This is a genomic window from Christensenella tenuis (assembly GCF_014287795.1).
GTDB classification, from domain to species: Bacteria; Bacillota; Clostridia; order Christensenellales; family Christensenellaceae; genus Christensenella; species Christensenella tenuis.
The window spans coordinates 344,767-460,109 of sequence record NZ_JACOON010000002.1; the positions used below are offsets into that span (position 1 = coordinate 344,767).

The 115,343-nt window shown below is 47.1% G+C and carries 110 protein-coding genes, 1 pseudogene, 1 riboswitch and 1 other annotated feature (2 of these 113 only partly in view); of the genes and pseudogenes, 95 read left to right on the plus strand and 16 right to left on the minus strand.

Going from position 1 to position 115,343, the window contains the following annotated elements; genetic code table 11:
• On the minus strand, positions 1-1,640 hold the 5' portion of the coding sequence (locus H8S18_RS05370; protein WP_186857273.1) for a YhgE/Pip domain-containing protein. 775 nt of this gene lie to the left of the window's left edge; the window shows 1,640 of its 2,415 coding nt (coding positions 1-1,640); it begins with the start codon at positions 1,638-1,640; the stop codon falls past the left edge of the window.
• A gap of 239 nt (positions 1,641-1,879) precedes the next feature.
• A complete protein-coding gene (locus tag H8S18_RS05375) occupies positions 1,880-2,434 on the minus strand; it encodes a TetR/AcrR family transcriptional regulator (RefSeq protein WP_186857274.1) in 555 nt (184 codons plus the stop codon).
• A 112-nt stretch (positions 2,435-2,546) separates the two neighbouring features.
• Between H8S18_RS05375 and H8S18_RS05380 the strand changes: the two genes are divergently transcribed.
• The 17 genes from H8S18_RS05380 (at position 2,547) to H8S18_RS05460 (ending at position 16,470) form a co-directional block, all read left to right on the plus strand.
• On the plus strand, positions 2,547-3,377 hold the full coding sequence (locus tag H8S18_RS05380) for an MBL fold metallo-hydrolase (protein ID WP_186857275.1): 831 nt from the start codon (positions 2,547-2,549) through the stop codon (positions 3,375-3,377).
• Positions 3,378-3,409: 32 nt separating this feature from the next.
• The gene (gene rlmH / locus H8S18_RS05385) at positions 3,410-3,883 is read left to right on the plus strand and encodes a 23S rRNA (pseudouridine(1915)-N(3))-methyltransferase RlmH (RefSeq protein WP_186857404.1); all 474 of its coding nucleotides are present in this window, start codon (positions 3,410-3,412) and stop codon (positions 3,881-3,883) included.
• A 76-nt stretch (positions 3,884-3,959) separates the two neighbouring features.
• A complete protein-coding gene (locus H8S18_RS05390) occupies positions 3,960-4,538 on the plus strand; it encodes an FGGY family carbohydrate kinase (protein WP_186857276.1) in 579 nt (192 codons plus the stop codon).
• Positions 4,539-4,575: 37 nt separating this feature from the next.
• Positions 4,576-6,219: a glutamine--tRNA ligase/YqeY domain fusion protein gene (locus tag H8S18_RS05395; protein WP_186857277.1), complete on the plus strand. Its 1,644-nt coding sequence runs from the start codon at positions 4,576-4,578 to the stop codon at positions 6,217-6,219.
• Between the two features lie 154 nt (positions 6,220-6,373).
• Entirely contained in the window at positions 6,374-7,831 is a 1,458-nt protein-coding gene (gene gltX, locus H8S18_RS05400) for a glutamate--tRNA ligase (RefSeq protein WP_186857278.1), read from the plus strand.
• Positions 7,832-8,042: 211 nt separating this feature from the next.
• Positions 8,043-8,339, plus strand: coding sequence for a 30S ribosomal protein S6 (rpsF, locus tag H8S18_RS05405; RefSeq protein ID WP_186857279.1), 297 nt, complete (start codon positions 8,043-8,045; stop codon positions 8,337-8,339).
• A gap of 63 nt (positions 8,340-8,402) precedes the next feature.
• Complete coding sequence (locus H8S18_RS05410; protein WP_186857280.1) at positions 8,403-8,849, plus strand: single-stranded DNA-binding protein; 447 nt, start codon at positions 8,403-8,405, stop codon at positions 8,847-8,849.
• Positions 8,850-8,918: 69 nt separating this feature from the next.
• The gene (gene rpsR / locus H8S18_RS05415) at positions 8,919-9,167 is read left to right on the plus strand and encodes a 30S ribosomal protein S18 (RefSeq protein ID WP_066688202.1); all 249 of its coding nucleotides are present in this window, start codon (positions 8,919-8,921) and stop codon (positions 9,165-9,167) included.
• A gap of 245 nt (positions 9,168-9,412) precedes the next feature.
• Positions 9,413-10,267, plus strand: coding sequence for a DNA-3-methyladenine glycosylase family protein (locus H8S18_RS05420; RefSeq protein ID WP_186857281.1), 855 nt, complete (start codon positions 9,413-9,415; stop codon positions 10,265-10,267).
• A gap of 58 nt (positions 10,268-10,325) precedes the next feature.
• A complete protein-coding gene (locus H8S18_RS05425; protein WP_186857282.1) occupies positions 10,326-11,048 on the plus strand; it encodes a phosphatase in 723 nt (240 codons plus the stop codon).
• 16 nt (positions 11,049-11,064) lie between these two features.
• Positions 11,065-12,654 (plus strand): DNA polymerase III subunit gamma/tau, encoded by a 1,590-nt coding sequence (gene dnaX / locus H8S18_RS05430; protein ID WP_186857283.1) that lies wholly within the window; start codon positions 11,065-11,067, stop codon positions 12,652-12,654.
• 34 nt (positions 12,655-12,688) lie between these two features.
• Positions 12,689-13,024 (plus strand): YbaB/EbfC family nucleoid-associated protein, encoded by a 336-nt coding sequence (locus tag H8S18_RS05435; RefSeq protein WP_186857284.1) that lies wholly within the window; start codon positions 12,689-12,691, stop codon positions 13,022-13,024.
• Positions 13,025-13,615 (plus strand): recombination mediator RecR, encoded by a 591-nt coding sequence (gene recR / locus H8S18_RS05440; protein WP_186857285.1) that lies wholly within the window; start codon positions 13,025-13,027, stop codon positions 13,613-13,615. It abuts the gene before it with no gap.
• A gap of 88 nt (positions 13,616-13,703) precedes the next feature.
• Complete coding sequence (locus tag H8S18_RS05445; protein WP_186857286.1) at positions 13,704-14,267, plus strand: uracil-DNA glycosylase; 564 nt, start codon at positions 13,704-13,706, stop codon at positions 14,265-14,267.
• On the plus strand, positions 14,248-14,826 hold the full coding sequence (locus H8S18_RS05450) for a uracil-DNA glycosylase (protein WP_186857287.1): 579 nt from the start codon (positions 14,248-14,250) through the stop codon (positions 14,824-14,826). Before H8S18_RS05445 ends, H8S18_RS05450 begins: the two co-directional genes overlap by 20 nt.
• Positions 14,827-15,009: 183 nt before the next feature.
• Entirely contained in the window at positions 15,010-16,212 is a 1,203-nt protein-coding gene (locus H8S18_RS05455; protein ID WP_186857288.1) for a S41 family peptidase, read from the plus strand.
• Positions 16,213-16,218: 6 nt separating this feature from the next.
• Positions 16,219-16,470: a TM1266 family iron-only hydrogenase system putative regulator gene (locus H8S18_RS05460; RefSeq protein ID WP_330598685.1), complete on the plus strand. Its 252-nt coding sequence runs from the start codon at positions 16,219-16,221 to the stop codon at positions 16,468-16,470.
• Between the two features lie 146 nt (positions 16,471-16,616).
• Here H8S18_RS05460 and H8S18_RS05465 read toward each other — a convergent pair whose 3' ends face one another.
• Positions 16,617-17,672, minus strand: a complete 1,056-nt coding sequence (locus H8S18_RS05465; protein WP_186857289.1) for a cyclophilin-like fold protein — start codon at positions 17,670-17,672, stop codon at positions 16,617-16,619.
• On the minus strand, positions 17,672-18,271 hold the full coding sequence (locus H8S18_RS05470; protein WP_186857290.1) for a DapH/DapD/GlmU-related protein: 600 nt from the start codon (positions 18,269-18,271) through the stop codon (positions 17,672-17,674). Before H8S18_RS05470 ends, H8S18_RS05465 begins: the two co-directional genes overlap by 1 nt.
• A 126-nt stretch (positions 18,272-18,397) precedes the next feature.
• Between H8S18_RS05470 and H8S18_RS05475 the strand changes: the two genes are divergently transcribed.
• The 16 genes from H8S18_RS05475 (at position 18,398) to H8S18_RS05550 (ending at position 33,224) form a co-directional block, all read left to right on the plus strand.
• Positions 18,398-19,273 (plus strand): LysR family transcriptional regulator, encoded by an 876-nt coding sequence (locus tag H8S18_RS05475; protein WP_186857291.1) that lies wholly within the window; start codon positions 18,398-18,400, stop codon positions 19,271-19,273.
• Positions 19,274-19,335: 62 nt separating this feature from the next.
• Positions 19,336-19,962: an endonuclease III gene (gene nth, locus H8S18_RS05480; RefSeq protein ID WP_186857292.1), complete on the plus strand. Its 627-nt coding sequence runs from the start codon at positions 19,336-19,338 to the stop codon at positions 19,960-19,962.
• Positions 19,959-21,227: a GTPase ObgE gene (gene obgE, locus H8S18_RS05485; RefSeq protein ID WP_186857293.1), complete on the plus strand. Its 1,269-nt coding sequence runs from the start codon at positions 19,959-19,961 to the stop codon at positions 21,225-21,227. The genes nth and obgE overlap by 4 nt, the downstream gene beginning before the upstream one ends.
• Positions 21,228-21,280: 53 nt before the next feature.
• Positions 21,281-21,565 carry a YhbY family RNA-binding protein gene (locus H8S18_RS05490; RefSeq protein WP_186857294.1) on the plus strand — a complete coding sequence of 95 codons (285 nt, stop codon included), beginning with the start codon at positions 21,281-21,283 and terminating at the stop codon, positions 21,563-21,565.
• Positions 21,566-21,645: 80 nt separating this feature from the next.
• Positions 21,646-22,230: a nicotinate-nucleotide adenylyltransferase gene (nadD, locus tag H8S18_RS05495; protein ID WP_186857295.1), complete on the plus strand. Its 585-nt coding sequence runs from the start codon at positions 21,646-21,648 to the stop codon at positions 22,228-22,230.
• Positions 22,208-22,774, plus strand: a complete 567-nt coding sequence (yqeK, locus tag H8S18_RS05500; RefSeq protein WP_186857296.1) for a bis(5'-nucleosyl)-tetraphosphatase (symmetrical) YqeK — start codon at positions 22,208-22,210, stop codon at positions 22,772-22,774. Before nadD ends, yqeK begins: the two co-directional genes overlap by 23 nt.
• Positions 22,774-23,136 (plus strand): ribosome silencing factor, encoded by a 363-nt coding sequence (gene rsfS, locus H8S18_RS05505; protein ID WP_186857297.1) that lies wholly within the window; start codon positions 22,774-22,776, stop codon positions 23,134-23,136. Before yqeK ends, rsfS begins: the two co-directional genes overlap by 1 nt.
• A gap of 392 nt (positions 23,137-23,528) precedes the next feature.
• The gene (locus tag H8S18_RS05510) at positions 23,529-24,608 is read left to right on the plus strand and encodes an alcohol dehydrogenase catalytic domain-containing protein (protein WP_186857298.1); all 1,080 of its coding nucleotides are present in this window, start codon (positions 23,529-23,531) and stop codon (positions 24,606-24,608) included.
• A 31-nt stretch (positions 24,609-24,639) separates the two neighbouring features.
• Positions 24,640-25,647, plus strand: a complete 1,008-nt coding sequence (locus tag H8S18_RS05515; RefSeq protein WP_186857299.1) for a dihydroxyacetone kinase subunit DhaK — start codon at positions 24,640-24,642, stop codon at positions 25,645-25,647.
• Position 25,648: 1 nt separating this feature from the next.
• Positions 25,649-26,287 carry a dihydroxyacetone kinase subunit DhaL gene (gene dhaL, locus H8S18_RS05520; protein ID WP_186857300.1) on the plus strand — a complete coding sequence of 213 codons (639 nt, stop codon included), beginning with the start codon at positions 25,649-25,651 and terminating at the stop codon, positions 26,285-26,287.
• A gap of 16 nt (positions 26,288-26,303) precedes the next feature.
• On the plus strand, positions 26,304-26,765 hold the full coding sequence (locus H8S18_RS05525; RefSeq protein WP_186857301.1) for an RpiB/LacA/LacB family sugar-phosphate isomerase: 462 nt from the start codon (positions 26,304-26,306) through the stop codon (positions 26,763-26,765).
• Positions 26,766-26,947: 182 nt separating this feature from the next.
• A complete protein-coding gene (locus tag H8S18_RS05530; protein WP_186857302.1) occupies positions 26,948-28,069 on the plus strand; it encodes an ROK family transcriptional regulator in 1,122 nt (373 codons plus the stop codon).
• 372 nt (positions 28,070-28,441) lie between these two features.
• A complete protein-coding gene (locus H8S18_RS05535; protein WP_186857303.1) occupies positions 28,442-29,446 on the plus strand; it encodes a substrate-binding domain-containing protein in 1,005 nt (334 codons plus the stop codon).
• A gap of 89 nt (positions 29,447-29,535) precedes the next feature.
• Positions 29,536-30,519: an ABC transporter permease gene (locus H8S18_RS05540; protein WP_186857304.1), complete on the plus strand. Its 984-nt coding sequence runs from the start codon at positions 29,536-29,538 to the stop codon at positions 30,517-30,519.
• A 2-nt stretch (positions 30,520-30,521) separates the two neighbouring features.
• Positions 30,522-32,021: a sugar ABC transporter ATP-binding protein gene (locus H8S18_RS05545; protein ID WP_186857305.1), complete on the plus strand. Its 1,500-nt coding sequence runs from the start codon at positions 30,522-30,524 to the stop codon at positions 32,019-32,021.
• 48 nt (positions 32,022-32,069) lie between these two features.
• Entirely contained in the window at positions 32,070-33,224 is a 1,155-nt protein-coding gene (locus H8S18_RS05550) for a uroporphyrinogen decarboxylase family protein (protein ID WP_186857306.1), read from the plus strand.
• A gap of 144 nt (positions 33,225-33,368) precedes the next feature.
• On the opposite strand, the gene H8S18_RS05555 is transcribed toward H8S18_RS05550, so the two are convergent.
• Both H8S18_RS05555 and H8S18_RS05560 read right to left on the minus strand, forming a co-directional pair.
• Positions 33,369-34,892 (minus strand): acyl CoA:acetate/3-ketoacid CoA transferase, encoded by a 1,524-nt coding sequence (locus H8S18_RS05555; protein ID WP_186857307.1) that lies wholly within the window; start codon positions 34,890-34,892, stop codon positions 33,369-33,371.
• A gap of 117 nt (positions 34,893-35,009) precedes the next feature.
• Positions 35,010-35,159 (minus strand): hypothetical protein, encoded by a 150-nt coding sequence (locus tag H8S18_RS05560; protein ID WP_186857308.1) that lies wholly within the window; start codon positions 35,157-35,159, stop codon positions 35,010-35,012.
• A gap of 268 nt (positions 35,160-35,427) precedes the next feature.
• Here H8S18_RS05560 and H8S18_RS05565 point away from each other — a divergent pair, with 268 nt between their 5' ends.
• Positions 35,428-37,179: a D-alanyl-D-alanine carboxypeptidase family protein gene (locus tag H8S18_RS05565; RefSeq protein ID WP_186857309.1), complete on the plus strand. Its 1,752-nt coding sequence runs from the start codon at positions 35,428-35,430 to the stop codon at positions 37,177-37,179.
• A 32-nt stretch (positions 37,180-37,211) separates the two neighbouring features.
• Here H8S18_RS05565 and H8S18_RS05570 read toward each other — a convergent pair whose 3' ends face one another.
• The 3 genes from H8S18_RS05570 to H8S18_RS05580 form a co-directional block, all read right to left on the minus strand.
• Positions 37,212-38,684 carry a sugar ABC transporter ATP-binding protein gene (locus H8S18_RS05570; RefSeq protein ID WP_186857310.1) on the minus strand — a complete coding sequence of 491 codons (1,473 nt, stop codon included), beginning with the start codon at positions 38,682-38,684 and terminating at the stop codon, positions 37,212-37,214.
• 46 nt (positions 38,685-38,730) lie between these two features.
• Positions 38,731-39,534 (minus strand): DeoR/GlpR family DNA-binding transcription regulator, encoded by an 804-nt coding sequence (locus H8S18_RS05575; RefSeq protein ID WP_186857311.1) that lies wholly within the window; start codon positions 39,532-39,534, stop codon positions 38,731-38,733.
• A gap of 227 nt (positions 39,535-39,761) precedes the next feature.
• Entirely contained in the window at positions 39,762-40,163 is a 402-nt protein-coding gene (locus H8S18_RS05580) for a VOC family protein (RefSeq protein ID WP_186857312.1), read from the minus strand.
• Between the two features lie 365 nt (positions 40,164-40,528).
• On the opposite strand from H8S18_RS05580, the gene H8S18_RS05585 reads away from it, so the two are divergent.
• From H8S18_RS05585 to H8S18_RS05610, 6 genes are all read left to right on the plus strand, one after another.
• Positions 40,529-41,299 (plus strand): SDR family NAD(P)-dependent oxidoreductase, encoded by a 771-nt coding sequence (locus H8S18_RS05585; protein WP_186857313.1) that lies wholly within the window; start codon positions 40,529-40,531, stop codon positions 41,297-41,299.
• Between the two features lie 148 nt (positions 41,300-41,447).
• The gene (locus tag H8S18_RS05590) at positions 41,448-42,557 is read left to right on the plus strand and encodes a sugar ABC transporter substrate-binding protein (protein ID WP_186857314.1); all 1,110 of its coding nucleotides are present in this window, start codon (positions 41,448-41,450) and stop codon (positions 42,555-42,557) included.
• Between the two features lie 74 nt (positions 42,558-42,631).
• Positions 42,632-43,522 (plus strand): sugar phosphate isomerase/epimerase family protein, encoded by an 891-nt coding sequence (locus H8S18_RS05595; protein WP_186857315.1) that lies wholly within the window; start codon positions 42,632-42,634, stop codon positions 43,520-43,522.
• Positions 43,523-43,629: 107 nt separating this feature from the next.
• The gene (locus tag H8S18_RS05600; protein ID WP_186857316.1) at positions 43,630-44,592 is read left to right on the plus strand and encodes an ABC transporter permease; all 963 of its coding nucleotides are present in this window, start codon (positions 43,630-43,632) and stop codon (positions 44,590-44,592) included.
• 43 nt (positions 44,593-44,635) lie between these two features.
• Positions 44,636-46,129: a sugar ABC transporter ATP-binding protein gene (locus H8S18_RS05605; protein ID WP_186857317.1), complete on the plus strand. Its 1,494-nt coding sequence runs from the start codon at positions 44,636-44,638 to the stop codon at positions 46,127-46,129.
• Positions 46,129-47,097 (plus strand): ABC transporter permease, encoded by a 969-nt coding sequence (locus H8S18_RS05610; protein ID WP_186857318.1) that lies wholly within the window; start codon positions 46,129-46,131, stop codon positions 47,095-47,097. The genes H8S18_RS05605 and H8S18_RS05610 overlap by 1 nt, the downstream gene beginning before the upstream one ends.
• A 473-nt stretch (positions 47,098-47,570) precedes the next feature.
• Here the strand turns inward: H8S18_RS05610 and leuB are convergent, their stop codons facing one another.
• Positions 47,571-48,632, minus strand: coding sequence for a 3-isopropylmalate dehydrogenase (leuB, locus tag H8S18_RS05615; RefSeq protein ID WP_186857319.1), 1,062 nt, complete (start codon positions 48,630-48,632; stop codon positions 47,571-47,573).
• Between the two features lie 109 nt (positions 48,633-48,741).
• Here leuB and H8S18_RS05620 point away from each other — a divergent pair, with 109 nt between their 5' ends.
• From H8S18_RS05620 to H8S18_RS05660, 9 genes are all read left to right on the plus strand, one after another.
• Positions 48,742-49,551, plus strand: a complete 810-nt coding sequence (locus tag H8S18_RS05620; protein ID WP_186857320.1) for a sugar phosphate isomerase/epimerase family protein — start codon at positions 48,742-48,744, stop codon at positions 49,549-49,551.
• A gap of 102 nt (positions 49,552-49,653) precedes the next feature.
• Positions 49,654-49,762: riboswitch (TPP riboswitch) on the plus strand.
• A 64-nt stretch (positions 49,763-49,826) separates the two neighbouring features.
• On the plus strand, positions 49,827-50,474 hold the full coding sequence (gene thiE / locus H8S18_RS05625; RefSeq protein ID WP_186857321.1) for a thiamine phosphate synthase: 648 nt from the start codon (positions 49,827-49,829) through the stop codon (positions 50,472-50,474).
• Positions 50,471-51,265, plus strand: a complete 795-nt coding sequence (gene thiD, locus H8S18_RS05630; protein ID WP_186857322.1) for a bifunctional hydroxymethylpyrimidine kinase/phosphomethylpyrimidine kinase — start codon at positions 50,471-50,473, stop codon at positions 51,263-51,265. The genes thiE and thiD overlap by 4 nt, the downstream gene beginning before the upstream one ends.
• 95 nt (positions 51,266-51,360) lie before the next feature.
• On the plus strand, positions 51,361-52,668 hold the full coding sequence (gene thiC / locus H8S18_RS05635) for a phosphomethylpyrimidine synthase ThiC (RefSeq protein ID WP_186857323.1): 1,308 nt from the start codon (positions 51,361-51,363) through the stop codon (positions 52,666-52,668).
• A 13-nt stretch (positions 52,669-52,681) separates the two neighbouring features.
• Complete coding sequence (gene thiS / locus H8S18_RS05640; protein ID WP_186857324.1) at positions 52,682-52,876, plus strand: sulfur carrier protein ThiS; 195 nt, start codon at positions 52,682-52,684, stop codon at positions 52,874-52,876.
• Position 52,877: 1 nt separating this feature from the next.
• Positions 52,878-53,690: a sulfur carrier protein ThiS adenylyltransferase ThiF gene (thiF, locus tag H8S18_RS05645; RefSeq protein WP_186857325.1), complete on the plus strand. Its 813-nt coding sequence runs from the start codon at positions 52,878-52,880 to the stop codon at positions 53,688-53,690.
• A 34-nt stretch (positions 53,691-53,724) separates the two neighbouring features.
• Positions 53,725-54,498: a thiazole synthase gene (locus H8S18_RS05650; protein WP_186857326.1), complete on the plus strand. Its 774-nt coding sequence runs from the start codon at positions 53,725-53,727 to the stop codon at positions 54,496-54,498.
• A gap of 12 nt (positions 54,499-54,510) precedes the next feature.
• Positions 54,511-55,662 (plus strand): 2-iminoacetate synthase ThiH, encoded by a 1,152-nt coding sequence (thiH, locus tag H8S18_RS05655; RefSeq protein WP_186857327.1) that lies wholly within the window; start codon positions 54,511-54,513, stop codon positions 55,660-55,662.
• On the plus strand, positions 55,655-56,278 hold the full coding sequence (locus H8S18_RS05660) for a thiamine phosphate synthase (protein WP_186857328.1): 624 nt from the start codon (positions 55,655-55,657) through the stop codon (positions 56,276-56,278). The genes thiH and H8S18_RS05660 overlap by 8 nt, the downstream gene beginning before the upstream one ends.
• Positions 56,279-56,280: 2 nt before the next feature.
• Here H8S18_RS05660 and thiT read toward each other — a convergent pair whose 3' ends face one another.
• Complete coding sequence (gene thiT / locus H8S18_RS05665) at positions 56,281-56,973, minus strand: energy-coupled thiamine transporter ThiT (RefSeq protein ID WP_186857329.1); 693 nt, start codon at positions 56,971-56,973, stop codon at positions 56,281-56,283.
• Between the two features lie 279 nt (positions 56,974-57,252).
• On the opposite strand from thiT, the gene yfbR reads away from it, so the two are divergent.
• The 18 genes from yfbR (at position 57,253) to H8S18_RS05755 (ending at position 73,850) form a co-directional block, all read left to right on the plus strand.
• Positions 57,253-57,831, plus strand: a complete 579-nt coding sequence (yfbR, locus tag H8S18_RS05670) for a 5'-deoxynucleotidase (protein WP_186857330.1) — start codon at positions 57,253-57,255, stop codon at positions 57,829-57,831.
• 10 nt (positions 57,832-57,841) lie between these two features.
• The gene (locus tag H8S18_RS05675) at positions 57,842-60,013 is read left to right on the plus strand and encodes an extracellular solute-binding protein (protein ID WP_186857331.1); all 2,172 of its coding nucleotides are present in this window, start codon (positions 57,842-57,844) and stop codon (positions 60,011-60,013) included.
• Between the two features lie 249 nt (positions 60,014-60,262).
• Complete coding sequence (locus H8S18_RS05680) at positions 60,263-61,525, plus strand: uroporphyrinogen decarboxylase family protein (protein ID WP_186857332.1); 1,263 nt, start codon at positions 60,263-60,265, stop codon at positions 61,523-61,525.
• 106 nt (positions 61,526-61,631) lie between these two features.
• Positions 61,632-61,766: a sequence feature (ribosomal protein L10 leader region), on the plus strand.
• Between the two features lie 24 nt (positions 61,767-61,790).
• On the plus strand, positions 61,791-62,315 hold the full coding sequence (gene rplJ, locus H8S18_RS05685) for a 50S ribosomal protein L10 (protein WP_186857333.1): 525 nt from the start codon (positions 61,791-61,793) through the stop codon (positions 62,313-62,315).
• A 55-nt stretch (positions 62,316-62,370) separates the two neighbouring features.
• Entirely contained in the window at positions 62,371-62,745 is a 375-nt protein-coding gene (gene rplL, locus H8S18_RS05690) for a 50S ribosomal protein L7/L12 (RefSeq protein ID WP_186857334.1), read from the plus strand.
• A gap of 192 nt (positions 62,746-62,937) precedes the next feature.
• Positions 62,938-63,255, plus strand: a complete 318-nt coding sequence (locus H8S18_RS05695; protein ID WP_186857335.1) for a hypothetical protein — start codon at positions 62,938-62,940, stop codon at positions 63,253-63,255.
• A gap of 19 nt (positions 63,256-63,274) precedes the next feature.
• Positions 63,275-63,709: a hypothetical protein gene (locus H8S18_RS05700; RefSeq protein WP_186857336.1), complete on the plus strand. Its 435-nt coding sequence runs from the start codon at positions 63,275-63,277 to the stop codon at positions 63,707-63,709.
• Positions 63,706-63,972: a hypothetical protein gene (locus tag H8S18_RS05705; protein WP_186857337.1), complete on the plus strand. Its 267-nt coding sequence runs from the start codon at positions 63,706-63,708 to the stop codon at positions 63,970-63,972. The genes H8S18_RS05700 and H8S18_RS05705 overlap by 4 nt, the downstream gene beginning before the upstream one ends.
• A gap of 237 nt (positions 63,973-64,209) precedes the next feature.
• Entirely contained in the window at positions 64,210-64,863 is a 654-nt protein-coding gene (locus H8S18_RS05710; RefSeq protein ID WP_186857338.1) for a response regulator transcription factor, read from the plus strand.
• 25 nt (positions 64,864-64,888) lie between these two features.
• On the plus strand, positions 64,889-66,274 hold the full coding sequence (locus tag H8S18_RS05715) for a sensor histidine kinase (RefSeq protein ID WP_186857339.1): 1,386 nt from the start codon (positions 64,889-64,891) through the stop codon (positions 66,272-66,274).
• Positions 66,271-67,131, plus strand: coding sequence for a hypothetical protein (locus tag H8S18_RS05720; protein ID WP_186857340.1), 861 nt, complete (start codon positions 66,271-66,273; stop codon positions 67,129-67,131). The genes H8S18_RS05715 and H8S18_RS05720 overlap by 4 nt, the downstream gene beginning before the upstream one ends.
• Positions 67,132-67,252: 121 nt before the next feature.
• Positions 67,253-68,068, plus strand: a complete 816-nt coding sequence (locus tag H8S18_RS05725) for an N-acetylmuramoyl-L-alanine amidase (RefSeq protein ID WP_186857341.1) — start codon at positions 67,253-67,255, stop codon at positions 68,066-68,068.
• Between the two features lie 519 nt (positions 68,069-68,587).
• Entirely contained in the window at positions 68,588-69,121 is a 534-nt protein-coding gene (locus H8S18_RS05730; RefSeq protein WP_186857342.1) for a cupin domain-containing protein, read from the plus strand.
• A gap of 322 nt (positions 69,122-69,443) precedes the next feature.
• Positions 69,444-70,532, plus strand: coding sequence for an ABC transporter ATP-binding protein (locus tag H8S18_RS05735; protein ID WP_186857343.1), 1,089 nt, complete (start codon positions 69,444-69,446; stop codon positions 70,530-70,532).
• The gene (locus tag H8S18_RS05740; RefSeq protein WP_243165068.1) at positions 70,529-71,386 is read left to right on the plus strand and encodes an ABC transporter permease; all 858 of its coding nucleotides are present in this window, start codon (positions 70,529-70,531) and stop codon (positions 71,384-71,386) included. Before H8S18_RS05735 ends, H8S18_RS05740 begins: the two co-directional genes overlap by 4 nt.
• A 44-nt stretch (positions 71,387-71,430) precedes the next feature.
• Positions 71,431-72,180 (plus strand): ABC transporter permease, encoded by a 750-nt coding sequence (locus H8S18_RS05745; protein WP_186857407.1) that lies wholly within the window; start codon positions 71,431-71,433, stop codon positions 72,178-72,180.
• Between the two features lie 15 nt (positions 72,181-72,195).
• A complete protein-coding gene (locus H8S18_RS05750; RefSeq protein ID WP_186857344.1) occupies positions 72,196-73,251 on the plus strand; it encodes an ABC transporter substrate-binding protein in 1,056 nt (351 codons plus the stop codon).
• Positions 73,252-73,502: 251 nt separating this feature from the next.
• Complete coding sequence (locus tag H8S18_RS05755; RefSeq protein WP_186857345.1) at positions 73,503-73,850, plus strand: hypothetical protein; 348 nt, start codon at positions 73,503-73,505, stop codon at positions 73,848-73,850.
• Positions 73,851-74,151: 301 nt separating this feature from the next.
• On the opposite strand, the gene H8S18_RS05760 is transcribed toward H8S18_RS05755, so the two are convergent.
• Positions 74,152-74,772 carry a cytidylate kinase-like family protein gene (locus H8S18_RS05760; RefSeq protein ID WP_186857346.1) on the minus strand — a complete coding sequence of 207 codons (621 nt, stop codon included), beginning with the start codon at positions 74,770-74,772 and terminating at the stop codon, positions 74,152-74,154.
• 145 nt (positions 74,773-74,917) lie between these two features.
• Between H8S18_RS05760 and H8S18_RS05765 the strand changes: the two genes are divergently transcribed.
• The 3 genes from H8S18_RS05765 to galE all read left to right on the plus strand — a co-directional run bounded on the left by H8S18_RS05765 (position 74,918) and on the right by galE (position 79,175).
• Positions 74,918-76,327, plus strand: a complete 1,410-nt coding sequence (locus H8S18_RS05765) for an MATE family efflux transporter (protein ID WP_186857347.1) — start codon at positions 74,918-74,920, stop codon at positions 76,325-76,327.
• A 644-nt stretch (positions 76,328-76,971) separates the two neighbouring features.
• The gene (locus H8S18_RS05770; protein ID WP_186857348.1) at positions 76,972-78,087 is read left to right on the plus strand and encodes an aminopeptidase; all 1,116 of its coding nucleotides are present in this window, start codon (positions 76,972-76,974) and stop codon (positions 78,085-78,087) included.
• A 71-nt stretch (positions 78,088-78,158) separates the two neighbouring features.
• On the plus strand, positions 78,159-79,175 hold the full coding sequence (gene galE / locus H8S18_RS05775; protein ID WP_186857349.1) for a UDP-glucose 4-epimerase GalE: 1,017 nt from the start codon (positions 78,159-78,161) through the stop codon (positions 79,173-79,175).
• 608 nt (positions 79,176-79,783) lie between these two features.
• Here the strand turns inward: galE and fba are convergent.
• Positions 79,784-80,713 (minus strand): class II fructose-1,6-bisphosphate aldolase, encoded by a 930-nt coding sequence (fba, locus tag H8S18_RS05780; protein ID WP_079545610.1) that lies wholly within the window; start codon positions 80,711-80,713, stop codon positions 79,784-79,786.
• Positions 80,714-80,909: 196 nt separating this feature from the next.
• Here fba and H8S18_RS05785 point away from each other — a divergent pair, with 196 nt between their 5' ends.
• The 5 genes from H8S18_RS05785 (at position 80,910) to H8S18_RS05805 (ending at position 84,968) form a co-directional block, all read left to right on the plus strand.
• Positions 80,910-81,278, plus strand: a complete 369-nt coding sequence (locus H8S18_RS05785) for an EamA family transporter (RefSeq protein WP_186857350.1) — start codon at positions 80,910-80,912, stop codon at positions 81,276-81,278.
• Positions 81,262-81,603 carry an EamA family transporter gene (locus H8S18_RS05790; RefSeq protein WP_186857351.1) on the plus strand — a complete coding sequence of 114 codons (342 nt, stop codon included), beginning with the start codon at positions 81,262-81,264 and terminating at the stop codon, positions 81,601-81,603. The genes H8S18_RS05785 and H8S18_RS05790 overlap by 17 nt, the downstream gene beginning before the upstream one ends.
• Before the next feature lie 106 nt (positions 81,604-81,709).
• Positions 81,710-82,714: a type I glyceraldehyde-3-phosphate dehydrogenase gene (gap, locus tag H8S18_RS05795; RefSeq protein WP_186857352.1), complete on the plus strand. Its 1,005-nt coding sequence runs from the start codon at positions 81,710-81,712 to the stop codon at positions 82,712-82,714.
• A 204-nt stretch (positions 82,715-82,918) separates the two neighbouring features.
• Positions 82,919-83,821: a tyrosine-type recombinase/integrase gene (locus H8S18_RS05800; protein ID WP_186857353.1), complete on the plus strand. Its 903-nt coding sequence runs from the start codon at positions 82,919-82,921 to the stop codon at positions 83,819-83,821.
• Positions 83,822-83,939: 118 nt separating this feature from the next.
• Positions 83,940-84,968, plus strand: coding sequence for a hypothetical protein (locus tag H8S18_RS05805; protein ID WP_186857354.1), 1,029 nt, complete (start codon positions 83,940-83,942; stop codon positions 84,966-84,968).
• A 314-nt stretch (positions 84,969-85,282) separates the two neighbouring features.
• Here H8S18_RS05805 and H8S18_RS14930 read toward each other — a convergent pair whose 3' ends face one another.
• Entirely contained in the window at positions 85,283-85,477 is a 195-nt protein-coding gene (locus H8S18_RS14930; RefSeq protein WP_186857355.1) for a ribbon-helix-helix protein, CopG family, read from the minus strand.
• A gap of 117 nt (positions 85,478-85,594) precedes the next feature.
• On the opposite strand from H8S18_RS14930, the gene H8S18_RS05815 reads away from it, so the two are divergent.
• From H8S18_RS05815 to H8S18_RS05840, 6 genes and pseudogenes are all read left to right on the plus strand, one after another.
• Positions 85,595-87,400 (plus strand): C40 family peptidase, encoded by a 1,806-nt coding sequence (locus H8S18_RS05815; protein ID WP_186857356.1) that lies wholly within the window; start codon positions 85,595-85,597, stop codon positions 87,398-87,400.
• Between the two features lie 368 nt (positions 87,401-87,768).
• Positions 87,769-88,368, plus strand: a complete 600-nt coding sequence (locus H8S18_RS05820; protein WP_186857357.1) for a recombinase family protein — start codon at positions 87,769-87,771, stop codon at positions 88,366-88,368.
• A gap of 114 nt (positions 88,369-88,482) precedes the next feature.
• Positions 88,483-89,214, plus strand: coding sequence for a DUF5986 family protein (locus H8S18_RS05825; protein ID WP_186857358.1), 732 nt, complete (start codon positions 88,483-88,485; stop codon positions 89,212-89,214).
• Between the two features lie 18 nt (positions 89,215-89,232).
• Complete coding sequence (locus H8S18_RS05830; RefSeq protein WP_186857359.1) at positions 89,233-90,357, plus strand: XRE family transcriptional regulator; 1,125 nt, start codon at positions 89,233-89,235, stop codon at positions 90,355-90,357.
• A gap of 55 nt (positions 90,358-90,412) precedes the next feature.
• The gene (locus H8S18_RS05835; RefSeq protein WP_186857360.1) at positions 90,413-91,543 is read left to right on the plus strand and encodes a DUF4062 domain-containing protein; all 1,131 of its coding nucleotides are present in this window, start codon (positions 90,413-90,415) and stop codon (positions 91,541-91,543) included.
• A gap of 241 nt (positions 91,544-91,784) precedes the next feature.
• Positions 91,785-92,351: pseudogene (locus tag H8S18_RS05840) on the plus strand (type I glyceraldehyde-3-phosphate dehydrogenase); the annotation flags it as partial.
• A 349-nt stretch (positions 92,352-92,700) separates the two neighbouring features.
• Here the strand turns inward: H8S18_RS05840 and H8S18_RS05845 are convergent.
• Both H8S18_RS05845 and H8S18_RS05850 read right to left on the minus strand, forming a co-directional pair.
• Positions 92,701-94,368, minus strand: a complete 1,668-nt coding sequence (locus tag H8S18_RS05845) for a glycosyltransferase family 39 protein (RefSeq protein ID WP_186857361.1) — start codon at positions 94,366-94,368, stop codon at positions 92,701-92,703.
• Between the two features lie 228 nt (positions 94,369-94,596).
• Positions 94,597-97,335 (minus strand): DUF4214 domain-containing protein, encoded by a 2,739-nt coding sequence (locus tag H8S18_RS05850; protein ID WP_207721655.1) that lies wholly within the window; start codon positions 97,333-97,335, stop codon positions 94,597-94,599.
• Between the two features lie 229 nt (positions 97,336-97,564).
• Here H8S18_RS05850 and rfbF point away from each other — a divergent pair, with 229 nt between their 5' ends.
• The 14 genes from rfbF to H8S18_RS05920 all read left to right on the plus strand — a co-directional run.
• The gene (gene rfbF / locus H8S18_RS05855) at positions 97,565-98,344 is read left to right on the plus strand and encodes a glucose-1-phosphate cytidylyltransferase (RefSeq protein WP_186857363.1); all 780 of its coding nucleotides are present in this window, start codon (positions 97,565-97,567) and stop codon (positions 98,342-98,344) included.
• Positions 98,344-99,411 carry a CDP-glucose 4,6-dehydratase gene (rfbG, locus tag H8S18_RS05860; RefSeq protein ID WP_186857364.1) on the plus strand — a complete coding sequence of 356 codons (1,068 nt, stop codon included), beginning with the start codon at positions 98,344-98,346 and terminating at the stop codon, positions 99,409-99,411. Before rfbF ends, rfbG begins: the two co-directional genes overlap by 1 nt.
• A gap of 374 nt (positions 99,412-99,785) precedes the next feature.
• Positions 99,786-101,543: a hypothetical protein gene (locus H8S18_RS05865; protein ID WP_186857365.1), complete on the plus strand. Its 1,758-nt coding sequence runs from the start codon at positions 99,786-99,788 to the stop codon at positions 101,541-101,543.
• Between the two features lie 47 nt (positions 101,544-101,590).
• On the plus strand, positions 101,591-102,934 hold the full coding sequence (rfbH, locus tag H8S18_RS05870) for a lipopolysaccharide biosynthesis protein RfbH (RefSeq protein WP_186857366.1): 1,344 nt from the start codon (positions 101,591-101,593) through the stop codon (positions 102,932-102,934).
• Positions 102,935-102,951: 17 nt separating this feature from the next.
• A complete protein-coding gene (locus H8S18_RS05875; protein ID WP_330598702.1) occupies positions 102,952-104,766 on the plus strand; it encodes a thiamine pyrophosphate-binding protein in 1,815 nt (604 codons plus the stop codon).
• Positions 104,763-105,566: an aldolase/citrate lyase family protein gene (locus tag H8S18_RS05880; RefSeq protein ID WP_186857367.1), complete on the plus strand. Its 804-nt coding sequence runs from the start codon at positions 104,763-104,765 to the stop codon at positions 105,564-105,566. Before H8S18_RS05875 ends, H8S18_RS05880 begins: the two co-directional genes overlap by 4 nt.
• An 8-nt stretch (positions 105,567-105,574) precedes the next feature.
• Complete coding sequence (locus H8S18_RS05885) at positions 105,575-106,363, plus strand: HAD-IIA family hydrolase (protein ID WP_279288440.1); 789 nt, start codon at positions 105,575-105,577, stop codon at positions 106,361-106,363.
• Positions 106,364-107,302: an NAD-dependent epimerase/dehydratase family protein gene (locus H8S18_RS05890; protein WP_186857369.1), complete on the plus strand. Its 939-nt coding sequence runs from the start codon at positions 106,364-106,366 to the stop codon at positions 107,300-107,302.
• A gap of 88 nt (positions 107,303-107,390) precedes the next feature.
• Positions 107,391-108,527, plus strand: a complete 1,137-nt coding sequence (locus tag H8S18_RS05895) for a class I SAM-dependent methyltransferase (protein ID WP_186857370.1) — start codon at positions 107,391-107,393, stop codon at positions 108,525-108,527.
• A 23-nt stretch (positions 108,528-108,550) separates the two neighbouring features.
• Positions 108,551-109,510: a glycosyltransferase family 2 protein gene (locus H8S18_RS05900; protein WP_186857371.1), complete on the plus strand. Its 960-nt coding sequence runs from the start codon at positions 108,551-108,553 to the stop codon at positions 109,508-109,510.
• A gap of 29 nt (positions 109,511-109,539) precedes the next feature.
• Positions 109,540-110,727, plus strand: a complete 1,188-nt coding sequence (locus H8S18_RS05905) for a lipopolysaccharide biosynthesis protein (RefSeq protein WP_186857372.1) — start codon at positions 109,540-109,542, stop codon at positions 110,725-110,727.
• Positions 110,724-111,806, plus strand: a complete 1,083-nt coding sequence (locus H8S18_RS05910; RefSeq protein WP_186857373.1) for a polysaccharide pyruvyl transferase family protein — start codon at positions 110,724-110,726, stop codon at positions 111,804-111,806. The genes H8S18_RS05905 and H8S18_RS05910 overlap by 4 nt, the downstream gene beginning before the upstream one ends.
• Positions 111,806-113,065, plus strand: a complete 1,260-nt coding sequence (locus tag H8S18_RS05915; protein WP_186857374.1) for a Coenzyme F420 hydrogenase/dehydrogenase, beta subunit C-terminal domain — start codon at positions 111,806-111,808, stop codon at positions 113,063-113,065. The genes H8S18_RS05910 and H8S18_RS05915 overlap by 1 nt, the downstream gene beginning before the upstream one ends.
• A gap of 176 nt (positions 113,066-113,241) precedes the next feature.
• Positions 113,242-115,343, plus strand: the 5' portion of a protein-coding gene (locus H8S18_RS05920; protein ID WP_330598705.1) for a YfhO family protein. Its footprint extends 496 nt past the window's final position; only the first 2,102 of its 2,598 coding nucleotides appear in the window; the start codon lies at positions 113,242-113,244; its stop codon lies beyond the right edge, outside the window.

A 115,343-nucleotide genomic window follows, 5' to 3' on the forward strand; every position in this document is an offset into this window, starting at 1 on the left:
CCGTCCATCATCTGCATTCCATCTGCAAGCACTGCAGATCCGCTATAGAGCTGTCCAATGCCCGCAGCCGCTTTGCCAACACCCGCTTCCAACGCCTTACTGCCATCTTTTAGCTGTGAAACGCCGTCCATGAGGGCGGGCGTTTTCCCGGAAAGCTGCTGTGCCCCGGTTTTAAGGGCAGAAGCGCCGTTTGATAGTTCGCCGATGCCATCCGTCAGAGCAGGAATACTGCCGGAAAATTCATTGATTCCCGCGTTGAGGGCGCTGGAACCGTCTTCCAGCTTGGAGACCGCATCGGCCGCTGCGTCCGTACCTGCCGTAAGCTGCGATACACCCGCCGCAAAGGCAGGGGAGCCGTCCGGCATCGTAGGATTAGCCGGATCGAGCGTATAAGACAGGCCGTCGAGTCCTGCGGTTATGTCCGCAAGACCGCCTTTTGCGGATTCAAGCCCACCGTTCAGTGTGCCGAGGCTTGTGTGGTAAGAAGACTGCAGTTGGTCAAGCGCCGCGGAGATATCGTCTGCGGACGCACCGCCCGCAGCCAGGGACTTGATCCCATCGATTGCAGCATCGAAATCCGCGGCAGAAGAGGTCGCCGCAATCAGCGTATCGAGGCCGTCTGAAACTTGTCCGGTTCCTGCGGATAGTTTATCCACCGTGGATTTCAGGGTTGCTGTTCCGCTTTGTACAGCTTCCGCTCCGCTGGCCAGCGTGGGCATTTGACGGTTCAGGGCCTCAAGGCCGTCTGCTAATTCCTGCGAACCGGCCGACAGCCGGTCTGCTCCGCTTGCCAGTTCGCCGCTTTTTTGTGCAAGGGTATCGATCCCTCCGGAAACCTGTTCAGCGCCGTCCGCGAGCCGGGCTGCACCGTCCGCAAGGGCAGGCATCTGACTTTGAAGGCTTACAAGGCCGTCTGCAAGCTGTGTACTTCCGCTTTTTAAGGCAGGGACATTTCCTTCTAAAAAGCCAAGACCGTTTTTCAAAGCGGCGGAACCATTTGTAAGCTGTGTGACGCCTGCCGAAAGGTCCGGCAGTTTGCCACTCAGCGCAAGAATCCCGCCGTAAAGCCGCGAAGCGCCGTCTGATGCCTGGGAAAGCCCGTCCTTTGCCTCATAAAGCCCGTCGAACGCGCCCTGTGCATATTCCTTTGTCACCGTAGCGGAAACTTTTTCCTTCAGCTGCGTCTCCACATTGCCGCTGATTTGCGAGGCAAGGAAATTTTTCGCCTGGTTCGAGGTATAAATGATTTCCGCCGTGGTGGGCGTGCCGGTCTTCGCATTAACGATTTTTTGTGAAAAATCCGCGGGAATCGTAAACAGGGAATAATATTTGGTGTTTTCAAGCCCGTCCGCAAGATCCCCCTGCGAAATGAACGACCATCCTACCTCATTATTATTCCGCAGCTCGTCCACTACCTGCCCCCCGTAATTGACATCCCTGCCATCCATCTTTGCTCCTTCATCCAGGTTCAATACCGCAACGGGAAGGTCTTTGAGCCGTCCATACGGATTCCAGAACGCAGCAAGGTAACATAAGCTGTACAGCATCGGCACGATCAGGATTGCCACAACGGATACACGGATGAACCGGTTCCTGAAAATTCCCGATATATCGTTTCCGGCAATTTTTGCAAATTTCAATGCAAGCACACTCCTCTTTATAATTTTTAAACTGACTAGTCAGTACAATAATATTGCGGTATGTACTATTTGTCAACATATTTTTAAAGATAAAACATTGAAAACATTAAAAGTGAAAGAAGAGTGCTTTTAAGAGGAATCTGTAAATAAAAAATGCGCATGACCGCGCATTTTCTGTAAACACCGGAAGCCATCCGGGCCAATCGGCTTTATAAACGGCTTATTTTAAGAGACTCGCCCTACAAAATACCGTGCAGGTAATTTTGGATCAGCAAACCGGAAATATCTTTTTTTTGCGTCCCGGTCATTGCGCTGTAAACGGCGGCGGAAACCATTGTCCCGAGGAACCCGAATACCGCGGCGGACGTTTCCTTCTCAGTGTGTTTTTCAACGCCCAGCTCGCCGATACATTCGCGGATTAATTGTGCGTATTCATTTAGCTTGCCGCGCAACAGGCGCTGGCGTTCCTCTTGGCCGAACAGCTGGCTTAAGATTACTTTAACAAAATTCTCGTTTTTACGGACGACGCGCAGCTGCGATTTGCACAATTCAGTAATTTTGTCCATGGGTGCAAGCGGCTTACCGATTACCTTTTTGGCGTCGTCGATCATATGTCCAAGCCCCGTCTGCATGACAAATAAAAACAGGTCTTCCTTGCTTTTAAAATGATAATACAGCGTGCCCTTGGCAACGTTTGCACGTTCGGCAATCTCATCCATAGCCGCCCCCGTATAGCCTGATTGTGAAAATACGTCCACCGACGCTTTGTAAATCGCTTCTTTTGTTTTATTCATGGAATCCCCCCAAATAGACTTGACCAGTCAGTACAATTTCTTTATACCCCATTTGCCTGCAAATGGCAAGAAAAAAAGAATAGGATTGAAAAAAAAGAAAAAGAGGTATACAATGATTTGTATTGGAATAGATAGAAAGGCACAATATATGGAGCTGAAGATCGCCCCGCTGTTCAGCGGATCGAAAGGGAACTGCATCTACGTCGGTACGGATAAATCCAAGGTCCTTGTGGACGCGGGATACTCCTGTACGAAGATTGTAGCGGAACTCCAGAAGGTCGATATCCACATGGGGGATATTGATGGGATTCTTATTACGCATGAACACAGCGACCATATTGCGGGAGTGGGCGTCATTTCCCGTAAATTCGATATTCCAGTCTATGCGAACGAACAAACGTGGTGCGAGATAGAAAAGCGTCTTGGGGACGTACAGTCAAAAAATATCCGCGTAATTGATGAACAGGATTTTTACGTGGGAGAGTTGTGCGTACAGCCATACGAAATATCGCACGATGCGGTACGTCCTTTCGGCTATAGCCTTACGGCGGGCGGAAAAAAAGTCAGCGTCATGACAGACCTTGGGCGTGTCACGGAGAAGATGCTTGCGCGAGTCGCGGGCTCCTCCATCGTGTTGCTGGAATCCAACCACGATGTCGAAATGCTCAAATGCGGCCCATACCCCTATTATCTCAAACGCCGCATCCTTTCTACGCACGGGCATCTGTCGAATGACGATGCAGCCCAGACTGCGATGCGTTTGGCGGCGGCGGGCGTGCGCGGCATCCTGCTTGGCCATCTTTCCGAAAAAAATAATTTTTACGAGCTTGCTTATGAAACGGTGTGCAGCTTCCTGCGGCAAAATGGGGTTGTAATCGGCAAACATGTCGCGGTTGCTATGGCAAAGCGTGAAGGTGTTACCGGTATTTACGCCGCTGTATAAAAAAGGCGCTGCCCGGAAATGGGGAAAATTCGATTAAAATCAAAATTGTATGCGTGGGAAAATTAAAGGAAGATTTTTACGAAAAGGCGCAGGCGGAGTATACTAAAATGCTCGGCCGTTTTTGCACGCTGCATATTGAAGAACTTCCGGACGAACCGCTTACAAACGTAAAAGGGGAAAAAGCTGAACAGGCGGTTAAAGCGGCGGAAGGAGAACGAATCCTTAGGAAATGCGAAGGTTACGTGATCGCCTGCGACGTACGCGGGAAGGAAATGTCCTCCGAATCCTTCGCGGAAAAGGTCGGCAGTTTAATGTCCGGGGGAAACAGCACGCTTACATTTGTCATCGGCGGCTCTCTTGGGCTTTCCGCAGATGTTTTGGGCCGGGCGGACCTGCGGCTCTCCCTTTCCCGGATGACCCTTCCACACAGGCTTTTTCGCATCGTTCTCCTGGAACAGGTTTTCCGTGCATTTAAAATTCTCCGCGGGGAGACTTATCATAAATAAATTATTTTTTGGTGCATGACCTCGGGACGGCGGGGGGATAAGGCAGCCTTGCTTTCGGAAGATGAAACGCTCGTCCATGCGGTCACGGCGGAATACAAAACATGGCTTTGTGGAGCAGAACCCGGATGACTGGTGGCGTGTGGTATGCGCTGCATCCGCAGAGCTATTGAAGCTTATAGATCCAAAAGACGTTGCGGCAGTGTCCTTCAGCGGGCAAATGACGGGCTGCCTGTGTGCGGACAGGCACGGAAAGCCGCTGTGCCCGTCAATTATTTGGGCGGGTACGCATTCTGTCTGCGAGGCCGATCTGCCGGGCAATAAATATAGGAAAGCCGCATTCTACCGCGTTTCCGTGCGCTGTACCATCGTGTATCATACAGTTGTAAAACTGATGTGGATGAAGAAAAATGAGCTGGAAGTTTATCGCAATACCCATAAAACGCTGTGCGCTAAAGACTATATTGTCTTAAAGCTCACCGGGCAGTTCGTCACCGGTTATTCAGACGCGCCGGGTCGCTCGTATATAATATTTGTGAGCGCAGGCAGGCGGAAGGTATCATGCAGGCAGCGTTACGTCCCCCGCATCCGTTTAGGAGGAATATTTATCCGGCAGGGCAGCGCGCAATATTGCGCGCTGCCCTGTTTCTTGTTATAATAAAAGTTCGTAAGAGAATTGGAAAAGGGGTTCATTTATGGCGGAAAACGAGTCGAAAAATTTTATTGAAGAAATTATCGAAGAGGATCTTGCAGACGGAAAAGTGAAAAGCGTTGTGACGCGGTTCCCGCCCGAGCCGAATGGCTACCTGCACCTGGGGCACGCAAAATCCATTTGCCTGAATTTTGGGTTGGCAGAAAAGTTCGGCGGAAAGTGCAACCTGCGTTTTGACGATACCAATCCCGTCAAGGAAGATGTGGAATATATCAACGCCATCAAACGGGATATTGAATGGCTGGGCTTTAAATGGGCGGATGAAGTCTATGGATCAGATTATTTCGATTTCATGTACGAATGCGCAGAGCGCTTGATTGAAAAAGGGCTCGCCTATGTAGACGACCTCACGCCGGAGGAAATGCGCGCATACCGTGGAACCCTTACGGAGCCGGGGAAGGAAAGCCCATACCGGGGGAGAACGCCCGAAGAAAATATGGATCTGTTCCGCCGCATGAAAGCGGGGGAATTTGAAGACGGCACAAAGGTCCTGCGCGCGAAGATCGACATGAGTTCCCCAAACCTTAATATGCGCGACCCGGCCATTTACCGCATTGTAAAAGCGCCGCATCACCGTACGGGTGAAAAATGGGTCATCTATCCGATGTATGATTTTGCCCATCCGCTCGAAGACGCTTACGAGGGTGTGACGCATTCGGTATGCACGATGGAGTTTGAAGACCATAGGCCGCTGTACGACTGGTTTGTCGAAAATTGCGAATGCAAAAATGTTCCGCACCAGTACGAGTTTGCGCGTCTCAATTTGACGCATACGGTCATGAGCAAACGCTACCTGAAAAAACTGGTGGACGACGGCGTAGTTTCCGGGTGGGACGATCCGCGCATGCCCACGCTTTCCGGCGTGCGGCGCAGGGGATATACGCCCGCTGCAATCCGCGACTTTTGCGACCGGATCGGTGTCGCCAAAGCCGTGTCCGAGGTAGATGTGCGCCTGCTTGAGCATTGTGTGCGCGAAGATCTCAACGCCCACGCGCCCCGCGTCATGGGAGTGCTTCGGCCGCTTAAGCTTACAATAGAAAACTATCCCGACGGAAAAACGGAATTGCTGACGGCGGAAGACCTGCCGGGCAGCGGGAAGATGCATGAAGTCCCGTTCTCCAAACACTTGTATATTGAGCAGGATGATTTTCTTGAGGTAAAGCCCAACAATAAATATTTCCGCCTGTATGTGGGCGGTGAGGTACGCCTCAAGAACGCCTATATCATCAAATGCGAGCGCGTGGTGAAGGGCGCTGACGGCAGCGTCGAGGAAGTAATTTGCACTTACGATGAAACAACTAAGTCCGGCGGCGAAAACAGCGGACGGAAAGTAAAGGGAACGCTGCATTGGGTGGAGCGTGATACCGCGGTAAACGCACAGGTGCGCCTGTACGATTATCTGTTTACGGAACAAGAAGACGGCGTCTGCGCCGCCAATCCAAATTCGCTGACCGTACTGGAAAACGCGGTGATCGAACCGCATATCAGGACGGCGCCGGGCGGCGGCCGGTTCCAGTTTATGCGACAGGGCTATTTCTGCATCGATACGGAAGATACATCGGATGGAAAACTGGTATTCAACCAGATCGTGAGCCTGAAAGACAGCTTTGCCAAAACAATGAAGTAAAAGCAGCAGCGTGAAGTGCGCGGCAGCCATACCTGAACTGCGCATGTTTTATACGCCTGCCGTGCTGTACATAAATGGGTGCCGGGGCAAATGTCCGCCCTGCATTGTGCGGATACCCCTGCAGACGGAAAACAAACTCGAAAGGAACGGTATTATGGAGATAAGAACAAGATTTGCGCCCAGCCCGACGGGCTACCTGCACATCGGCGGCCTGCGGACAGCGCTGTATGCATATCTGTTTGCTAAAAAGAACGGAGGGAAATTCATCCTGCGCATCGAGGATACAGACAGGGAACGCCTTGTAGACGAAGCGAGCGAGATCATCTACCGCACGTTGAAAGATACGGGGCTTATTTATGATGAAGGCCCGGATGTGGGCGGGGAGTATGGTCCTTATATCCAGTCCGAGCGCAAGGATATTTACCGGAACTATGCGGAAGAGCTTGTGCGGCGCGGCGCGGCTTATTATTGCTTCTGTACCAAAGAACGCCTTTCGGGCCTGCGTGCGGAGTGCGAGGCAAAAGGAGAGCAGTTCAAATACGATAAGCATTGCCTTTCTCTCACGCCGGAGGAGATCAAGGCGAAGCTCGACGCGGGTGAGCCGTATGTCATCCGCCAGAATATCCCCACGGAAGGGGAAACGACGTACAGCGATATGGTCTACGGTACCGTCACAGTGCCGAACAGCGATATGGAAGATAACATCCTCCTGAAGTCGGACGGCTATCCAACCTACAATCTTGCAAATGTGGTGGATGACCACCTGATGAAGATCACGCATGTCATCCGCGGGATCGAATATCTTTCGTCTACACCGAAATATAATCTGCTCTACGAAGCGATGGAGTGGGACGTACCGGAATATATCCACCTGCCCCCGGTCATGCGGGACAAACACGCGAAGCTCTCCAAGCGTCACGGCGACGCTTCCTACGAAGACTTTGTAGAGAAGGGCTTCCTTTCGGGCGCGATCCTCAACTACATCGCGCTTCTCGGCTGGAGCCCTTCGGATAACCAGGAAATATTCACACTTCCCGGGCTTGTGGAGGCGTTCGACGTATCTGGCATCAGTAAGAGCCCGGCAATCTTTGATGTGGAAAAATTGAAATGGATGAATGCGGAATATATCCGCGCCCTTTCGGAAGAACAGTTCATTGAAATGGCAATGCCGTATTTTGAGCAGGCGATCGATCCGGACAAATTCGACCTGCCGCTCATCACGCGGCTCATCCAGCCGCGCCTTGAAGTGATGACGGAAATACCGGATAAGCTCCGCTTCCTTTCCGCGCTGCCTGATTACGATATCGGCCTTTACAACCATAAAAAAATGAAAGTCACGCCGGAAAGCGCGCTTGTATACCTCGAAGCGGCGTATCCTGTGCTGCGTGATCTACCGGATTTCACGGAAACTATGATCCACGACTCCATGATGGAACTTGTGGAAAAATTGGGCGTGAAAAACGGACAGCTTTTGTATCCGTTGCGCGTCGCAGTGTCGGGCACGCCCGTCACCCCGGGCGGAGCGATTGAAATTGCTTATCTGCTCGGCAAACACGAGACGCTCACGCGTATCGAAGCGGGCATCGCCAAACTGAAGGCCGGGCTGGACTAACCGGACAACCGGACGAATATGGAAGAGCCGCTGTGCGCGGCTCTTTTAAGTTCAATATTTTATTTCGTGGATGGAAAAATATTGCAGGCACAAGATACCGCAGAAGTTCACTTGACTTTTCCCTATCCATTAAGATATAATATCTTGATGTAACGTCCTTGCTCTGCGGGCAAAAAGCAGGGCCATTAGTCCAGAAGGAGGTGAATTACGGATGATAAAGTACGAATCCATGTACATTTTGAAACCGGATATGGAAGAGGAGAAAAAAGACGCGCTCGTAAAACGTTTTTCCGATATCGTCGAGAAAAGCGGCGGTAAAGTGGAAAAAATCGACGAGTGGGGCAAAAAGCGTCTTGCATATCCAATCCAGTATATCAACGACGGTTACTATGTACTTATGACGTTTGAAGCGGATCCGACACTCCCGGCAGAGCTTGAAAGAAATTACAAGATCGCCGATGATGTGTTGCGCTATATCGTGATCAATCTTGAAGATCAAAAGGCGTAAATCCAAGCTGCACGGGCGGGTTATATCCTGCCCTGAAACGATCAAACAAAGGATGGTTCCAAAATGAATAAAGCGATTCTGGTTGGCAATTTAACAAGGGATCCGGAACAGCGCACAACGCCTTCGGGCGTTTCCGTCACGAGCTTTACGGTTGCGGTTACGCGCCGCTATAAATCGCAGGACGGAACGCAGCAGGCAGATTTCATCAACTGCGTTGCGTGGCGTTCGACGGCGGAATTCATTGCAAAATATTTTACAAAGGGCTCGAGAATCGGCGTAGTAGGCACGATACAGACGCGCACTTACGATGATCAGAACGGCGTTCGCCGTTATGTAACGGAAGTGGTCGTGGATGAAGCGGAATTTGTGACGAGCAAAGCCCAAAATCCGGGCGCGGCGCGTGGCGACGCACCCGTACAGCAGGCACAGCCGCAACAAAATGCAGACGACCTGTTTGCTGAAGAATTATCGGATTTCCAGCCGCTCGACGATGCGGAGCTGCCTTTCTGATTGTGGGGTCATCCGCATGCCACGCAATATGCTTGGCAAAGACTATTTTGAGTAAAGGAGATGTCTCAAATGAGCGAAGAAAGAGCGAGAAGACCGATGCGCGCAAGACGCCCGAGAAGAAAAGTATGTGCTTTTTGTGCGGACAAATCGGAATTTATCGATTATAAAGACGTTGTAAAATTAAGAAAATACCTGACAGAGCGCGGCAAAATCATGCCGAGGCGTGCTTCCGGCACATGCGCGAAGCACCAGCGCGAGCTTGCCGTTGCCATCAAACGGGCAAGGGTTATGGCGCTGCTGCCCTACGTTTCAGACTAATTTGCCTGCAAAGCGGTATTTTGTCAAGAAAAAGTTAAGAGGACATATCCATTTGGGTATGTTCTTTTTTTTACCTCCTTTCCATCCGGCGGGTGATGCATCCGCTGTTTGCGCGGAACGGCCTTTGTTGTCCTGTACGGGGTGAAGGAGCCTGTTTTGCCTGCCGCACCCCGCGCAGCGTATTTTATACGTCGCAGCAAATCAATTTGCTGTAATCGCCGTCCGTTTATGGTATACTATAAACCATGGATGTAACGTACGAAAATGGTGCTGCACTGGTGCAGACAGGGTGTTTCGAGCCGCGGCATATCTTTGAAAACGGGCAGTCGTTCCGCTTTTTTCCCTGCGGGGAAAACGCCTATGAAGGCGTCGCGTACGGGCGGTATCTGCGCGTAGAGAAAACCAGGACGGGGGCACGGCTTTATCCCTCCGCCCCGCAGGATTTTGAAACGGTATGGAAACACTATTTTGATCTGGAGCGTGACTATGCGGCGCTGTTTGCCGGCTGTGAAGATGAAGCCCTAAAGCAGGGACTCCTATATGGATGCGGCCTGCGGGTTCTAAACCAGCAGCCTTTCGAAACGTTGATTTCATTCATCGTGTCGGCGAATAATAACATAAAACGGATTCGCGGTATTCTTGGGCAAATCTGCGAATTGTGCGGCGAGCCGTTTTCGTTTGAAGGAAAAACATGGTACCGGTTCCCGGAACCTGCATCGCTGTCCAAACTTTCCGAAACGGATCTTGCCGGATGTGGCAGCGGGTATCGTGCGCCCTATATCAAGGGGGCCGCGCATATGGTGGCGGAGGGTTTCCCGCTTGATGCTTTGCGCCATATGGAGTATGCGGCGGCAAAAAAGAAATTGCAGGAACTGCCCGGCGTGGGGCCGAAAGTGGCAGACTGCGTTCTTCTTTTCTCTCTCGGTTTTTACGATGCGTTTCCGACCGACGTGTGGGTAAAGCGTGTCATGAACGAGCATTACGGCTTTTCGGGAAACGACAAACAGATTTATGAATTTGCGCGGGAACGTTTTGGGCCGTACGCGGGCATCGCGCAGCAATATCTGTTTTTCCGGCAGCGGGAAAACGGCAAAAAATGAGGTTGTTTGATACCGTCCCCGGACGGATGATATATTTTAAAAAATTTGGAGGTAACTGATGAAGCTTCTCGTGGATACCCATACGCATACGGTGGCAAGCGGCCACGCGTACTCGACTTTGCGTGAAAATGCGCTTTTTGCTGCCAGCAAAGGCTTGGAAGCCTTTTGCTGTACGGACCACGGCCCCGGAATCGAAGGCGGTGCGCCGGATTTTATTATCAGCGTGCTCAAAGGCGTGCCGGACATTCTGGAAGGGGTACGGATGATTCGCGGCTGTGAACTTAACATTATAGATAACGACGGGCATATCGACCTGCCGGAAAAGTATGTGAGGCAAACGGAATTCCTGATTGCTTCCATGCATGATATTGCGATCCCGCAAAATACGGTGGAAAAAAATACCGCCGCCCTTGTAGGAGCGCTTAAAAACAACTATATCGATGTAGTAGGACATCCGGGCAACCCGCACTATCCCGTCAACATCGAAGAAGTCGTGGATGCGGCGAAGAAATATAATAAACTGATTGAAATCAACAGCCATTCATTCAGCCACCGGAAGGGCAGCGACAAAACCTGCCCGCAGTTTATCCGCCTGTGCAAACAAAAGGATGTGCGCATTACCGTATCTTCCGACGCGCATGCTTGCTATAATGTTGGGAATTTTGAGGATGCGGTCCGCGCGCTTGAGGCGGAACGGTTTCCGGAGGAATTGATTGTCAGCCGCAGCCTCGTTGCGTTTGAGGAATACCTGCGGGAACGCGAACAAAGAGTGAAACAGTAAGGAGAACTTTTAAATTATGGCATATAAGACCTTATACCGGGTATTTCGTCCCAAAACCTTTGACGAAGTTTATGGGCAGCAGCATATTACGGATATTTTAAAAAAGCAGGTGATGACCGGCCAGCTTTCGCATGCCTATCTTTTCTACGGCCCGCGGGGAACGGGGAAAACGAGTACGGCCAAAATTCTTGCGAATGCAATGAACTGCCTCGCCCCGCAGGACGGAAACCCATGCGGCAAATGCGAGGTCTGCACAGGAGTCGCAAACGATGCGTTTGTAGATATCGTAGAGATTGACGCGGCATCCAACAACAGTGTAGACAACGTGCGCGATATCCGCGAAAAGGTCTCGCTCCTGCCTGCGCTTGGAAAATATAAAGTCTATATTATTGACGAAGTGCATATGCTTTCGCCCGGCGCGTTCAATGCGCTTTTGAAAACGCTCGAGGAGCCGCCCGCACATGCGGTGTTTATCCTTGCGACTACAGAAATCCGTAAATTGCCCGCGACAATCCTCTCACGCTGCCAGCGCTATGATTTTAAGCGGATCACAGAGGAGGATATCATAGGGCGCCTGCGTGAGGTTGCGGAAAAAACAGGTATTGCGTATGAAGAAGAAGCGCTTACCATGATCGCGCAATCCGCCGAAGGTGCGATGCGGGATGCACTTTCCGTCATGGACCAGTGTATCGCAGGGCAGGATGCGCTTACCCTGGATCATGTGAATGAAGCTATGGGTATTGCGGATGCAGAGCGCACACGGGCCTTGTGCGAAGCCGTACTTGACGAGAATCCCTCCCAGGCGCTTCAGCTTCTTCATGGCATGCTGCGGGATGGAATCGAGCCCCACAATATCCTGCGGGATATCATCGTTGAGCTATCAGGACAGCTTGCGAAAGAAGCTGCCGATGCATATAAATGTGCCAATCTTTTGCGTGTACTGGAAGTGTTTATCTATAACCAAAACATTCTGCGGTATGCGGCGACTCCCGATGCGGTACTGATTGCCGCGGTTGCGCGCGCGGCAATCAACACGACGGATGCGGATACGGAAGATATGGAACTGCGTTTGAAAAAACTTGAGGCGCGGGTCGAAAAATTGGCGGCGAATCTTGCTTCCGGTCAACTTGCAGCGGCAGCTGCGGAGCAGCCTCCTGCCGCTTCCCCTAAGGAGGTGCCTGTACAGGCCGAAATTCCCGGCACACAGGAATTGAAAGGGAGCGCGATTGAAGAGCTGGAGCAACAGGAGGAAGACGGGAAGACGCAGCGCGCAAAGGAGCAGGAGCCGCTGCCCGAAGCGGGAGAAGCGCTGAAGCAGCTGCGGGCGAAAATCGAACATGAGCTTCCCGTGCTCGCGCCGGCTGCGGCCGCAATCCGGGAAATCAGCGCAAAGGGAAATTTGCTTAAATTCATTGCGGACGCGGCGGACAGCGTGCTTGTCGATATGCTGTGTAAGGAAGAATACCTTGCGCAAATGAATGAAATTACCGCGGAAATTTTTGGGCACACCATGGTACTCGAAACACAGTATGAACAAAAAGAGGAAAAAAGCATGGAACAACAGCTCTTTGACCTTTTTGGAAAAGACAAAGTTGTGATAAAATAAAGATCAAACGAAAATAATTTGGAGGATTTGAAAAATGGCAAAAGGTGGATTCCCAGGCGGGATGAATATGCAAAACATGATGCGCCAGGCGCAGCAGATGCAGGCAAAAATGCAGCAGATGCAGGCTGAACTTGAGGAACGCGAGGTCGAAGCGACAGCTGGCGGCGGCGTGGTGCGCGTAGTTGCAACAGGGAAAAAAATGATCAAAAGCATTGAAATCCAGGAAGCGGCGGTTGATCCGGACGATGTGGAAATGCTGCAGGACCTCGTGATCGCGGCCGTCAATGAAGCGCTTGCAAAGGCGGATGAAATGATGCAGGCTGAAATGGGAAAAATTACGGGCGGCATGAACCTCGGGGGGCTGTTTTAATTGAACCTGCAATCCTATCAGAAACTGGTCGCCCAGTTCTGTAAGCTTCCGGGGATCGGCGCCAAGACGGCGCAGCGGCTTGCATACCATGTGCTGAAGATGCCGGAAGCGGAGGTCAAGCAATTTGCGGCCACCATGTATGACGCGCGGCGCAAAGTGAAATATTGCAAAATATGCGGCAATTTATGCGAAGGCGAAGTATGTGAAGTATGCGGCGACGCACGGCGCGACCATTCCATCATCTGCGTCGTCAAAGACGCGCGAGACGTATTTGCGATCGAAAAAACACACGAATACCGCGGGCTTTACCATGTGCTCGGCGGGACGATCTCCCCGCTTGAAGGGATTGGCCCGGATGATATCGCAATTGACCAGCTCCTTGCACGCCTCACCGAAGAGGTAAAAGAGGTCATCCTTGCAACAAATCCGGATGTGCAGGGAGAGGCGACGGCCGCGTATATCAGCAGGCTGCTGGGAGGGTACGGCGTCAAAGTATCGCGTATTGCGCATGGAATTCCAATCGGCGCAGAACTGGAATATGCGGACGAGATTACACTGGCAAAGGCTCTCGAGGGCCGTACCTCTGTGTAAATCCAAAATGGCCGGGCCATAGCTGCCCGGCCGGAGGGGAAAACCATACACCTTCCTGCAGGAGGTGGGACAGCGGAGGAATTTCTCCATGTATAACAACATCAAGGCACTGTATGAAGCGGTTATGAATTGTAGGAAATGCAGACTTTCGCAGACGCGCCGGCATGTCGTGTTCGGCGAGGGGAATTTGCATGCGGACGTAATGTTCGTGGGCGAAGGCCCGGGTGCGCGGGAAGATGAACAGGGCAGGCCCTTTGTCGGCCCAGCCGGGCAGCTTCTTTGCCGTATGCTGGACGAAATCGGGCTTCGGCGCGGGGATGTATATATCGCCAATGTAGTCAAATGCCGTCCGCCGGGGAACCGCGATCCGCAGGATGACGAACGTGCGGCCTGCATCGGCTACCTGCGTAACCAGGTAGCGTTTATAAAGCCAAAAGTAATCGTATGCCTCGGGCGTATTGCGGCAGGGGTTATTCTGGGCCGCGACGTTCGGATGATGAAGGAACACGGCGTGTGTGTACGGGTGAAGAATTTTTACATCATGCCAACTTTCCATCCCGCCGCATTACTGCATAATCCGGATTACGCGGAACATGCGAAAAACGATTTTCAGGTATTGAAGGAAACTTTGCATGAACTCAACCTCTCTTGAACATTTATACGGCTGCATCCAAAAACAATATCCCGGACAGGAGCTCGTATTTGGGGATGGAAATCCCGATGCGGGACTGATGCTCGTGGGCGAAGCGCCGGGCCGGGATGAGGTCGTGCAGAAAAAACCGTTTGTCGGCCGGGCCGGAAAAAATCTGGATGGTTTTCTTGAAACGCTTGGGCTGTCCCGGGCGGATCTTTACGTTACGAACGTATGCAAATTTCGTCCGGCGAAGGTGAGCGCTAAAAATACGGTTTCCAACCGGCCGCCCACCAAAAAAGAAATCCTTGCCGCCAAGCCGTTTCTGTGGAGGGAAATCGAACTCGTCGCACCGCGCCTTCTTGTAACACTGGGGAATACGCCCCTCCACGCAGTGAAAGATTTCCAATCCAATATTGGCGAATATCACGGGAAACCCGGACAAATCGCCATTGGGGAAAAGAAATGCTGCCTGTTTGCGCTTTACCATCCGGCCAGTATACTGTATAATCCGGCCCTCAAAGAAATTTATGAACAGGATCTTTCAAATTTAGCTGTCTGGATGAATAAAAACTTCTGATTTTGCAGCCTGCATCATGGGAACTTGCATTTTTGAAATAAGGTGGTATAATTGGATTGTAATAAGTTTGTAACAATTGAAACGGCGGTAACGAAAGAGGCGCACGGGAAGTGCGTTGTTTCATTCTTACGATAAAAGCCGGCCCAAAGGGCAAATTGTGATCCGTATGGAGGGAAGAACCGTTTGGATAAAAAGAAACTGTTTATCGTGTGCGTAGTGATTGCGGTCACGGCAAGCTTTGTAACGGGCTTGTTTGTGTATTTCTATCAGACGTCAAGGATCAAGGGAAATGATATCCTGCTCGGAAAAGGCAGTTATCAGGACATCCAGAAATACATGGAGATCAGCGATCTTGAAAAGATTATCAGCGACACCTACTACCGGGATATTGACCAAAATGATCTTGTGACAGGAACGCTCAAGGGAATGGTAGAATCCCTGAACGATCCCTATTCCGTATACTATACCGAGGAAGAATACAAGGAATTCAACCAACAGTCCGATGCAGACCTTGTGGGCATCGGCGTTACGGCGGGTCCGTACCAGAAGACGGGGCACTTAAAAGTAGAACGCGTCTATGCCGGAAGCCCGGCCGAAACGGCGGGTATTGTTGAAAATGACGTAATTCTTACGATAGACGGAACGGATGTAGGCGGCCTGGATTACGAGAGTTCGCTCAATATGCTGCGCGGGCCGAGCGGCAGTTCCGTAAAGCTTACTGTGCAGACGGGTGCGGACGCGCCCCGGGAACTGGAAGTGGCGCGTGCGAATGTGGATGCGCAGCGCGTAACCTACACTATGCTTACAGACGACATCGCCCAGATTTCTATTTCCGAATTCAATGGGAACTGCGTGGAGGAATTTAAAAACGCCATCCAATTCTTAAAGGATGAAGATGCGAAAGGCGTATTGATCGATGTACGCGGCAATATGGACGGCAGTGTCCTGAATGCCGTGTCCATGTTGGATGAAATCTTGCCCGAAGGGCTTGCCGCCTATACGGTAGATAAGGAAAATAAACGTGACGAACTCACGGTGGACGCAAACTACTATGAGCTCCCGCTCGTTGTTTTGGTGGACGGAAACAGCGCCTCCGCCGCCGAGGTTTTTGCGGGCGCGGTGCAAGGCAGGGGGCGCGGCCAGGTGATCGGTACCCAGACATATGGCAAAGGCGTTGTTCAGTCTATTGTGGATATGCCATATTCGGGCGGCGGCGTGAAGCTTACGAGCGCGCTTTATTATACCCCGGACGAGAAGGCGGTAAATGACGGAATTACGCCGGATATTGTGGTTAGTAATCCGGAAGGCAGGCTAACCTTCGAAACGGATGCGCAGCTCCAGCAAGCGCTTACAACGCTTGGCGAACCAGGTGGACAGGAGGGGTAATCTATCGTGAACAGGATTGGAATCATAGCGATTATCATCGAAGGACATAAAGAAAGCGTGGCAAGGGTAAACGCCATCCTATCGGAGTATTCAGAACTTGTACACGCGCGCATGGGCGTACCCAACCATGAAAAAGACCTCAATGTCATCTCTTTGGTGGTGGAGGCAACGAACGAACAGGTTGGCGCCATGACGGGGCGGCTTGGGAATCTCCCTGGCGTCACCGTAAAGAGCATGATGACCAACAAGACCTACTAAGGGGCGGTTTCCGGCAGAACTTCTGAAAAACAAGGTGATGATAAAAAGCGGGATGGTGCTGATAGCCACCCCGCTTTTTTGTAAACCTGTTTCCTACGGTATCCGGAACGGGAGATACAGGGAAGTGCCGCGTGCCGCTTCCAGGGTTAGCCAACCCTTTCAATGGTCACAGACGCATTCTCCGGCAGTGCGGCAAGCAGGTCCATCCCCGATTCAATTTTTCCCATTAGGCAAAGGCCTTCCGCATACGGCTGGTCATTATAGAAAACAGCCATATTGCCCCATGGTCCGTAGCAGGCCACATCGCCAATTTGCGGATCATATCCCTCCGGCGCACCTTCATCACTCAGGCTTTCTGAAAAATAGGCGATTTTTTCCGCCCCTGCATAGTCGTTCATGGTCACGGTAGCCGGGAGCTGCATGAGCAGGCTCTGCACGGTAGGAGTATCGCTTAAAACGGCAATGGCCTCCCCGTTGTCAAAGGAGAAGCGAATACGGATTTCCTCCCCGGACGCTGCCACTGTGTTTCCGGCTCCTTCGAGGCTAAGTCCGGCCAGCCAACCGACCACCTCTGCGTGGGAATCTGCCGCTTGCTCACCGCGGACCGCAATGCCTTCCAGTAGTTTTGCACCCGGTTGCAGAGAGGCGATGATTTCCTGCGTGCCGGAAAAACCACTGCTGCCATGGGTGCAGAAAGGAATCACTGTCTTCCCGGACAGGTCGTATTCTTCGAGAAAGGTATAGACTGCCATTGGCATATCGGCCCACCAGATCGGATAGCCGATGAATACCGTGTCATAGGCCTCCATGTGCTGCACCTGTCCGGACAGTGCCGGACGGGCTCCAGTCGCCTGTTCCTGTTGTGCAATATCCAGCAGTTCATTGTAATCTTCAGGATAGGCGTCTTCCGTACAGATCTGGAACAGGTCGCCACCGAACGTTTCCTGGATCCATCCAGCAATCGTTTCGGTATTTCCCGTGCGGGAGAAATAAGCGACCAATATCCCAGACGGCGCGCTTGTTTCCACGGGCTGCATCTCCCACGCTCCATCGAGCACGGAAGTTTCCATTGTGACCGTCGGCACGGTTCCTTCACCGGCCGCCTGTAGGGGTTCCGTCTCCAACGGTCCGCATGAAATAAGCAGAATTGCGGTAAAAATTACCGCAATAAAAAACGAAAACATTTTCCCCGTACGGTTCATCAAATTTCCTCCTTTGTTGGTTTTACATCTTCCTGCTCCAGCATCCTGATGATTTTTGCGGGCACACCGCCCACAACGGCGCCTGCCGCAACATCTTTTGTGACGACAGCTCCTGCGGCAACGATTGCGCCGTCGCCGACGGCTACCCCGGGAAGGATGGTGGCATTGGAACCAATCCATACATTTTTTCCAATTGAGATTGGGGCAGGATGAAGGCTGCTGCGTTTTTCCGGCGCAAAACCGTGGTTCAGGGTTGCCAGTACCACGTTATGCCCGATTAAAGCTCCGTCGCCGATAGTAATGCCTCCTTGGTCCTGAAAACGGCAGCCGGAGTTGATGAATACATTTTTTCCCACCGTAATATTTTTGCCGCAATCGGTGGTGAAAGGCGGGAACATGGCGAACGATTCGTCCACTGGTTTTCCGGTCAGCTCTGAAAATAAGGCGCGAATTTCTTCCGGATCGTGATAGGAAGAATTTAATTGCGCCGTGATTCTCATCGCTTCAAAGCTCAGGCAGCGCATAATATGGTGCATCTCAGAATCCCCGTCAACGGTGCCGCCGCGTTTCATGTAATCTAAAAATTCCTGTGTTTCCATTATTTTTTCCTCCTGTCTTTATCATAAAAAAGAATATTTGAAATAGCAAATACCTATATTAAATATATATTTATGCTTGAAAAGCATTAATATGAAAGCTATACTGGTACGGAGGAGGAATACAAAATGGAACTTCGGGTGTTGCGCTATTTTCTTGCCGTAGTGCGGGAAGAAACAATATCGGGAGCGGCGGAAACGCTGCATGTCACACAGCCTACCCTCTCTCGGCAGCTTAAAGAATTAGAAGAGGAATTGGGAAAAAAGTTGTTTATCCGGGGAAAGCGTAAGATATCGCTGACGGAAGACGGTCTGCTGCTTCGCAGGCGCGCACAGGAGATCGTAGAACTGGCAGACCAGACGGAGGCGGATTTTCACTCCCCAAAGGAATTTATCAGCGGAGACGTCCATATCGGGGGTGGGGAAACGGATGGGATGCGCCTCATTGCCCGTGCTGCCAAACGGATGGAGAGGGAATATCCTGAGGTTCGGTATCACCTGTTCAGCGGAAATGCCGACGATGTGACCGACCGGCTGGATAAGGGCCTGCTCGATTTTGGGGTATTGATCGAACCAGTGGATAAGAAGAAATACGATTATATCAAATTGCCCGCTTTCGATACTTGGGGAGTCCTCATGCGCAGGGATAGCCCGTACGCCCCGCGGGAATCGCTCTCGCCGGAGGACTTGCTGGGGCTGCCTCTCATCTGTTCGCGGCAATCGCTTGTGCAAAACGAACTGTCAGGCTGGCTCGGGAAAGAGTTCGAGCAACTCAACATCGTCGCCACCTACAATCTGCTGTATAATGCTTCTTTGATGGTGGATGAAGGGCTGGGGTACGCACTCTGCCTTGACCGGATCATCAATACGGAGGGCAGCAGCCTGTGCTTTAAGCCGCTGGTCCCACGGTTTGAGGTAGGGCTCGTCATGGTTTGGAAAAAGTATCAGGTGTTCTCCAAAGCGGCAAAAAAATTTATGGAGACGCTGCAGGCAGAGGGACTTTGAGGTAAATGAAACGATCCGCGTTTTTCTTGGTAAAGAAGGAGAATTTGTGTTAAAATAATAATATGGATAAGAATCAGGAAATCATTGAACGGTTACGAAAAGAATATGGGGATACGGAGTCCGCGCTCCATTACGAAAACCCTTACGAACTGTTGGTCGCGACGATTCTGGCCGCGCAGTGTACGGATGTGCGCGTCAATATCGTCACGAAGGATCTTTTTAAACGGTATCCTTCGCCCAAAGAACTTGCAGGGGCCGACCTTGCCGAAGTGGAAGGTTATATCAAAACGTGCGGCCTGTATAAAAATAAGGCCAAGAACCTCATTGCGTGCGCGCAGCGCATCATGAGCGAATACGGCGGAATCGTCCCACATACGGAGGAAGAGCTCACCACGCTTGCGGGCGTGGGCCGCAAGACTGCCAACGTGGTGCTTGCGTTTGCGTTCGGGCTTCCGGCCTTCCCGGTGGATACGCATGTAAAGCGCGTCTCGAACCGTATTGGCTTTGCACACTCCGATGATCCGAATAAGGTTGAAGAAGCGGATAAAAAAATAATCAGGAAAGAGGATTGGTCACAGGCGCATCATTGGCTCATCTGGCATGGCCGCCGGGTATGCAAAGCGCAAAAGCCTCTATGCGGCAATTGCTGCATAGAAGACTTGTGCCCTTATCCGGATAAAAATTTATGATAGTTGATAAGGTAAGGATCATCATCAAGGCGGGTGACGGCGGTAATGGAGCGGTCTCGTTCCGCCGTGAGAAATATGTCAATGCGGGCGGGCCGGACGGAGGAGATGGCGGCAATGGCGGTAACGTTATTTTCGTGGCAGATCCCAGTATGCGTACGCTGATGGACTTTCGGTATCATAAAAAATTCAAAGCGGAAAACGGGGAAAACGGCCGCAAGAAAAATATGCGCGGAAAGACGGGGGAAGATGTGATCGTAAAGGTGCCTGCCGGCACGGTTGTGATCGATAAGGAATCCGGGCGCGTGGTTGCGGATATTCGTAATCCGGAAGGCGTCGTCGTACTTCGCGGCGGTAAGGGCGGCAAGGGGAATGCGCGGTTTTCTACGGCGGTGCGCCAAACGCCGCGTTTTTCCACACCGGGCAAAAAGGTGCGGCCGCGCGAAATTATTCTGGAGCTGAAGTCCATTGCCGATGTAGGCCTCGTCGGATTTCCGAATGTTGGAAAATCCACGTTGCTTTCCAGTATGACCTCCGCAAAACCAAAAATAGAAAATTATCATTTTACAACGCTCGCCCCGAACCTTGGCGTGGTAAAGTCGTATGATTATGATTTCATCTTGGCGGATATTCCCGGCCTCATCGAAGGCGCGTCCGAAGGGGCGGGCCTGGGGCATGATTTTCTCCGTCATATCGAACGTACGCGCATGGTCGCCCATGTGCTCGATATAGCGGGCAGTGAAGGCCGCGATCCCCTGGACGATTATGTGAAGATCCGTGAGGAGCTAAAAAATTATTCGCAGCAGCTTTTGGAGCGCCCTGAGATCATCGTGGCCAATAAGGCCGATCTCCCGGAGGCAGGAAAAAATCTTTCCCGCTTCCGCAGGAAATATCCGGATAAAGAAGTGTTTCTTACTTCAGCGGCGACCCATCAGGGAATCGACGACTTGCGTGCCGCCATGATGGAAGCGCTGAAAACGCTGCCCGAAGAACAGGCCATCCGGGAAGAAGGCGTGATCGAAGAATGGCAGATGGAGGATGAAGAGCTAACCTTTGAAGTAAGCCGCGGCGAGGATGGAGTACTGGAAGCGAACGGTTCGCTCATCGATGAAATTTTCGCCCGCATTAATCCCGATGAGGTGGATTCCATGCGGCATTTCCATAAGCTTCTCAAGGATATGGGCATCATCAAAGCGCTTGTTCAGGCCGGTGCGAAGGATGGGGATACGGTGCGGCTCGATGGCGAAGAGTTTGATTTTGTGGAATAGCGTGCGGCTTCCCGGGATAAAAGGAACAGATGAATTCATTTAGGTGTAATTTTATGATCACAAGCAAGCAACGTGCAAAACTGCGCGGTATGGCGCAGACGATGGAACCGATTTTGCATATCGGCAAGGATGGCATTACGGATAATCTTATGAAACAGGCGGACGATGCGCTCACAGCGCGCGAACTTTTAAAAGGAACGGTGCTTAAGAACAGCCGGTTTACGGCGCGTGAGGCGTGTGACGAGCTTGCCGGGGCGCTCGATGCGGAGGGTGTGTCCGTGCTGGGCCGCAAGTTTGTTTTGTATCGCGCATCCGAAAATAAAAAGATTGAGTTGTGAGATAAGCCATGAAATGTCCGGAGTGCATCACAGTTGAGCAAAATGTGCGCTTGTTTGCCCGCCCCAGGAGAGTTGGTATTTTGGGCGGTACTTTTAATCCGCCCCATAATGGCCATGTAGATATGGCCCATCGGGTCAAAGGGGAGTTTTCGCTCGATGAAGTGTGCCTCATGCCCTGCGGAAATCCGCCGCATAAAACGGAGGGCCTTGCGCCAAAAGAAATGCGCCTGCAGATGACGCGGATGTGCGCTTCAGGAACGGACGTAAACGTACTTGATTTTGAAGTAAAAAAAAAGGGCTATTCCTATACTGTAGAAACGCTTGAAGCGTTGCGGGAAAAGAATCCGGAGACGGATTATTATTTTATCGTCGGCGCGGATACGGTGTTCGAGTTGTGTACATGGCATGCGTTTGAACGATTGTTCAAATTAACGAAATTTATCTGTGTCCGCCGCCAAAACCATGATATTTTAAGGCTTTCAGCGGAAATTTCCCGCCTCCAGTGGAGCTATGGCGCACAAATTTTTTTATCGGAATATACGGGGCTTTTCGTCAGCTCTTCTTATATCAGGAAGCGGATAGGGGAAGGACGCGGCATAGAAGGTCTGGTCCCCAAAAATGTGGAGGAATATATCATTGCAAATGGACTATACCGGAAACCGTGACGGCATCGTAGAAAAACTTGCCGGGCAGGTGAAGGGAGAGAAATTCGAGCATTCCCTCGGGGTTGAGGAAACGGCGGTAAAGCTTGCGCGGCGCTATGGCGCGGATGTGGAAAAGGCGGGCCTCGCGGGCCTGCTGCATGATTACACCAAGCAAAAAGATAATGTGAAACTTGCGAAAAAATACCATATTCCTTATCTTACGGAAAAAACATTGCATGGGCATACGGCGGCGGCAGTGCTGAAAGATAAAGGCTATATAACGGATGAAGAGGTGCTTTCCGCTATCAAATGGCACACGACGGGCCGGGAGGGCATGACGTTGCTCGAAAAAATCATCTATCTCGCCGATTACATTGAACCCAACCGTGATTTTGACGGTGTCGGAAAACTGCGGGAGCTCGCCTTTGAGAACATCGATAAGGCAGTTCTCTATGGGCTGCAAATGTCGATTGGGCATATACTTGAGAATAAGAGCCTGATCGATACGGATAGTGTAGCAGCATATAACTATTACCGGAATTTGTTTCCGGGGGAGGATATTTAATGGAAATTTCAGAACGGGCAAAGCGGATCGCGGGGATACTGGACGGTAAAAAAGCGCAGGATATCGTTATTCTGAAAGTGGCGGATATGACCATCATTTCGGATTATTTCGTGGTGGCCAGCGCGCCCAATGTATCGCATGTGCAGACGCTTGCGGAAGAAGTGCAGTTTAAGCTGCGTGAGGAGGAGGGGGTCAGCCCGGTCCGCACGGAAGGCGAGCGCGAAGGCCGGTGGGTGGTTATCGACTACGGCGATGTACTGGTGCATATTTTCCATAAAGAAGAACGCGAATTTTACCAGCTTGAGCGTCTGTGGAAGGTGGAAGGGAACTTCTGCGATTATTCCGCCGAACACGAAGAATAAGAAAATACAGGCCTGTACACAAAAAGTAAGGTCTCATGCCGCAAAACGGCAATCAAAAACACCCGCGAACTCGCGGGTGTTTTTGATTGCTTTTACCTAAACACGTCCGCGTCCATTTCCTTAAGGTCGTCCGCGATAAGCGGGCGGTATTCCATTCATTTATGTATGCAAGGCAAAGGCAAGCAAAGGATTTGCGGGTAATAGCAGAGCTGCGGAAAAAATTTTAGCGAGTTAGGAAAACTTCAAGAAATTCGAGTTTCAATTAATTAAATGTATTTTAAAAAATATATTGACAAAAAAACGAGAGACGAATATAATTAAATAAAATTTAAAAAATATATTATAAAAATTTGTTTATAAACAATTAAATATAATAAACGAGAGGAGCAGCAATGGAAAAATTACCGAAAAACATGAAAGCGTTGGTTGCGTACGCACCGGGAGATTATCGTTTGGAGGAAGTGGAACGCCCGCACGCGGGCGAAGGAGAAATGATTCTGAAGGTGGAAGCATGCGGAATCTGCGCAGGGGATACGAAAGCGTACGGCGGCGCGCCAAGCTTTTGGGGCGGCGATGGAAACCCGCCATATATCAAGGCACCCATGATACCAGGACATGAATTCGTGGGAAAAGTAGTGGAAATCGGACCGAATGTAAAAGGAAACTGGAAGATCGGGGACCGGATCTGCCCGGAACAGATCGTACCGTGCGGAGAATGCATGTTCTGTAAAACAGGACGGCATTGGATGTGTGAAAAGCACGACCTGTTTGGATTCCAGAACAACACAAACGGCGGAATGGCAGAATATGTTCGGCTGACCCGGGAAGCGCTGCCATACCTGGTACCGGAAGAGATGGCAATTGAAAAGGCAATCCTGGTGGAACCGTACGGCTGCTCGTTCCACTGCGTGGAGCGCGCCGGAATTACAAACCGGGATACGGTTGTGCTGTCGGGCGCAGGCACGCTTGGCCTTGGTATGGTGGGGGCAATCCGGCAGTGCAACCCGAAAAAGTTCGTTGTGCTGGACATGAAGGACGAGCGGCTTGAAAAGGCCAAAGCATTTGGAGCGGATGTGGTCCTGAATCCGGGAAAAGAAGATGTGGTCGGGCAAATCAAAGAAATGACCGGCGGATACGGATGCGACGTATACATCGAGGCGACGGGGCATCCGGCAAGCGTGCAGCAGGGACTGGAAGCGATTAGGAAAATGGGAACGTTTGTGGAATTCAGCGTTTTCGGGGACCTTGTAACGGTAGACTGGAGCATCATCAGCGACCGCAAGGAACTGAACCTGCTGGGAGCGCATTTAAGCCCGTTCTGCTATGAGACGGTAATCGAATGGATCGGAAATGGAAAACTGCCGACGGACGGTGTAGTGACGCATAAGCTGCCCCTTGAAGAATGGGAAAAAGGTTTTGAGTTGGCAAAAACAGGAGCGGACGGTGCGCTGAAAGTCATTCTGGTACCATAAGAGGCTGGAAGAAAAACAGGAGGAAAGAAGAATGCAGAGAATGGTAAACGATCCGGATCGTGTGGTGGAAGAAATGCTGGAAGGCTTTGTGAAGACGCACGGAAACCTGGTGGAAAAAACGGAAAACGCGCGGGTGCTGAAGTATGTGAAAGCGCCGGAAAAAGGGCGCGTGGGCATCGTAACGGGAGGCGGCTCCGGCCATAAACCGGCGTTCATAGGATATCTGGGGAAAAATATGGTGGATGCGGTGGCGGTAGGAGAAATCTTTTCATCGCCGACAGCAAAAGCATTCTATGATGCGTTCCGCGCGGCGGACGGGGGCGCGGGCGTAGCGTGCCTGTACGGGAACTATGCGGGCGATAATATGAACGTAAAAATGGCGGTAAAGATGGCTGCCAAAGAAGGAATTGAAGTAAAAACAGTGGTGGCAAACGACGACGTGGCGTCCGCGGAGAAGAGCGAAAGCAAAAAACGGCGCGGGGTAGCGGGGGAAATCCTGATGTGGAAGGCCGGCGGCGCGAAGGCGGCGCAAGGCGGCAGTCTTGAAGAGGTAATCGCAGCCGCGCAAAAGGCGATCGACCATACGAAGAGCGTGGGAGTGGGGCTTAAGCCATGCACGATACCGGCGGTAGGGCATCCAAACTTCGAAATAGCAGACGGGACGATGGAAGTAGGCATCGGGCATCACGGAGAGCCGGGGATCGAAGTAGCGAAGCTTAAGACAGCGGACGAAATCGCGGCCAAGATGGTAGAAACGATAGTGCCGGACCAGCCGCTCACGGAGGGAGACGAGGTAGCGGTGCTTGTGTCGGGGCTGGGAGCGACGCCGGTGATGGAACTGTACATCGTGTTCAACCGTGTATATGACCTGCTGGAAGAAAAGGGAATCCATGTATACCGTTCGTACGTAGGGAATTATTTCACTTCGCTGGAAATGATGGGAGTGACGCTAAGCGTAATGAAGCTGGATGAAGAACTGAAAGAGCTCCTGGATGTGGAGACGGAAACGATGGGCTTGACGCAGTTCGGGAGGCAGTGAGATGGAAATGTTTACAAACAAGGAGGGAGCGGCGATTGTACCGGGGCTGGTCCGGGCGATCCAGGAGAACAAGGACTACCTGAGCGAGATTGACGGAGCGATCGGCGACGGAGACCACGGGATCAACATGAACAAGGGGTTCACGCTGTGCGGGGAGCGCCTGACGGGCGGGGAGGACCTCAGCGGGGCACTGGAAACGCTGGGCGAAATCCTGCTGTGTGAGATCGGGGGATCGATGGGGCCGATATACGGAACATTTTTTGGAGAGATGGGACAAGCGGTACGGAATTGGGAAGAGATCGGGGAAGCGGAATTTGGCCGGATGCTGGAAGCAGGTCTTGCGGGCATCCGGGAACTGGTGCCTACGGACGTAGGAGACAAGACGCTTCTGGATGCGCTGATTCCGGCAGTGAATGCATACCGGGAGGCGGAAGAGGCCGGGAAAGGCTTCGCAGAAGCGCTCGATGCCGCGGCGGAAGCGGCGGAAGCGGGCCGGGACGCAACGAAGGACATGGTGGCGAAGGTCGGACGGGCGAGCCGTCTCGGGGAACGTTCACGCGGGGTCTTGGACGCGGGGGCATCGTCGTGCGCGGTCATCGTGCGGAGCATGTGCGAAACGGCGAAAGGACTGCTTGGCTGAAGGAGAGCGAAAGAGGATGAAAAAAACAATCGTGATAGGCTGTGACAACGCGGCGGTAGGTTTGAAGAAAACGATTAAAGACTATGTACGGACCCTTGGATACGAGGTAGAGGATGTGGGCTGCTTCACGGAAGAAGATGATACATATTACCCGTATATTGCACAGAAGGCGTGCCGCCTGATTGAAGAAAGCGGATTTGGCAAAGAAGGGATCCTGATCTGCGGTACGGGGATCGGGATGGCGATGACGGCAAACAAATGTCCGGGAATTCGCGCGGCAGTGTGCCACGACAACTTCTCGGCGGAACGCGCAAAACTATCAAATAACGGGAATGTACTGTGTATGGGCGCGCGCGTCATTGGCCCGGAGCTGGCAAAGAAGGTGACGAAGGAATGGCTGTCGCTGACTTTTGCAGGGGGGAGCTCCGCACCCAAGGTGGATTCCATGATGCGTATTGAACATGAAAATTTTAAATGATCTTTTTGTGTTGCATTAGTGGAAAGCGGAGCATAGGACATATAGAATATAGATATATATGATAAAAAAGTGGATATATTTGGCGTATCCATCTACGTTGCATTATGTGAGGTGAAGTAATGTTGTAAATAAATAAACTTCTTGCTATAATGAAAATATTAATATGAATGCGAGAAATCAGGATGGATATTACAGTAGCCCAAATTAAACGGCAGAACCGCAATAATATCTTTGCTTTGCTTTGTGAGAAAAGCGATCTCTCAAAGCAGGATATTGTGCAGGAACTGAAATTGAGCCTACCTACGGTAACAGCTAATATTAATGCACTAAAAAATCGAGGCTTGGTAATAGAGACCGGATCGCAAGGGCAGGCTGTTGGGCGACGTGCCAGCACTTTTTCAATACAAAAAAATGCACGTGTGGCGATTGGAATCGATATTACGAAAAGACATATTACCATTGTCGGCATGAATATAGCAGGGGAGATCCTTGGGCGTAAGCGTGTACGCCGTTGTTTTGAGATGAGCAAAAGATATTACCGTTACGTGGGCCAAATGGTTGAAGAGCATGTGCAAAACCTGAATTTTCAAGAAGAGCAGATATTAGGAGTAGGCATCGGAATCCCCGGACTTACGACGCTGGACGGACGGCAAATTTTTTATGGGAAGACGTTGATGGATTTTTCAGGGTTACGGGTGTCATCTTTTGAAGAGTATATTCCATATCCGTGCATCTTTATCAAAGACGCAAATGCTGCTTGCTTGGCGGAAGCGTGGGCTAATCCGGCAATGAGCGATGTATTCTATATTTCTTTGAGCAATTATGTTGGCGGTTCTGTCCGATTATATGATGTGCCGTATTCGGGAGAAGGCCCGCGAAGTGGAGAAATTGGACATATCCGTATTATACCGAACGGGCTGGAATGTTATTGCGGACAAAAAGGATGCGTAGATCCATACTGCACGGCGCTGCAGCTTTCCGATCAGGCCGACGAGAACTTGGAGAGCTTTTTTGAAAATTTAAATGCCGGAGATCAACGCTGCAAAAAGAAATTTGATGAATATTTGTATTATCTGTCGCTTGCGGTGACCAATGCGCGCATGTTGTTTGACTGCAAGATCATTTTGGGGGGATATGTTGGACCCTATTTGGAGCCCTATTTGGGGGATCTGAAAAAACGCTTGGTGAAACTGACGCCATTTGAAGAAAATGCAGAATATATTCAAATATGCAGATGGAGACAAGACCCGATAGCGGCAGGTGCCGCAATTAGTTTTATTGACGATTTTATACGAAACGTTTAAAGGCTTGTTAAAAAGTGTCAAAAGAAACTCCTGAAAAGGGATCAACCTTTCAGGAGTTTTTTTTGATTGAAATTCGAGCGAACTCAATTTTCAAGTGAGTATTCACTTTTTCTTTGGAAAATATTTTTTAAAAATTGTTATGAAAAAGGGATAATTATAAAAAATAAAAATATTTTAAAAAATATATTGACACAATGCAGCGAAGAGATATAATAGTATATATTGAAATGTATTTTTAAAAATATATTTTGTAAAATACATTCCCAAATTATCCAAGAAATTATATATGTGGTTCCTGAATAAAATATATTAATAGTTTTAATATTTTGCATTAAAAAATGCAAAATAATAATACACGAGGAGGAAAATGGAATGAAAAAAATATCTCTCTTGTTGGTTGTGGTGTTGGTACTTGTCTTTTGTTTCGCGGCTACAGCATGCTCATCTACACCGCCAGGACAACAGCTCGATACGGACAACAGTGAGGAAGATACAAGCGGAGATCAGAAAACGGCGGTAGCCAGCGATCAAAAATATGCGCTGGTATTGCACACGCTGAATTCATCGTTTGCGGCTACGATCGGGGAAGGCGCTAAAAAAGCGGGCGAAGATCTTGGAGTCACGGTAGATGTAATGGGCCCGACGGGGAACAGCAGTCTGGATGAACAAGTCAGTATGATTGAATCTTGTATAGCGGCAGGATATGATGGCATAGCAACTGTTGTATGGGATGAAGACGGATTTACCGGCACCATAGAAAAAGCTCATGCTGCGGGCATACCTGTTATCGCGTGCAATCAAGATTCAGACACTTCGGGCGCGGATGCTTTTGTAGGTCAAGCTCTGGAAGAATCGGGATATGTTTTGGGTAAGTATATGTTCGGAGATGTTATGGGAGGATCTGGAAAGTATATCATTGGCTCTTTAGACCCGGCCCAAACGGCTCTAGTCCTGAGAATAGATGGTATTAAAAGGGCGCAGGAAGAATTTCCGGATGTCGAATTGGTCGATGTAATTGACTATACGGACGATTTAACACAATCTTATTCGATCATTGAAAATGCATATCTGGCAAATCCGGATGTCAAAGCATTCCTTGGTACAGACTTCAATGCCGAAGCAATCGGGACTTTTATTGAAACCAATAATTTGCAAGGAAAATTATTTGGAGGCGGCTATGACCTGACAGAAGGCATCATAAAGCACCTGAACGCTGGCACATTGGCTGTAACGATTAATCAGGAACCATTCTATCAGGGATACTATCCTATTATTCAGCTCCATATGATGAATACAACGCCTTATAAGGCAATGGATATGATCACAGAAGCAGCCTTGGTAACGCCTGAAAATGTAGGCGACTATCCTGTTCAGTAAAAAGCAGCTATTTAGCTAATTATAAATCGGCTGCCGGGAGGTTGGCGAAACGCCAGCCTGCCGGCAGCAAAATAAAAGGAGCATGTGATATGTCGAGCAGAGCAAAACAATTATCGAATCTGAAAATTTTTAAATTTCGTGAGTTTGGGATATTAATGGTATTGGTGGTTTTTGTGGTATTGCTGTCGGTTGCTACCGATACATTTCTGACGTCGACCAATATTATTAACGTAGTGCGGCAGACGGTTGAGATTGGCATTATGGCAATTGGAATGACCTTTGTAATCATATGCGCAGAGATCGACTTATCGATTGGATCGATCTACGGATGCGGCGCAATGATTGCGGCTTATATGATTAAAGGAGGAAGCGATCCGTCATTGGCGTTCCTTGTCGCAATTCTTTTTGGACTAGGCGTCGGCTTCTTGAATGGATTTTTGTCAACAAAAGCGCGTATGCCTGCATTTATCGTGACACTGGGAACCATGCAACTATTCAGAAGTTTTACATATGGAATATCGGGGGGATATGCAATCAGTTCCTTCCCGGAGGGTGCAACCGACAGTTGGGTATTCAGGATGGGCGACTACATCGGCCCCATTCCGGTGCAGGTCATCATCATGGTAATCTTGTTCATTATTGCGCATGTCGTACTCAAAAAGACGAGGTTTGGCTTTAACGTCATTGCTTCCGGCGGAAATCAACGGGCGGCCCAATTGGGTGGAATCAATACGAATCGTATCAAAACGGCAAGCTTTATGATCTGCGGGGCACTTAGCGCATTTGCGGGTATGATCAGTATTGCATTTCTGAAATCTGTTCCGACGGGTGCTGGCGAAGGCAGGGAAATGGATGTAATCGCTTCCGTTATTTTAGGCGGAGCCTCGATGGCGGGTGGACGCGGTACGATATTAGGCACCCTGATTGGTGCGCTGATTATGAGCGTAGTAAAAAACGGGATGATTTTGATCAGCATTCCGGCTTATTACCAGAAAGGATTTATCGGAGTGATTCTGATTCTCGCTGTTTTAATGGATACATTACTGAATAAGCGGGATAAGCGGGGGGAATAACAATGGCTGATTCTATTATTCGCTTTGAGAATATATCCAAGAATTTCGCGGCGACCGCTGCTTTGAGGGATGTGTCGTTTGAAATCGAGAGAGGGGAAGTTCATTGCCTGTGCGGAGAGAACGGTGCGGGCAAATCGACGCTGATTAATATATGTGGCGGCGTATTCTCCCCGACACATGGGAAAATATTTATTGACGGAAAAGAAACGGAGATAAACAGCATCACGAAATCTGAGGAAATGGGCTTCTTTATTGTGCATCAGGAAGTTCCGCTTTGTGCAAATATGAGCATCGCGCACAATATATTTCTGGGATATAAGTCGCCTGATATCAGAAAGAGTTTCTTTTTGGATGAGAAATTTATGCGGAATGAGACGCAGAAAATGCTGGACCTTTTCAAACTGCAGCTTAAGCCGGATCAACTAGTGGAAACTCTGAGCATTGCCGAACAGTCTATTATACAAATTGCAAAAGCAATCTATTTCAAGCCGCGCATCATGATAATGGATGAACCAACGGCAGCACTTACAAACGATCAGCGTAAGGTTGTGTTTGATATCATTCATCAACTTAAAACCAATGGTACCACTATAATTTACGTAAGTCACAGACTGGAAGAAATTATAGAAATTGGGGACTCGATTACAGTACTTCGGGATGGACAGTTCATCTGTACCAAACGTGTATGCGAAGTAACGCAGGATGATTTGGTGAAGCTAATGGTTGGACGCGAAATCGATATGTACTCTACACATGAAAGCCAGGCTCAGGACGAAGTATTGCTTGAAGTGAAAGAATTGACAAGAAAGGGTGAATTCGAAAATATCAGCTTTCAGCTCAAAAAAGGGGAGATTCTTGGAATAGCTGGCTTTATCGGAGCAGGAAGAACAGAGGTGCTGATGTCGCTGTTCGGAGCAACCAAACCATATCATGGGGAAATACGGATACATGGGGAGCTGATAAAAATAAAAAATGTTGAGACGGCAATTAAAAATAGAATCGCCCTGATTCCTGAAAGCCGGAGGGACGATGCGATTATTCCAAGCATGTCGATCAAAGACAATGCGCAGCTTGTTACAATCGCTCATATGATGAAGGGGCCTTTTATCGATAAGAAAAAAACGAATAAATGTATCGAGCAAACCCGAAAGAAGTTTTCGATCAAAGCGAATGATTGTAATTTGCCCATTATGACATTGAGCGGCGGGAATCAGCAAAAAGTGGTTGCCGCACGATGGATTGATAATGATCCGGAAATATTGCTGTGCGATGAACCGACCCGTGGAATTGATGTAGGGGCAAAGTCGGAAATATACGATATTATTCGGGAAGTGAGTAAAGATGGAGTGGGGACGATAGTGGTTTCCTCTGAACTTCCGGAATTAATCAGTCTGTGCGACAGGATTATTGTAATGCATGAGGGAAAATTAACCGGAGAATTGCACAGGAATGAATTCAGCGAAGAATTGATTATGGGCTATGCAACCAAAACAAATTGCTGAGATCTATGCAAGATAAACGATTACTGTGAGGATAAAGGAGAAAAAGAGATGACAAAAAAAGAGCGTATCATGAATGTATTTGAACATAAGGATGTGGACTACTTACCCAGCCAGATTACCTTTTCAGACAGGAAGCGTGATCAGTTATTTGCTGAAACGATGGGGTTTGCCAGCGAATATGAATTGTTCGAATATTTTGAAAATCATATTTATTGGACCTATTCAGGGGATGATACGGCTATATTCTACCGGAATGATATTGAGCTGATGAAGCAACTGGAGGAAGAAGGATATACCATCGTCGACGAAGAAGACGGTATCATTTTTGATAGATGGGGGGGCGGTCTGGTCGTAGAAGCGGACGGAATATGCTGGATACCGGGAATATTTGAGGGTGATGAAAAAGCGAACAAAATCCGCAGAAAATACCTCCCCGAAAAATTTATTCGCTTGATGGAAATGCCACTGAAAGAAGGAGTCGCGGCCTATGAAGCTCCCGACCCGCTGGAAGCAGGCAACTTAAAATGGCTCATTCGCGATAAAGATGGCGTAGAAGGAGATCTTTGTGTGATACCCGCTGGCTATGTAGGGACCTATGAGCGGGCCTACACGTTATTGGGGTGGGAACAGTATATGACGGAGATTGCTCTGAATCCGGAGTTGGTCAGCCAAATGATGGATAAAATAACGGATCATAAGATTGCCTTAGGTAAAAAGAAAGCAGAGCTTGGATATAAAATTATCCACCATGGAGATGACCTTGGAACTCAGCTTTCTGGATTTTTTTCGAAAGACATGTTCAGAGAAATCATCTTGCCGCAGTATAAAAAAATGTTCAAATCATTTAAAGAAAACGGGCAATACATATTTATGCATTCCTGTGGTTGCCTGATGGACTATTTGCCGGATCTGATTGATATTGGACTGGATGGACTGGAACCGATACAGCCCTGTAACGATCTAAAACGGCTGAAGGAAGAATTTGGGAAAGAGCTTGTCTTTATGGGCGGAATAGATTCCCAAAAGCTACCGTTCTTGACGCCTGGGGAAGTGAAAGAAATGGCGCTGGAGGTGATGACTATATTGGGCAAGGACGGCGGATATATTATCGCTCCCTCGCAAGAAATCATGTGGGATGTTCCCGATGAAAATGTGGTCGCATTGGTGGATACCATTAAGGAATACAGGGATAAAGTTATGTAGCGGGTATGAATACGCGCTTGGAAAAGTAAAAAAAGTTGCCGACATAGTAGCATAAGAAAGCAAAAGGGCCTGTATTCTGCAATGAAGAGAGTACAGGCCCTGCTGCTACGTAACAATTAGCCTGCATGTCGTCAGGCACTGTTTTTACAGAAACACGTCCGCGTCCATTTCCTTAAGGTCGTCCGCGATAAGCGGGCGGTATTCCATCTGTGCTAAAATATCGCGCTCAAGGTCCGCGCCGGGCGCGATCTCGCAAAGCATCAGGCCGCCGTCCGTCAGGCGGAACACGCAGCGCTCGGTGATGAACATGACCTCCTGTCCAAGCTCTTTTGCCCGCTTGGCGGAAAAGGTCAATTGTTCGATCCCGCGCTTGAATTTTTTGATGCTTCCTTCCCGTATAATACGAAGCTTCCCGCCGGACACCTCTACCTCCAGCCCTTTGGCGGTAAATGTGCCGATAAAATAAAGTTTGGGCGTAGCCTGCGTGATGCAGATGAACCCGCCGCAGCCCGCGATGCGGGGGCCGAATTTGCTGACGTTGATGTTGCCTTGCGGGTCCGCTTCCGCCAGCCCGAGAAACGCCTGGTCAAGCCCGCCGCCGTGGTAAAAATCAAATAGCTGGTGCTGGAAAATAATTGCTTCCGGATTCAGTGTAGCGCCGAATTCCACACCCGAAAGGGGGGAACCGCCGATTCCGCCCGCCTCCACAGTAAGAGTGAAATCGGAAATGCCTTTTTCTTCGGCCACCGCCGCGATTCCTTCCGGCATACCGATTCCGAGGTTCACCACACCGCCCTGCTTTAGTTCCTTCAATGCGCGCAGGGCAATAATGCGCCGGGGCCCGGCGGGAAGCGTGGGCATCGCCCCTTTAGGCGCGCGCTCTTGCCCGGAATATGCGGGGTTATAGTCTGCCGCGGCAGTCTGCGTGTGGAACTTCATGTCGCTCGTCCGCGCCACGTAATCCACAAGCACACCGGGTACGCGCACTGCATGCGGTGGAATATCGTCCACAAGTTCTTCTACTTGTACAATTACCTTGCCTCCAAGCGTATGGCACGCCTGCGCGACGGAAAGCGCATCCGCTACTGCCGCTTCCTTTTCCATGCTGATGTTGCCGTTCCTGTCGGCACGTGTGCCGCGTAGAAATGCAAAATCGATTCTGGAAAAAGGTTTATAACGGATATAGTCCTCACCGTCCAAGGTCACGATCTCATTCAGTTCCTCTGTTGAAATGTTGTTGAGCCGCCCGCCAAAAAAACGGGGATCGACAAATGTCCCAAGCCCAATCTGTGTTACAAGGCCGGGGCGCCGGGCGCCCACATCGCGCATCAACTGAGCGATTACGCCCTGCGGAAGGTTATACCCCTCGATATCTTCCGAAAAAATCATCTGCTGGAGCTTGGGCATCAGGTTCAGGTGCCCGGCGATTAGTTTCTTGACCAGCCCCTTGTGTGCGAGGCGGTTCAGCCCGCGCTGTCCGCCGTCGCCCACCGAAGTGACGCTCACAAGCGAAAGGTTTCTCGGCGCGCCTGTCTTAAGAAAGCGCTGTTCCAATGCGTAACACAATTCGTCTGCCACTGCCGCCATAACGAAGCCGTTCGCAGCAATCACCGCCCCGTCGGGAATCAGGGCCGCCGCTTCCCTTGATGTAATTTCTTTAAAACTCATACGCCACCATCCATTCCTCAAAAATAATAATTACCCGTCTATTATCCAATAACATGGCGGTATTTTCAAGTGGCGGAATCCAATTTGCACAGCCGGGGAGCACCATACGGATAATCCTTATTTCTGGCGGACTTCCGAAGGCCTGCGGTATTTTTTGCGGTCTTTGCGTTCCAGGAAGATCGCCGAAGCGCTCATCGCGGCAATTGCCGCCAAGACAATGGAAAGAACCGTTAAGACTTCTTTTGAAAAGATAATTTCCAGCATCATGTGTTTCCTCCTTTTTGTTTTCGGATCCGATATCCCCATTGTAAGCGCAGGCCTTTACATCTACGGTTACTGTCCCCGGGATTTTAATGTAACATTTGTAATATCTAACTGGGAAAGGGAAAAGCGCCTTGCCGGGAAGGCGCTTTCATCTTTATTTCTCCATATAAATATGAAAAAAGTATGACAAAAGGAGGCGCATAGCTATACAAAAAATATGTTCTGGGGTATAATATAGATCGTTATATAGAGACTCAGAGAGGTTAAGTGATTGAAAAAGAAATTTGCATGGATCGTAGCAGTGCTGATGATCCTTACATTTCCAGTAGCCGCGTTTGCAGAAACGGAGCCGCCGGAACCGTCGCAGGAGCCCACTGCACAAGAGCAGGCGGAAGGACAGCCGGAAGAAGCTCCCCAGGAAGAAGGGGCGCAACAGGAACAGTCTGCCGCTCCGGAAGCTTCCCCCACGCCCGAGCCAACTCCTACGCCAACGGCAACCCCGCCGGAAACTTCCGAAACAAAGGAAGGCGCTCCAGAGGTTGATTTGTCGCAGATAACATCCCTTTCGGCAATGCTTGTCGATGCGGATACGGGCGAGGTTCTGTTTGCCAAAAATGCGGATTGGACGATTTTTCCGGCCAGTACCACTAAGCTGATGACGGCGATTCTTGTCGCGGAAAATTGTAAACCGGAAGATATGATCACTTTCACGGTAGATATGAAGACGGAGGTCAATAAATCGGGTGGCAGCATGATGGGCCTCAAGAACCTTCCCGTAGATTCCCAGATTTCCGTGAAGGATCTTTTCTACGGTCTCATGCTCTGTTCGGGAAATGATGCGGCGATTGTTCTGGGGATGCACATTGCGGGTACGGAACAGGCCTTTGTAGATATGATGAACAGGAAGGCCCAGGAACTCGGCATGACGGGAACGCATTTTATCAACCCGCACGGGCTGTATATCCATAATGTCGGTTACGACCATTATTCCACCGCCGCAGATATGGCAAAGCTTGCGGTGGAAGCAAAAAAATATCCGATGATTACGGAAGCGGAGGTTACGCAGACTTACACTTATGAATCGCTCAGCGATTATTGCCAGGTCGAGAACCTCCCGCCCGATACGATAGAAAATTCTAATTATTTGATTCATACCCCGGTATCCAAACCGGAACTGGCAACCTATCTATATGATAAAGCGACGGGGATGAAAACGGGAACGCTGGAAAATATCCTGCCCCCCGGCGCAACAGAATATATCAAATCCTACGGCTGCCTTGTCGCGTCCGCTTCTGATGGAAGCCTAAACCTGATTGCCGTTATCTTTGGGGATTTGTCGGTGGGTGATAAAGAGACGGGCGTACCCAATGCGTATGCGCGTTGGGATATTGCAAAATACCTGTTCGACTATGGGTTCGCCAACTATGCCAAGGTAGACCTTGCGCAGTTCGCTGCTCCTGTAGCGCTTACCGAGCAGACCGAAAATTTTGCGGCAAACGATCCGGAGGAAGGCTCGCTCGAAGTGACGGCGGACCTCACCGGAGTCAAGTCCGATACGCAGCTATTGGATGCGGCTACCGTGCAGGGGCTTCAGGATGGAAGTATCAAGCTGGAAGAAAAAACCAATATCGATACGCCGCTTCAGGCGCCGATCACGCAGGGGCAGCAAATCGGGACAGTCACCTATTCGCTCAACGGGCAGGAACTATATACCGCGCCGCTCATTGCGGGGCGGGACGTCTATCCCAAGGGAGAAGAGGCCGCAACGAGCGAGGAATATGGTGTGCCTGTATTTACATTTGAAGTATGGTACCTGTGGGTCATCGTTCCTGCGGCAGCTGTCCTCACGTTGCTTATTATCCGGACGGTAAACAAATCGCGGCGCAGGGCGCGCTATGCAAGGCGTACGGCGGCTGGCGGGAATGTAAGGCCGGGCCAAACCCGCACTGGGGGAGCTGTACAGCGCCGGAATGTGGATACGCGCAGCAGCCGGTCCGCGGGAAGCCGGAAACACAAATTATAATCCAATCCATAAAAGCGGTTTTCTATACGGCCTTAAATGAAATATTCCAAAAGATTCAGGCAACTTGTATCTTTGGCGGGCAGCTCTGCGATCAGGTCGCCCTCTTTCAGAACCAGGATACGGTCACACATACCTGAAAGCTCGGAAAAATCAGAAGAGACCATAATGATGCCCGCACCATTGCGGACAAGTTCATTCATGATATTGTAAATCTCTACTTTTCCGGCAATATCAATGCCTTGTGTGGGTTCGTCAAACAAGTAAATGCTGCAATTGGAATGCAGGCATTGGGCCACTACGATTTTTTGCTTGTTCCCGCCGCTCATATAGCTGATTTTTCCTCCGGGAACGGCGCCGTTGATAACAAAACGCTTGATCATCAGGGAACCTGCGATATTTTCTTCGCGGGGGTCGATGATGGAATGCTTACTAATTTTTTTCAGATCATGTATTGTGATGTTTTTAATAGCATCAAAATCAGGAAATAATGACTGTTTATCACGGTTTTCCGGGATGTAGCCAATCAACGGATGAATTTCTCTGCGGAGGGCTTTCGGCGCATCGGATATGTAGATGATATCGCCATCCTCTATTTCATCAAGCCCGGCAATTGCTTTCAAAAGCTGTGTGCGTCCGCTTCCGGCGATCCCGGCGATCCCGATGATTTCACCGCGGCATAAATTGAAGCTGATATCATGGAGGAATCTGTTGCTGACATGAGAAAGCTCGAGGAGGGGTTCGCCCGGAGAAACCGGAAGTTTAGGATAATGCTCGCTCTTGGTCTCGCCTAACATAAGCTTCGTAAGTCTTCCTTTATCAATCTCTCTGGATGCGGCTTCCGCTGCTATACGTCCGTCCTTGAGGACAGTCACCCGGTCGGTGATTGACACCACTTCGCTGATCCGGTGCGTGATGTAAATGATGGCCATCCCATTTTGCCTGCATTCCTCCATCACTTGGTAAACAAGAGCGATCTCGCTGCTGATCATGGAGGCGGAAAGTTCATCCAGGATAAGCACCTGCGGCTTGGCGAGCAGGCATCGCGCGAATTGCAGCAAAAATTTTTGGGCCTGCGGCAAATTCTTTGCCTTTGCAGATGGATCGACAGTGATGTGGAAACGCGAAAGCAACTCATAGGCTGTCTGCCGCATCTTCTTCGGGTTCAGTATCACCTTGCTGTGTGTAATCGGGTGATTCACAAACAGGTTATCGGAAATGGAGAGGTTATCAAAAATTGTAAGCTCCTGCATAGAGATCACAACGCCGTGCCGCGACGCGTCAAACGGGGTATTGAAATTCACTTTTTTCCCATTTAAGCGGATGGTTCCTCCGCTGCGCTTTAAAACACCGGAAACCACTTTTCCCAGTACGGACTTTCCTGCGCCATTGCAACCGACAAGCGCATGGATCTCAGAAGGATAGATTTTTAGCGTTACGTTGTCAAGCGCTTTTTGGCCGGAAAAATCTACGGACAAATCTTTCACTTCAAGAACAGGTGCTTTCATCATGATCCCCTTATAAACGGTATAAATAAATACCATTGCAGTACTGTCAGCCGATCGACGACGGATTAATTTTATACGATGTAAAAATTTTAATGCCGTTATTGAAAAAGTATTCCTTATATTCCTCCGGCGTTTTTTCATTGGAAATTACAGCATCCGCCTCATTTAGAGATGCGATGCGCATAAAAGAGACCTCGTCGAACTTTGTATAATCCGCTATAAAAATAATCTCTTTGGAAACAGAACGGATTTTGCTATAAATATTTGCCTGATCAATGTCGGAAACAGTAAATCCACCATTCATATCAATACCGGAAACGCTGATAAATGCCTTACTAAGATAAATTCCATTTAGCGCCCGTTCAAAAATATCTCCGCTCAAGAACATTCCGGAGTGATTCAGGTTGCCGCCGGTGACGAGTAGATTACAAGATTTGTTTTTAGAGAATACAGCTGCTACATTCAGGTTATTAGTGATGATATTAAGGCCCTGCCTCGATAAAAGTTCCCGGGCGGTTGCTGTACAGGCTGCTCCTGAGCCAAGGAATATCCACTCGTTTTCCTGCACAAGATGTGCTGCAATCTGGGCGATATGCTCGTTTTCCCTGCCGTGAGGATCGTCTATATCCGGAACCATAGAGGGTGGGGCGGTATCCGTCTGATTTTGGGCAGCGTTTAAGATTGCGCCACCGTGGGAACGGACAATAAATCCCTCCTGCTCCAAATCCTCAAGATCGCTGCGAATCGTAACGGCCGAGACGTTAAGCAGTGTGCTCAGCGTTTGCACATCGATCTGGGTTTGATCCAGGATAATCTCTTTTATTTTTTGCTGGCGGGCGGCTTTAAACATGCTTTTTTACCCTGTTGCTTTCATCATTTTCCTATAATCTATTATGACCGGATTTATAGAAGTCGTCAATAGAGAATAAAATTTATGATAAAAAGATGAAATATAAAATACAAAAAAGGCAAATATAAAAAAGAAAGGGGAGCTCTTTTCGTAACAGAATAAAATAGGGGCACCGCGTAACCTGAAAAGCTTGCACGGTGCCCCAGAGTAGTGAGGAAACATTTTGATTACAAAACTTCGTTCAATTCCAAGTGTTCTCCGTCCGGTCCGCGGAACAGAATCCACTTTGAACCATTCGGAAAGACCGCGCCATTGAAAACAATGTCTTCAGACTCAAAACGAACGCCTTTTTCAAGGAGAGAATCCCGGACGGCTTCAATATTGCGCACCTGGAGCGCGATATGATCGACGATTCCATCCGGCCGTTTGGCAGGATGTGCAAACCGGACGGCTTCGATTATACAGCTCCCGTTTCCGAGGAAGGCGATTTGTGTTTTCCCATCCGCATCGTCGATTTCACATTCATACAATGTATTGAATTCCAGGACGTCATGGTAAAATTTTTTCGTCCGTTCGATATTCTCTACAAAAAGCCCAATGTGTGCAAGCCCACAGATTTTTCCGTTCATATTCAGTTCTCCTTTTGTTTATTATTTTTTTGTGTGAAGAATGTCCTGTATTTAGTTTAGAATAAAAAAGAAAAAAAGTCCAGTAGAAATTTTCTAAAATTTGCGTTTGTTTTCAAAAAAACGAAATAAAAAAGAAAATAACAAAATGAACAAAATGGCTTTATATCGCTAAAAAATGACGATAATTGGACTGTGCAACGATGGCGCAAAAGTGAAAAGAAAAAATTAATAAATAAAAATAAAAATAAATATTGACAAAAATACGATGATATATTACGATGAAAACAAGCAAACGGTCGACCGATTCTAACGAATAAGCATTTTGAAAGTATTCAACAGGCGAAATTGGAAAAGAAGGTAAAATTATGAAAATTGCTGTTATTACAGGTGCAAGCAGTGGAATTGGATGCGTAGCGGCGGAAAAGCTTCTGACGCTCGGCTATCGGGTCGTAGCTGTAGACCGCAATGAAGAACGTCTCGTGGCAGCGAAAAACGTTCTGGCGGAGCGCTACCCGGGAAGGATTGCGTCATGGCGGACGGATGTAGCGGATGAGAAAAGCGTAGCGGAACTGGCGGGATTTGTAAAAAGAGAATTTAGAACATGCCATGCGCTCATAAATTGTGCGGGTGTGTTTCGCGGAGGGTTATTGCATGAAAGCCAGCCTGAAGATTTTGATATTCAGATGGACGTGAATGTGAAGGGAATATATCACACTATGAAATATTTGATCCCGCTTATGATGGGCAATGAAACTGCCGCAGTCGTAAACCTCGCGTCCCTTTCCGGAATCAATGGGGATTATAATGCGCCGCTTTACTGTGCAAGCAAGTCCGCGGTGATCGGGCTTACCAAGGCGGCAGCGCTTGATTATGCCGGAGATGGGATCAGGATCAATGTTGTTTCCCCTTCTGCAACGGCAACTCCGATGTTTTTGAACGGTTCTTCGGAAGCGGTGATCGATGCATTTCAGGAGGCGATCCCGGATCACAGGATTGGTCTTCCTGCGCAGGTGGCCGACGCGATTGCTTTTCTTGTTTCGGATGAATCTATCCATATTACGGGTCACAACCTATCGGTAGACGGCGGCCTTGCAGCGTGGAATGGGCAGCCGAAACAGGATAAGGAAAAGCAGTAAGCAGCGCATTATCGGCGAATGATAATGATTCAAGGAGCAGCCTGCGGGGCCGGATAAACGTGCGCCGGCCCCGCGGTCTCCCTCATTACCAGACGCCCTTTGATATAATACCAAAGGCCAGGAGCCATAGATAAAAGGAGGAAATGTTGTGAAAAAGATTTTATGTTTGGTTGTAGCAGTATTGCTGGCAGTAGCTGTATTCGCGGGATGCTCGGGGAGCACGGAGCCGGCAGGGAGCGAAGATGCATCCGCACAAAGTTCTGCCTCTGCGGAAACGGTGGGAAGCGAAAGCAGCGGAGCGGCATCCGCGGCCGGGAACTATCCGCGCGGCAATGGAGACGATACGCTCAAGATCGGCTTTGCCTGCATGGATATGTCCAATACATTCCATGCAACAGTAGCAAAATACTTTGAGCAGGAATGCGCGAACCGCGGAATCGAATGCATGGTGCTGGACGATAAGTTCGATGGCACGACTGCGACAGAAAACTGCCAGCTCATTTGTGACTCGGACTGCGACGTTTATGTAAGTGTTATGGGTTTCATGGTCGGCGATACACTATCCGATATCTGTAAGGAAGCGGGCGTTCTCGCAATTGGAATGGATCAGCCCATTCCCGATTTTCCATTTTTTGGAGCAGACAACGTGACCGCTGGTTACTCTGCGGGGGAAGCCCTGGCAGAAGCGGCAATTGAGAAATGGGGAGAAAATCCGACAATCGACCTGTATATCGGACTTGAGAGTCTTGCAGGTGCTGAAATCAATGATGCGAGAATGCATGAAGGAATGCTTGAGGGGATCCGCTCGAAGGTAGAAGTGCCGGATGAAATCTATGTTCAGTGCGATGTAACGAACAACGATTCCCAGGTTGCAATGCGTTGGGTGGAGGATACCATTAATGCCCACCCGGAGGCGGAGCATATCCTGATCGGCGGATTTGTGGATGACTCCGGACAGGGAGCTGAAGCGGTCATTGAAAAGCTTGGCTATCAGGATAAAGCACTGATCGGAACGGTTGACGGCTCTACCCTGGCAATCAATAATTTCAAAAACCCGGATACGGCATGGGTATGCTCGGCAGCGCTGCTTCCGGAAATGTATGGGTACTATATGCTCGAGACGTTGGAACCCTACCTGAAAGGGGAAACGGATGAACTCCCGGATTCGTGGAATGTTCCGCCGGTTGTCATTACCAAGGACGATTACGAACAGGTACTGACAGACAGTATTATTTACGACGATTACCAGGTAGGCTGAGAAAAGAGTATGCGCGCGGCGGAAGAAAATCTACTCTTCTGCCGCGGAAGATGCTTTGCAAAGGAGGACAAAAAATGGCAACGTATGGCACAATTTATACTTATTGGGCAAAAAACTGGGATGGAAACGATCCGGTGGAACTCGTAAACCGGGTCGCGGATGCGGGGCTCACCGGAATGGAGATACACGCCTCGGAGTTTGTCGGCTGGCCGGAAGATAAACTGGCAGATTTTAAGAAACTTGCGAAAGATCGGAATGTGGAGATCAACTATACGATCTATCCGACGGAAGAACAGGGGCTGAGCTATTACAGCGAAGACCCGGCAGTTCGCACAAAGACTGTAGAGTATATGAAAGGACAGGTCGCGTGGGCGGTAAAAATGGGCGGGAAGGTCAGCAATACGACGATCCACTCCACATGGCCCGCAAAACCTGTTACGCCAATCACAGATAAAGAACCTTATTTTGAAAAAATCGCCGAGTGCATGAGGCCCATTTGTAAGACAGCAGAAGACGAAGGGTTGTTGCTGGCAACGGAGATCTCCAACCGTTTCGAGGGATTCATCGTCACGACGGTTGCGGAACTGCGGCATTTGATGGATCTTTCCGGGAATCCACAGGCGCTGGGTATTACCTTCGATACGTTCCATGCGAATATTGAGGAAGATGATATGGCCGCGGCCGTACGTCTTGCGGGTGATAAAATTTATCATGTACACTTGGGCGAAGCAAACCGGAGATTGCCGGGCCAGGGGAAGCAGATCAACTGGGATCTGTTTTTCAAGGAACTCAGAATGCTTGGTTACGATAAGATGCTGATGGTGGAGCCGTTTGTCGTGACTGGGGGCAGCGTTGCCTATAATACGTTCCTGTGGCGCGATCTTTCGGGAGGTGCGAACGAGGCCGAACTTACCAAACAGCTCCGGGAAAGTATGGAGTTTATCAAAAATAAATTTGAAGGATGACCATAGGCACTAAGCCCTGTATCGCTCCGCTGCTTAAGATGATGGGCGAAAAGGGGCGCCGCCCGGTTCCTCAAAAGCCGGGCGGTAAATACTGTTGGAGGAAGAGAATGGAAGACGTAAAAGCAAACCGTATTAAAGGAAAAAGATTTCACATGACGTCGGCGTGGTCGACCTTTTTTGTGTGGATTGTGATTTGCGCCATTATGGCGGTGTTGTCGCCCTATTTTCTGTCGGTCAAAAATTTTCTCAGCATTGCGCAATACTCAGCAATCACAGGAGCGCTTGCGGTAGGTATGACGATCGTTATCGTAGGCGGTGGGATTGATATCTCCGTAGGCTCGGTGGTTACGCTTGTCGGGATGGTACTAGCGGCGATCATGCCTGCATCCGGTTCGGTTCCGTTGATGATCATTGCTGCTCTTGCGATCGGAGTAGCGTGCGGACTCGCCAATGGCCTGCTGGTTACTAAGCTCAATATTGTCCCGTTTGTTGTTACGCTTGGCACGATGGAAATTTTTAAAGGTTTGGCGTTTCTGACTACCAGGGGAGTCAACACGCCGTTTAACAACCTAGATTTTGCCGCTATTGGCCGTGGATACAGTTTTGGCCAGATACCGAACTCATTTATTATCATGCTTTGTATGATCGTGGTTGGTGCTTTCCTTTTGAAAATGACTCCGTTTGGAAAGAAGATATTTGCCGTGGGCTCGAATGCGACAGCAAGCAAGCTTGCAGGAATCAATATAAAAAAGATCAAATTGTCGACTTATATCATCTGCGGAATATGTGCGGCGATCGCTGGTCTTATCAGCACTTCGCAAAACAGCGCGGGGCTTACGAATAGCGGGGACGGTGCGGAGTTGAATGCGATTGCAGGCGCGGTGCTCGGAGGAGCGAGCCTTGCAGGTGGTTCTGGTAGCATGGTAGGGACGCTCATTGGTGTGTTGCTGCTCAATACGATTACAAACGGATTAAACCTGTTGGGCGTATCATCCTATTGGCAGCTTGTTGCGCAGGGGGCGATCCTCGTGTTCGCGGTCATTGTAGACAGCTTCAAGCATAAGTCATAGGAGCCGAATGACAACAGATTCGCAGGATGAGGAGTAATGTATTATGAGTGAATTATTAAAACTAAAAGGAATCAGCAAGGAATTTCCGGGCGTAAAAGCCCTGCAGAATGTCGATCTGGAACTAAACCGGGGAGAAGTGCTTGCGTTACTGGGCGAAAATGGTGCGGGAAAATCTACATTGCTTAAAATTATTTCGGGCGTATATTTGCCGGATGCGGGCGAGATATATGTGGATGGCGAAAAGAAGAACTTCAAAATACCGGCAGATGCGGCAGCAGAAGGCATCGGGATCATTTATCAGGAACTCAGCTATTACGATGAACTGACAGTAGCGGAAAATATTTTTGTGGGGAAACTTCCGAAGGCAAACCGGATCAAAGTGGACTGGAAGGAAATGAACCGGCGGGCAAAAGAAATCCTTGCGCGGCTGAATGTCCAGATCGATCCGAGGGCGCTGGTCAAAACGCTTTCCACAGCTGAAAAACAGCTGGTTGAAATTGCTAAGGCGCTTGCTTCGGATACAAAGATATTGATTATGGACGAACCAACGTCCGCGCTCAATGATGCCGAGGTAAAAAGCCTGATTGAACAGACGAGGAAACTGGCCGGAGAAGGGATCGGGGTTATTTTCATCTCCCACAGGCTGGAGGAGTTGTTCGCGGTGGCGGACCGCATTCAGATCATGCGGGATGGAAAACGCATCGATTCGTTTTCCATGAAGGATGCTACGCCGGAAAAGCTGGTGCAGCTTATGGTGGGCCGCGAAATCAAAGATATGTATCCTAAGGGAGAGATCAAAAAGGGAGATGTGGTGCTGGAGGTAAAGCATTTGAAAAACAAAACCCTTAAAGATATTTCATTCAGTGTTCGGGCGGGTGAGATACTGGGAGTGTTTGGCCTGATGGGGGCGGGACGCACGGAAATGTGTAAAGCGATCTTTGGTGCGTCGAAATTGCAGGAAGGCGAGATACTGATGCATGGAAAACCTGTGAAGATCCATAGTGTGGAGGATGCGAAGAAAGCTAAGATCGCCTATCTTCCCAACGACAGAAAAAAGGAAGGCCTGATTTTGTCCCAGTCTGTAAAGGAAAATTTCGCCAGCGCCGTGATCGACCGGTATACAAAAGGCAAGGGATTCATAGTAGATAAAAAGAGGGTAGATCGGAATGCGGATAAATGGATAAAAAAGCTAAATGTCAGTACGCCGTCGGGCGATACCGTGGTCGAAACACTTTCCGGCGGCAACCAGCAAAAAGTTGTCGTTGGCAAATGGCTGGAAACTTCACCGGATGTCATCATCCTGAACGAACCAACGCGGGGGATTGATGTGGGGGCCAAGGTGGAAATTTATAAATTGATCGAGGAACTTTGCCAGGAAGGCATGGCAGTAGTGATGGTTTCCTCTGAGCAGGCGGAGGTGCTTTCGCTTACGGACCGCGCTATTGTCCTGTGCGAAGGACGGCTGACTGGGGAGCTTTGCTGCGACGATTATACGCAGGAAAGGTTGATGGAATATGCAATCGGAGGAGGAGCGTAATGAAGACGAAGCCTTTGATACTGAACAAGAAAAAATTTGAATTTACATCCACCCATCTGCTGCTGATCGTTTTTGCCATAGTATTTGTGGTATTCACGGTCATGATTCCTGATAAATTTTTTACCGGCAAAAATTTCATGACGATTGCTAAATATTCCTCTGTGTTCGGTCTTATCGGTATTGGCATGACTTTTATTATCATCGGTGGGGAAATCGATCTTTCGGTCGCTTATATCGTAGGGCTTTCCAGCATGGTTATGGGTACGATGCTGCAGACTATAGACAATGTGGTACTGGTTGCGGCGGCAGGAATATTGGTGGGGCTCGTGTGCGGGATCTTTAACGGATTTGTAATCACTAAGCTGCGGCTACCTGCTTTTGTCGTTACGATAGGGACTGGGCAAATGTTCAATGGATTTGCGCAGCTTATCAACAATCGCCCGCAGATACAGTTCAGCAACGACCTGTTCCGCGAGTTTAGCAAAATAAATGTATTCGGTGTGATTCCGCTCCCTTTCATCATCCTGCTCGCGGTGGCGGTGCTCACATGGTTTGTTTTGAAGTATACTGTATTCGGCAGATGCGTATATGCGGTAGGATCCAATAAACCGGCAAGCCGTCTTGCCGGGATCAACGCCGCGAAGACAAATGCATTTACTTTTGCGATCAGCGGTTTTTTATGTGGAATCGCAAGCTTCATGGTCACTTCGCAAAATGGATCGGGGATCGCTGCTGCAGCAAGCGGTGCAGAAATGGATGCGATATCGGCTGCCGTTCTCGGGGGTGCAAGCCTTGCGGGCGGTAAAGGAAGTATTATCGGAACGCTCGTCGGCGTATTCCTGCTGCGCATTATTTCCAACGGGATGAACTTGATGAATATTGAGACCTATTGGCAGATGGTGCTACAGGGATCGCTCCTGATTGCGGCGGTAATCATGGATTCGGTGAAAAACAATAAAGACGACTGAGAAAAATAAAAGAAAGAACTGGTGGATAGACTGCACCCCTAAAGTTAAGCGGTATAATATACTGAAACTAACTTTGGGGGTGTTTCTATGCCGAAAGGCATGCCCGCATTGCGGAGACGTGCTGTGTGTTCACCTGGATAGCTGCCTTTCCTGCGGCATAAAATGGAAATAGAAAAAGCCAGAAAAGCCCGGGAGGAAAAACGGGCGGTGTGTAGGCATAAACTTGTTTTGGGAATACAATAAATTTAAATATAATAACGCAATTATGGCTGGAGACCAAGCGATGGTTTCAAACGATATTGAGGCGCGATACCTGCGCATCCGTTTCGCTACTCAACGCTTTATGGGAGAAACTGGATAACGGCACAGTGATCCGTTCCTTTTTTATCTGCCTTCCAGCTTAAATCTTCTTTCTACATAAAAAGGGCAGCCCCGGGTTTTTCCTCGGGACTGCCCTTTTTTGGTTCAATTCCTTATTTCAGTTCCGCAAGGATCAGGTCCGACATTTCCCGTGTCGAAATGGATTTTCCGCCTGCGGCGATATCCGCCGTGCGTGCGCCGTTTTTGAGGACGGCCTTCACTGCGGCTTCAATGGCCTGCGCTTCCGTTTCAAGGTCAAAGGAATACCGCAGCATCATCGCGCACGAAAGGATCATGGCGATTGGATTGGCCTTGCCTGTTCCCGCGATGTCGGGCGCGGAGCCATGGATTGGCTCATACATCCCAAGCTTGGTGGAGCCGAGGCTCGCGGAAGGCAGCATGCCGATCGACCCGGTAATCATGCTGGCTTCATCCGTCAGGATATCTCCAAACAGGTTGCCCGTCACCACCACGTCAAACTGGCGTGGGTTGCGCACGAGCTGCATGGCCGCGTTATCCACATACATATGGTTTAGTTCAATATCCGGGTAATCCTTTGCCACGCGGTTTACCGTATTCCTCCACAGGCGGGACGTGGCAAGGACGTTGGCCTTGTCCACGCTCGTCACTTTTTTATCCCGTTTGCGCGCCGATTCAAACGCAAGACGCGCGATGCGCTCCACCTCATAATCGTGGTAATTCATAAGGTCGGAAGAGTAGGTAATGTCGTCTCCGCCGCGTTCGCCGAAATATACGTCGCCGGTCAGCTCGCGCAGGATGAGGATATCGAGATTGTCGCCTACGATTTCATCTTTCAAAGGGCAGGCGGCCTTAAGCTCGCTGTAAATAATCGCTGGGCGGAGGTTTGCAAATAAACCGAGTCCGCCGCGCAGGCGCAAAAGTCCTTTTTCCGGACGTTTATCCACCGGAAGGTCGTCCCATTTTTCGCCGCCTACCGCCGCGAGGAGCACCGCGTCGCTCTTGCGGCAGATCTCAAGCTGTTCCTCCGGCAGCGGATCGCCGTACTTATCGATGGCAATGCCGCCCGCATCCACCTCCGCACATGTAAAGGTATGGCCATACAACTCACCGATACGGTTCAGCACACGCACAGCCTCTTCCGATATTTCCGGACCGATTCCGTCGCCGGGAATTCTGGCAATTTTATATTCCATCCGTTTTCGTCCTCCTGTCATAAATTAAGGTACGAACCTATTATATAACAAAAACAAATTGGACAAAAGAGGCGCTATGAAATAAAATAGTAGCAGGAAAGGACGTGCAATGAAAACAGGAATGTCAACAGCTTGCTTCTTCTGCAGGCTCTATAACGAAGAAGCGGTCAAAAAAATGGCGGAACTCGGCGTGCGCGATATGGAAGTCTTTTTTTCCGCCATGTCGGAATACGAAAAGCCGTTTACAGATGAGATCAGGCGTATCACACAGGGGGAAGGCGCGCATATTCGTTCCATACACGCCCTGTGTACGCAATTTGAACCCCAACTTTATTCCGCGCACCAGCGGCAGTATGAAGAGGCCCTCGATATATTTGAGAAGGTCACGGATGCGGCGGCGCAGATCGGTGCGGAACTCTATGTTTTCCATGGCCCGATGAACGTCAAACGGGCAAAAACCCTTCACGTCAATTATGAATTCGCGGGAGAGCGCACTACAGTCCTGGCCGAATGCGCGAAGAAAAAGGGGATTAAGCTTGCCTGGGAGACTGTCCATTGGTGCTGGTATGCGCAGCCCGGCTTTGCGAGCGAACTCCTTCGCCACACGGACAGCGATAACCTGTATTTCACCCTTGACATCAAGCAGGCGGCGCAATCCGGCTATGAAGTTATGGATTATATAGACGATATGAACGGGCGCCTTGCTCATATCCACATATGCGATTACCGGAAGGATCCGGAAAAAGGGATCATCCCCTGCCTTCCGTTTACAGGAGAAATGGACTGGGCCGGAATGAGGGAAAAGCTTGCAGGAATGGATTACCGGGGGCTGCTGATGCTCGAAGTCTATCCGGGCGATTACGGATCCTACGGCGGCCTGATGCAGAATTACGATAAGCTTACGGATTTTTTCAAATAAGGCAGACAGGCGTTTTTAAATGCTTGGCGCCTTTACGCCAATCATTTTCAAGGCGGTATTTCGATATGGCTTGAAAAATGTTCGGGGAAGTGATATACTGTAGAAAATGAACAGGGGAGCTCATGTTGTGGGCTGAGAGGAAGCGCGGGCAGCTTCGACCCTTGGAACCTGATTTGGGTAATGCCAACGTAGGAATTCGCAATTGGAATTTTGAGGGAATACGCATTCAGGTATTCCCTTTTTTGTTTCCCTGGCAGGAGGAAAAGCAAACGGATATGGATCGAAACCATTTATTGCTCTACGCGGTGACGCCGCAGGAAGATGAAAACATACTGTTGCCGAAAATCGAGCGAGCGCTAGCGGGGGGAGTTACACTTTTGCAATTGCGTGAAAAGCGCCTCTGCGGGCGGGCGCTCGAGGAAAAAGCGCTGGCAGTCAAACGGCTGTGTGACCGGTATAAAGTACCGCTGGTCATAAACGATAACGTAGAGCTTGCACAGGCCATAGGCGCGGCGGGCGTGCATCTTGGGGCTGGAGATATGCCGGTGGATCTTGCGCGCAGGCGGCTGGGAAACGGGAAGATTATCGGGGCGACGGCCCGGACGGTGGAACAAGCCCTTGCAGCGCAGGCGGCAGGGGCGGATTACCTCGGCTCGGGCGCGGTTTTCGCAACGTCCACCAAAGCCGACGCAGTACCCATGCCCCATGGGCTGCTTGGAAAAATATGCCGGTCTGTACAAATACCCGTCGTAGCAATCGGGGGAATCGATGAATCCAATATAGCTGAATTGCAGGGCCTGCCGATTTTTGGCGTTGCGGTGGCGGCAGGGATTTTCGGCGCGGCTGACGTTAAGAAAGCGGCGGAAAATCTGGCGCGTCAGGCAAAACTGATGCTTGGATATACGGGGGAAAAGCACGAATGAAAACAGTTCTTACAATTGCGGGCAGCGATTGCAGCGGAGGCGCGGGCATACAGGCCGATATCAAAACCATCACTGTCCATAAACTGTATGCGATGAGCGCTGTCACTGCGCTGACCGCGCAGAATACGACGGGCGTATACGGCGTCATGCCGGTGGAAGCAGCTTTCCTTGAACAACAACTGGAATGTATTTTTTCAGATATCATGCCGGACGCGGTCAAGATCGGTATGGTTTCCGAAACAAAACTGATCCGCGTAATAGCGCGCAAACTGACGGAATACCATGCGCATCATATTGTGGTAGATCCCGTGATGGTTTCCACAAGCGGCAGCCGCTTACTTGATGAATCGGCGCAGGATGCCCTGTGCGAATTGCTTTTGCCGCGCGCGGAGCTCATAACGCCTAATTTGCCGGAGGCGGAAGCGCTGACCGGGGAACGGATCGAGACCGCCGATGGTATGGAGGCCGCCGCCCGGTCTTTGGCGCGGCAGTATGGCTGCGCGGTTTTGGTTAAGGGCGGGCACCATAAAACGGGGGCGGACGATGTGCTGTGCGAGGCTGGAAATACACGGTGGTTTTGCGGGGAACGGGTAAATAATCCCAATACACATGGGACGGGGTGTACGCTTTCAAGCGCAATCGCCTGCCGCCTCGCGGAAGGGCTTTCCCTTAAGCAAAGCATTGAACAGGCAAAACGGTATTTATACCATGCGCTTTGCGCCCGGCTTGACCTTGGGCAGGGCCGGGGGCCGCTCGACCACTGTTTTGCCGTGGATAAAATGGAATTTTGAAACGTCATCAAACAGGAAGCGCAAACGGGGATTGAGTGCACCGCCTTCTCCGGGAAAATTTGCGGGCCTGAACAATATCGAGGAGGAAAGAAAACATGGGGTACACGACACAAATGGATGCGGCGCGTCAGGGCATTGTAACAAATGAACTGAAGAAAGTCGCGCAAGAGGAAAAGATCGGGGAAAAGGATTTGATGGAGCTGGTAGCAAAAGGCCAGGTAGCCATCCCTGCAAATAAAAACCATCATTGCCTGAAGCCCAGCGGCATTGGCAGCGCGCTCAAAACAAAAATCAATGTCAATCTTGGGACTTCCCGCGATTGCCTCGACCTTGATGTGGAAATGCAAAAGGTGATGAGCGCCGTCGAAATGGGCGCGGAAGCCATCATGGATCTTTCTTCCTTTGGCGATACGCAAACGTTCCGCAGGAAGCTTGTGGCGGAATGCCCGGCGGTTATCGGAACGGTTCCGATTTATGACGCGGTTGTCTATTATAATAAAGCGCTGAAAAAAATCACCGCGCGTGAATGGATCGACGTATTCAAAATGCATGCGGAGGATGGCGTAGACTTCATGACGATCCACTGCGGGATCAATAAAAATACCGCGGAACGCTTCCGGGCATGTAAACGCCATACCAACCTGGTGTCGCGGGGCGGCAGTATCATTTTCGCGTGGATGATGCTGACGGGAAATGAAAATCCGTTTTTCGAATATTATGATGAGATTCTCGATATTTGCCGGGAATATGACGTCACCCTCAGCCTTGGGGACGCGTGCCGCCCGGGTTCGATCGAAGATGCGGGCGATGTCTCGCAAATCGAGGAACTGGTGACTCTGGGGGAATTGACTATGCGCGCGTGGGAAAAAGACGTACAGGTCATGATCGAAGGACCGGGGCATATGCCGCTTAACCAGATCAAAGCAAATATGGAAATCGAGAAAACGGTATGTAAGGGGGCGCCTTTCTATGTACTCGGGCCTCTTGTCACGGATGTCGCCCCGGGCTACGACCATATCACCTCCGCGATCGGCGGGGCCATTGCGGCAACCTACGGCGCAAGTTTCCTGTGCTATGTAACGCCCGCGGAGCACCTTCGCCTGCCCACGGTGGAAGATGTGCGCGAGGGAATTATTGCAGCCAAGATTGCAGCGCATGCTGCGGACCTTGCAAAAGGAAACAAAGACGCATGGGCGTGGGATTATGCCATGAGCGATGCGCGGCGCAGCCTCGATTGGGAGCGGCAGTTTGACTTGGCCATCGACGGTGGGCTGCGTGCGCGCCAGTACCGCAGCGAATCCACTCCCGAGCATGAAGATACCTGCACCATGTGCGGAAAGATGTGTGCGGTTCGCAATATCAACAAAATATTGCGTGGGGAAGACGTTGACATCATGGATTAAAGGAGAACGGCGAATGGTCCGGATCAATGGAAAAGAGGAAGCGGCCGCAGGCAAAACGATTGCCGGAGTGCTTCGGGAAAAAGGATATCAGGCGGAGCGGGTTGCCGTGGAGCGCAACGGCAATATTGTCCCGAAGGCGGCTTTTGGGGACGTATGCGTTGAAGATGGAGACGTCCTTGAAATTGTCGGTTTTGTAGGCGGAGGCTGATATGAAACTGTGGATCAATGGAAAAGAGGCCGACGTGCCATGGCGCAATTTATACGATGCCGTGCGTTCCCCGCAGGATGGAGGATATACGGATCAGGTAGTAATCCTCAACGGATATCAGACGCGGGAAAACCTGCCGCTTTCTGAAAACGATGAAATTATTGTCATCCGTAAGGGGGAAATGCCCGGGAAAGATGAACTGGAGCAGATGCTGCGCGCGCGGCATACGCCGGGCGTGTATGAGAAAATCAGGCATGCCCGCGTTGCCATAGCCGGGCTTGGCGGACTCGGATCCAATATCGCCGTCAGCTTGGCGCGCATGGGCGTAGGCCATTTGCACCTGATCGACTTTGATGAAGTGGAGCCGAGCAACCTGAACCGCCAGCAATACCGCTTGTGCCATCTGGGGCTGCCCAAAACGGAAGCGCTGCAAAAAGAGATCGCCGAAATCAACCCCTTTGTATGCGTTCGTACGGATTGCGTGCGGCTGACGGAAGAAAATGCGGCTTCCATTTTGCAGGACGATATGGTCATATGCGAAGCGTTCGATTGTCCGGAAGCAAAGGCGATGCTTGTGAATACGGTCCTCGCGGAATGTCCGGGAAAAGTAGTCGTGGCAGCGTCGGGAATGGCGGGCTATGGCAGCGGAAATACCATTCATACACGCAAGGTGATGAAAAACCTTTATCTTTGCGGGGATGAAGAAACGCCGGCGCAGCCGGGGCGCGGCTTGATGGCGCCGCGGGTTATGATATGCGCGGGCCACCAGGCGAATATGGTTCTGCGGGTCCTTTTGGGAGAATTGGATGAATAAGCGCGGCATAGTGCGCTTTCAAAGGAGTGAAACGATGGAACAGACAGATACGCTCGTCATTGGCGGGCATGAATTTACCTCGCGGTTTATTCTCGGCTCGGGAAAATACTCGCTTAAGCTGATCGAAGCCGCGGTAGAGAACGCCGGCGCGCAGATCATTACTCTCGCGCTGCGCAGGGCAGCCGCGGGAAACGTGGAAAATATACTTGATTTTATCCCGAAAGGGGTAACGCTGCTGCCCAATACATCAGGGGCGCGCAATGCGGAGGAAGCGGTACGCATTGCGCGGCTGGCACGGGAAATCGGCTGCGGGGACTTTATAAAAATTGAAGTAATCCATGATTCCAAATATTTGCTTCCGGATAATTATGAAACGGCGCGCGCCACGGAAATATTGGCTGGGGAGGGCTTTGTTGTCCTGCCTTATATGTATCCGGACCTTATCGCTGCGCGGGATATGCAAAACGCTGGGGCGGCGGCGGTTATGCCGCTGGGCGCGCCGATTGGCTCCAATAAGGGGCTGTGTACGCGGGATTTTATCGAGATCTTAATCAATGAGATTGACCTGCCCGTTATTGTAGACGCGGGTATCGGCAGACCGTCGCAGGCGTGTGCGGCTATGGAAATGGGCGCTGCTGCAGTAATGTGCAATACGGCCATCGCAACCGCAGGGGATATCCCGGCAATGGCGGAAGCGTTCAGGAAAGCGGTTGAAGCGGGCCGGACGGCATATCTCGCCGGAACGGGAAGAATACTTGAGCAGGGCGCGAGCGCGTCTTCGCCGTTGACAGGTTTTTTACAGGAATAGGGGCGAAAAGCGATGAGTGAAAGAATTGACCATATGACCTATCTGCCCGGGATGGAACAAATCCAGCCGGATATTATGGAGCAGGTCCTTGCGCGAATGGATGCATATGACTGTGGACGCTATACGGCAGCCGATGTAGAAGCAGCGCTAAAGCATGACGTATGTACGCCGGAAGATTTTGCGGCCCTTTTGTCGCCTGCGGCATTTCCATTTTTGGAAGAAATGGCGCAAAAGGCCCGGCAGGAAACCCGTAAACATTTTGGAAATTCTATTTATCTGTTCACCCCCCTGTATCTGGCGAACTATTGTGAGAATTATTGCATCTATTGCGGGTTCAATTCCCATAACCATATCCACCGCGCGCGCCTCAGCAGCGAAGAAATGGAACGGGAAATGAAAACGATCGCCGCCACGGGGCTTGAGGAAATCCTGCTGCTTACCGGGGAGAGCCCCAAAATGTCGGATGTAGCCTACATTGGGGAAGCATGCAAAATAGCGCGCAAGTATTTTAAGGTAATAGGGCTTGAAGTATATCCGATGAACTCGGAAGATTACGCTTACCTGCACGAATGCGGCGCGGATTTCGTAACCGTATTCCAGGAAACGTATGATACGGAAACCTATGAAAAACTCCACTTGGGCGGGCATAAACGGATTTTTCCCTACCGGTTCAACGCGCAGGAACGCGCGCTTATGGGCGGGATCCGCGGCGTCGGATTTGCGGCGCTGCTTGGCCTCAATGATTTCAGGAAGGATGCATATGCAACGGGAATGCATGCATGGCTGTTGCAGCGGAAATATCCGCATGCGGAGATTGCCTTTTCCTGCCCGCGCCTGCGGCCAATTATCAATAACGATAAAATCAATCCGCGCGATGTGCACGAACTGCAGCTTTTGCAGGTCATCACGGCTTACCGGCTGTTCATGCCATTTGCGTCTATCACAATTTCCAGTCGCGAATGCGCCCGTTTCCGCAATCATGTCATCGAGATCGCGGCGACAAAAATTTCTGCGGGCGTAGACGTAGGGATCGGCGGGCATTCGGGCGAAGCCAAAGGAGACGAGCAGTTTGAAATCGACGACGGGAGGACGGTGGACGAAATCTACCAGATGATCCTGTCAGAAGGTTTGCAGCCCGTCATGAGCGACTATATTTATGTTTGAACTCATTGCGGTTACAAACCGCCATTTATGCAAAACAGATTTTTTATCGCAAATAAAAGAGGTCGCATCTGCGGGCGTATCCGCGATTATCGTACGCGAGAAAGACCTCGAAGAACAGGAATACGGGGTGCTTGCCAAAAAGGTTATGGCCGTTTGCCGGGCTTTTGGAACTACCTGTATTCTGCATACTTTCGCAGATGCGGCGCACGCCGCTGGCGCAGAGCGGATTCATCTTTCACTGCAGGCGTTTGCCGCCCGGCCGCAGATACGAAACTGGTTTTCGCGGGTTGGCGTTTCCGTTCATTCTGTAAAGCAGGCGCGTGAGGCGGCTGAACTTGGGGCAGACTACCTGGTTGCGGGCCACATATTCGAAACGGCATGCAAACCAGGGCTTGCGCCGCGCGGGCTCCCGTTTTTAAAAGAGGTCTGCAGCGAAGCTTCCATTCCCGTGTTTGCAATTGGGGGAATCGGCAGTGGCAATATCGGATTGGTACGGGAGGCCGGAGCCAGTGGGGCGTGCCTTATGTCGGCGTTTATGGAAGCCGGAAAAGCCGCGTATACGCTGGAGAAGCTGGCCAAAAGCCTTTCTTTCCCGGCCAAAAGCGCTCCGTTATAATTTTACGGGGCAGTCCTGATCGTTTCACCGAATGATTTCTGCTGGGCAAGCGCTTCTTTTTTGAGCCGGTTAAATAGTTTGTACAGCGCGGGAATTGCGGCAACAGCCACACAAATGGCGCATTCGATACCCACGACCGCACCGTTATATCCCAGGGAATAAAGCCATGCGGGCATACCTTCGGGGGCATACATACCAAAGAAAATCCAACCGGAAAGAAACTGGCAGATAAAGCGCGCCCCGCAGCCATATACAATGCCGGGGATAATGCTGCTTTTTGCCAGCCCCGCCAGCGCAAGCAGTGAAAAAGAGGCGAGGTAATCGAGCGCGAATTGTGGGAACGATAAGAAAAAAGGTTCCTGCACAAATTGCAGCAGCCCGTAGCACAGCCCGGCGATAAATCCTTTTTTAAATCCATAGATATAGGAAAAAGCGAGCATTGGCAGCATGCTTGCAGGCGTAATAGACCCGCCGTTCGGCATGGAAAACACCTTGATAAAACTCAGGAGAAAAGATGCGCCGATGCAAAGGGCAGCAGTGGTTAGCTCTTTTGTTGTCCACTGGGATTTTTTTGTGATCTGCTTTCCTCCATTCGTTTTGCGCCGGTACAGGAAATAGCCAATCAGCCCTGCAGCGATGATTGCGCACACAATAACGATTGCGGGCAAGGTAAGTTCGGAAAAATCGTCAAACATAATATAACGCTCCTTTGCGTGGCCGGCCGCCGAGAGGAAGGCCGGAGAATAAACGAACGGGCGATGCCGTCCGGGTTCCCGTAAGCACACTGCAAAAAAGGAAAACTCCCGCTGCCTGCGAGAGTTTAAATTTACTGTAAAAATTTATGCTTCCCACGCACGCATTATCGTGCAGGTTGAAGGGTTTGATTCTCAGCCGCAGCTCCCCCAGCAGTGTATTTACTTTTTGAATATGGTATAATGGTATCACCAACGAAAAATGAATGCAAGGTGTTTTCAATGAAAAAAAGCTTCTATGCCTATCTATCGCGGATGCGGCACATCAAGCGGTGGGGCCTTATGCGGAATAATATAGAGGAAAACGTAGCGGAACATACCTTCTCCGTCGCGCTTATCGCGCATGCCTTGTGCATCATACGGAATACATATTTCGGCGGGAATATCGGCGAAAAGGAAGTGCTCGCCGCGGCGTTGTATCACGAAGCGGGCGAAGTAATCACAGGTGATCTTCCCACACCGATCAAATATTTTGACGGTAATATTACGCAGTCCTATAAAAAAATCGAACGCCATGCGGAAGATACTCTCGTTTCTATGCTGCCTGAAGAAATGCAGCCTTCCATCGCGCCGTATGTGCGGCAGGAAGTGAATGCGGACGTAAAAATCCTCGTGAAAGCGGCAGACCGCCTCAGCGCCTACATCAAATGCCTAGAAGAGCTTCGGACGGGAAACCGGGAATTTGAAAAAGCCTGCACGCGCACAAAGGAAGCGGTAGAAGGAATGGATTTGCCGGAAGTGGAATATTTTATGGAACATTTTCTGCCGGGATATTCTCTTACGCTGGATGAATTGAACTGAAAGGGAACCAATGGCGACGATTAAAGATGTTGCCGCTGCTGCAGGCGTATCTGTCGGCACGGTGTCGAACGTACTCAATGGAAAAACAGACAATATCGACCTGATCGAACGTGTCGAACGTACGATGCAGGAGCTCGGCTATCGCCCGGATGCGAAGGCGCGCAGTTTAAAGAATACAAAGTCATGCACCATCGGCCTCGTTGTGCCCAACCTTCATCAGGCCGAAATAGCGGCGATGCTTTCGGCAGTGGAAGAGCGCCTTGAAGAGATGGGGTATCATCTTACCGTCAAAAACAGCAAAAACAACCGTGTATTGGAACGAAAATATATTGAACAATTGCTTGAGGAACGTGCAGACGGAATCATTGTGTATCCCTGCGGCGAAAACGGGAATTACCTGAAGCAATTATCCGGAAAAGAAGAGACGCCGGTGGTTCTCGTTGGAAACCACGTGGCAAAGTCGGATGGAAACTGCGTATACATTCGCTATGAGAAAGCGCTTGCGCGGGCGTTTTACCGGTGCCGGAAAGAGGGCGTTCTTCCGGGAATGATTTTTGAGCGCGGGATGATCGGCGAAAAAGAATTGCAGGATCTGCATATGTCCTGCTTTGGGCAAAAAGCGCATCTGAAGCTGATTGACTGCAGTGGGGAGAAGGGGTTCCGCGCTGCATATACGATGTTGGAACAGGGGGCGGACGTGGGGCTGCTGATTGCGGGCAATGCTGCTATCGCACAGGGAGTGCGCCAGGCCGTGCGCCTTCGCGGGAGAAATCTCCCGGTGATCGCTGTCAAAGAACAAAATTGGGTTGAAGACGAAGAGCATTATTGTGCCGTGATCCATGCGGATTATCATAAGGCTGGAATTCTCGCGGCTGAAAAGGCAGTTTTTGCAGCCGAAGCGGATTTTCCTGTGCAGGAACCCGAATTCATTGAGGCGGAATATCGAAAAACAGAGCCGGTCAGCCGGCCGGAAGCAAAACGAAACGCCACGCTCCGCTTGTGTATGTTTGATTGCCCGGTTACGGATGCGCTGCGGCTTATGGTGGATATCTACACCAAACGAACGGGCGTCACACTGGAAATCGAAGCACTGCCTTATGATGAGCTTGACGGCCGTCTTGCCCGGATCGGCAGGGAAAAAAGCGCGGAAGCGGATGTACTCATGGCGGATATCGTCTGGATGAACGATATGGCAAAAGAAGGCAGCCTGCTTGCGCTGGACCATTTGCAGGATGGCTATACGGATGGGTTCCTGAATGTCCTTATCACCAAATATGGAACCTATCACGGTTTGCTTTATGGGCTGCCGTTCATGTCCGGCGCCCTCCTGCTTTTTTATCAAAAAGACCTGTTTGAAGATGTCGGGCTGAAACGTCTGTACCGGCGTAAATACGGCTGCGAGCTGCTCCCGCCCGCCACATGGGAAGAGTATAACCGCACGGCGGAATTTTTCACGCGGGAGTATAATGACCGTTCCCCCGTACCCTATGGCCTTGCGGCAATCCGGGGGGATAATATATATACGACGATCGGCTTTCTTTCGCGCTTGTGGTCCTATGGCGGGGATGTTTTCTGCGGTGGAAAAATTTGCATCAACAGCGAAAATGCATTGCGGGCGCTTGAGAATTTTATAGAAAGTTACCGTTATGTGCGAAAGGATAAAATCAACTATAATTATAATGATGCAGAGCGCGACTTCATGAGCGGGGAATGTGCAATGGTCGTCAGTTACGATTCCCATGCAGTCAACATAAACGATTATTCCAAGTCAAAGGTTGCCGGAAATATTGGATGTGCCCTGATCCCGGGGCGCCGTCCGGTGCTGGGCGGATGGTATCTTGGCGTGAATCCCTATAGCGCGCATACGGAAGAAGCCGTTAGGTTCCTGAAATGGATCTGCGGGGAAAGCGCGGCTGTGCCTTTCTCTTTTCTCGGGGGAACGTCACTGCGAAAAGATTGCATCGAACGGGAGGACCTTGCGGCAATCTATCCATGGAAAGACCTGCTGTCCGAAACCTATGAAATCAGCCGGATGAGAACCTTCCCGAATGGGGAGAGCGGACGAGGGGTACAGTCGGCCTATAACCATATCATCGGCGGGGAACTCAACCGCGTGCTTGAAGGAAAACAAGAAGCGCGGGAGGCCTTGGAAAAAATGGAACAAAAGCTTCGGCAGCTTTAACTGGCAAGGGAATACCAGCAAGAACAATTTTAAGCGGGCACAAAAATGTGTCTGCTTTTATTTTTACATAAAAAATAAGTTTTTACAAAAAAAGAAGAAAATTTTACAAAAGGTAGTTGCATTTGATAGATGTGTGTGTTATCATACCTATGTGAAACGATTCATATAACGTTTCACATAGAACAATACATATCTGGAAACCATAAAATGCATTATTTGTGACTATTTTTTAAGGGTAAGGAGAAAAACATGAATTCAAGGGAACGAGTTATCAAAACACTGAATCACGAGGAACCAGACCGGGTGCCGTTGGACCTCGGCGCGGGCGGCACTACGGGAGTACAGGCCAGCCTTATTTATTCGCTGCGCCGCGCATTGGGGCTAAAAGAAAAGCCAATCAAAGTAATTTGCTGCTATCAGATGCTTGGAGAGATTGACGATGAACTTGCGGATATTCTGGAAATTGATACAGTTAAGATTGTAGATTACAATAATATTTTCGGTTTCCGCAACGAAGGATGGAAGGAATGGACGCTGTTTGATGGTACGCCCGTGCTCGTTCCGGCCCTGTTTAATACCGAGCCGGATGCGGAAGGAAACATTCTTGAATATCCGCAGGGAGACAAAAGCGTACCGCCGAGCGGGAAGATGCCGAAAGGGGGCTTCTATTTTGACGCAATTACCCGGCAGCATCCAATTGATGATAATAATCTCAATGTAGAAGATAACCTGGAAGAATTTACGCCGTACAGCGACGAATACCTGCGCTATATGGAGGAAACAACAAAAGCAGCATATGAAACGACTAATAAGGCGATTCTCGGCGCACCGGGCGGCACAGCCTTGGGCGATATCGCGTTTGTTCCTGGTGTTCAGCTGAAAGACCCAAAAGGAATTCGTGCGGTAGAGGAATGGTATGTATCCGTCATTATGCGTAAGGATTATATTACAGAAGTGTTTGATCGGCAAACTGATATTGCAATTGAAAACCTGAAACGCTATTATGAAGCGGTCGGCAATAAGATTGTTGCAATTCAGCTATGCGGGAATGATTTTGGTACGCAGCATGCGCCTTTCTGCTCTCCCGAAATGTTTGCGGAAGTTTATATGCCGTACTACAAGAAAATGACGGGCTGGATTCATGAAAACACCCCATGGAAGGTGTTCAAGCACTCGTGCGGCGCGGTAGAACCTTTGATCGAATCCTTCATTGAAGCGGGATTCGATATCTTGAATCCGGTGCAGTGTTCTGCAAATGGAATGGATCCCCAGTTGTTGAAAGACAAATATGGTGACAGGATTACTTTCTGGGGTGCGGGTGTGGATACACAGCAGACGCTGCCTTTCGGTACTCCCGATGACGTAAAGGCAGAGGTGGAAGAGCGCCTGCGGATCTTCAAGCCGGGCGGCGGCTTCGTATTCAATACGATTCACAATGCACAGGCAGGCGTACCGGTGGAGAACTTCCTCGCCATGATCGAAACATTTAAAAAATATAGAGATTATAAGTAATGCCGGAGGCGGAATCAGAAGAACCGGGATTTTCCGGGTTCTTCTGATTTCCTGTAAAATTCTTGACATAAACCTCCCGGCATGATATCATAAATCTTGCGTAAAATGGAATATGCACAAAAAGCCATAGACTCAGGAGCGTAACGCTTAATCTCTGAAATCCTGACGAGGTTGATTTTATAAGAACTTAGTTGCTCTTTTAAGGTCTGGATGGCTTTAAGAGGGCATTTTTATTGAATCCTGCGCAGTAAGCGAGGTGAAAAAGTTGAAAGAAGCAAAATTACAAGCAAAGCAGGCGGCCGTTGCAGATGTAGTAGATAAGATGAAACGCGCGCAGAGCGTCATCGTTCTCGATTATCGCGGCCTTACGGTTGCGGAAGTATCCGACCTGCGGAGCAAGTTCCGTGAAGCGGGCGTAGAGTATAAAGTCATCAAGAACAATATGCTTAAGCGCGCTGCGGAAGAACTGAACATCGAAGGCGTGGAAGATTACTTCAAAGGCCCGACGGCAGTTGCGTTTGGGTTTGAGGATCCAGTGGCTCCGGCCAAAATTCTCTGCAAGTTTGTAAAGGATGTAAACAAGACGGAGATTAAAGGCGGCATACTGGATGGTCAGGCAATGGATGCGGCAAAAATTGAGAGCCTGTCCAAGCTCCCGTCCAAGGAAGAGCTCATTGCGAAGATGATGGGCAGCCTGAATGCTCCGATTACGAACTTTGCTTTGGCGCTCCAGGCGATTCCAAGAGGGCTTGCATGTGCGCTTAAAGCGGTTGCGGAACAAAAACAGTAAAAAGTGCATAGCACAAAAATTTGAAATCTATTAAAAATTTGGAGGATAATAAATCATGGATAACAAGCAGATTCTTGATGCGATTAAAGAAATGAATGTTCTGGACCTTGCGGAACTGGTAAAGGAAATTGAAGAAACGTTCGGCGTGAGCGCTGCTGCTCCGGTAGCTGTTGCTGCTGCTCCGGCTGCTGGCGATGCTGGCGCTGCCGCGGAAGAGAAAACCGAATTTGACGTTGTTCTGAAGGCTGCCGGCGCAGAAAAGATCAAAGTCATCAAGGTTGTAAGGGAAGCTACGGGCCTTGGCCTTAAGGAAGCAAAAGAGATGGTGGATTCCGCTCCTTCCACAATCAAAGAAGCACTGGCAAAAGACGAAGCAGAGAAACTGGTCGCTTCCCTCAAGGAAGTTGGCGCAGACGTAGAAATGAAATAAGTTTTTCCCTTTTTGGAAAAAACGCGATAAGCGGCAAAAAACGCAGCCACAGGCTGCGTTTTTTAATGCGCACTGGTAAGGATATCCTGCAAAAAAATCGAAAAAACGGCTCCTGGGAAGAACGGTTTATGGTTTTAAGCAGGTTTGTCCGGTGTATAATTAATTAGACTGGATCAGGGGGAGACTTGCAGTATGGATGGTTCCGAAAAACAGCTGCTTGACGATTTTTTGGAGCAAGCACATATCAAAAGCAAGGAATTTTATATCAAGGCGGCGCAAAACGCAATTGAACAAGCATATGAATGTTCCAGGGAAGCGATTCTTGCTGCGCGGAAGACTGCGGAGCGTTTGAAAGCATATGCAGAAAACGGAAGCGCGCAGGAGCGTGGCAGTGTGGACGAAGCGGCGGCGGAAGCGGCGGAACTTACCGCCCGTGTTGCGGAAGCAGCGGCGGAAGCGGCGGAAGCGGCCTCTCTTGCAGTTTCCGTCGAATTAAAAGATCGTGATTAATACAAATGGGAGAATTGGTATGGCAGTGACAAAAGAGCAAGTAGAAAAAACAGCGAAAGCCGCTCAGAAAAAAGCGATTGATGCCGGACAGGCGGTAGGAGAAGCGGCCAAGTCGGCGGCTACAAAGGCAAAGGAAGGCCTTGTGGCTTTCGGAAATACGGTAGCAAGCAAATCGAAGGAACTGGTGGAAACGGCCAAGCTGAATACACAGAAAACGCAAAAACAGCGCGAGTTGGAAGAAGCATACCGGCAATTGGGCGAAATGGCCTATGCCAAGGGCAGGCTGCGCGGCGATATGGCAGAAACGGCAAAACGGATTAAAGCCATCTATGCAGAGCTCCAGCAGCTTGAGGTAGCGCTTAATGCGGCACAGTCCTTAAAGGAATGTAAAAGCTGCGGCACAAAACACTACGTAGGCGATAATTATTGCCCGAATTGCGGCGCGAAGCAATGAATACCATCGAGAAAAAACAACCATGGACTAACATAGTTTCCTATCGCCCGGATGAGTATCTTCCGAGGGAGGAATTTGAAAAGCTCAGGGCGGATCTGAAAAATGCCTGGCATACCCTTGGCTGGCTGCACCTTCGAATGACAAATGATCTTGATATTAAAACTACGTCCCCGCTTTCGCGGCCAGAGCTTGCGCGAAGGCTCGCGGAAGTAAAAAAGCGAATCGAAAAAATGATGGATGTATATCTCGGAGAGGATATTTAGGTTCTCTTTCTACGGGCCGACTGGAGCAGCCGATGCAGCTCCAGTCTTTTGTTTTCCAGATCATCTGTTTTTTACCAAAAAAGCAGCAAATAATGTTTTTTGAAAAGTAAGTAATAAAAAATAGCGCCATTATGCGATTTACCCAAAAATTCCCCTGCTTTGATACAAATATGATACAATAAAAAGCGATTATAAATATAAACGTATAAATCCATTGATTTGGGGAAACAGCGGGTTATGATAAATATATTGATCGTAGAAGATGAGCAGCCGATCTCTAACCTGATTCGTGTGAATCTGACAGAGAGCGGATATTGCTGCGACATAACGGACGACGGGATGCAGGCGGCGGACATGATCGAGCAAAACCGGTACGATTTGATTTTGCTGGACATCATGTTGCCCAAGGTAAACGGGTACGAGCTGATGGAATATATCGCGCCCACCGGAACGCCCGTCATTTTTATTACCGCCAAAAACGATGTGGCGGACCGCGTAAAAGGCCTCCACCTCGGAGCGGATGATTATATCATCAAGCCCTTTGAAATTGTCGAACTGCTTGCGCGTGTCGAGGCAGTTTTGCGCCGGTATAATAAGGGAGAAAACAAAATTTCCATAGGTGATGTAGAAATTGATACGCAGTCGCGGTGCGTCAAAAAGGGTGGGCGGCAGGTAGATCTCACAATGAAAGAATATGAACTCCTGCTGCTGTTTATCCGCAATAAAAATATCGCGTTGTTCCGGGAAACCATTTTTGAACGCGTCTGGCAGAGCGATTACCTTGGAGACACGCGCACGGTGGATCTCCATGTCCAGCGCCTGCGCAAAAAACTTGGCTGGGAAAAAATGATTGTTGCCGTCTATAAGGTAGGATACAGGTTGGAATACTAGGATGAAATTTGCCTGGAAGGTATTTTTGTCAACGGTAATTGTGATCGCCGTCGTATTTGCGGTGGGCGGTTATGTTTTGGTTACGTCCTTTTTTACTTCCGCGCTTTCGCGCGAAACAGATCGGGCGCTCGAAGAAAACCAATTGATGAAGCTTGCTTATGAAAGTGCAGCCACCACCTATGTCAACCAGGGGACGAAACTTACGGACGAAGCTGTCGTAAACAGCGTATCCTCCCTCGAAAACGGCGGCAGGCGGGGCATCATTGTTTCGGATGACAACTATAAGACAATTTTTTCCAGTACGGGCCAGCCGCCGGATACGCAGCTCATGCAGGAAATGGAGCAGGCCCGCGTCTACCGGATCAGTGAGCGCGAAGGCCGTTATAACCTTACCGTATGCTGCAGGACGGAAGTGGGCGAGAGGACCGTCTATCTTGAAACCTCACGGGATATTACATCTATTTTCCAGGAACGGGAAACCCAGTTCGATACCTATACGGAATGGAGTATTGTGCTTTTGCTCCTGAGTGCCCTTGTCATGTTGGTCGTCTCCATGTTTTTGACCCGCCCGCTCACGCGGCTCTCCGCAACTACGCGGCGTATTGCGCAGGGGGATTACGATGTGCGCATGAAGGTAAAAGGCGAAGATGAGATTGCAGAGTTCACGCAAGACTTCAATGCCATGACCGACGCGGTACAGGATAAGATGTACGCGCTTGAAAATACGGCGCGCCAGCGCGAAGACTTCGTAGCAAGCTTTGCGCACGAACTCAAAACGCCGCTTACGTCCATCATCGGCTATGCGGATATGCTGCGCTCCAAGCAAATGAAGCCGGAGGAAATGTTCCTTTCGGCAAATTATATTTTTACGGAAGGAAAACGCCTCGAAGCGCTGTCTTTAAAGCTTCTGGAACTGATGGTACTGGAGCGGCAGGAATTTGAAAAACGGCGTATCAATCCGCGCGTATTGATCGAAGAGATTGAAGGACTGATGCTCCCGATTATGGAAAATGCGGGGCTTATTCTAAAAACGGCGGCGCAAAATGCGGTCGTTATGGTCGAACCGGATCTTTTCAAGACCTTGCTTGTCAACCTGATTGATAACGCGCGCAAAGCCTCAGAACCGGGCAGCCTCATTGAGCTGTACGGGCAAATTGACGGGCGCGATTATGTTTTTTGTGTGCGGGACCACGGCCGGGGCATCCCGGAAGAGGAAATTAAAAAAATTACGGAAGCGTTTTATATGGTGGATAAAAGCCGTGCCCGTGCACAGAACGGTGCCGGACTCGGCCTCGCGCTTTCCGACAAGATCGCGCATATGCACGGTTCGCGCCTTGTGTTTAAAAGCATCGTAGGCTCGGGCACGCTCGTATGTATTCGAATTAGAAGGGCAAGGAGGACGCGGCAATGAAGCGGATAGCAAAATATGTGTGCGCAATTGCCGTAACGGCTTTTGTGGTCATTATGAGCGCGTGGCTGCCGCCTTATTTTGCACGCAAAACGGACGCCGCCTTCCTGAATGTCATTCAAACGGATGAAACAGCTTCCGAATCCTATCAATATAAGGCGACAAAATACCAGAAGACCAAGGTGCTGTATGAAGTGCAGCGGTCCGCGTTTGAAGGAAATCAGAATGGTATTTTGGAGGCGGAGACAACAGGCATCGAAACGGCCGGGAGCACGCAGGCCGGAGAAAATGACAGGGAAAGCTTCGTGCAGTATGAATATACCGACGGCATCCCCGCCAAAGGCAGCGTGATGACAAAGGCACAGGCAGAGCTTGCCCTTGTACGGGAGGCGCGTTTGCTCCAGGAGACGGGCGCGCTGCCCAAATTTGATCTCGGAAAGCTCGGTTCATATGACGCAGTCGAAAGCATCGCGTTCCTGCGCGCGTCGGACCCGACGGTGTCCGCCTCGGAGTTTTACTACTGGCAGGGTAATATTTCTAACCCGAAAACAGGAGATACTTATCAGTTCATTATAGACGACGAATTAGGCAAAGTTTATTATATGGATATTGTGTATCCGGGAGCTAACATCACCAACAAAGGGATTTTTGAAAAATGGAGCGAAACCGATATGGAAGAAGTAGTCGTAGCCTTTGCCAAATACCATGAGCTTGAGGCAGACTACAATAAAAATTATTTGGACTGGGATCCTTTCGTAAGCGGTTTGTACGCTATGACAAATTCGGAATTCGATGTATTGGCGGAACTTTCGCATTACGGAAGCTTCCGTATGATTCTTAAACCAGCGGATATTTCATGAAAATTTTTGTAATGTTACAAAAATGATACAAAATGGATGAAAAAAATATGCCGCTGCCCTGTACCTTATAAGTACAGGGTTTTTGTTTGGGAAAAATAAAAGACATCAGGGGGAAGAAATCATGAGCGGCACATCACAGAGCATCAGAACGGGAAGAAGACGGCACAGGCGGGCAACCGGACGTTTCTTTTTATTCCTCACCATTGCATTACTCATCATTGTAAGCATATTTTTGCTCTACCGGGCGTTCCCGTTCGAGATTTCAAAGGCTGCCGAAGGGGAGATGGCACCCGCAGGGGAAAATACCCAATCCCTCAAACAGATTATTCCGGCGGCAGGCGGTATTAAAGTGATTGTGGACCCGGGCCACGGCGATACGGATGTTGGAACCAAGGGCGTTTCTACGGGCAGGCTTGAAAAAGAGGTGAATCTAGAAATCGCCCTGAAGCTGAAAACCGTTCTGGAAAATAAAGGATATACCGTCATCATGACACGCGAATCGGATGAGCCGATCGCCGCGGCAAATGAACCGGATGCCAAGGTGCGCAAAGCGGCGGATATGGCCAGGCGGGAAGAAATCATACGCACCTCAAATGCCGACGTCTTTGTAAGCGTACACCAGAATTTTTTTGATCAGGGTTCCGGGGCCACGGGCCCGCAGGTTTTCTACCGGGACAGGGAAGCGCCGGGGTATAAACTGGCGCAATATGTTCAAAGCGCGCTCAACGAACAGCTTGGCATTGTAAATCCGCGCGATGTCAATTCGGGCGATTACCAGCTTCTGCGTCCGGGAACCCAGGCCAGTATTATTGTAGAGTGTGGTTTCTTTTCCAATCCGGAAGAAGAGCAAAAACTGCAAAAAGACGATTATCAGCAATCTATTGCCCAAGCGGTAGGTTCTGGAATCGAAGCATATCTTTCTGAAAAAAATTTGTGAAAGGGGGAGTCCATCGAGGAGACTGCTATATAACGTAATAAAAATAACGGGCAACAAAATTTTTTTCTGCCGAAAAAGGGAAGCGTGCTTCCCTTTTTCATTTATGTAACTTAAAAAATGCCGCAGATATGCCGGGGGGGAAGCTGCCATAAGGCCTTTACCCAATGATAGGAATCGTTCGGGCAATGTTGCCGCTTTAGCGGCGGCAGTGCAAGGCGCAAACGGAGAATTCTTTTCAATGCCCTTCCAGGACACCGTCAAACGATAAAAAATTACATTTTATAAAAAAACATAAAAATGCCGGTTTTATATAGTACAAGTAAACTTTTGGTTTATTTTATAAAAAATAGATCAAAAAAAGTTTAGAATAGAAACGTATAACACCTTGAATAAAAGGAAAAATATGTTGACATCGTGCGTTGTATATGGTTAAATAATATTTGCGTTTAAAGTTTAATAAAAATAAACAATTTGTTTAATATCATGTGAGGCGGAAAACCGCGGAAAGATAAGAAGAGTATGGAAATTGGCAGAAAGATCAAAGCAAGAAGGCAAAGTCTCGGCCTCACGCAAAGCGAACTGGCGGATCGGGCAGAGCTTTCCAAAGGATTCATTTCTCAGCTTGAGAGGGATCTTACATCTCCTTCGATTGCGACGCTGATGGATATTCTCGAATGCCTCGGAACAGATCTGCGGGAATTCTTCAGCGAGCGCGGGGAAGAAAAGGTGACGTTTGCGGCAGCGGACCTTTTTGAAAAGGCAGATGATCAAAAAAGCATCCTGTGGCTCGTGCCCAATGCGCAGAAAAATAAAATGGAGCCGATTCTCCTGCATTTGAAAGCGGGTTGCTCTACCGAGGAAGACCGTCCGCATGAAGGTGAGGAATTTGGTTATGTGCTTTCCGGCACAGTAACGCTTGTTCTTGGCATGAAGCGGCATAAAGTCAGGAAAGGCGGCAGTTTCTATTTTAAAGCCGATGTGCCGCATAAAATTGAAAACCATGGGAAAAAGAATGCGGAAGTGATATGGATTTCCACTCCCCCCATGTTTTAAACGCGTAAGAGCGGAACGGTAATATCCATGCACTACATCCGCCGCGCTGTTGCGCCTGGCCAAGGTATGCTCCGCATAATGCGCCCGGCTTACCGCCGTCCTGCTGCAAGGATATTGATCGGCAGTCCCGTAAGCCTGCCTGCTGGCATAAAGATTTTACAGGGGTCGACGGAGGCTTTTATACCGGGGACTAGGCGGTGAAAAAGTTGCTTTCCCATGAATTTGCAGCCCTTCGCGGCTGGTTGCCGCGGGACTCAAAACCGCATGGTGCGGCGAAGCCGCTTCATATCAAAAAGATTATGCTTTGAAAGGGTTTTATGCCATGTCAGAACACATCATCGATTTTTTAGGGGTATACAAAGAATACGATGGAGTGGAAGTCCTCTCCAACATTAACCTGTATATCAGGCAGAATGAATTCCTGACGCTGCTTGGGCCGTCTGGCTGCGGGAAAACGACGCTCCTGCGTATCATCGCGGGATTTGAAGAGCCGACGCGCGGCGACGTGCACCTGTTCGGCGAAAGCATCAAGGGCCTTCCGCCCTATAAACGGCGGGTCAATACGGTATTCCAGAAATACGCGTTGTTCCCGCATCTCAATGTATTCGACAACATCGCGTTTGGCCTTAAAATCAAAAAAATGGATAAAGCAGCCATCCGTAAAAAGGTGGAAGACATGCTCCGGCTGGTGGGCCTCTCCGGCTATGGAGACCGCGATATCGCTAAGCTCTCCGGCGGACAGCAGCAACGCGTCGCCATTGCGCGCGCGCTCGTAAACGAGCCGGAGGTGCTGCTCCTCGACGAACCCCTCGGCGCGCTCGACCTCAAGTTCCGGCAAGAGATGCAGCTTGAATTGAAACGTATGCAAAAAACGCTTGGCATTACCTTTGTTTATGTAACGCACGATCAGGAAGAGGCACTCACCATGAGCGACGCGATCGCCGTGATGAACGACGGCGTAATCCAGCAATTAGGTACGCCCGAGCAGATCTACAATGAGCCCCGGAATTCCTTTGTCGCGGATTTCATCGGGGAATCAAATATCATCAACGGCGTCATGAAACGGGATTATTTCGTGCATTTTGCAGATAACGATTTTGTATGCCTGGACCGCGGATTCAATGAAAACGAACCAGTACAGGTAGTCGTGCGGCCCGAGGATATCAATATCACCAAAAATATTGCAGAAGATATGATTACGGGCACGGTTTCTTCCACACTGTTTATGGGCGTTCATTACGAAATTCGTGTACAAGGTGATAACGGTTTTGAATGGCTGGTTCACTCCACGGATTTTTATGATGTGGGAGACCGCGTCGGATTCGCGCTCGAACCGGACGATATCCACGTCATGGAAGTAAGCCAGTACGATAAAATGCGAATCGACATAGCTGTGGAGGCCGGCCAATGAAAAACAGGCAGATTTCAGGCGTAATGAACTCACGTAAGGTATTTGCGCTGCCTTATGTTGCGTGGATCGCAATTTTCACGGTCGCACCGCTGATTCTCATCCTGCTGTATGCGTTTACCGATACGGGATCGGGCGGGGTCATGGTCCTCACTGCGGAAAACCTTGCGCGCGCATTTTCCCCGCTGTATATGACGGTGTTCTGGCGCAGTGTGCTGATGGCGCTCATAGCAACGGTGGTGTGCCTGCTCCTCGGCTATCCTGTGGCTTATATGCTGTCGCGCATGAAGCCAAACCGCGCGGCTATCCTTTCCATCCTGTTCATCCTGCCCATGTGGATGAATTTCCTGCTGAGGACGTATGCGTGGCGCGCCCTGCTCGATAATGCAGGCATCATCAACCAGGGGCTCATGGCGCTCGGCTTTGAACCGGTGCAGTTCCTGTATACGGAAGGGGCGATCATCTTCGGACTCGTATATAATTTCCTGCCCTTTATGATTCTGCCCATCTATTCGGTGTTCCAGAAAATGGACACCTCATGTATTCAGGCGGCGCAGGATCTTGGGGCCAATAAGTGGCAGACTTTCTGGCGGGTCACGCTGCCCCTCTCAAAGGGCGGAATCGTCTCCGGGGTCACTATGGTATTCATGCCCGCGATGACTACGTTCGTCATCACGCGGCTTCTTGGCGGGAGCCACTTTATGATGTATGGCGACCTCATTGAGATGGAATTCCTGCTGATGTCCGAATGGAATTTCGGCAGCGCGCTTGCGGTGGTTATGCTGATCCTGACCATACTGTTCATGTGGCTGATGCGTAAATATGACAAAGAAGGGGAAGGGGGAGCTTTGCTGTGAAACTGTTTTTCAAACGTTTTTACCTGGCGGTCATATTGGTGTTTATGTACTTGCCCATCGGTGCGCTCATCATATTTTCCTTCAACGAGTCTAAATCGATGGCCAAGTGGACGGGCTTTTCTTTCCATTGGTATGAACAGCTTTTCCAGGACCCTTCCATTGCGGAGGCGGTGTGGGTCACGGTCTCCATTGCGGTCATCGCATCGCTTACGGCCACTTTTATCGGTACGCTTGCGGCGATCGGTATGGATAATTTCCGTAAAAAGAGTAAAAACGTGATGGTGAACCTCACGTATATTCCGATGGTCAATGCAGAGATCGTAACGGGAATTTCCCTGCTGCTGCTGTTTATTTTCTTCAATATCCCGCGCGGCTACTGGACGATGCTGCTTGCGCACATCACGTTCGATATCCCGTTTGTCATCTTTTCCGTATTGCCTAAGCTCCGCCAGATGGATCCGGGTACATACGAGGCGGCGCTCGATATGGGGGCAAAGCCGGCCTATGCGGTCAGGAAGGTAATTCTGCCACAGATCGCGCCGGGTATCGTAACAGGCTTCCTGCTCGCCTTCACGATGTCCTTTGACGACTTCATGATCAGCTTCTTTACCTCGCAGGGAGCGACGCAGAACCTGTCCACTTATATTTACAGTATGGCGCGCGTGGGCATCAATCCAATGATCAACGCCCTGTCCGCGATCATGTTTGTCGTGGTCATCACACTGCTTTTGGTCATCAACCTGCGGTCCGTAAAGAAAACGAAAAAACCGCCGCAGGCAGAAAGTTTTCGCTGAAGAGGATAACGACGTATGAGAAAATTGTGTTCTATTTTGCTGATTTGCCTGCTGGCAGCGGGCATATGCGCAGGCTGTGCGTCCACCGAGACCGCAGGCGGCCGTACTATCGTGCATTTTTTAAACTGGGGAGATTATATTGATCCTGCGGTCATCCCTATGTTCGAGGAGGAAAATCCTGATATTAAGATCAATATGACCACTGTACCTTCCAATGAGGAAATGTATGTGATCGCGACGACAGAAGGGACGCAGATCGATGTAGTGGTTCCTTCTGAATATATGATCCAGCGCCTGATGCTGGAAGACCGCCTTGCCGAGCTCGACCATTCCAAAATGGAAAATTACGGCTATGTCGAAGACTTCGTCGAGACCTGCACTTATGATCCGAACGGGCAGTATTCCGTGCCCTATACGTGGGGAACGTTCGGCCTTCTCTATAACATTGAGATGACGGGAGAGGAAATCGATAGTTGGGACGCGCTTTTCGATCCTAAATACGAAAAGCAGATACTGATGTACGACAGCATCCGCGACAGCGTTGGGCTTGCGCTCATCAAGCTCGGCTATAGCATCAATACTAAGAACCAGCAGGAACTGGATGAAGCGGCGGAACTGCTGGTGGAGCAAAAACCCCTCGTGCTGGCCTATGGTACGGACGACCTGCGGATGACGATGATTAATGGGAGTGCGGCGCTTGCCCCCATGTACGCGGGCGATGCGGCTTATTCCATGATGGATAATCCGGACCTGCGGTATGTGATTCCTGAAGAAGGGGCGAATATTTTCGTGGACGGTATGTGCATCCTCAAGACGACGGATGTATACGATGCCGCCCTGCGCTTTGTGGACTTCATGATGCGGCCGGATATCGCGGCGCTGAATGCGGAATACAACTGCTATTCCACGCCGGAAGACGATGCTCTCGCGCTTGTCGATCCGGAATTGCTTGAAAATACAGCCTTCAATCCTCCTAAAGAAGATCTTGCTCATTGTGAGTACTATGAACATCTCGAAAAAGATATCCTGCGGATGTACGAGGATGCATGGATGAAAGTAAAAATTGCATGAAGGCAAGGGAAAAGAGGCGGAACAGCGCGCTGTACCGGAAACAAATGGTAAAAAAGGGCTTGTTATATGAAAATATGGCAGGCTTTTTTATTGAAAAGAATTACACGAAAAATAACGAAATATTATATAAAACGGAATAAAACGTAAAAATCAATAGGATATTGCCATCAGAAGTCCCGATAATACGATTTTTACGCTTATTTTATTGAAAAATAGAGGAATGCTGGTTTATAATAAAATAAAAGAGCAAGATGTCAGCCAGAAGATTTCAGGATCCACATCTGGACGTGGAGGAATATGAGATGGTTTACGAGATTTGTACCTATCATGTGAAGGAAAACCGGCAGGACGAGTTTGAGGTGCTCGCGCGGGAACTTCGGGAATATTGCCGTGCCCGCGGGGGAGTTCAGGAAGTCACTTATATCCGGCAAACGCAAGCGGCGCCGCAGGGAACACTCGTTTATGTCCTGTATATTGTCCGCAATGGAGCAGAAGATGGGCCGGATCTCCTCGATATTGTACACGAAAAATATGGGCGGCGCTTTTCACGGTGTATTATGGGGAATCCCTGCACAATTGTAGGAGAAGCCATATGGTAATCCCCATGGCCGGGAAGCACGCCGTTTATGTCCTGTGCTCATGGAAGACCAGGGCAATAGGCTGTAATGGTATAATGGTAAAATAAAAAACCTTTCCACAGGAAAGGTTTTTTAGTGCAGTTTTCTGGGCCGCGTCCTTTACAGCTCCCTAATTTGCTCTATGCGTCTATACATTTAAAGCTGTAATAACAGGAAAGTACCGGGAATGTAACTGCCCGGGCCTTTCCTGTGGGGCAGGCATGCGCCCGCGCAAGTAAGTGCAGGGCTGGAAGCTGCCCGCCATGTTTCCTTGCCTTCCAGGCTATTTGTTCCCGATAAATAGTTCTACATATTCCATCAGCAATTTTACGGAATTTTCCATGCCGATACTGTCGCTGTTTAACATCAAATGATAGTTTTCCTTTTGTCCCCATTTCATATCGGAATAATAGTTGTAATAGGTAGCGCGTTTTTTGTCCGACTTAATGATTGCGTCCTTGAGGTTTGGCGCATCCAGATGATAATCGTTTTTTGCCCGTTCGATCCGGTGGTTAATATCCGAATAAATGAAGATGTTGATACAGTTCGGGTTGTTAGCAAGCACATAATCGGCGCAGCGGCCGACAATGATGCATGAGCCCTTTGCCGCGACGGAACGAATAACATCCGCTTGGATGAGGAACAATTTATCGTCAAGCGCGATATCCGTACCCCACGAAGATACGTTCCCGAGGCCGGAAGACAGGTAATACAGGAACTTATTATTTGCCTTTTCCTCAGCGTTTTCAAAAAATTCCTCGTTATATCCGCTTTCCTTTGCCGCAAGGGTAATCAGCTCGTTGTCATAGTAAGGGATATCAAGCCCGGCGGCGAGCTTCTTGGCAATGGTTCTTCCACCGCTTGCAAATTGCCGGGAAATGGTGATAATAACGTCGTTTTTCATAGCCTTATTCCTCCTTCTATCGGTTCATGAAAAGCGGTGCGCACCGCATAAAGATGACGCGCATGAGTCTGTTTACATTATGACTCTTATATGATAAAATGTCAATTTGCGGGTAGGGTAAACAATTGATTGGGAGAAAGTGGATATGGAAGCAGTAAAAGAAAATAAGATGGGTGTGTTGCCCGTTAAAAAATTATTGGTAACAATGGCCTTGCCAATCATGATTTCCATGCTGGTACAGGCGCTTTATAACGTTGTAGACAGTATATTTGTCGGTCAGTACAGCGAAAATGCTTTTGCGGCGGTGTCGCTTGCGTTTCCGGTTCAGATGCTTATCATTGCGGTAGCGGTCGGGACGGGAGTTGGCATGAATTCCCTCGTATCCCGCCGTTTAGGGGAAAAAAAGTTTGAAGATGCCAATGAAGGCGTTTCCGCCGGCATTTTCCTGGGAATCCTCAGTTGGATCGGCTTTGCGGCTTTTGGTATTTTCTTTTCACAAATGTTTTTTGAAGCGTTTACCGAGGGAATTGAGGGCGGCGTGGAAATTGCGGCAATGGGGACGCAATACGTTTCGATCTGTACAATTTTTTCCTTTGGCGTATTTATCCAAATTACATGCGAACGGATTATGCAGTCCACTGGCGTTACGATTTATAATATGATCACGCAGATTGCAGGGGCGGTCATCAACATCATCCTCGATCCCATACTGATTTTCGGCCTGGGCCCCTTCCCGGAAATGGGCGCGGCGGGCGCAGCCATTGCAACTGTCATCGGGCAGATCGTCGCAATGCTGATGTGCCTGTATTTTGTTAACCGCAAGATTAAGGAAGTTAAAATTAAGTTGCGCGGATTCCGGCCTAAAAAGAGGATCATCGGGGAAATTTATAAAGTGGGAGTGCCGTCCATTGTCATGCAGGCGATTACCTCGGTCATGATTGTGGGCTTCAACTTCATTTTGGTCGTGTTCTATGCCCCGGATATTTCCGCTGCCGCAGTCTCGGTGCTTGGAGCCTATTTCAAGTTGCAGTCATTTATTTTCCTGCCGGTCCTTGGGCTTACAAACGGCCTGATCCCCATTGTAGCATATAATTATGGTGCGCGGCATAAGCAGCGGATTACGGATGTAATCCGTTTTGCCACGATCCTTGCCGTAATTATCATGATCGTCGGAATGGTAATTTTCCAGCTGTTCCCGGATGCCTTGCTGCAAATGTTCAATGCGACTCCGGCTATGCTCGAGCTCGGCACACAGGCGCTTCGAATTATCAGCCTGTGCTTTGCCTTTGCAGGGGTTGGAATCGTGTTCTCTTCAGTATTCCAGGCGGTTGGAAACGGTGTTTTGAGTATGATCGTGTCGCTGTGCCGTCAACTCATCGTCATTTTACCGGCAGCTTACCTTTTGTCTCTTTTCGGGAGTGTAAGCGACGTATGGTATGCTTTTCCAATCGCGGAATGCGTTTCCCTCGTACTGAGTATTTTCTTTTTCCGGTATGTCAGCCGGAAATATATTAAACCGCTGGATCATCCGGCGGCGTTCGTGCCGGGGATGTAACTGTCGGAAAACCGAACGGATAATAGAGAAAAAGGAAAGCTCCTCCCAAAAAGCAAGTAGCTATTCGGCATGCTATCAGTGAACCGGAAGAAGAGCGAACGGGCTTGCAGATTCTGAAAACGCAGGGATGTAGAAGCTATCGATTGCCGCTCAATCTTTGACACTACCCAATCTATTGAACTGGAAGACAAGTGATTTCTATAAACATCAAAAAAGAAGAGGAAAGGAATAAATAGGCTTTTCCAGAAGAATTTTTGGTAGGATAATATTATTTATTCAATAAATATAATATGGAACATTATGGTAAGTATATTTAGCTGCTTTATTTCCGCAAGGACTGCCTTTTCCAATCTCTTCAAATCTCAGATGCGATACAACAATAATATGGAAAGCGCAAAATGCATATCTGACATAAAGTCAGGGTTCCCTGTTGCAGGACAGTGAAAATAACGGAAAGATGCAACTGGAAAAAGATGCATAGTTATGCGGACAAAAGTTCATGAATCAGTGAGAGGATACAGAATAGCAAGCTGTACCGCGGAAAAAAGGGAGGAAACATTTTTCCTGTTGGCCTGCGGTTTCCACATTCGTGGGATGTGGTATAATAAGAAAGAAAACTATTACAACTATAGAGGTGAGAATACATGGTAGATGAAAGAATTAAGAAATTGTCCCATACATTAGTGAACTATTCATGCAGTGTCAAAAAAGGCGACAAAGTGCTGATTGATGTGTCCGGCTGCCCGGATGCGCTTACGGAGGAACTGATTAAAGAGGTTTACGCGGCGGGCGGCCTGCCGTATTTCGATACGCCCCATAATGCGGTACAGCGCCAATGGCTGATGCAGGCAACAAAAGAACAGATAGAAGATATTACCAAATGGGGAAAAGCTCGCATGAAAGAGATGCAGGCATATATCGCATTTCGCGGAGGCGAAAATGCAACGGAAATGTCAGACATCCCGGCAGACAAGATGGAACTTTACCAGTCCATTTATGGAAAGCAGGTTCATCATGAACTGAGGGTAAAAAATACCAACTGGGTTATCCTGCGCTATCCCACACCCTCCATGGCGCAGCAGGCGGGCATGAGCACAGAGGCCTTCGAGGATTTTTATTTCGATGTGTGCAACCTTGATTACGGCAAGATGTCGAAGGCCATGGATCCGCTCGTCACGCTGATGGAGAAAACAGACCGTGTGCGCATCAAAGGGCCGGATACGGATATTTCTTTCTCTATCAAGGGAATCGGCGCCGTCAAGTGCGACGGACATATGAACGTGCCGGACGGCGAGGTATATACCGCGCCTGTAAAGGACAGTGTAAACGGACGGATTACATACAATACGCCCTCCTTCAACCAGGGATTCAAATATGAAAATGTAAGCCTTCTTTTTAAAGATGGCAAGATCATTGAGGCAACCTCTAACGATACGAAGCGTATCAATAAGATTTTCGATACGGATGAGGGCGCGCGTTATGTGGGTGAATTCTCTCTTGGCGTAAACCCGTACATCAACCGCTCGATGGGCGATATTCTGTTCGACGAGAAGATCGCAGGATCCCTGCATTTCACACCGGGTTCGAGTTACGACGATGCCTATAATGGAAATGAAAGCGCCGTCCATTGGGATCTTGTGCTTGTACAGACGCCGGAAATGGGCGGCGGTGAGGTCTGGTTTGATGATGTAATGATTCGCAAGGACGGCATGTTTGTGCCAGATGCGCTCAAAGGCCTGAATCCCGAAAATCTCAAGTAAACAGGCGGTTCTGCAATCTGTACTACATGAAATAGTACGGGGTTTTCGCGTCAAAAACGTAGGAAGGGCAAATGAAAAAAAACATTTTAGTTACCGGAGGGGCAGGATATATCGGAAGCCATATCTGCCTGGAACTCCTAGAGCAGGGCTATGCTGTCACCGTCATGGATAACCTTGCCAACAGCAGTGAAAAAGCGCTCCGGCGTGTGGAAGAGCTTGCTGGAAAAAAGCTCCGCTTTTACAAAGCTGATATCCGTGACCGCAGCGCGTACGACGAAATTTTTTCGCAGAATGAAATTTATGGGGTCATTCATATGGCAGGCCTCAAGGCTGTTGGTGAATCGGTGCGCGATCCACTTGCCTATTTTGACAACAACATCAGCGGAACAGTCGTATTGCTTGAAAAAATGAAAGAACATCATGTAAAGCGGATGATCTTCAGTTCTTCCGCCACGGTATACGATCTGACGCAAAGGGAATGCCTCACGGAAGAATCCCCGATCGGAAATTCCACAAGCCCGTATGGCAGGACAAAGCTTGTAATTGAGCAAATGCTCGCGGATCTTTATCATTCGGATGAAAGCTGGTCAATTGTTCTCTTGCGTTATTTTAACCCGATAGGCGCGCATGAAAGCGGGCGGATTGGCGAAGATCCGGAAGGAGAGCCCAACAACCTGATGCCCTATATTACACAGGTCGCAGTGGGCAAACGCGAAAAGCTCAGCGTATTCGGAGATGACTACGATACGCCGGACGGCACATGTATCCGCGATTATATTCATGTGATGGATCTGGCGGACGGGCACAGTAAAGCGGTTAAGAAGTTCGAAAGAAAGGGACTATTTGTTTACAATTTGGGAACCGGCCAGCCGCAAAGCGTACTCGAGGTGATACATGCGTTTGAACGGGCAAACAACCTTAAAATCAATTATGTGATCGCGCCGCGCCGGGCAGGCGATGCGCCTAAGTATTACGCGAATGCGGATAAGGCAAAAGTGGAGCTTGGCTGGGAAGCGGAGAGAAGCATTGAGGAAATGTGCCGCGATAGCTGGAATTGGCAGAAGAATAATCCGGAAGGCTACCGCTAAGGGAACATAGAAAGCGACTGCCCAATAAGAAAAAAATGGGACTAAAAAACAGGCGGGTGCGTAAGCACAGGCCTGTTTTCTGTTGTGCATCTAAGCGTGGTTTTGCAGTTATGCAGGGGCGGGAAATATCCTTCGTTTTTGCCAGGAGCTTTTTGCTCTTGATATCAGTGAAAGAGCAATTAATTAAAGTGAAAAAACAAAAAAGAAATATTGCCGCTTTAAGGCACGCTAATACCAGATCCTTATAGGATCGGTGCAATGGTGGGCAATGAATTTATGGAAACGTCCAGCATATAAAAGATGTCATAATTATATCTGAAAATTAAGCCGTATTTCCAATTGACACCGGTCGAGAGTATGATATCCGTTTCAGAATATTGATTCTGCGAAAGGAAGACTCGATAACCGGTATATGAAAGAATAGTTTGTTGTAGTTTTAAAGGGGATAACCGCTGCTGTCACCAGGAATATGGTCCCCAGGCATATAATAAATAAGTACAATGTTCTCTATTTGTGTTTGCTGCTCCCTTTTCTGCCAAAAGTCTTTTTTTTATCAGAAAAGGCTGTCTCAGCGCAAAACTGAGACAGCCTTTTTGGTTCTGTTAAACTCAAGCTTTGTTGTCGCAGCCAAGAACGTCTACGATTTTATGGGCAACCATCTGCTTGATCGCTTCACGCGCCGGCTTCAGATATTGGCGCGGATCGAAATGATCAGGATGCTCCGCGAAATATTTGCGGATCGTTCCCGTCATGGCAAGACGCAGATCGGAATCGATATTAATCTTGCAGACCGCGCTTTTAGCCGCCTGCCGCAGCAGATTTTCAGGAACACCCTGCGCGCCCGGCATGTTTCCGCCGTATTTATTGATCATATCCACGAATTCCGGAATGACGGAGGATGCGCCGTGAAGAACGATCGGGAAGCCGGGCAGGATTTCCGTTACTTTCTCAAGAATATCAAAACGCAGCTTTGGTTCCCCTTTGAACTTGAACGCGCCATGGCTTGTGCCGATTGCAATCGCAAGGCTGTCTACGCCTGTTTTGCTTGCAAATTCGTACACTTCCTCCGGACGCGTATAGGAAGAATCCTCAGCGGAAACCTTGATTTCGTCTTCCACACCGGCAAGACGCCCAAGCTCACCCTCAACTACTACGCCGCGATCGTGCGCATATTCAACGACGCGTTTGGTTACGGCGATATTTTCCTCGAACGGAAGATGGGAACCATCGATCATAACGGACGTGAAGCCGCCGTCGATGCAGGATTTGCACGTTTCGAAGCTATCACCATGGTCAAGATGCAGGCAAATCGGAAGACCGGTGTCTTCAAGCGCCGCTTCAACGAGCTTGGTCAGATAAATTGGGTTTGCATAGTTGCGCGCGCCTTTGGAGACCTGAAGAATCAGCGGTGCATTCAGTTCTTTTGCCGCTTCCGTGATTCCCTGGATAATTTCCATGTTGTTCACGTTGAATGCGCCAATCGCATACCCGCCCTTGTACGCTTTTTCAAACATTTCTTTTGTTGTAACTAATGGCATCTATAAAATCCTCCTTATAATAATTCAAAGATAAATTCATTATACTATTAGAAAAAAGAAAGTACAACCTGCGGAACTGCGATTATTTTTCGGCGCAAAGATTTTCTGCGCCGAAAAAATGTGGAGATGAAAATAATAGGATAAATTGACATTTTCCCGAGAAAAAAGTACCATATTGAGGACAGGGGGCAGCGGAATGGAACAAATAAAAAAGAAAACCGATTGGCGTGGTATTATCTTCCTGCAAGCGATTATTGTAATTTATACATTTTCGAGCGTGTGCGGGAAAATGGCGACCAATGGCAATGAATTTATGTCCAAGATGTTTATTATTTACATCCTGCTTGACTTTGCGTTGCTTGCGGTTTATGCATTGTTATGGCAGCAAGGGCTCAAACGCTTTGATCTGAATGTTGCATATGCAAACCGTTCGGTAGCGATCATATGGTCTATGGTATGGTCTGCACTTATTTTCAGGGAAGGAATTACCGTGGCAAATATAATCGGAACTGCGATTATTATTACAGGCACGATGCTGGTGAATACAGATGCTGACTCTAAATAGTGTATTGATTATGTTGTGTGGCGTAACGATCGCCGCATTTTCACAGATATTGCTTAAAACAAGCGCTAATCAGGAACATGCAAGTTTCTGGAAGCAATATCTGAACAAAAGAGTTATCTTTGGATATGTTATGCTGCTCATTTCCATGTTGTTTTCCATATGGGCATATTCCGGCATGGATTATAAATACGGACCGGCAATTGAGTCGGTTGGCATGGCTTTGGTTGCTATTTTAAGCTGCGTTATTTTGAAGGAGAAAATGACGAAACGCAGGTTCGCAGGAACAGTGCTTATTATCGTGGGCTTGGTTGTGTTCTGCCTGTGAGAAAATGGGCAAAAGCGGTTGCAAAACAGGCTATAATCACATATAATGTTATGTGTATGCAAAAAAGTTAATTAAATAAATATTTTTTTAGGAGGATTTTTACATTATGGCTATCAAAGTTGGTATCAACGGTTTTGGTCGTATCGGCAGACTGGTTTTTCGCGCTTCGACGAAGAATCCGGACATTCAGGTGGTAGGAATTAACGATCCGTTTATTGATCCTGAATATATGGAATATATGCTTAAATACGACACCGTTCACGGCAGATTTGACGGTGAAGTTTCCCACAAAGATGGTGCAATCGTTGTAAATGGAAATGAAATCAAAGTGTTTGATAAAATGAGCCCGGCGGAGATTCCGTGGGGCGAGATCGGCGCCGATTATGTTGTAGAATCTACGGGCGTATTCACGACGAAAGAAAAAGCGCAGGCTCACATTGATGCCGGTGCAAAACAGGTTGTTATTTCCGCTCCTTCCGCGGATGCTCCGATGTTTGTAATGGGCGTTAACAACAAAACATATGATCCGTCCATGACAATCGTTTCCAACGCGTCCTGCACGACGAACTGCCTTGCTCCGCTGGCGAAAGTTATCAACGACAATTTCGGTCTTGTTGAAGGCCTTATGACGACGGTACACGCGACGACGGCTACCCAGAAGACGGTTGACGGCCCTTCCAAGAAAGACTGGAGAGGCGGACGCGCTGCTGCCGGCAACATCATTCCTTCTTCCACAGGCGCAGCAAAAGCGGTGGGCAAGGTTATCCCGGAACTGAACGGCAAGCTGACGGGTATGTCCATGCGTGTTCCGACGCTTGACGGTTCTGTTGTTGACCTTACTTGCCGCCTTGAGAAAGAAGCGACCTATGATGAGGTTTGCGCGGCTGTCAAGAAAGCCTGCGAAGGCGAACTGAAAGGCATCATGTCCTATACGGAAGACGCTATTGTTTCCAGCGACATCCTCGGCGACGCTCATACGTCCATCTTCGACGCGACGGCCGGTATCGCGCTTACGGGCAACTTCATGAAGCTGATTTCCTGGTATGACAACGAGTGGGGGTACTCGAACAAAGTGCTGGATTTGATTTCTTACATTGATTCTGTGAAATAAGTTATCAAATAGGCACTCGCAAGAATGCGACAGCAAAGCGGTTTTATGGGTGAAGCATAGCGGATTACGGAAAAGACAAAAATGTGAAGACAACGGTTCGGGTTTTCGTAGCCGATGAGTGTGAAACACAAAAAGCCGTATAAAAATGCAAGAAAAGCATCTTTTCAATAGAACGAATGTTCAAAAGAAAGGATGCTTTTTTGTATGTTGTTAAAAGATTTATTGATGGAGTATGTGTTTAACTGCCAGTGCCGCAAGTTGTCTGACAAGACGGTTGACAATTACAGGAAACAGATAGAATACTTGTTGCGGTATCTGGAAACGGAACATCATATTACGATGCTGGAAGATGTTCAGCCGCGCCATATCAAGGGCTTTTTGATGGAAAAGACCAATGCGGGACGAAAGCCGCAATATGTCAATGACCTGCTGAAAGCATATAAGTGTTACTTTAAGTACGCGTATGAAGAACATTACACAGAAACTTTACTGACAGAACGAATTAGGAACTTGCGCCAGCCAAAGGTAATCATCAAGACGTTTACCAACATTGAAATCAAAAAGATGATTGATTATTATAATGGTTTTGATTTCCTGACGTTACGGAACAAAGCCATCCTTTGTATGTTGTTTGATACAGGTATGCGTTTGAATGAAATCCTGACGCTGAAGGATATGCAGTTAAAGCAGGATTTCATCTTAGTGCATGGAAAAGGAAACAAAGAACGTGTTGTACCAAAATCCCCATTCTTGGCAAAGGTACTGTTTAAGTATCTAAATGCGCGTAACAGCTATTTCCAATACCGCGTTTTGCCGCCCAACGTTTTTGTAAGCAGAAGGGCAAAGCCATTGACACATGAAATGATAGAGCGTGTGGTGAAAGATGCTGGGAAGTTTGCGAAGGTCAGTAAAGAAGTACGGATATCGCCGCATACTTGCCGCCATACTTACGCACAGGTACAGTTAAGGAATGGACTTGACCTTTATACGCTATCCCGTTTGATGGGACATGAAAGTATTGCAATTACACAGCGATACTTGGAAGGAATCAAGGACAGGGAAGTGGTGGAAGCGGCGATGAAGACAAGTCCGTTGATGAATCTTTGAAATGAAAATAGCGTTTAAGTAAAGGGAATTACGGGAATGCGAGAACGATTGACACCATAAAAAAACCAATATATAATTGCCCCAATAGTAAAGGAATTTTTGAAACGGAGGATTGAAAATGGCTAATGGTAATGAAAAACAGGCGCGACATATAGCGAATGTACAGGCGGCTCAGATGCAAAGACCAAAAAGGATTGCCGTTATTGATAAAGAAACAGGCGAAGATATTTCTACAGGGTACGTTGCGATGCCTGTGGAAGTAGCAAAGCAGAGGCGCGAATACGGAAAAGCGCTGGGTGAGCGGCAGAAAGTAATGCAGAAGCGTTATTTGAAGCATAAAGGACAAAAGGAAAAATCAACGGAAACAGGCGCGTTTATTTTTTCTACATTTAAGAATTGCGAAAAGGATTTTGAAGGATTAGCACCGCAAACACTGGTGCGGCTGATGTATTTAGCGACTTACCTGAATTATGGCGATAATAAATTGATGTGCCGCTATGATTTATCCGGGATAGGGAGGATGGCAAGGAAAATACCTAAAAAGGGCGAACGTCCGGTACAGTTTGTCTCAATGAAGAAAACGACTATGAAAAAGATATTGAATCTTTCCGGCACGCTGTTTGCTGAATTTTACAATGAAATATTGGGGCAGGGTTATTTACAGGAAAAGGAAGATGGATTGTACCTTTCACGGGATTATTTCTATAAGGATTCACAATTCCCTGTTGATATTCCAAACGGAAAAAGAAGCATAAGGATTTATATCCGGCAACTGGCTAATCTGTATCAGTCAATCGGACCGCACCAGCATAAACATTTAGGTTATATCTTCATGCTGATGCCGTTTATAAATCTTGAATGGAATATCGTCTGCCGCCAGCCGCTTACTGTGGAATTGGAATACATACAGCCGATGACGTTGGGCGAGTTTTGCGACATGATTGGATACGACAAGTCGAACGCATGGCGGCTTGTGAAATATTACGATGCTATCAGTTTCGATTATCATGGAAGGAAAATGCATGTGGTATCTTTTACTCACAAAGAACGGGAAGAAGACATGAAAATTATCATCAATCCTTATTTGTTGTATGCGGGAAATCAATGGGACAGGGTTGCGGCGCTGGGAGAATTTGCCGCAGAATAGTGATAGTGTCGTCAAAATAAGTGGATAATCAGCAATATATTCAACATTTTAGGGAAATCGTTTTTGTAAAAAGTGTATGAAAAATACATACAAAAAATTGCCCTAAAAATATCTTTTCTTAAATATGAATATGATAATAGAGAAATTTTGTATACTTTTTGCTTCGGAAAGCATGGTCGTGAAATTCTTGCTTTTTAAAGCACATGCAGACAATTAATAGAAAAATATTCACATTCAGAGGGATAAGAAAAAAGATGGCCAGAGCGTTTACGGCGCTCTGCCATCTGTCTTCTATCCCTAATCCTAATATTGTGCTAATCTATTTCGATATTTTCTACTGCCTGTTCCAACAATATATTGATTACTTCATTTCTGGAACGGTCTGTCTGTTTGGCTATATTATCCAATTCTGATAATATAGCTTTTTTGATGCGGACAGAAATAACGGAATTTCCATCTTCGCCTTTTAGATTTTCTTTTTTAGTAATGCGTATTTTACCGTCTTTCACTGAAACACCTCATTTATCTTGATTCTACTCTGCAATTGATATAGAATATATATTACAAATATGTAGTGAATACTGTAGCGACTACATAAAATTTTAATATTAAAAAGGTTGGAGAAAATGAAAAAGATAATATGTCTATTGGTTGTACTGTCTATGGTTGTTGCCACGTTTGCGGGGTGTGGTAAAGATGGACAGCAACAATCACCAGAACCTGCGGAAACAGTTATATCAAATTCTGAACAGCAAGATGAGATAACGCCTACAGTATCTCCGTCGGCAAGTGCCTCGCCAACGCCAAGTGCTTCGCCGTCCGCTTCACCATCATCAACAGCATCAAAATCCATCTCTGGTACGGATGGGAGAAACGGTAGGGATGGACAAGACGGCAAAGATGGGGCGAACGGTGAAGATGGTCGGGATGGTGCCGACGGTCAAACGCCATACATTGGTTCTAATGGTAATTGGTGGATTGGAAGCACAGATACAGGTGTATCGGCTACAGGGCAAGGAACGGAAAGTTCTATAGGTACGCCAATAGCAAATATTCCTGTTGGTACAAAATTTCCTTGTTACCCGAATAAAGAGTTTGATTGGGTTACTGATGATGGAGTAACGGTACATATCAATTCTATTGATATTGAACTGACAGACAAAGAACAGTTCACCGATATTAGTTGGGATGAATGGGCTACTAATCCAGAACTGAGGCGAGAAAGAGACCAGTATCAAAGAACGGATTATAAATATACAATCTCATGCAAAATTACGGGCTATACAGACCCATCTTTAGCGGGCAATCAAATCTGGTTGAGATGTTTTGGCATTGAAGATGGTATTGGCGCAAAAGCTGTTATTGATGATAATGGGCATTTTATTGCGTTTAATGATGGCAGTCAACGTCCATATTATCAGCAATATATTGATATGAATAAGATTATTTTTGATTACGCTTCCACTTATGGTCAACCAACGCCATCGCCAACACCTACGCCGGAGCCGCCTGTTATTGCTGATGTTGAAGCATTTATTGATGTAGCAAAAGCACAGTTAGATAAACCTTATGCTTACGGTGGTAAGGGACCAGATTCTTTTGATACATCTGGATTTATTTATTATACACTCAAGCAAAGTGGAAGCTCTGTTGGATTTATGACTTCCAGCGGCTGGGCGAATAGCAGTTATCCCAATGCAGAAGGTGGATATTTGCGTGGGGATATTCTTTGCATGCCCGGACGATTGGCAATTTACTTAGGCAATAACCAGATGATTGAAGCATCGCAGTCCGAAGGAAAAGTAGTAATAGTAGAGTTGGATGATGCTACGAGGCAGACGATTACCTGCGGGAAGCGTTTATACAATTTGACGCTACCTCCCTCGAATGGAAATACCCAAGCCGAAGCATTTGTCCAAAAAGCATTTGAACAATTAGACGTGCTTTATATGCTGGGGGGAAAGACACCAGAAAAAGGATTTGATTGTTCGGGGTTGGTGGATTATGCGCTTAATAACAGCGGAAACGGTAGTTTTGCGTATATGACGTCCAGTCAATGGGCACAGAGCAGCTATCAGACAGTAGATAAATTTGAGGATTTGCAGTATGGCGATATCGTATGTTTAACGGGGCATGTGGCAATTTGCATAGGTGACGGTATAGTGATAGATGCTTCGTCTGCCGCAGGAAAAGTAGTCATGCGGGAAATGAGCTCGTGGTTTGAGGATAGATTTATCTGCGGGAAGCGTCTGTTTGGAACAAGCACCGCCACGATGCAATCTGAAACGGAAGAATCTATACCTACCCCATCCCCCACGCAAACACCTAAAGAATCGCCCAGCGCAAGTCCAACGGAAGGCGCAAATGTTACCCCGTCTAATTCACGAGAATTGACGGTATCCCCAAGCGAAAGCGTTACGGTTGCACCATAGACGAAAGCGTGATATGGATTTCCACACATCTTCATATAAGGGGAAAATGTGATTTTTCATGTCAAAGAGAGTCATAATGAAATATGCGGGGCGGTAGAGTAACACTGAGATATGTGTTGCTTGCCGCCCCGCCGTTCCTCTTTTACGTTCTGAATATTCAGTAGATGTATTTTCTTAAATGGAGAATGCCGTAAAATACAGCAAAACGAGCGTTCACAAAAACAGTTCTTAATGTGAGCACTTTTTTTGTTGCTCAAATATAGGAAAAAAGAGGGTAAAATACACACAAAGTGTTCAAGAAATATTGACAACCATTTTGTGAACAAATATAATATAAGTACAAGGAAAAAAGAAACAGGGTGAAAAATATGGCAGTCAATTATGGATATGCAAGATGTTCCACAAATGAGGATAGGCAGGATATTGAACGGCAGATTCGGGAACTCATACAACAAGGGGTAGAGCGTGATAACATCTATCTGGAATATGAAAGCGGAATGAAAGAAGATAGGGTAGAGTGGAAGCGCTTAATTGAAAAATTACAGGAAGGCGATACCATAACGTCACTGGAAGTCAGCCGTATCACGCGCAGTACGAAACAATTATTGGATATAATTGAGATGGTGAAGGAACGCCGTTTAAAACTGTCTATCGTTGGTTCTATCACTGTTGATTGTACGGCAGGGGAAGAGATAGACCCAATGACAAAAGCGTTCCTACAGATGGCAGGCGTGTTTGCAGAACTGGAGCGCAACATGATAAGCCAACGCGTCAAGAGCGGAATGGCGAACGCCGCCGCTAAAGGTCGAAAGGCAGGTAGACCGCATACGTCATTAGATGATATTCCCTCAGTATTTATGAAGCACTATCCCAAGTATAAAAAGAAGGAAATCAATGTGTCGGAATTTGCACGGTTGTGTGGGATGAGTCGGACGACGATTTATAAGTATGTAGGGATAATGACATAAAGTTTAAAACAAGGAAATAAATTTACTGATAATATAATTTTTAGATTAAGATTGACAAAATTAATAAAAAATCTTATACTCTTCTTATAAATAATAGATAGGAGGATTCCCGTATTGATTTTACTCCGAGAAGAGTATAAGCGAGCTTTTGTAGAGGCAATAGACAGTGGCTTACAGCGTTCAAGTGACCGACTAGCATCGGAAAATAAAAGATATAATAATGCAGCGAATTTTGCAAAGCTAGATGATATTTATGATGCAGTAGCACGTGTGCTTGAAGCCTGTTCGCATACCAGAGTAGTGACGTTAAGAAGGGGCGGCTATAAATTGCCGCTTGTTTACGATGAGAAAACCCGTGTACTGATTTCTGTAATGAACGAAAGTAAATTTAAAGATTTGCTTTCAGAATATGGAAACGGACATTTTCACTACTTGCAGGGTATCGCAGGGTATAATGATATAGATGAGGGGAAGCAAATTGTATGGGAAGAGTGTATTACACCGCCAGATGATGAAGTAGCTGCCATTAAGGAACAAGTTGAAGTGTTACTTGGTGGGGAGACGCCTCAATCCTATGTAACTATTGTATTTCTAATGCATGGGTTAGAAATTATTGGTGCAAAAGCAGTACTAGTATCAAAATACATGAAAATTATTGAAATAGAAGATTTGAGTCATTATATTGAAGTTCATTATCAGACATTTGAACCCATAGATGAGGTAGAGGAGGATGATGGAATTGATATTAAACTGAAAAAATTTGTTTTTATGTTTGATGATGAAGAGGATATCCCTGTTGATGAAAAGGATAAGAAAAGACAGCTTGGTAAAGATGCCATTGAGTAATCGAATGGAGAGTGAATTATGGAATTCAAAGGAAAGCGTCTTCGTATGGCGCGATTGTATAGAAATATGTCCATTACAGACCTAGAGGCACATGTGACAGTAAGCAAGCAAGCAATTTCACAATATGAAAAAGATGAGATAACTCCCAAAGTCGATGTAGTTCTGCAATTTGTAAAGGTGCTTGGTTTTCCATTAGGTTTTTTTACGTCAAAAAACCTGTATAATTTTGCAGCAAAAAATAACACTTTTTTTAGAGCGTCAGCTACAACTAAGAAATTGGATTTGGATACGCAAGAAATAAAAATAGAGATGATAATTTTTATCTATAATTTTTTAAAAAATTATTTAGATATGCCTGCGTTTAATCTTCCTCGAATTGATAAGATAGATGATTTTGATTCAATGGCACAGGAAGTAAGAAATCTTTGGGGAGTATATGATAGACCAATAGAGAATATGGTCAATCTGCTTGAGCGAAATGGGATAATTGTATCTGCTCTGGATGTTCAGAATAAAAAAATAGATGCATTTACGCAAATGCCTTTTGGTAAGGAAGAACAATTTTGTGTTGTCCTTGGAAATGATAAACAGTCAATGGTGCGTCGGAATTTTGATGCAGCACATGAACTAGGTCATATAGTAATGCATCGAGATATGGTAGTAAAGGATTTGGCTCAGGAAGAATATAAAGCGATGGAACAAGAGGCTAACTTATTTGCAGCATCATTCTTATTGCCACACAGTGCATTCGACAATGATTTAAGTAATCCATTAGATTTGAATTCTTATGTGCTGTTAAAGAAAAAATGGAAAGTATCAATAGCTGCTATGATTATGCGCGCGAGGGCATTAGGGAGAATTTCGAATTTTGAATATCAAGCATTGATGAAGAAACGCTCTTATAGAAAATGGATAGCATGCGAACCGTTTGATAAAGAGTGGAAATTGCAAGAACCTACACTGTTTAAAAAAGCGATAAAAATATTGCTTGATAATGGGATGTCTGGTGACAAAATTCTTTTTGAGTTATCAAAAAGTGGATTGACGCTAAACGCTAGTGATTTTGAGGAGTTGTTATCCTTACCAAAGGGAATGTTAGATGTTATAGACGAGCCAGAGTTAAAACTGCGATTAGTAAAGTAAAGCATTAATAATAGGGGAAGAGGACATATTTATACGAAAAGGACTGGTGAAAAGCATGTCAAATCTTAAAGTTTTCGTTTCTTCTACATGTTATGATTTGAAAATATTGAGGGATAGACTGAGAAGCTTCATTGAAAGCATAGGCTATGAGCCTATTATGAGTGAATATAGCGATTTATTATATGACCCTCGCGAGCATACACATGTGAGTTGTATCAATGAAGTGCCTAATTGTGACATGGTTCTTTTAATAATTGGTTCGCGTTTTGGAGGAAAATGTAGTACGGATGCTTTGAAGAAAATAGACTTCGAGAGTTTGAAAGATAAAAGTAGGAGCACCGAGATATTGGATGAAAAAGACAAAGTTTTATCAATAACACAGGCAGAAGTATTAAGGGCAATTCAAGCATCTTTGCCAATATATACTTTTGTTGAAGAAAAATTGTGGCATAATCATGAAATTTATGAGAAAAATAAGGATAGTCATATAATTGACGAAATGATTTTTCCGTCTATCGCTAAACCAGAGACCGCAAAATATATTTTCGAATTTATAAATTTTATTCGTGCTAGAAATGTAGGAAATACTATATACCCATTTGATAATATTAACGATATTGAAGATGTACTAAGGAAACAGTGGGCAAATTATTTTCAACGTTTGCTTTGGGAAGAAAGAAATAATAGGATTGAACACAATAGAACTGCACTGCTAAGTGAACAATTAGAAGACCTGAAAACAGCTATTTTAACGACGATACAGGAAGATAGCAAAAGGGAAGTGGCAATGGGGGTTGTGCGCTTTAGAAGATTAAGTGATGTCTTAGTCGCATTAAAGTACACATCAATTAGTAAATTAAAAAAGCAAAGTAGCACTTGGAAAATGGTATTAAAAGAAGCGGGAGTTCAACAAATAATTGATTATACTCAATTAGGAGAAGAGCGGAGTAGAGGCTTTGGAACGAGGTGTATTTTAGTTATGGCAGATAAAACAGTTTACCAAACTCGTTTTTCAAAAGATATGTTGGATGATTTAGAATCAGATTGGGAAGACTTTAAGACGCTTAAAGAAGAAGATAAGGTTATAGTTTTAGATACTCTTTTTAAGAATCAAAATAGCATCATGAGAATGATGCACAAAATGAAATCAGAAGACGCTCAAGAGATTCTAGATTTAATCGTTTGAAGGATTTAGATAAGGGGGATACTAAACAATATCCCCTTTCTTTTATTTTTAACTGATAGGGGTTAGTACCTGATTTCACAGACACGGAAATTAAGTAATGGCAGAGTAAAATTGGCTCTGGACTCTTGTTTTCAAGTATGATATTCTTATCTGGAATACGACAACGGTTATCGCTTCTATTATGATAACGATGTCGAAAAAACACTAAAACTGAATATTTGTTCTATTGATTGTGAAGAGCTCCAATGCGTCCTGCACGACGAACTGCCTTGCTCCTCTGGCGAAGGTCATCAACGACAACTTCGGCCTTGTGGAAGGCCTTATGACGACGGTACACGCGACGACGGCTACCCAGAAGACGGTTGACGGCCCTTCCAAGAAAGACTGGAGAGGCGGACGCGCTGCTGCCGGCAACATCATTCCTTCTTCCACAGGCGCAGCAAAAGCGGTGGGCAAGGTTATCCCGGAACTGAACGGCAAGCTGACGGGTATGTCCATGCGTGTTCCGACGCTTGACGGTTCTGTTGTTGACCTTACTTGCCGCCTTGAGAAAGAAGCGACCTATGATGAGGTTTGCGCGGCTGTCAAGAAAGCCTGCGAAGGCGAACTGAAAGGCATCATGTCCTATACGGAAGACGCTATTGTTTCCAGCGACATCCTCGGCGACGCTCATACGTCCATCTTCGACGCGACGGCCGGTATCGCGCTTACGGGCAACTTCATGAAGCTGATTTCCTGGTATGACAACGAGTGGGGGTATTCCAATAAGGTTCTTGACCTTATCTCCTATATCGACAGCGTGAAATAAGCGATAACCATGCATGATTGAACGGTATTGCATCTCAGGGAAAAGACATTGAAATTTTTCAAGATTACGGGAAAGCCGTTTCAAGTACGATAACTGTTGGTAAAAGCATATTTGCAAGTACGTATTACCAAATCGTTATCATAACAACATAAAATAAGCACCTTTCTTAACGGGTTTATATTCGGAAAGAAAGGTGCTTTTATGTTATTCAAGGATTTACTGCCGGAATTTGAATTTAACTGCCGGACGAGGAAGGGACGACGCGAACAGAAATTCCAAGATGTAGATATAATATTATATCAAAATATATTCCCTATTCCACGGGTCTTCATATATCCAATGCGGGACGTTAGTTTTGCGGGACCAAAATAATAATATCGCCTGCGAGATCAAAAACATCTCCGCTGGTTCCCGGAATTTTTGCAAATAAGATGTAATTTTGGCCTAATTCAGATGGAAGGGTCTTTGTATCCGCGATGAGAATAGGAGACTCCGTATTAATATATTCTTGCAAATCCGTTTCGAAAGAATCATATCCGCCCGAAACGCCAAACGTTTTGGGGAACACGTTTTCCGTGGTATAGGAAGAAAATAAAATCAATTGCGTAATGTTAACGATATTTTTATCGGGATAAATATTTTTTATTTCTGCTATGGACTGATTGAAAGCGTCATAGAAAATAACTTCGCTTGGAGACAAATATAGTCCGTTCAGGAAAGGAAATTCTTTATTATTATATAATATCGTTGATTGCCCATGACTCGCTTCGGAATCTGTAATTGGTTTGGAGCCTTGGGAACCGGTTAGTTTGTCGTAGCCCAGATGAAAGCGGACAAAAATATTGGTACTGCATATCGCAAGCAATACAGCACAAGTCAGCAGCGTACACCAGGCAGATTTTCGCGGGCGTTTCATTTTTTGAAGCAGGAAAGTAATGGTTTCCCACAACACAACTGCTAGCACACAAAACATAGGATAGGCTCCCCATTCCGCATGGCGGTAGCAGGAAATGGGATAGTACTGAAACCAGGAAGACAAGCAAAAAATACTTAAGCAGAGATAAGCGCAGAGCCTGATTTTGTTACCAATCCGTTTTTGACCCTGACGGCGTCCTATCAGCAATCTGGTGAGCGCGGTGCCAAAAAGGACAAGTGACAAAGCCGGCAAAAGACTCCATATCCAATCATATTGCGGGTTATAATTGACTCCCCACAAATTATTCCAAATTGCCGCAGCTAGACTGCCTTGGTCGCCGATGCGGTCAACCGCGAATTGCGCCCCGTTTTCAATTGCCTGTAACCACCAGTCACTGAAAGCACCTTGGATAATAATAATCGACATAAAAATACCAAAAACAAGGATATTGCCTAAAAGATACCATGAAATATTGCCCAGGGTTTCCTTTCTGCTGGAAAAACGGCAAAGCCATAAGAGCAAGAGAAGAACAAGGCCTGCAAAAATCGATAAACCTACCGTTTGTTTGCACCAAAAGGTACATGCCGCGAAAACGCCCGCCAAAAAAATATTTTTGGTTCCCCTTTGTTCAATAAAGCGAATCATACACAGGCAGGCAGCAAGGAGAAATGTCACCGCAAACACATTGGACCAAGGGTGAAAGTTCCAAAAATAGTAATATCCAAGGCTGATGGCGATCAGTGCCGCCAGCATACCGATAATTCGATTGGAAAAACGCCTGGTAATGATATAAATGAGGCATGTGGAAAAAGCATGAAAAATGCATGTCATAATGTGGATAGAACGCACAGATTCCCCAAACAAAGAAACTCCAAATGCCTGCAGATAAATTCCAAGAGAAGTATATTGCGTATAGGTGTCCTTATACAATATTAAGCCATTTGCAACGTCGGCCGCTGTTTTCAGCATGAAGCCATCATGGTGCGGATCGATGCCCCTGAGTGCAAAAGAGTAAGCAACCCAATAACTGATGATTACAATAAATGCGACGCAAATTAGGTCTTTATATGAAAACGGACATTTTTGATGGGCAATTGTCATAGACTTTCCTTTTGATTATTTTGCAAATAATCTACTGAATTAATATTCTAAAAGATAATTTGCGGCATGTCAACGAACGCAAAGAAGAAGGAAGAAAATTGATTGCATATGCACAAGGAACATCGCTGCCAGCAAGAAAAAAGAACCGTTTTTCTTTTCATTTAGAATCAGGAAGACACTTGCCATAAGAAAGACCCTCCTACAAAGGAAGGCTTTTCAAATTTATGCTTATAAAGAGATGCCGTAAGAACGGCAAATCGTTTTGAATTCAGGGCTGTTTGCAAAATTCATAAATATAGTTTTGCGGCTATTGCCGTTCTTGAGCTGTGTTGACCAAAATGTTTTTCCGTTTGGATCGGCAGTCCTGTTCATCATAGTCAGATACAACCGATCCACAAATTCTTCATTGCTTATATTCTGCTTTATAAGTTCCTGGCTGAAAAAGAAATCGTATGCAACGGAAATGCCGCCTTTTCTTCCTGCCAAAAGTTCATTTGTCCAGTGATTGAGGCCGGACACGTCGGAAGAACGGGTTAGCCCCAATTTGTATAAACGGTTTACGAAAGCTGTGACATCAATGTTACGGTCGCGTGCTTCATCGGAGCGATAAGAACCGACAGAAATATTGTGAGAAGAACAGACTTGCTTAAATTCTGAAGAATTGACAAAGTTTGCGAAAACATATTTTCGGCTTGCGCCTTTATCCAGAAAGCTCTGCCAATAATTTTTTCCGGAGGTGTCTGCCTCACGATTCATCATAGCACGGTACAAAATATCCAGAAAATCCGAATCGGAGAAGTTTTTGTTCGAAAATTCCTTTGAAAATAAAAAATTATAGGATGCCGATGCACCCGTTTCCAACTGGGAATTGAGCCGCGTGACCCAGTAAGCCTTTCCCGAAGTATCCGGCTGTCTGCTGAGGATGATTTCGTACAGGCGCTGCACGAACCCTTCTGGCGTACTCGGATAACTGAGCCATTTAAAAGCGATACCTGCACTCTCGGACAGATCACTGGTTACGCCGGCTTTTGAGTGATGGGCGGCGACTTTATAATAGTAAGTGGCGCCGAATGTTGCAGATGTATCCAGATATGTGGGAGATGAACTTTGACCAAGGTATGCATATTCGCCATTCAGAGAGGAAGAACGGTAGACATAATAGCCGGAAGCGTTGGGTACCGCATTCCATTTCAAGGCAATCCCTACATTGCTCGTTTGAGCAGCGGAAAGATCTTCAGGGGCGGGAAGGCCGACAACTGCAATCATGGCCCCAAGCGCATTGACATTTCCCCAGCCGGTCTGTACATCGTACCCGGTAGTATACAAATCGGTTGCGGTACGATAAAGGATATCTTTGATTTCATCAACTGTCAGCGAAGGATCCGCAGACAACATCATCGCCGTCACAGCCGACACAACGGGAGCCGCCATGGAAGTGCCGCTGAGCACCCCATAACCTGAAGGGTATCCGGAAGTGTACCTTCCTGTAGGGACTGTGCTTAGGATAGAAGAACCGGGGGCCGAGATATCCTTGGCGTTGCCATAATTTGAAAAACTGGATCTGCAATTGGAAGAGGCGCTTGTATAGTTTGTCGTAGAGATCACGCTGATGCAGGAATCGAAATCCGAAGGATAAGAATAAGCGGATGAGCCGTCATTTCCGGCAGCGCATACGACGACCGTATTCCCGGAAACAGCGGCATCAATCGTGTTTTTCAATGTGTAATCGTAATTGGATTCATTAAGGGTCGTATAGCCAAGGCTCAGGTTAATCACTCGCGCTCCCTGATCTATAGCGTAATTAATTCCGCGTACAACAGATGCTGTGGAGGCTTTATCTTCTGTAAAGACATCAATTGTCATCACATTAACCACATCATTTCCGGCCCCGCCGGATATTCCTGCAATGCCAATTCCATTATTTGCCGTAGCGCCAATGATGCCTGTTACATGGGTGCCGTGACTGCCGCCATCCGAAGTGATGGGAGACAAGGAATCTGAAGTGGAATCTACACACAGGTTTTTATCCAGATTCACCTGGAGATCCTGATGGAAAACGTCAACCCCCGTATCGAGAACCGCTACGGTTATTTGGGTGTGCGGCGTACTGCTTAAAAGCTCCCAAGCCTCAGGAACTGAGATTTTAGATAAATACCATTGATCGGATGAACTGGCATAAGGATCGTCGGGATAACTGTAAGAAGTATCGTACGATATACTTTCCGGTAAAGTTTCCAGTGCGGAGTAGAGGTAATTTGGCTGGGCATATTTGATATTGGGATTTGCCTCGTATTGCTCGATTGCTTCGCTGACCGTATGTTCAAGAGAAATTTCTACGATACCGACGGATTCTTCGGAAGGAGTATCGACTGTTTCGAGGTAGTGCCCGTCAGACTCGGCGACAGCCTCGCTGGCCTGTTCTTCGGTAACATTATTATTGTATACAACCAGGACCTCACCTGGAATATAATCAAGTTCCTCTGCGGATGAACGTTCCTGAGCCGCAGCATGGAACGCATTAACAATATCAATGGCCTTCCCCTGCAAAGAAGCTTCGAATGCCTTGCGCTGTGCATCCAGATTTTCTGTATAATAAAGGGACAGGATATCCCTTACGCCCGCTTCAAATTCTTCGGTGTTTTCATAAGCGTCGATCAACACTGCCGCTTTTTCGCCATCTGAGCGGGCAATCTCGATGATTTCGGCTAATGGAGCCGGTGAGGAGTTTTCCCCTTGGGAACCGGAGGGGGAAGGCTCTGTGGCCGGCTCTGAAGCAGACGGAGAAGGCGTGGATTCTTCCGCTAGAGAAGGAATTTCGCCCCCGTCCTCCACAGGAGAGGCTGCGGCAACAGATTCAACAGGAGCCGCCTCCTCTGCAAACCCTGTAAAAGGAATTACAACGATCATAGAAAAAAGAATGCATATGGAAACAAAAAAAGGAGTTAATTTTCGGAAGAAAAATTTCATAGCCGACCTCGCATCATTATGATAATTATTATTTTAAACATTCCGATAAAAAATCACAAGAGAAAATACAAAAAAGCGCTTGACTGTGCACAATAGGAAATGAAAAGCCGAACTGGGCTGCCAACCAGCATCCGGAATAGAAGAACGCAGTGTGGGTGGGGGGAAGCGTTGACTTTAGGCCGCGTTTTAAAGTATAATACATTTATTATTGCATAGGGAGAAATGATAAATGAAGGTTGTAATCTTAGCGGGAGGCTTCGGTACGCGCATCAGCGAAGAATCCCATTTGAAGCCAAAACCAATGGTTGAAATCGGCGATCAACCCATCCTGTGGCACATTATGAAATATTACTCCGGTTTTGGGCATAATGATTTTATTATTTGCCTTGGGTACAAGGCCTATGTAATTAAAGAGTTTTTTGCGGATTATTATTTGCATATGTCTGATATTACGTTCGATTTCAGAAATGGAAACAGAATGGTAGTACATGATAATTTTGCGGAACCGTGGAAAGTAACCTTAGTGGACACCGGCCTTAATACAATGACGGGCGGGCGGCTCAAACGCATACAGGATCATATTGGGGATGAGACGTTTATGTTGACTTATGGGGACGGCGTATCGGATGTGGATATCAATGCCTTGATAGATTACCATAAAAGTCATGGAAAGATTGCGACAATGACAGCAATACGGCCCAGCGGCCGTTTTGGGATACTCGATATTGAGGAAGGAAATGCAATTACTTCCTTCCGGGAAAAATCGCAGGAAGATATGGGATTGATTAACGGCGGTTTTATGGTCTTGGAGCCTGGGATATTTGATTTCATTGATGGCGATGATACGGTTCTGGAGCGGGAACCGCTCGAGAAGCTGGCCCAGCAGCATGAACTTATGGCTTTTAAGCATGATGGGTTCTGGCAATGTATGGATACGCTGCGCGATAAGCAATTGCTCGATAAGCTGCTTTCTGAAAATAGGGCGCCATGGAAGGTTTGGGAAGACTGATGTTTCAAAAAGATTTTTTTCGGGGAAAGCGTGTATTTCTCACTGGTCATACGGGCTTTAAAGGCTCTTGGATGTGTGAATTATTGCTGCTCTGCGGAGCAAAAATCACCGGATTTGCATTGGAGCCTCCAACAGATCCGGCACTTTTTTATTTAGCGGGACTGGATCAGCGGGTGGATTCGATTATAGGGGATGTACGCGATTTGAGCGCGCTGGAGAGTGCCATAGAAACGGCGCAGCCTGAAATTGTGATTCATATGGCTGCGCAGCCGATCGTCAGGGATTCTTACGCAAACCCTGTATATACCTATGAGACAAACGTAATGGGAACTGTGAACGTTCTGGAAGCGGTAAGGCGGAATGGCCGCGTAAAGTCGTTTTTGAATGTTACGACGGATAAAGTATATAAAAATAATGAGTGGGAATGGGGATATCGGGAAATTGATGAGCTAAATGGCTTTGACCCTTATTCCAACTCGAAATCCTGCTCTGAACTTGTGACAGACAGTTATAAACAATCCTTTTTCAAAGGAACAAAGACGGCTGTTTCCACTGCGCGCGCAGGGAATGTGATTGGCGGCGGCGATTTTGCAAATGACAGAATCATTCCGGACTGTGTACGCGCAGCGACGGAAAGCAAAACAATATTGGTAAGAAACCCTTATTCGACGAGGCCGTATCAACATGTGCTTGAGCCTTTATATGCCTATCTTACCATTGTACAGGCACAATATGAAGATCCGGGAGCGGCTGGCAGCTATAATATAGGACCGGATGATTCGGACTGCGTAACGACAGGAGAGTTGGCTACGATATTTTGCAGAACATGGGGCGGCATTGAATGGAAAAACACCTGTGAGGAAAATGCCGTCCATGAAGCGAACTTTTTAAAGCTGGATTGTTCTAAGGCAAAAACAGTTTTGAAAATAACGCCCAGATGGAATATCCAAACGGCAATTGAAAAAACGGTAGAATGGGTGAAGAATTGGCAGAGACGCGGCGATGTAACCGAATGTATGGAAAAACAAATTGTGGAATACCTGCAAGAGGGCGACGCGGCGAAATGAATGCGGGGAAAAAGAAACGATCCGGGTTAGAACAAAAGCATATTGCCGCACAGGCAGCGGTCTATGCTTTTGTGATCGCGTCAGCACTGACGTTGATCGTGTGGCAGATAGGGATATTTTTTGCAATATCCAACTTGAAATTATACGCTTTCACTTTCATTCTGTATTTCATTCTTTTTATAGCGGTGTTTTTTCTTCTCTCAAAAATAAAGAAAAAGAAAGCGTATGATATCAGCCAAAAGAGAGTGAACATTTCCTTTATTATTTGTATTGTTATTTTTTTTGTGTTTATGACGCAATCTTTTTTTGCAACGGAAACGATGCCGCATTCGAGTGCCGGTGATACGCTATTATGGCATAGAATGCCATGGCTTTTGGTTTTATTGTTTATTGTTTCAGCTTTTTTGGTTGTTTTCTATTTAACGAATGGTTTTTCGCTGCGCGAAAGTATGCTCTCTAAGCGTGGAGAAAAGTTCCTTTTCTGGGGCGCCTGCCTTATTTGCACCTGCATCGTATATTGTTTTTCCTATTATCCCGCCTCAATTATGGAATATGTAAGCCTGCACCACGAGCACGCCTATTACAATAGTATTTATAATGTCATGCACGGGATACCTTACAGTGATGAGGTAACTTCCATTTATGGACATTATGCAATTTTGCTTGCACCAATATTGAACCTGGCGAGAATATTTGGCGCAACGGATGTGTTTCATATTTTCACCATGTGCATGAGCTTATTGGTTGCGCTGTCTTATCTGCTCGCCTGTTATGCAATTTATAGTCTGGTTACAAACCGTTATATCCGTTATATTGGACTCATTGCTTTACTGCTCGTTCCTGCGGCCCTGAAGGCCTCGCCGTATTATCAGATTTATCCACATAGGACAATAATCATCGCATTATTTATCGCATTGATGGTATTCCATGCCAGGAATGCCGCAAAACGAAAATGGGTCGAAATATTAGGCTTTATTTTTTGCGCATTATCAGTCGTGTGGAACACGGAGCTCGGAATTTGCGCGATTGCCGCCTGGGCCGGCTATCTAACCTATATTGCCCTCCTGCGGCGCAGGCAGGGTGTGGGAAAATGCTGCGAACGGATTTTTCTATATGTATTGGGCGGACTGGGAAGCTTTGCGGGAGCCTATCTTATAACAAACCTTTATAATGTAGCAGCGGGCGGAAACGTGCTGGAGATCATGGATTTTATTTTCCCGTTACTCAGCAAGACATATGACATCGAGAATATGCTGAGTATTGGCCTCGATTACGGAGCAAGCTATTGGATAGGACGAATTATTTTGTTCTATACTTTCATAGGATTTGCCTTGGTCCGCCTCTTTTCACATAAAAATAATTTAGGAAAAGCGGATTATAAATGTGCAGTATACCTTGGAATTACAGTGATATCCATGGGAGCCTTTTCCTATTTTATTAATCGTGCTACCTATCCGAATCAAACGATATCCTATATGGGAGTCATTTTACTGCTTTGCGTTCTGGCGCAGCAGTACTTTGCATCGATGAAGCGCTTTTTGTGTAACCGTAATAAAGAATATGCTTGCCGCAAGGACAGTTTAAATGAAACGGGGCATAGCAAGAAAAAAGAACGAAGGTTTGAATCTTTCTCGGGTGCGAAGGCGGCTATTGGGCTATCAGCCTTGGTTCTGGTTTTTGCAATAGCAGTGGTAACGGTGATGGGTATGGGAAATAACTATACGAAAAATCTAACGTTGCTTAGGGACAAGAAATCGGTAGACCTGATCGCGGAAGAAGTTGCCGCAAAAGTTCCGGTCGGTACAAAAGCGATGGGTTACGGTATTCCGGAAATTTATTCTATGATTGGACGGGATACACAGCTTTACACGATGGATTTTTCTGATATGAGCGCCACCGAGCAAACGGGTATATACGCAAGCCAACAATTGGCAGCTCTGCGGGAGGAGCCGCTTTTGACCACGGCAAGATCTTTGGAACGGTTGGAACAGGATTGGCCTGAAGCTGTTAAGGAGTTCCGTGAAACACATATTTTGGCAAACGAATTTGGTATCAATGAAATGCTGGCCAAAAACGACATAAAGGCAGGTTTTTGTGAAACACTGCAATATTATGTTCCACTTTATGAATGAATTGTAATATAATAAAATAGAAATAATTTGGATTTTGAGGAGCCGATATGTTTGAAAATAAAACAGAGCAGGAAGCAAGAGAAGAACTATTAAAAAGCGTAGGCGCGTACTGCAGAAAATATAAACTGAACCAAAAGCCTTTTCAGGCAGGAGACCGCATTACCTATGCAGCCCGTGTATACGATGAACGGGAAATGGAAAACCTTGTGGACAGCGCGCTGGAATTCTGGCTGACCACGGGAAAATATGCCGATAGGTTTGAAAAAGATTTTTCTGAATTTCTGGGTGTAAACTATTGTTCACTGGTGAATTCGGGATCTTCGGCTAACCTGCTTGCATTTATGGCGCTTACCTCTCCCCTGCTGAAAGAAAAAAGGGTTTTGCCCGGGGATGAAGTAATTACTGTAGCGGCGGGCTTTCCTACAACAGTAGCCCCTATTATTCAGTATGGTGCAGTTCCCGTTTTTGTTGATGTGACAATTCCGCAGTATAACCTTGATATCAAGATGCTGGACGCAGCCCTGTCAGACAAAACGAAGGCGGTTTTTGCAGCGCATACATTGGGGAATCCCTTTGATTTGAAGGCAGTCAAAGAGTTTTGCGACAGGAACGGGCTATGGCTGATCGAGGATAACTGCGATGCGCTCGGCTCAAAGTATTGCCTCGATGGAGAGACAAAATTTACGGGAACGGTCGGAGATATTGGAACATCCAGTTTTTATCCGCCCCATCATATGACAATGGGAGAAGGCGGCGCGGTTTATACAAACAATGCGCTGCTGCATAAAATTGTAAATTCCCTGCGCGACTGGGGACGCGATTGCGTGTGCCCGTCCGGACGGGATAATATATGCGGGCATCGGTTCGACAGGCAATATGGAGAACTGCCGTTTGGGTATGACCATAAATATGTATATTCCCATTTTGGTTATAATTTAAAAGCGACTGATATGCAGGCGGCGGTGGGATGTGCGCAGTTGGAAAAATTTCCGGGATTTATTGAAAAACGGAGAAACAACTGGCAGAAACTTCGCGAGGGACTGGAAAGCCTGGAAGACAAGCTGATTTTACCGGAGGCGGAAATGAATTCCCAGCCGAGTTGGTTTGGATTTCTCATTACCGTAAAACCGGAAGCGGGGATCACCCGGGAAGAACTCGTGCGGGAAATGGAAGGACATGGCATTCAGACGCGCAATCTGTTTGCCGGGAACCTGATCAAACATCCCTGTTTTGACGAAATGCGCGCTTCGGGAAAGGGATATCGCGTAGTTGGAGAGCTGGAGAATACGAATCGGATCATGAACGATACGTTTTGGATTGGCGTATATCCGGGAATGACGGATGAGATGATTGACTATATGGTCAAGGTAATCAAGGAAATAATGCAATAAAGCAATAGGAGAAAGACGTGAAGATAAGAGTAGCGGATTATATCGCAAATTTTTTAGCTGAAAATGATATTACGCAAATTTTTACCGTGACTGGCGGCGGCGCGATGCACCTTAATGATGCGCTGGGAAAAAATAACGGATTGCATTGCACCTATAACCACCATGAACAGGCTTGTGCGATTGCAGCGGAAAGCTATGCGCGGTTAAGCGGTAAAATAGCTGCCGTGTGCGTTACGAGCGGACCGGGGGGGACGAATGCAATTACAGGGGTTCTGGGTGGATGGCTGGATTCTATTCCGATGCTTGTAATTTCAGGACAAGTGAAATTTGAAACAACGGTGAGAAGTACGGATTTACCATTGCGTCAATTGGGGGATCAGGAATTTGACATTACTGCCTGCGTAAAAACAATGACGAAATATGCAGAAATGATAACTGATCCAAATAAAATAAGGTATCACCTGGAAAAGGCGCTTTATTTAGCAGAGCACGGCAGAAAGGGGCCGTGCTGGCTCGATGTCCCTTTGAATGTACAGGGAGCCTTGATAGATACGGAGAATTTATGCGGGTATGATAGTAAACGGGAAGGCCTTGAGCATATCCCGGAAATTTCAGATGATGTCGTTATTGACGTCATAGAAAAATTGAAGAGCGCCGAACGGCCTGTGATTTTTGCCGGTTCCGCGATTCGTTCTTCCGGGGCGGAAAAAGCATTCTATGAATTAATTGAACGCTTCAATATCCCTGTGGTGACAGCATGGAACGCCCATGATATTTTATGGGATACCCATCCGCTTTCCTTTGGACGGCCGGGGACGGTTGGTAATCGCGCCGGTAATTTTATCGTGCAAAACGCAGATGTGCTGCTTGTGCTTGGCTCAAGGCTGAACATCCGCCAAATTAGCTATAACTGGGAAAATTTTGCGGAAAGTGCATATCAGATTATGGTTGATATTGACGAGAATGAGCTGAAAAAGCCGACGCTCAGTTTGGATATGCCTATCCATGGGAACGTTGCTGAATTTATGGAAAAGATGCTGAAAACGAATCAAAGCATTGAGCCAAAGGAGCAATGGATCGCCTACTGTCAAAAGGTAAAAAGGAAGTATCCGGCAGTGCGGGAAGAACATAGGAAGCGGTTAAGCCCGATCAATCCCTATGTTTTTATTGACGAACTTACAAAGTCTTTGCCGGAGGGGCAAATCGTTGTATGCGGAAATGGCAGCGCCTGCGTATGTACATTCCAGGCGGCGAATATCAAGCGAGGGCAGCGGCTGTATACGAATTCAGGGTGCGCCTCGATGGGCTATGATGTTCCGGCAGCGATAGGGGCCTATCAGGCATCGCGTGAAAAAATTGTTTGCCTTGCCGGCGACGGAAGCCTCCAGATGAATATCCAGGAATTGCAGACAATTCGTTATAATAATATGAATATTATTATATTTGTGCTGAATAATGATGGATATCATTCCATTCGGCAGACACAGGGTTCTTTTTTTGGATTGCCGCTTGTCGGCGTGAATCAGGAGTCGGGAGTCGGCTTCCCGAATTTGAATAAAATCGCAGACGCTTATGAAATGCCATATTACAAGCTGGAAACGACAGAAAAAATGGACGCGGTACTGAAAGAAATACTGAGTCATGACGGTCCTGCGCTTTGTGAGGTGTTGCTTGACCCGGAGCAAGCGTTCGAACCAAAATTATCTTCCAGGAAGCTTGAAGATGGAACGATGATTTCGCCTTCGCTTGAAGATATGTATCCGTTTTTAGACAGGGAAGAATTTGAAGAAAATATGATCAAGGGCTCGAAGAATGAGAGGGAAAAATTATGAATCTGATTACAAAAGAAATGTTGGATGTTTTAAAGCAGCTCCGGGATGAATACGGGATTCTCGCCGTGAAAGCAGAATTTGAAGCGGAGGGCTCGAGAACGGATGAGCTCATTTCCTTGAACGAAGTTGTGTTCCGGGCCGATATGAAGATGTTTATCAAAATTGGCGGATGCGAGGCGGTTCGGGATATGGATCAATGCCGTCTTTTGGGTGCGCGGGGGATCATGGCGCCTATGATTGAGACGCCATTCGCAATGCAGAAATTCCGCGATGCCTCAAACAAGGTATTTACGGAACATGAGCAAAAAGACATCGAATTTATTATCAATGCGGAAACTGGCGTTGCGCTTCAAAATTTTGACGGTATTTTAGCAAAAGGGAAAGGGTTATTGGACACAATTTCGATTGGCCGTGTCGATCTTTCGGCATCAGTGGGACTTTCCCGAAAAGAAATTAATAGCGACCAAGTTTTCGATATGGCAAAAGAATTTGCGGAGAAGGCGCTTGCAAACAATGTTAAGGTCGGGTTTGGCGGCGGAATTTCATTCGATGCGATTCCGTTCATACGAAATATGGAACCGTTTGTATCCCGGTTTGAAACACGTAAAATCGTTTTCGACCTGCAAAACTGCAAGGATAAGATGGAGGAGGCAATTCTTTGCGCAATGCATTTCGAATATTTGTATTTAAAAGGGAAATGCGCGTTCTATGATAGAATGGCGAAAGAAGATGAAAACAGGATGATTATGCTGAAGCAACGTATCGACGCGGCTGAAGGCAAGGATGCGGATTATTGCTGAAAATGACGATGCGGAACGAATTGATTTCTGAAATAAAGAAAAAAAAGGTCTTTGTGTTGGATTTGGACGGAGTATTATATTTGAACAACACTTTGATCGAAAATGCGGATAAGGCAGTTGTGCTGTTGCGCGAGGCTGGGTATCGTGTCGCGTTCCTGACGAATAATTCCGGGAAAAGCAGGACGTCCGTTTGCATGAAATTGAATAAACTGGGTATATGTTGTGACGAAGGAGAAGTGTATACTTCGGTTGACTCGGCAATTCGTTATATTAAACAAAAACAGTTGGATAAAACCGGAGTCTTTTACGTAGGAAGCGAAGAGATGCGCGAAAGGCTGCACGAGGCAGATATACAGACGGCCCCGCCGGATACATGCAGTTGTATTCTGGTTGGATTCAAGAAAGACGTGACATATGATGACGCGGCGCAAGCTATTATTGCGCTGCGCCGCAATGTACCTTTTTTAATTTGTAACAGGGATCCATATTTTCCCGATGTGAATGATAATCTGATGCCTGGCTGTGGTTATACGGTTGGTGCGATTGAAGGCTGCTATACACGAAAAGCGGATGTAAACGCCGGGAAACCGGAGCCGCGGATTCTGGATGTTGTCTGTGATGCCTATCATGTTACCCGCGATGAACTCGTATTGGTGGGAGACCTATATCATGCGGATATTAAGCTGGCGAAAAAAGCGGGAGTACCGGCAATTTATGTAGGAAAAGAAATAATAGATGAAAAAGGGCAATTTATTGTTGAAGATAGCCTTTATCACTTTGTACATAGGTATTTTTAGATGAACGATCGCAAAGCAGCAGTTGTAACAGGGGCCAGTGGTTTTTTGGGCAATAATATGGTTCGAAAGCTACTGCAAGAGGATTTTTTAGTTTATGCTATTATTCGTCCGCAATCTCCCAGAAAATGGCGGATGCCAAATAATAAAGACTTAATTGTAGTTGAAGCCGATGCAGATGATATTATGAAAATAATTCCAAAGGTGCCATCAGCGGATATTTTTTATCATTTTGCTTGGAAGGGCGGGAATAATGAAGCAAGAAAAAATATAGGCTTGCAATTGGTTAATGTGGAAAATTCGTTGCGCAGCTTAGAAACAGCGATAGAAATCGGATGTTCCAGTTTTGTTTTTGCGGGGTCACAGGCAGAATATGGAACGAGGAACGACAAATTATGTGAAGGAGATATGTGCGCGCCTGTATCGCCTTATGGAAAAGCAAAATTAGAAATGTGGGAACGGGCAAGTGAGCTTGCCGAAAAGAAATGTCTTCAATATACCCATGCCAGATTGTTTAGTGTATATGGAACAGGTGATAATCCTGCAACCCTTATTCCGTCCTGTATTACACATTTTTTAAATAAGAAAAAAATGCCGTTGACATCTTGTCAGCAAATATGGAACTTTCTTTACATTGAGGATGCAATTAACGCCTTGTTTGAATTGGGGAAAATACGTGATCAAGTATCAAGAACTCAAATTTATAATGTTGCAAGTAAAGACACTCGGGTTTTACGAGACTTTATTCAAGAAATTTTTCGATTAACGGGGCGGCAAGGTGAGCCTGTATATGGATCTTATCCAGCTAACGCAGAGGGCTTGGCATCAATCATTCCCTCAACCGAAAAAATTGAAAAAGAGTTGGCGTGGAAGGCAGAAATATCGTTTGAAGAAGGAATTAAGCGGATGATCGAAGAGTATAAGAGAAGCGGCAACATATGAAGGAGTGGGGTTGACGTTGCAAAGAGGAAACGATATAATTACAAAATGGTCATAGGGCATAAGTGATGATGGATAAAGGGAGAACCAAATGAGAAAATGTATTGCTTGCGGTGCGCAGTTGGAAGGGAATCCGCTGTTACAATATAAAAATATGCCGGCAGCAGCACAAGGAATGCCTGAGAAAAGTGAACTACAGAATGAACATGGCATCGATCTTGAATTATATCAATGTAATCTTTGCGGATTGATACAGTTTGATTGCGAACCTGTAGACTATTATAAGGAAGTGATTCGTGCAGGCGGATTTACCACAACAATGGTAGAATTACGAAGAAAGCAATATCAAGAGTTTATTAAGAAGTTTTCCCTTGAGCAGAAAAGAATAATTGAAATTGGTGCCGGACAAGGCGAATTTTTGTCGCTTTTAAATGAATTTAATGTTAAGGCATATGGCATTGAGTATTCGCAAAGTCTTGTGCAAATTGCGCGGGAAAAGAATCTTACTGTATTTCACGGATTTGTAGAAAATGAAAATTACATAATAGACGGCGCCCCTTATGATGCTTTTGTTTGTTTTAATTATTTGGAACATCAACCGAATCCGAATGGTATGATGCGTGGTATTTTCAATAATCTAACGGAAAATGGTGTAGGGCTTATTACAGTGCCTGATTTTCAATATATTTTAGACAATAATGGTTTTTACGAGTTGATACGCGATCATCTTGCTTATTATACATGGGATACTTTACGGTTTCTGGTGGAAAAAAATGGATTTCAAATTATTGATAAAACAATTATAAACAGGGATACAATTTCAATATCGGTACGGAAGAGAAAAAAGATAGATGTGACCAAATTAGCTCAGAACTATATTTCTTTACGGAAGCAGCTGCATAAGTTTTTTGATGAGCTGAGTAATTCGGGAATGGAGGCAGCGGTTTGGGGCGCAGGCCATCAGGCCTTTACACTCCTTGCTACAATGGAATTGGAGAATAAGGTTTCTTATATTATTGATTCGGCCCCTTTCAAGCAAGGGAAATATTCTCCCTCTACACATATTCCGATCGTTTCACCAGATTATTATTTCAAACATAAGGTGGGAGGGATCCTTATTGCAGCGCCAGGATATTCCGAGGAAATCATGAGGAGTATTCGGGAGCGTTATGCCAAGGATATTCATATTGCATTGATTCGATCGGAACGGCTGGAATTTATACAATAAAGTTTAATGAGCGGAGAATGGTTATGAAGAAGGTTAGTGTGTTGGTGTATGCCTATAACGAAGTTGATAATGTAAAGCCTCTTTCCGAGGCGATTATTGCTGTTTTTCAAAAGGACTTGCCGAATTATGATTACGAGTTGATTTTTATTGATAATTTTTCAACGGATGGGACTAAAAGCGTGTTAGAGGAGATGTGCAAAGAAAATTCTAAAATTAAAGCAATATTTAATGCTAAGAATTTTGGGCATATCCGGTCGCCATATTATGGGTTGCTACAAACGACTGGAGATTGCAGCATATTGATGTGTGCTGATTTTCAGGAACCCCCTGAAATGATTCCTCAATTTGTACATGAATGGGAAAATGGATATAAGATCGTAATTGGTATCAAGACAAACAGTAAAGAGAATAAGCTTATGTACCATCTGCGCTCGGCTTATTACAGGTTGATTAAAAAAATATCGGATGTTGATCAAATAGAGCATTATACCGGATTTGGATTGTACGATAAGGACTTTATTAAAGTATTGCGGGATTTAAATGATCCCATGCCTTACCTTCGGGGAATTGTGGCGGAGCTAGGATATGAGCGTAAAGAGATTCCTTATGAGCAGCCACTGAGAAAAAAGGGGAAGAGCAAAAACAACTGGTATACCCTATATGATATGGCAATGTTGGGAATCACATCATATTCAAAAGTAATTCTTAGGCTTGCGACAATTATTGGATTTATTTTTTCCGCAGCCAGTTTCCTTATTGCTCTTATCTATCTGATTTTAAAGCTAATCAACTGGGACGGTTTTTCAGCGGGAACGGCTCCAATTTTAATTGGATTATTTATTTTTGGTTCTTTATTAATGTTTTTTATTGGATTTTTAGGAGAGTATATTTTGAATATCAATACGCGTGTAATGAAAAGGCCACTTGTAGTAGAAGAGAAGCGAATTAACTTTAAAAAAGAAAGCAAAGAAATAAATAAATAGAGATGGAACATATAAGCAGAAAAACACTTTTGGGAAATATTGCCTATAGTGTCATTGCTGTCGTTTTTTTTAATGCGATTCTCCAGATAGTAATCTACCCAGTTCTAAATGCGCAACTGGGGGAGGCTTTGTTTGGAGAAATTCTTTATCTGACGAGTATCGTTGCCATTGTTGCTCCGTCTTTTGGTACAGCTGCAGGCAATACCAGGTTGGTTTTCCAGAATAAAGGCGAAACAAAAAATGGTGACTATTTATTCTTTCTTTTGATTGCCTGTTTTTTGTCGGTTACTGCGGTTATTGTTTTTCTTGGTGTACAGCAATATTCTGTGGGGATTATAATAGGAATTTCTATCTATGCTTGTTTGAGTATATTGCGCTGCTATTCTGATATAGAATACAAACTGGTAATTAATTATAAAAAATATCTGATCTATTATATTGTTTTATCGGGCGGCTATTTGCTGGGAATTCTTATATTTTATACTACTGGCAACTGGGAAGCTGTTTTTGTAATTGGAGAAGCCGTCGTAATTGTTTTTGCGCTACTATCCTGTACTATATATGGAAAACCGTTTGTTTATTCTGAGAATAAGAAAAAAGTATTTAGTGCATCTATGGTACTAGCTGTTTCCTATCTGCTATCCAATTCGATGGTACAAATGGATAGAATTTTGTTAATGAATTTTGTAGATGGAGAATCTGTTTCACAATATTATGTAGTTTCTCTGATTGGAAAAACGTTTGCACTTTTAGTAGCACCGCTAACAAATGTTGTAATTAGTTATTTGTCAAAGGATACCAGAAAAATTACCGTTAAAAAATTTACGAAATTAACAATGCAGACCTTGGGAATTAGCGTGGCATTTTTTATATTAGCGGTAATAGCAACCCCTGTTTTTATTCGACTGTTGTATCCTAATATGGTTGGATTAGGCTATCATTTGATTATCGGTGCAAATATTGCGCAAGTTGCTTTCTTCGCAGCGAGCCTCTTGTTGACGGTCGTATTGACAATGTGTACGCCAAAGCTGCAGTTCTATTTGCAGATAGCCTATGTTATACTATTAATAGTTTTGGCATTGATCCTGACCCCAAGGTTAGGATTGTGGGGATTTGTTATTGCAGTAATGTTAGCTAACATATTCCGGTTAGTTTCAACTATTATAGCAGGATATAGTGTTGCACGGCATAATAAAGCGGAGGTAAACAGTTTGTGAAAATTGGAATATTGACAGTATATAATTCAAACTACGGCTCTTATTTCCAAGCCGAAAGTTTATGTAGAGCGGTTAGGGAGATGGGGCATACATGTGAAATTATCAATGCGAATGCAAGATACCATTATCCAAAACGGTTATTCACTAAACTTTGCATAGGTGAGCTTGCGGCAAAGTGCGCACCGCGCAGGATTATAGAATTTTTACGTAGTAAAAGCTATGATTTTGATACCTATATGTCCCTGAAGCCGGATGTGGAAGAAGAACAAATTTCGTCATTTTGGCCGTCTATGAAAGAGCAAACAAAGAGATATGATTGTGTGATTGTTGGCGGAGATGAGCTTTGGTCGGTCGCGCATCCGCTGATCGGATATTTTCCGGCATTTTTTGGACATGAAATCGAGTGCCCGCATATTTCTTACGCAGTATGTGGACTTATTGTTGGGGAACCTGCTCCGAAAATGATAGAAAAAATGGCCGTTGGACTAAAAACCTTTGATTTTCTTTCCGCGCGAGATGAACCAACTGCTGAAATGGTAGAACGCCTGAGTGGAAAGCATTGTGAAATAGTAATTGATCCTACATTATTGAATCCTTATTTTGCATCCGAAGGAAATGGCGGCGGCGGTTATATTATAGTTTATGGGCAGCATTATGATGAAAAACAGGTGCAGGAAATAAAAGGGCTTGCAAGACGTACTGGATGGAAATTGAAAGCAGTTGCATGGCATCATGATGATTGGTGTGATGAGTTTGTAAAGGTTGAGTCGGGACAACATTTACAAGATTTGTTTGCGCGCAGTGAATATAGTGTGCCGTCTACATTTCATGGAACGATTTTTTCGATACTAAATAAGCGGCCGTTTACAGCGTTTATGGCACCTGCAAGACAGGAAAAAGTTACAAGATTGCTGAAGTTGGTAGGTTTGGAAAATCGAATTTTTGCTTCAGATAAGCAAGAAGAAATCGGAACAGAAATTAATTATGCGAGTGTAGAGGATCAACTAGAAGATTTGCGGAAAAAATCATATGATTTTTTGAAAAGAGCATTATCTGCAATTGAAGGAGAGAAAAAATAATGGTTCAACTTCCAGAGTGGAATTTATGCACGGGCTGTGGTGCATGCAGCTGTGTGTGTCCTAAAAACTGTATTGAAATGAAACAAGATAAGGAAGGATTTTTGCGCCCATTTGTAGATAAAGAGCTTTGCGTGAGCTGCGGACGCTGTGAACAAATTTGTCATGTGTTGGTAAAACAGAAAGAAAAAAAAGAAAAACCGATTGCATATGCAATTCGACATAATAATGATGAAATATTAAAAAAGAGTTCATCGGGGGGAGCTTTTTCGGTATTTGCCGATAAGATATTTGAAAAAAACGGCGTAGTATATGGAGCGGTTTATGGCAGCGATTGGACAGTGCGTTTAACTAGAGCAAAAAATTCAGAAGAATTAGAAGCAATGCGGGGTTCCAAATATGTACAGAGTATGGCTGGAGAGGCATATCTTAAAGCGGCGCAAGATCTGGAGGATGGACTTTCGGTATTGTTTACTGGCCTTCCATGTCAAATTGCAGGGCTATATGCTTTTCTTGGCAAAGATTACTCCAATTTATTCACGGTAGATATTGTATGTCATGGGGCGGGATCGCCAGGTTTGTTCCAAAGCTATATCGAAGATATCGAAGATAAAGAGAGAAAAAAAGTAATCCGAATTAACCACCGTGATAAGAAAGACGGATGGTCAGAACTGATTCCAATCAAAATGATGAGAGAAACAGAGGACGGAAAAAAAGAATATATACCGGCATTTGAAGATCCTTATTTGTATGCGTTTGTTCAATCCATGATTGTGATGCCCTCTTGCTATCATTGCCAGTATGCATGTGTTCCGCGTATTGGAGATATTACAATGGGAGATTATGGTGGTTTAGGCGTTATTGAACCAACAAATATTTATTGTAATAAGGGTATTTCGCAAATTTTAGTGAATACGAAAAAAGGAAAAGTTTTTTTTGAGCAGTGCGATATGGTGTGTGAAGAACGTCCCTTGCGTGAATGTATGATGTTTAATTTGAATTTGTGGAAACCAGCTAAGAAACATGCGCAAAGAGATCAATTGTTTCAAGATTATACGGAATTACCTTTTAGAGAGCTGGCAAAAAAATATATGCGCATGAGTACAAAAATGAAAATTATGCGTAAAATAAAACAAGGCGCCGAAAAAATTGAAGGCGCGCATGCAGTATCAAAAAGGATGCTGGATTTCAACATAAAAAATGGAGCCTTGGAAAATTTGGATGACATTATCAAGAGGATAGAGAAATTGCAGCAATTGTGAAAATTAACGACTAAGTGAAGGAAATATTTTATTGTATGAATGATTTTGTGTTAAAAAAATGCCAGATATCAAAAAAGTGGCTGCCGAGTTTTATTTATATACTGATTTTTTTCGCAATTCCCATTATTATTTATTTTGATGCCCTAATTCACCAGAATCTGATTGGAGATGGTGACATGCTGGGAACGTTAGCACGCAATTTAGATGCAAAAGAATCCCTGATGCAAGGTTCTATGACCTTTTGGGATATCTATGAAGCAGGCGGAATTCCGCAAGTCGCCTCTTATTTATTTTATCCGGTCAGTTGGCTTGTTATGCCTTTTGACGCGGTAACGCAGACGACCCTTTACTTTACGCTGCATTTATCCCTTGGCGGCATCTTTTTATTTTTTTATCTGAAAGAAATCAAAGCGTCGGTACATGCCGCGTTTTTTGGCGGCATGGTTTTTATGATTTCCAACATGCTGTTATCCCGAATGGGACATTCCGGTGTGGCAGCTACAATGATTTGGACACCTTTGCTGCTTTTGGCGGCGGAAAAGCTTTTGAAGCACGACGCAAAGTTAAAATACGCTCTTTTGGCCGGAATTGTCGTTGCCATGCAGGCGCTTGCGGGTTTTCAGCAAGTACTGATCTATTCCTGTATTTTTGTAGCCATTTATTATATTGCTTGCGGGTTGTATAAAAAAATTAAATGGTATAAATTGGTAGGATCGTTGATCGTTGCCGCAATTGTCGGGGTTTGCCTTTGGGCGGTTATTTTATTGCCAACGCTGCAGTTGATGCATTTTACCGGGAGAGCGTCTGGAGATTCCTTTGATTTTTTTGCATCGTATAGTTTTGACCCCCGTGTGGCGCTGGGAATGGTTTCACCGGCAGCATGGAGCGCTTTAGATGGGATTTCTTATAGGGGTGAAATCTTAAATGACGTTTATTTTGGAATACCGGTGCTGGGGTTGTGTATTTATACCCTGATTTTCCACAGGAAGAATTTCAGAATAAAATTATTGGGAGTTGGCATGGCGCTTGCGTTCCTTTTTATGATTTGCCCGAGTTTAGGACCAATCGGGAGAGTAATCCAGAAAATACCTATTATTGGAGCATTTCGCTGCACTTCAAGAGCAATTTTTTTGTTTGCAATCTGCGAGATTGCCCTGGCAGCACTTGCAGTTGATAAAATCATTCGGAAAAAAGAATATAGAAACTATTGCAAGTTCAGCTTGATTTTCTTCTTTGTAATTTTTGTAGTATGTTTCATACTTTACATCAACCGCAACACACTGTTTACAACAGAAAAAGAAATTTCATTGAACGTAAAGCTTTGGATGCCTGCGCTGGTGGCATGCATCAATCTGGCTATAGCTTTTATTGCAGCGGCAATCAGTTCGAAAGATGGAGTGCGCTATCTGGCGGCACTTTTCCCGATCTTATTAATTTGCGTGAATGTAGGAGATGTTTTGGTGCTCAATACAAGCTCCGTATTCAATACATTGGAGATGACCCAGCGGAGATATGATCCGGCATTGGTGCAGGATACGGAATTCTCACAATTCATGAATCAGAATGCAGGTCTTGAGTACAGGGTGGCGAAAGTGAAGGACGTATCCTTATCTTCAAGCGTTAATATGGACGTTAAAAATGAGGTGATTAACAAATATATGAACCTCAGCGGATACGTGTCTTACGAGAACAAGGATTATATTGCTCTATTTAATAGTTTCTGGGATTCACGCTTTCCGGGAACTGACTCACAAATCACTAATTTGTCGTTATATTCGATGCTGGGAGTGAAGTATATAGCGGTACAAGACGGCTATGATTTTGAAGCGTGGGAAAACATAACGCGCGGAAGGAAAATTCTTGATATCGAAAATGTGGCAGTCCCCGAAAGCGAGGATGTAGCCGTTGTTTGGGAAACGGAACTGGAACTCAAGCCGGATCAATTTTATATTGTGGAAGTACAGGCGGAGAGGAATGAATGGCCGGCGGTACTCCAGCTTGACTTTTACGGAGGGGCGGAATACGATCATTCGGAACATGATATGAATATAAATGAACTGGCTCAGGAGTTCATCATTCATTCCGGGGAAGACGCGCCTCAAAAGGCGATGCTTCGTTTGATCGCAAATGCGGAAGAAACGTTTACAGTAGAGCGTATCCAGGTATATGAGGCGGAAGGGGCGCGTCAAATAGAATTGCCTTTGGCTGCAAGCGTGGAAGACTATAGATTGGTGGATATCGCACAGGGAAGTAAGCAAAAAAATGGCGATATCAAAAT

What these genes read in the sequence shown, in the direction of transcription:
- H8S18_RS05375 (WP_186857274.1), bottom strand. Translation starts at nt 2,434, where the DNA reads ATGAATAAAACAAAAGAAGCGATTTACAAAGCGTCGGTGGACGTATTT.
- H8S18_RS05380 (WP_186857275.1), top strand. Translation starts at nt 2,547, where the DNA reads ATGATTTGTATTGGAATAGATAGAAAGGCACAATATATGGAGCTGAAG.
- H8S18_RS05390 (WP_186857276.1), top strand. Translation starts at nt 3,960, where the DNA reads ATGCGGTCACGGCGGAATACAAAACATGGCTTTGTGGAGCAGAACCCG.
- H8S18_RS05395 (WP_186857277.1), top strand. Translation starts at nt 4,576, where the DNA reads ATGGCGGAAAACGAGTCGAAAAATTTTATTGAAGAAATTATCGAAGAG.
- gltX (WP_186857278.1), top strand. Translation starts at nt 6,374, where the DNA reads ATGGAGATAAGAACAAGATTTGCGCCCAGCCCGACGGGCTACCTGCAC.
- rpsF (WP_186857279.1), top strand. Translation starts at nt 8,043, where the DNA reads ATGATAAAGTACGAATCCATGTACATTTTGAAACCGGATATGGAAGAG.
- H8S18_RS05410 (WP_186857280.1), top strand. Translation starts at nt 8,403, where the DNA reads ATGAATAAAGCGATTCTGGTTGGCAATTTAACAAGGGATCCGGAACAG.
- rpsR (WP_066688202.1), top strand. Translation starts at nt 8,919, where the DNA reads ATGAGCGAAGAAAGAGCGAGAAGACCGATGCGCGCAAGACGCCCGAGA.
- H8S18_RS05420 (WP_186857281.1), top strand. Translation starts at nt 9,413, where the DNA reads ATGGATGTAACGTACGAAAATGGTGCTGCACTGGTGCAGACAGGGTGT.
- H8S18_RS05425 (WP_186857282.1), top strand. Translation starts at nt 10,326, where the DNA reads ATGAAGCTTCTCGTGGATACCCATACGCATACGGTGGCAAGCGGCCAC.
- dnaX (WP_186857283.1), top strand. Translation starts at nt 11,065, where the DNA reads ATGGCATATAAGACCTTATACCGGGTATTTCGTCCCAAAACCTTTGAC.
- H8S18_RS05435 (WP_186857284.1), top strand. Translation starts at nt 12,689, where the DNA reads ATGGCAAAAGGTGGATTCCCAGGCGGGATGAATATGCAAAACATGATG.
- H8S18_RS05445 (WP_186857286.1), top strand. Translation starts at nt 13,704, where the DNA reads ATGTATAACAACATCAAGGCACTGTATGAAGCGGTTATGAATTGTAGG.
- H8S18_RS05450 (WP_186857287.1), top strand. Translation starts at nt 14,248, where the DNA reads ATGAACTCAACCTCTCTTGAACATTTATACGGCTGCATCCAAAAACAA.
- H8S18_RS05465 (WP_186857289.1), bottom strand. Translation starts at nt 17,672, where the DNA reads ATGAACCGTACGGGGAAAATGTTTTCGTTTTTTATTGCGGTAATTTTT.
- H8S18_RS05470 (WP_186857290.1), bottom strand. Translation starts at nt 18,271, where the DNA reads ATGGAAACACAGGAATTTTTAGATTACATGAAACGCGGCGGCACCGTT.
- H8S18_RS05475 (WP_186857291.1), top strand. Translation starts at nt 18,398, where the DNA reads ATGGAACTTCGGGTGTTGCGCTATTTTCTTGCCGTAGTGCGGGAAGAA.
- nth (WP_186857292.1), top strand. Translation starts at nt 19,336, where the DNA reads ATGGATAAGAATCAGGAAATCATTGAACGGTTACGAAAAGAATATGGG.
- obgE (WP_186857293.1), top strand. Translation starts at nt 19,959, where the DNA reads ATGATAGTTGATAAGGTAAGGATCATCATCAAGGCGGGTGACGGCGGT.
- H8S18_RS05490 (WP_186857294.1), top strand. Translation starts at nt 21,281, where the DNA reads ATGATCACAAGCAAGCAACGTGCAAAACTGCGCGGTATGGCGCAGACG.
- yqeK (WP_186857296.1), top strand. Translation starts at nt 22,208, where the DNA reads ATGGACTATACCGGAAACCGTGACGGCATCGTAGAAAAACTTGCCGGG.
- rsfS (WP_186857297.1), top strand. Translation starts at nt 22,774, where the DNA reads ATGGAAATTTCAGAACGGGCAAAGCGGATCGCGGGGATACTGGACGGT.
- H8S18_RS05510 (WP_186857298.1), top strand. Translation starts at nt 23,529, where the DNA reads ATGGAAAAATTACCGAAAAACATGAAAGCGTTGGTTGCGTACGCACCG.
- H8S18_RS05515 (WP_186857299.1), top strand. Translation starts at nt 24,640, where the DNA reads ATGCAGAGAATGGTAAACGATCCGGATCGTGTGGTGGAAGAAATGCTG.
- dhaL (WP_186857300.1), top strand. Translation starts at nt 25,649, where the DNA reads ATGGAAATGTTTACAAACAAGGAGGGAGCGGCGATTGTACCGGGGCTG.
- H8S18_RS05525 (WP_186857301.1), top strand. Translation starts at nt 26,304, where the DNA reads ATGAAAAAAACAATCGTGATAGGCTGTGACAACGCGGCGGTAGGTTTG.
- H8S18_RS05530 (WP_186857302.1), top strand. Translation starts at nt 26,948, where the DNA reads ATGGATATTACAGTAGCCCAAATTAAACGGCAGAACCGCAATAATATC.
- H8S18_RS05535 (WP_186857303.1), top strand. Translation starts at nt 28,442, where the DNA reads ATGAAAAAAATATCTCTCTTGTTGGTTGTGGTGTTGGTACTTGTCTTT.
- H8S18_RS05540 (WP_186857304.1), top strand. Translation starts at nt 29,536, where the DNA reads ATGTCGAGCAGAGCAAAACAATTATCGAATCTGAAAATTTTTAAATTT.
- H8S18_RS05545 (WP_186857305.1), top strand. Translation starts at nt 30,522, where the DNA reads ATGGCTGATTCTATTATTCGCTTTGAGAATATATCCAAGAATTTCGCG.
- H8S18_RS05550 (WP_186857306.1), top strand. Translation starts at nt 32,070, where the DNA reads ATGACAAAAAAAGAGCGTATCATGAATGTATTTGAACATAAGGATGTG.
- H8S18_RS05555 (WP_186857307.1), bottom strand. Translation starts at nt 34,892, where the DNA reads ATGAGTTTTAAAGAAATTACATCAAGGGAAGCGGCGGCCCTGATTCCC.
- H8S18_RS05560 (WP_186857308.1), bottom strand. Translation starts at nt 35,159, where the DNA reads ATGATGCTGGAAATTATCTTTTCAAAAGAAGTCTTAACGGTTCTTTCC.
- H8S18_RS05570 (WP_186857310.1), bottom strand. Translation starts at nt 38,684, where the DNA reads ATGAAAGCACCTGTTCTTGAAGTGAAAGATTTGTCCGTAGATTTTTCC.
- H8S18_RS05575 (WP_186857311.1), bottom strand. Translation starts at nt 39,534, where the DNA reads ATGTTTAAAGCCGCCCGCCAGCAAAAAATAAAAGAGATTATCCTGGAT.
- H8S18_RS05580 (WP_186857312.1), bottom strand. Translation starts at nt 40,163, where the DNA reads ATGAACGGAAAAATCTGTGGGCTTGCACACATTGGGCTTTTTGTAGAG.
- H8S18_RS05585 (WP_186857313.1), top strand. Translation starts at nt 40,529, where the DNA reads ATGAAAATTGCTGTTATTACAGGTGCAAGCAGTGGAATTGGATGCGTA.
- H8S18_RS05595 (WP_186857315.1), top strand. Translation starts at nt 42,632, where the DNA reads ATGGCAACGTATGGCACAATTTATACTTATTGGGCAAAAAACTGGGAT.
- H8S18_RS05600 (WP_186857316.1), top strand. Translation starts at nt 43,630, where the DNA reads ATGGAAGACGTAAAAGCAAACCGTATTAAAGGAAAAAGATTTCACATG.
- H8S18_RS05605 (WP_186857317.1), top strand. Translation starts at nt 44,636, where the DNA reads ATGAGTGAATTATTAAAACTAAAAGGAATCAGCAAGGAATTTCCGGGC.
- H8S18_RS05610 (WP_186857318.1), top strand. Translation starts at nt 46,129, where the DNA reads ATGAAGACGAAGCCTTTGATACTGAACAAGAAAAAATTTGAATTTACA.
- leuB (WP_186857319.1), bottom strand. Translation starts at nt 48,632, where the DNA reads ATGGAATATAAAATTGCCAGAATTCCCGGCGACGGAATCGGTCCGGAA.
- H8S18_RS05620 (WP_186857320.1), top strand. Translation starts at nt 48,742, where the DNA reads ATGAAAACAGGAATGTCAACAGCTTGCTTCTTCTGCAGGCTCTATAAC.
- thiE (WP_186857321.1), top strand. Translation starts at nt 49,827, where the DNA reads ATGGATCGAAACCATTTATTGCTCTACGCGGTGACGCCGCAGGAAGAT.
- thiD (WP_186857322.1), top strand. Translation starts at nt 50,471, where the DNA reads ATGAAAACAGTTCTTACAATTGCGGGCAGCGATTGCAGCGGAGGCGCG.
- thiC (WP_186857323.1), top strand. Translation starts at nt 51,361, where the DNA reads ATGGGGTACACGACACAAATGGATGCGGCGCGTCAGGGCATTGTAACA.
- thiS (WP_186857324.1), top strand. Translation starts at nt 52,682, where the DNA reads ATGGTCCGGATCAATGGAAAAGAGGAAGCGGCCGCAGGCAAAACGATT.
- thiF (WP_186857325.1), top strand. Translation starts at nt 52,878, where the DNA reads ATGAAACTGTGGATCAATGGAAAAGAGGCCGACGTGCCATGGCGCAAT.
- H8S18_RS05650 (WP_186857326.1), top strand. Translation starts at nt 53,725, where the DNA reads ATGGAACAGACAGATACGCTCGTCATTGGCGGGCATGAATTTACCTCG.
- thiH (WP_186857327.1), top strand. Translation starts at nt 54,511, where the DNA reads ATGAGTGAAAGAATTGACCATATGACCTATCTGCCCGGGATGGAACAA.
- H8S18_RS05660 (WP_186857328.1), top strand. Translation starts at nt 55,655, where the DNA reads ATGTTTGAACTCATTGCGGTTACAAACCGCCATTTATGCAAAACAGAT.
- thiT (WP_186857329.1), bottom strand. Translation starts at nt 56,973, where the DNA reads ATGTTTGACGATTTTTCCGAACTTACCTTGCCCGCAATCGTTATTGTG.
- yfbR (WP_186857330.1), top strand. Translation starts at nt 57,253, where the DNA reads ATGAAAAAAAGCTTCTATGCCTATCTATCGCGGATGCGGCACATCAAG.
- H8S18_RS05675 (WP_186857331.1), top strand. Translation starts at nt 57,842, where the DNA reads ATGGCGACGATTAAAGATGTTGCCGCTGCTGCAGGCGTATCTGTCGGC.
- H8S18_RS05680 (WP_186857332.1), top strand. Translation starts at nt 60,263, where the DNA reads ATGAATTCAAGGGAACGAGTTATCAAAACACTGAATCACGAGGAACCA.
- rplL (WP_186857334.1), top strand. Translation starts at nt 62,371, where the DNA reads ATGGATAACAAGCAGATTCTTGATGCGATTAAAGAAATGAATGTTCTG.
- H8S18_RS05695 (WP_186857335.1), top strand. Translation starts at nt 62,938, where the DNA reads ATGGATGGTTCCGAAAAACAGCTGCTTGACGATTTTTTGGAGCAAGCA.
- H8S18_RS05700 (WP_186857336.1), top strand. Translation starts at nt 63,275, where the DNA reads ATGGCAGTGACAAAAGAGCAAGTAGAAAAAACAGCGAAAGCCGCTCAG.
- H8S18_RS05705 (WP_186857337.1), top strand. Translation starts at nt 63,706, where the DNA reads ATGAATACCATCGAGAAAAAACAACCATGGACTAACATAGTTTCCTAT.
- H8S18_RS05710 (WP_186857338.1), top strand. Translation starts at nt 64,210, where the DNA reads ATGATAAATATATTGATCGTAGAAGATGAGCAGCCGATCTCTAACCTG.
- H8S18_RS05720 (WP_186857340.1), top strand. Translation starts at nt 66,271, where the DNA reads ATGAAGCGGATAGCAAAATATGTGTGCGCAATTGCCGTAACGGCTTTT.
- H8S18_RS05725 (WP_186857341.1), top strand. Translation starts at nt 67,253, where the DNA reads ATGAGCGGCACATCACAGAGCATCAGAACGGGAAGAAGACGGCACAGG.
- H8S18_RS05730 (WP_186857342.1), top strand. Translation starts at nt 68,588, where the DNA reads ATGGAAATTGGCAGAAAGATCAAAGCAAGAAGGCAAAGTCTCGGCCTC.
- H8S18_RS05735 (WP_186857343.1), top strand. Translation starts at nt 69,444, where the DNA reads ATGTCAGAACACATCATCGATTTTTTAGGGGTATACAAAGAATACGAT.
- H8S18_RS05740 (WP_243165068.1), top strand. Translation starts at nt 70,529, where the DNA reads ATGAAAAACAGGCAGATTTCAGGCGTAATGAACTCACGTAAGGTATTT.
- H8S18_RS05745 (WP_186857407.1), top strand. Translation starts at nt 71,431, where the DNA reads ATGTACTTGCCCATCGGTGCGCTCATCATATTTTCCTTCAACGAGTCT.
- H8S18_RS05750 (WP_186857344.1), top strand. Translation starts at nt 72,196, where the DNA reads ATGAGAAAATTGTGTTCTATTTTGCTGATTTGCCTGCTGGCAGCGGGC.
- H8S18_RS05755 (WP_186857345.1), top strand. Translation starts at nt 73,503, where the DNA reads ATGTCAGCCAGAAGATTTCAGGATCCACATCTGGACGTGGAGGAATAT.
- H8S18_RS05760 (WP_186857346.1), bottom strand. Translation starts at nt 74,772, where the DNA reads ATGAAAAACGACGTTATTATCACCATTTCCCGGCAATTTGCAAGCGGT.
- H8S18_RS05765 (WP_186857347.1), top strand. Translation starts at nt 74,918, where the DNA reads ATGGAAGCAGTAAAAGAAAATAAGATGGGTGTGTTGCCCGTTAAAAAA.
- H8S18_RS05770 (WP_186857348.1), top strand. Translation starts at nt 76,972, where the DNA reads ATGGTAGATGAAAGAATTAAGAAATTGTCCCATACATTAGTGAACTAT.
- galE (WP_186857349.1), top strand. Translation starts at nt 78,159, where the DNA reads ATGAAAAAAAACATTTTAGTTACCGGAGGGGCAGGATATATCGGAAGC.
- fba (WP_079545610.1), bottom strand. Translation starts at nt 80,713, where the DNA reads ATGCCATTAGTTACAACAAAAGAAATGTTTGAAAAAGCGTACAAGGGC.
- H8S18_RS05785 (WP_186857350.1), top strand. Translation starts at nt 80,910, where the DNA reads ATGGAACAAATAAAAAAGAAAACCGATTGGCGTGGTATTATCTTCCTG.
- H8S18_RS05790 (WP_186857351.1), top strand. Translation starts at nt 81,262, where the DNA reads ATGCTGACTCTAAATAGTGTATTGATTATGTTGTGTGGCGTAACGATC.
- gap (WP_186857352.1), top strand. Translation starts at nt 81,710, where the DNA reads ATGGCTATCAAAGTTGGTATCAACGGTTTTGGTCGTATCGGCAGACTG.
- H8S18_RS05800 (WP_186857353.1), top strand. Translation starts at nt 82,919, where the DNA reads ATGTTGTTAAAAGATTTATTGATGGAGTATGTGTTTAACTGCCAGTGC.
- H8S18_RS05805 (WP_186857354.1), top strand. Translation starts at nt 83,940, where the DNA reads ATGGCTAATGGTAATGAAAAACAGGCGCGACATATAGCGAATGTACAG.
- H8S18_RS05815 (WP_186857356.1), top strand. Translation starts at nt 85,595, where the DNA reads ATGAAAAAGATAATATGTCTATTGGTTGTACTGTCTATGGTTGTTGCC.
- H8S18_RS05820 (WP_186857357.1), top strand. Translation starts at nt 87,769, where the DNA reads ATGGCAGTCAATTATGGATATGCAAGATGTTCCACAAATGAGGATAGG.
- H8S18_RS05830 (WP_186857359.1), top strand. Translation starts at nt 89,233, where the DNA reads ATGGAATTCAAAGGAAAGCGTCTTCGTATGGCGCGATTGTATAGAAAT.
- H8S18_RS05835 (WP_186857360.1), top strand. Translation starts at nt 90,413, where the DNA reads ATGTCAAATCTTAAAGTTTTCGTTTCTTCTACATGTTATGATTTGAAA.
- H8S18_RS05845 (WP_186857361.1), bottom strand. Translation starts at nt 94,368, where the DNA reads ATGACAATTGCCCATCAAAAATGTCCGTTTTCATATAAAGACCTAATT.
- H8S18_RS05850 (WP_207721655.1), bottom strand. Translation starts at nt 97,335, where the DNA reads ATGAAATTTTTCTTCCGAAAATTAACTCCTTTTTTTGTTTCCATATGC.
- rfbF (WP_186857363.1), top strand. Translation starts at nt 97,565, where the DNA reads ATGAAGGTTGTAATCTTAGCGGGAGGCTTCGGTACGCGCATCAGCGAA.
- rfbG (WP_186857364.1), top strand. Translation starts at nt 98,344, where the DNA reads ATGTTTCAAAAAGATTTTTTTCGGGGAAAGCGTGTATTTCTCACTGGT.
- rfbH (WP_186857366.1), top strand. Translation starts at nt 101,591, where the DNA reads ATGTTTGAAAATAAAACAGAGCAGGAAGCAAGAGAAGAACTATTAAAA.
- H8S18_RS05880 (WP_186857367.1), top strand. Translation starts at nt 104,763, where the DNA reads ATGAATCTGATTACAAAAGAAATGTTGGATGTTTTAAAGCAGCTCCGG.
- H8S18_RS05885 (WP_279288440.1), top strand. Translation starts at nt 105,575, where the DNA reads ATGCGGAACGAATTGATTTCTGAAATAAAGAAAAAAAAGGTCTTTGTG.
- H8S18_RS05890 (WP_186857369.1), top strand. Translation starts at nt 106,364, where the DNA reads ATGAACGATCGCAAAGCAGCAGTTGTAACAGGGGCCAGTGGTTTTTTG.
- H8S18_RS05895 (WP_186857370.1), top strand. Translation starts at nt 107,391, where the DNA reads ATGAGAAAATGTATTGCTTGCGGTGCGCAGTTGGAAGGGAATCCGCTG.
- H8S18_RS05900 (WP_186857371.1), top strand. Translation starts at nt 108,551, where the DNA reads ATGAAGAAGGTTAGTGTGTTGGTGTATGCCTATAACGAAGTTGATAAT.
- H8S18_RS05915 (WP_186857374.1), top strand. Translation starts at nt 111,806, where the DNA reads ATGGTTCAACTTCCAGAGTGGAATTTATGCACGGGCTGTGGTGCATGC.